121 protein-coding genes and 1 tRNA gene (2 of these 122 running past the window's edge) are annotated in these 110,413 nt (G+C 72.3%); 100 read left to right on the forward strand and 22 right to left on the reverse strand.

Annotated elements, in window-relative coordinates; translation table 11 throughout:
- The 19 genes from hpt to ACUY4T_RS08730 form a co-directional block, all read left to right on the forward strand.
- Window positions 1–263, forward strand: partial view of a hypoxanthine phosphoribosyltransferase gene (gene hpt / locus ACUY4T_RS08640; RefSeq protein ID WP_446018529.1) — the end only. 289 nt of this gene lie to the left of the window's left edge; the window shows 263 of its 552 coding nt (coding positions 290–552); its start codon lies off the left edge, out of view; the stop codon is at window positions 261–263.
- Between the two features lie 75 nt (window positions 264–338).
- Window positions 339–2,357, forward strand: coding sequence for an ATP-dependent zinc metalloprotease FtsH (ftsH, locus tag ACUY4T_RS08645; protein ID WP_446018530.1), 2,019 nt, complete (start codon window positions 339–341; stop codon window positions 2,355–2,357).
- Window positions 2,358–2,381: 24 nt separating this feature from the next.
- Window positions 2,382–2,978, forward strand: a complete 597-nt coding sequence (folE, locus tag ACUY4T_RS08650) for a GTP cyclohydrolase I (RefSeq protein WP_446018531.1) — start codon at window positions 2,382–2,384, stop codon at window positions 2,976–2,978.
- 10 nt (window positions 2,979–2,988) lie between these two features.
- On the forward strand, window positions 2,989–3,780 hold the full coding sequence (gene folP / locus ACUY4T_RS08655) for a dihydropteroate synthase (protein WP_446018688.1): 792 nt from the start codon (window positions 2,989–2,991) through the stop codon (window positions 3,778–3,780).
- Window positions 3,773–4,144, forward strand: coding sequence for a dihydroneopterin aldolase (gene folB, locus ACUY4T_RS08660; RefSeq protein WP_446018532.1), 372 nt, complete (start codon window positions 3,773–3,775; stop codon window positions 4,142–4,144). The genes folP and folB overlap by 8 nt, the downstream gene beginning before the upstream one ends.
- Window positions 4,141–4,626 (forward strand): 2-amino-4-hydroxy-6-hydroxymethyldihydropteridine diphosphokinase, encoded by a 486-nt coding sequence (gene folK / locus ACUY4T_RS08665; RefSeq protein WP_446018533.1) that lies wholly within the window; start codon window positions 4,141–4,143, stop codon window positions 4,624–4,626. The genes folB and folK overlap by 4 nt, the downstream gene beginning before the upstream one ends.
- Window positions 4,623–5,102 carry a DUF3180 domain-containing protein gene (locus ACUY4T_RS08670; protein WP_446018534.1) on the forward strand — a complete coding sequence of 160 codons (480 nt, stop codon included), beginning with the start codon at window positions 4,623–4,625 and terminating at the stop codon, window positions 5,100–5,102. The genes folK and ACUY4T_RS08670 overlap by 4 nt, the downstream gene beginning before the upstream one ends.
- Complete coding sequence (locus ACUY4T_RS08675) at window positions 5,095–5,667, forward strand: PH domain-containing protein (RefSeq protein ID WP_446018535.1); 573 nt, start codon at window positions 5,095–5,097, stop codon at window positions 5,665–5,667. The genes ACUY4T_RS08670 and ACUY4T_RS08675 overlap by 8 nt, the downstream gene beginning before the upstream one ends.
- Window positions 5,664–7,289, forward strand: coding sequence for a PH domain-containing protein (locus tag ACUY4T_RS08680; protein WP_446018536.1), 1,626 nt, complete (start codon window positions 5,664–5,666; stop codon window positions 7,287–7,289). The genes ACUY4T_RS08675 and ACUY4T_RS08680 overlap by 4 nt, the downstream gene beginning before the upstream one ends.
- On the forward strand, window positions 7,279–8,043 hold the full coding sequence (locus ACUY4T_RS08685) for a Rossmann-like and DUF2520 domain-containing protein (protein ID WP_446018537.1): 765 nt from the start codon (window positions 7,279–7,281) through the stop codon (window positions 8,041–8,043). Before ACUY4T_RS08680 ends, ACUY4T_RS08685 begins: the two co-directional genes overlap by 11 nt.
- The gene (panC, locus tag ACUY4T_RS08690; protein WP_446018538.1) at window positions 8,040–8,948 is read left to right on the forward strand and encodes a pantoate--beta-alanine ligase; all 909 of its coding nucleotides are present in this window, start codon (window positions 8,040–8,042) and stop codon (window positions 8,946–8,948) included. The genes ACUY4T_RS08685 and panC overlap by 4 nt, the downstream gene beginning before the upstream one ends.
- A 124-nt stretch (window positions 8,949–9,072) precedes the next feature.
- On the forward strand, window positions 9,073–10,581 hold the full coding sequence (lysS, locus tag ACUY4T_RS08695) for a lysine--tRNA ligase (RefSeq protein WP_446018539.1): 1,509 nt from the start codon (window positions 9,073–9,075) through the stop codon (window positions 10,579–10,581).
- Window positions 10,582–10,607: 26 nt separating this feature from the next.
- Complete coding sequence (locus ACUY4T_RS08700) at window positions 10,608–10,757, forward strand: hypothetical protein (RefSeq protein ID WP_446018540.1); 150 nt, start codon at window positions 10,608–10,610, stop codon at window positions 10,755–10,757.
- Window positions 10,758–10,831: 74 nt separating this feature from the next.
- Window positions 10,832–11,011, forward strand: coding sequence for a hypothetical protein (locus tag ACUY4T_RS08705; RefSeq protein ID WP_446018541.1), 180 nt, complete (start codon window positions 10,832–10,834; stop codon window positions 11,009–11,011).
- 6 nt (window positions 11,012–11,017) lie between these two features.
- Entirely contained in the window at window positions 11,018–12,484 is a 1,467-nt protein-coding gene (cls, locus tag ACUY4T_RS08710; RefSeq protein WP_446018542.1) for a cardiolipin synthase, read from the forward strand.
- 14 nt (window positions 12,485–12,498) lie between these two features.
- Complete coding sequence (locus tag ACUY4T_RS08715) at window positions 12,499–15,087, forward strand: M14 family zinc carboxypeptidase (protein WP_446018543.1); 2,589 nt, start codon at window positions 12,499–12,501, stop codon at window positions 15,085–15,087.
- A 250-nt stretch (window positions 15,088–15,337) separates the two neighbouring features.
- Complete coding sequence (locus ACUY4T_RS08720; RefSeq protein ID WP_446018544.1) at window positions 15,338–16,126, forward strand: DeoR/GlpR family DNA-binding transcription regulator; 789 nt, start codon at window positions 15,338–15,340, stop codon at window positions 16,124–16,126.
- On the forward strand, window positions 16,123–17,094 hold the full coding sequence (locus ACUY4T_RS08725; protein WP_446018545.1) for a 1-phosphofructokinase family hexose kinase: 972 nt from the start codon (window positions 16,123–16,125) through the stop codon (window positions 17,092–17,094). The genes ACUY4T_RS08720 and ACUY4T_RS08725 overlap by 4 nt, the downstream gene beginning before the upstream one ends.
- Before the next feature lie 10 nt (window positions 17,095–17,104).
- The gene (locus ACUY4T_RS08730) at window positions 17,105–19,144 is read left to right on the forward strand and encodes a PTS fructose transporter subunit IIABC (protein ID WP_446018547.1); all 2,040 of its coding nucleotides are present in this window, start codon (window positions 17,105–17,107) and stop codon (window positions 19,142–19,144) included.
- A gap of 117 nt (window positions 19,145–19,261) precedes the next feature.
- Here ACUY4T_RS08730 and ACUY4T_RS08735 read toward each other — a convergent pair whose 3' ends face one another.
- Window positions 19,262–20,275 carry a pirin family protein gene (locus ACUY4T_RS08735; protein ID WP_446018548.1) on the reverse strand — a complete coding sequence of 338 codons (1,014 nt, stop codon included), beginning with the start codon at window positions 20,273–20,275 and terminating at the stop codon, window positions 19,262–19,264.
- An 82-nt stretch (window positions 20,276–20,357) separates the two neighbouring features.
- On the opposite strand from ACUY4T_RS08735, the gene ACUY4T_RS08740 reads away from it, so the two are divergent.
- A complete protein-coding gene (locus ACUY4T_RS08740; RefSeq protein ID WP_446018549.1) occupies window positions 20,358–20,867 on the forward strand; it encodes a hypothetical protein in 510 nt (169 codons plus the stop codon).
- A 12-nt stretch (window positions 20,868–20,879) separates the two neighbouring features.
- Here the strand turns inward: ACUY4T_RS08740 and ACUY4T_RS08745 are convergent, their stop codons facing one another.
- Window positions 20,880–21,398 (reverse strand): glycine cleavage system transcriptional repressor, encoded by a 519-nt coding sequence (locus tag ACUY4T_RS08745; RefSeq protein ID WP_446018550.1) that lies wholly within the window; start codon window positions 21,396–21,398, stop codon window positions 20,880–20,882.
- 209 nt (window positions 21,399–21,607) lie between these two features.
- On the opposite strand from ACUY4T_RS08745, the gene ACUY4T_RS08750 reads away from it, so the two are divergent.
- From ACUY4T_RS08750 to ACUY4T_RS08765, 4 genes are all read left to right on the forward strand, one after another.
- On the forward strand, window positions 21,608–24,130 hold the full coding sequence (locus ACUY4T_RS08750; protein WP_446018551.1) for an ATP-dependent Clp protease ATP-binding subunit: 2,523 nt from the start codon (window positions 21,608–21,610) through the stop codon (window positions 24,128–24,130).
- A 234-nt stretch (window positions 24,131–24,364) separates the two neighbouring features.
- Window positions 24,365–24,874: an amino-acid N-acetyltransferase gene (locus tag ACUY4T_RS08755; RefSeq protein ID WP_446018552.1), complete on the forward strand. Its 510-nt coding sequence runs from the start codon at window positions 24,365–24,367 to the stop codon at window positions 24,872–24,874.
- Between the two features lie 74 nt (window positions 24,875–24,948).
- Window positions 24,949–25,608, forward strand: coding sequence for a prolipoprotein diacylglyceryl transferase (locus ACUY4T_RS08760; RefSeq protein ID WP_446018553.1), 660 nt, complete (start codon window positions 24,949–24,951; stop codon window positions 25,606–25,608).
- Window positions 25,609–25,651: 43 nt separating this feature from the next.
- A complete protein-coding gene (locus ACUY4T_RS08765) occupies window positions 25,652–26,059 on the forward strand; it encodes a dehydrogenase (RefSeq protein ID WP_446018554.1) in 408 nt (135 codons plus the stop codon).
- A 12-nt stretch (window positions 26,060–26,071) separates the two neighbouring features.
- On the opposite strand, the gene radA is transcribed toward ACUY4T_RS08765, so the two are convergent.
- Window positions 26,072–27,436 carry a DNA repair protein RadA gene (radA, locus tag ACUY4T_RS08770; RefSeq protein ID WP_446018555.1) on the reverse strand — a complete coding sequence of 455 codons (1,365 nt, stop codon included), beginning with the start codon at window positions 27,434–27,436 and terminating at the stop codon, window positions 26,072–26,074.
- A 9-nt stretch (window positions 27,437–27,445) separates the two neighbouring features.
- Window positions 27,446–28,273, reverse strand: a complete 828-nt coding sequence (locus ACUY4T_RS08775) for an SGNH/GDSL hydrolase family protein (RefSeq protein ID WP_446018556.1) — start codon at window positions 28,271–28,273, stop codon at window positions 27,446–27,448.
- A 105-nt stretch (window positions 28,274–28,378) separates the two neighbouring features.
- Here ACUY4T_RS08775 and ACUY4T_RS08780 point away from each other — a divergent pair, with 105 nt between their 5' ends.
- Both ACUY4T_RS08780 and ACUY4T_RS08785 read left to right on the forward strand, forming a co-directional pair.
- The gene (locus tag ACUY4T_RS08780) at window positions 28,379–29,584 is read left to right on the forward strand and encodes a flavin-containing monooxygenase (RefSeq protein ID WP_446018557.1); all 1,206 of its coding nucleotides are present in this window, start codon (window positions 28,379–28,381) and stop codon (window positions 29,582–29,584) included.
- Window positions 29,585–29,652: 68 nt separating this feature from the next.
- Window positions 29,653–29,742, forward strand: a tRNA-Ser gene (locus ACUY4T_RS08785).
- 38 nt (window positions 29,743–29,780) lie between these two features.
- On the opposite strand, the gene ACUY4T_RS08790 is transcribed toward ACUY4T_RS08785, so the two are convergent.
- Window positions 29,781–30,632 carry a universal stress protein gene (locus tag ACUY4T_RS08790; RefSeq protein ID WP_446018558.1) on the reverse strand — a complete coding sequence of 284 codons (852 nt, stop codon included), beginning with the start codon at window positions 30,630–30,632 and terminating at the stop codon, window positions 29,781–29,783.
- A 120-nt stretch (window positions 30,633–30,752) separates the two neighbouring features.
- On the reverse strand, window positions 30,753–31,835 hold the full coding sequence (locus ACUY4T_RS08795) for a DNA polymerase IV (RefSeq protein ID WP_446018559.1): 1,083 nt from the start codon (window positions 31,833–31,835) through the stop codon (window positions 30,753–30,755).
- A gap of 97 nt (window positions 31,836–31,932) precedes the next feature.
- Between ACUY4T_RS08795 and ACUY4T_RS08800 the strand changes: the two genes are divergently transcribed.
- Window positions 31,933–32,199: a GlsB/YeaQ/YmgE family stress response membrane protein gene (locus tag ACUY4T_RS08800; protein WP_446018560.1), complete on the forward strand. Its 267-nt coding sequence runs from the start codon at window positions 31,933–31,935 to the stop codon at window positions 32,197–32,199.
- A gap of 78 nt (window positions 32,200–32,277) precedes the next feature.
- Here ACUY4T_RS08800 and ACUY4T_RS08805 read toward each other — a convergent pair whose 3' ends face one another.
- Together ACUY4T_RS08805 and ACUY4T_RS08810 are read right to left on the reverse strand one after the other, a co-directional pair.
- Entirely contained in the window at window positions 32,278–33,012 is a 735-nt protein-coding gene (locus ACUY4T_RS08805; protein ID WP_446018561.1) for a glutamine amidotransferase, read from the reverse strand.
- Window positions 33,009–33,701 (reverse strand): LysR family substrate-binding domain-containing protein, encoded by a 693-nt coding sequence (locus ACUY4T_RS08810; protein WP_446018562.1) that lies wholly within the window; start codon window positions 33,699–33,701, stop codon window positions 33,009–33,011. Before ACUY4T_RS08810 ends, ACUY4T_RS08805 begins: the two co-directional genes overlap by 4 nt.
- Before the next feature lie 117 nt (window positions 33,702–33,818).
- On the opposite strand from ACUY4T_RS08810, the gene ACUY4T_RS08815 reads away from it, so the two are divergent.
- Window positions 33,819–34,208, forward strand: a complete 390-nt coding sequence (locus tag ACUY4T_RS08815; protein ID WP_446018689.1) for a DUF5997 family protein — start codon at window positions 33,819–33,821, stop codon at window positions 34,206–34,208.
- 6 nt (window positions 34,209–34,214) lie between these two features.
- Here ACUY4T_RS08815 and ACUY4T_RS08820 read toward each other — a convergent pair whose 3' ends face one another.
- Window positions 34,215–34,847 (reverse strand): alpha/beta hydrolase, encoded by a 633-nt coding sequence (locus ACUY4T_RS08820; protein ID WP_446018563.1) that lies wholly within the window; start codon window positions 34,845–34,847, stop codon window positions 34,215–34,217.
- A 75-nt stretch (window positions 34,848–34,922) separates the two neighbouring features.
- On the opposite strand from ACUY4T_RS08820, the gene ACUY4T_RS08825 reads away from it, so the two are divergent.
- Window positions 34,923–35,504, forward strand: a complete 582-nt coding sequence (locus ACUY4T_RS08825; RefSeq protein WP_446018564.1) for an NUDIX hydrolase family protein — start codon at window positions 34,923–34,925, stop codon at window positions 35,502–35,504.
- Window positions 35,505–35,542: 38 nt separating this feature from the next.
- Here the strand turns inward: ACUY4T_RS08825 and ACUY4T_RS08830 are convergent, their stop codons facing one another.
- The 4 genes from ACUY4T_RS08830 to ACUY4T_RS08845 form a co-directional block, all read right to left on the reverse strand.
- A complete protein-coding gene (locus ACUY4T_RS08830) occupies window positions 35,543–36,046 on the reverse strand; it encodes a GNAT family N-acetyltransferase (protein WP_446018565.1) in 504 nt (167 codons plus the stop codon).
- 142 nt (window positions 36,047–36,188) lie between these two features.
- Entirely contained in the window at window positions 36,189–37,739 is a 1,551-nt protein-coding gene (locus ACUY4T_RS08835; RefSeq protein ID WP_446018566.1) for a DEAD/DEAH box helicase, read from the reverse strand.
- A gap of 219 nt (window positions 37,740–37,958) precedes the next feature.
- Window positions 37,959–38,588, reverse strand: a complete 630-nt coding sequence (locus tag ACUY4T_RS08840; protein WP_446018567.1) for a DUF1684 domain-containing protein — start codon at window positions 38,586–38,588, stop codon at window positions 37,959–37,961.
- A complete protein-coding gene (locus ACUY4T_RS08845) occupies window positions 38,585–39,121 on the reverse strand; it encodes a hypothetical protein (protein ID WP_446018568.1) in 537 nt (178 codons plus the stop codon). The genes ACUY4T_RS08840 and ACUY4T_RS08845 overlap by 4 nt, the downstream gene beginning before the upstream one ends.
- 122 nt (window positions 39,122–39,243) lie before the next feature.
- Between ACUY4T_RS08845 and ACUY4T_RS08850 the strand changes: the two genes are divergently transcribed.
- Window positions 39,244–40,506: a coiled-coil domain-containing protein gene (locus tag ACUY4T_RS08850; protein WP_446018569.1), complete on the forward strand. Its 1,263-nt coding sequence runs from the start codon at window positions 39,244–39,246 to the stop codon at window positions 40,504–40,506.
- Between the two features lie 19 nt (window positions 40,507–40,525).
- Here the strand turns inward: ACUY4T_RS08850 and ACUY4T_RS08855 are convergent, their stop codons facing one another.
- Complete coding sequence (locus ACUY4T_RS08855; RefSeq protein ID WP_446018570.1) at window positions 40,526–41,290, reverse strand: SDR family NAD(P)-dependent oxidoreductase; 765 nt, start codon at window positions 41,288–41,290, stop codon at window positions 40,526–40,528.
- 41 nt (window positions 41,291–41,331) lie between these two features.
- Between ACUY4T_RS08855 and ACUY4T_RS08860 the strand changes: the two genes are divergently transcribed.
- Window positions 41,332–41,922 (forward strand): 2-phosphosulfolactate phosphatase, encoded by a 591-nt coding sequence (locus tag ACUY4T_RS08860; protein ID WP_446018571.1) that lies wholly within the window; start codon window positions 41,332–41,334, stop codon window positions 41,920–41,922.
- On the opposite strand, the gene ACUY4T_RS08865 is transcribed toward ACUY4T_RS08860, so the two are convergent.
- The 3 genes from ACUY4T_RS08865 to ACUY4T_RS08875 all read right to left on the reverse strand — a co-directional run bounded on the left by ACUY4T_RS08865 (window position 41,919) and on the right by ACUY4T_RS08875 (window position 44,340).
- Window positions 41,919–42,533, reverse strand: a complete 615-nt coding sequence (locus tag ACUY4T_RS08865; RefSeq protein WP_446018572.1) for a CGNR zinc finger domain-containing protein — start codon at window positions 42,531–42,533, stop codon at window positions 41,919–41,921. The two genes, ACUY4T_RS08860 and ACUY4T_RS08865, sit on opposite strands and share 4 nt — an antisense overlap.
- 103 nt (window positions 42,534–42,636) lie before the next feature.
- On the reverse strand, window positions 42,637–43,134 hold the full coding sequence (locus ACUY4T_RS08870) for a SprT-like domain-containing protein (protein ID WP_446018573.1): 498 nt from the start codon (window positions 43,132–43,134) through the stop codon (window positions 42,637–42,639).
- Window positions 43,135–43,200: 66 nt separating this feature from the next.
- On the reverse strand, window positions 43,201–44,340 hold the full coding sequence (locus ACUY4T_RS08875; RefSeq protein WP_446018574.1) for a PQQ-dependent sugar dehydrogenase: 1,140 nt from the start codon (window positions 44,338–44,340) through the stop codon (window positions 43,201–43,203).
- 47 nt (window positions 44,341–44,387) lie between these two features.
- Between ACUY4T_RS08875 and ACUY4T_RS08880 the strand changes: the two genes are divergently transcribed.
- From ACUY4T_RS08880 to ACUY4T_RS08890, 3 genes are read left to right on the forward strand one after another with little or no spacing between them, the layout of a single operon-like run.
- Window positions 44,388–45,149, forward strand: coding sequence for a LamB/YcsF family protein (locus ACUY4T_RS08880; protein ID WP_446018575.1), 762 nt, complete (start codon window positions 44,388–44,390; stop codon window positions 45,147–45,149).
- Complete coding sequence (locus tag ACUY4T_RS08885; protein WP_446018576.1) at window positions 45,146–45,787, forward strand: 5-oxoprolinase subunit B family protein; 642 nt, start codon at window positions 45,146–45,148, stop codon at window positions 45,785–45,787. The genes ACUY4T_RS08880 and ACUY4T_RS08885 overlap by 4 nt, the downstream gene beginning before the upstream one ends.
- The gene (locus ACUY4T_RS08890; RefSeq protein ID WP_446018577.1) at window positions 45,784–46,647 is read left to right on the forward strand and encodes a 5-oxoprolinase subunit C family protein; all 864 of its coding nucleotides are present in this window, start codon (window positions 45,784–45,786) and stop codon (window positions 46,645–46,647) included. Before ACUY4T_RS08885 ends, ACUY4T_RS08890 begins: the two co-directional genes overlap by 4 nt.
- Before the next feature lie 8 nt (window positions 46,648–46,655).
- On the opposite strand, the gene ACUY4T_RS08895 is transcribed toward ACUY4T_RS08890, so the two are convergent.
- Entirely contained in the window at window positions 46,656–47,510 is an 855-nt protein-coding gene (locus ACUY4T_RS08895; RefSeq protein WP_446018578.1) for a spermidine synthase, read from the reverse strand.
- A gap of 24 nt (window positions 47,511–47,534) precedes the next feature.
- Window positions 47,535–48,293, reverse strand: coding sequence for a spermidine synthase (locus ACUY4T_RS08900; protein ID WP_446018579.1), 759 nt, complete (start codon window positions 48,291–48,293; stop codon window positions 47,535–47,537).
- Between the two features lie 301 nt (window positions 48,294–48,594).
- Here ACUY4T_RS08900 and rpoB point away from each other — a divergent pair, with 301 nt between their 5' ends.
- From rpoB to tuf, 18 genes are all read left to right on the forward strand, one after another.
- Window positions 48,595–52,086, forward strand: coding sequence for a DNA-directed RNA polymerase subunit beta (rpoB, locus tag ACUY4T_RS08905; protein WP_446018580.1), 3,492 nt, complete (start codon window positions 48,595–48,597; stop codon window positions 52,084–52,086).
- A gap of 41 nt (window positions 52,087–52,127) precedes the next feature.
- Window positions 52,128–56,030, forward strand: coding sequence for a DNA-directed RNA polymerase subunit beta' (rpoC, locus tag ACUY4T_RS08910; RefSeq protein WP_446018581.1), 3,903 nt, complete (start codon window positions 52,128–52,130; stop codon window positions 56,028–56,030).
- Window positions 56,031–56,198: 168 nt separating this feature from the next.
- On the forward strand, window positions 56,199–56,873 hold the full coding sequence (locus ACUY4T_RS08915) for a hypothetical protein (protein WP_446018582.1): 675 nt from the start codon (window positions 56,199–56,201) through the stop codon (window positions 56,871–56,873).
- Between the two features lie 95 nt (window positions 56,874–56,968).
- Window positions 56,969–58,123, forward strand: coding sequence for a hypothetical protein (locus ACUY4T_RS08920; protein ID WP_446018583.1), 1,155 nt, complete (start codon window positions 56,969–56,971; stop codon window positions 58,121–58,123).
- Window positions 58,124–58,273: 150 nt separating this feature from the next.
- On the forward strand, window positions 58,274–59,434 hold the full coding sequence (locus ACUY4T_RS08925) for an RDD family protein (RefSeq protein ID WP_446018584.1): 1,161 nt from the start codon (window positions 58,274–58,276) through the stop codon (window positions 59,432–59,434).
- Window positions 59,431–63,915 carry a type VII secretion EssC family protein gene (locus tag ACUY4T_RS08930; protein WP_446018585.1) on the forward strand — a complete coding sequence of 1,495 codons (4,485 nt, stop codon included), beginning with the start codon at window positions 59,431–59,433 and terminating at the stop codon, window positions 63,913–63,915. Before ACUY4T_RS08925 ends, ACUY4T_RS08930 begins: the two co-directional genes overlap by 4 nt.
- A gap of 139 nt (window positions 63,916–64,054) precedes the next feature.
- Window positions 64,055–64,345, forward strand: coding sequence for a WXG100 family type VII secretion target (locus ACUY4T_RS08935; RefSeq protein WP_446018586.1), 291 nt, complete (start codon window positions 64,055–64,057; stop codon window positions 64,343–64,345).
- Between the two features lie 122 nt (window positions 64,346–64,467).
- Window positions 64,468–64,734 (forward strand): hypothetical protein, encoded by a 267-nt coding sequence (locus ACUY4T_RS08940; protein ID WP_446018587.1) that lies wholly within the window; start codon window positions 64,468–64,470, stop codon window positions 64,732–64,734.
- Window positions 64,735–64,736: 2 nt separating this feature from the next.
- Entirely contained in the window at window positions 64,737–66,014 is a 1,278-nt protein-coding gene (locus tag ACUY4T_RS08945) for a hypothetical protein (RefSeq protein WP_446018588.1), read from the forward strand.
- The gene (locus ACUY4T_RS08950; RefSeq protein WP_446018589.1) at window positions 66,011–66,625 is read left to right on the forward strand and encodes a hypothetical protein; all 615 of its coding nucleotides are present in this window, start codon (window positions 66,011–66,013) and stop codon (window positions 66,623–66,625) included. The genes ACUY4T_RS08945 and ACUY4T_RS08950 overlap by 4 nt, the downstream gene beginning before the upstream one ends.
- The gene (locus ACUY4T_RS08955) at window positions 66,625–67,170 is read left to right on the forward strand and encodes a hypothetical protein (RefSeq protein WP_446018590.1); all 546 of its coding nucleotides are present in this window, start codon (window positions 66,625–66,627) and stop codon (window positions 67,168–67,170) included. The genes ACUY4T_RS08950 and ACUY4T_RS08955 overlap by 1 nt, the downstream gene beginning before the upstream one ends.
- A complete protein-coding gene (locus ACUY4T_RS08960) occupies window positions 67,167–68,072 on the forward strand; it encodes a hypothetical protein (RefSeq protein ID WP_446018591.1) in 906 nt (301 codons plus the stop codon). The genes ACUY4T_RS08955 and ACUY4T_RS08960 overlap by 4 nt, the downstream gene beginning before the upstream one ends.
- 64 nt (window positions 68,073–68,136) lie before the next feature.
- Entirely contained in the window at window positions 68,137–68,613 is a 477-nt protein-coding gene (locus tag ACUY4T_RS08965) for a DUF6121 family protein (protein ID WP_446018592.1), read from the forward strand.
- Between the two features lie 76 nt (window positions 68,614–68,689).
- Complete coding sequence (locus ACUY4T_RS08970) at window positions 68,690–69,337, forward strand: spermidine/putrescine ABC transporter substrate-binding protein (RefSeq protein WP_446018593.1); 648 nt, start codon at window positions 68,690–68,692, stop codon at window positions 69,335–69,337.
- 297 nt (window positions 69,338–69,634) lie between these two features.
- Window positions 69,635–70,009 carry a 30S ribosomal protein S12 gene (gene rpsL, locus ACUY4T_RS08975; protein WP_022889720.1) on the forward strand — a complete coding sequence of 125 codons (375 nt, stop codon included), beginning with the start codon at window positions 69,635–69,637 and terminating at the stop codon, window positions 70,007–70,009.
- Window positions 70,009–70,479 carry a 30S ribosomal protein S7 gene (gene rpsG / locus ACUY4T_RS08980; RefSeq protein WP_067948599.1) on the forward strand — a complete coding sequence of 157 codons (471 nt, stop codon included), beginning with the start codon at window positions 70,009–70,011 and terminating at the stop codon, window positions 70,477–70,479. The genes rpsL and rpsG overlap by 1 nt, the downstream gene beginning before the upstream one ends.
- Window positions 70,480–70,575: 96 nt before the next feature.
- Window positions 70,576–72,690 (forward strand): elongation factor G, encoded by a 2,115-nt coding sequence (gene fusA / locus ACUY4T_RS08985; protein ID WP_446018594.1) that lies wholly within the window; start codon window positions 70,576–70,578, stop codon window positions 72,688–72,690.
- Window positions 72,691–72,805: 115 nt separating this feature from the next.
- Window positions 72,806–73,999 carry an elongation factor Tu gene (gene tuf, locus ACUY4T_RS08990; RefSeq protein ID WP_446018595.1) on the forward strand — a complete coding sequence of 398 codons (1,194 nt, stop codon included), beginning with the start codon at window positions 72,806–72,808 and terminating at the stop codon, window positions 73,997–73,999.
- Between the two features lie 67 nt (window positions 74,000–74,066).
- On the opposite strand, the gene ACUY4T_RS08995 is transcribed toward tuf, so the two are convergent.
- Window positions 74,067–74,543: an OsmC family protein gene (locus ACUY4T_RS08995; RefSeq protein WP_446018596.1), complete on the reverse strand. Its 477-nt coding sequence runs from the start codon at window positions 74,541–74,543 to the stop codon at window positions 74,067–74,069.
- Window positions 74,544–75,069: 526 nt separating this feature from the next.
- Here ACUY4T_RS08995 and rpsJ point away from each other — a divergent pair.
- The 23 genes from rpsJ (at window position 75,070) to map (ending at window position 87,646) form a co-directional block, all read left to right on the forward strand.
- Window positions 75,070–75,378, forward strand: coding sequence for a 30S ribosomal protein S10 (gene rpsJ / locus ACUY4T_RS09000; RefSeq protein ID WP_017201594.1), 309 nt, complete (start codon window positions 75,070–75,072; stop codon window positions 75,376–75,378).
- Between the two features lie 8 nt (window positions 75,379–75,386).
- Entirely contained in the window at window positions 75,387–76,043 is a 657-nt protein-coding gene (gene rplC, locus ACUY4T_RS09005; protein WP_446018597.1) for a 50S ribosomal protein L3, read from the forward strand.
- Window positions 76,044–76,046: 3 nt separating this feature from the next.
- A complete protein-coding gene (gene rplD / locus ACUY4T_RS09010) occupies window positions 76,047–76,703 on the forward strand; it encodes a 50S ribosomal protein L4 (RefSeq protein ID WP_446018598.1) in 657 nt (218 codons plus the stop codon).
- Complete coding sequence (gene rplW / locus ACUY4T_RS09015; RefSeq protein ID WP_204395464.1) at window positions 76,700–77,002, forward strand: 50S ribosomal protein L23; 303 nt, start codon at window positions 76,700–76,702, stop codon at window positions 77,000–77,002. The genes rplD and rplW overlap by 4 nt, the downstream gene beginning before the upstream one ends.
- A 19-nt stretch (window positions 77,003–77,021) precedes the next feature.
- Window positions 77,022–77,861 (forward strand): 50S ribosomal protein L2, encoded by an 840-nt coding sequence (gene rplB / locus ACUY4T_RS09020; RefSeq protein WP_446018599.1) that lies wholly within the window; start codon window positions 77,022–77,024, stop codon window positions 77,859–77,861.
- Between the two features lie 12 nt (window positions 77,862–77,873).
- On the forward strand, window positions 77,874–78,155 hold the full coding sequence (gene rpsS, locus ACUY4T_RS09025) for a 30S ribosomal protein S19 (protein ID WP_376950094.1): 282 nt from the start codon (window positions 77,874–77,876) through the stop codon (window positions 78,153–78,155).
- A gap of 25 nt (window positions 78,156–78,180) precedes the next feature.
- Window positions 78,181–78,546: a 50S ribosomal protein L22 gene (gene rplV / locus ACUY4T_RS09030; protein WP_446018600.1), complete on the forward strand. Its 366-nt coding sequence runs from the start codon at window positions 78,181–78,183 to the stop codon at window positions 78,544–78,546.
- Window positions 78,546–79,295, forward strand: coding sequence for a 30S ribosomal protein S3 (rpsC, locus tag ACUY4T_RS09035; RefSeq protein ID WP_067948578.1), 750 nt, complete (start codon window positions 78,546–78,548; stop codon window positions 79,293–79,295). The genes rplV and rpsC overlap by 1 nt, the downstream gene beginning before the upstream one ends.
- A gap of 2 nt (window positions 79,296–79,297) precedes the next feature.
- Entirely contained in the window at window positions 79,298–79,717 is a 420-nt protein-coding gene (gene rplP, locus ACUY4T_RS09040) for a 50S ribosomal protein L16 (RefSeq protein WP_149161171.1), read from the forward strand.
- Window positions 79,717–80,040 (forward strand): 50S ribosomal protein L29, encoded by a 324-nt coding sequence (rpmC, locus tag ACUY4T_RS09045; protein ID WP_446018601.1) that lies wholly within the window; start codon window positions 79,717–79,719, stop codon window positions 80,038–80,040. Before rplP ends, rpmC begins: the two co-directional genes overlap by 1 nt.
- Before the next feature lie 2 nt (window positions 80,041–80,042).
- Window positions 80,043–80,357: a 30S ribosomal protein S17 gene (rpsQ, locus tag ACUY4T_RS09050; RefSeq protein ID WP_446018602.1), complete on the forward strand. Its 315-nt coding sequence runs from the start codon at window positions 80,043–80,045 to the stop codon at window positions 80,355–80,357.
- A gap of 33 nt (window positions 80,358–80,390) precedes the next feature.
- A complete protein-coding gene (gene rplN, locus ACUY4T_RS09055) occupies window positions 80,391–80,759 on the forward strand; it encodes a 50S ribosomal protein L14 (RefSeq protein ID WP_067948571.1) in 369 nt (122 codons plus the stop codon).
- A gap of 2 nt (window positions 80,760–80,761) precedes the next feature.
- The gene (rplX, locus tag ACUY4T_RS09060) at window positions 80,762–81,121 is read left to right on the forward strand and encodes a 50S ribosomal protein L24 (protein WP_446018603.1); all 360 of its coding nucleotides are present in this window, start codon (window positions 80,762–80,764) and stop codon (window positions 81,119–81,121) included.
- Window positions 81,121–81,711, forward strand: a complete 591-nt coding sequence (rplE, locus tag ACUY4T_RS09065) for a 50S ribosomal protein L5 (protein WP_446018604.1) — start codon at window positions 81,121–81,123, stop codon at window positions 81,709–81,711. The genes rplX and rplE overlap by 1 nt, the downstream gene beginning before the upstream one ends.
- Before the next feature lie 154 nt (window positions 81,712–81,865).
- Window positions 81,866–82,264: a 30S ribosomal protein S8 gene (gene rpsH, locus ACUY4T_RS09070; protein ID WP_446018605.1), complete on the forward strand. Its 399-nt coding sequence runs from the start codon at window positions 81,866–81,868 to the stop codon at window positions 82,262–82,264.
- 4 nt (window positions 82,265–82,268) lie between these two features.
- Window positions 82,269–82,805, forward strand: a complete 537-nt coding sequence (gene rplF / locus ACUY4T_RS09075; protein ID WP_446018606.1) for a 50S ribosomal protein L6 — start codon at window positions 82,269–82,271, stop codon at window positions 82,803–82,805.
- Window positions 82,806–82,807: 2 nt separating this feature from the next.
- Entirely contained in the window at window positions 82,808–83,167 is a 360-nt protein-coding gene (gene rplR / locus ACUY4T_RS09080) for a 50S ribosomal protein L18 (protein WP_446018607.1), read from the forward strand.
- Window positions 83,164–83,859, forward strand: coding sequence for a 30S ribosomal protein S5 (rpsE, locus tag ACUY4T_RS09085; RefSeq protein ID WP_446018608.1), 696 nt, complete (start codon window positions 83,164–83,166; stop codon window positions 83,857–83,859). The genes rplR and rpsE overlap by 4 nt, the downstream gene beginning before the upstream one ends.
- Window positions 83,859–84,041 (forward strand): 50S ribosomal protein L30, encoded by a 183-nt coding sequence (rpmD, locus tag ACUY4T_RS09090; RefSeq protein ID WP_446018609.1) that lies wholly within the window; start codon window positions 83,859–83,861, stop codon window positions 84,039–84,041. Before rpsE ends, rpmD begins: the two co-directional genes overlap by 1 nt.
- Window positions 84,041–84,742, forward strand: coding sequence for a 50S ribosomal protein L15 (gene rplO / locus ACUY4T_RS09095; RefSeq protein ID WP_446018610.1), 702 nt, complete (start codon window positions 84,041–84,043; stop codon window positions 84,740–84,742). The genes rpmD and rplO overlap by 1 nt, the downstream gene beginning before the upstream one ends.
- Window positions 84,743–84,856: 114 nt before the next feature.
- The gene (gene secY / locus ACUY4T_RS09100) at window positions 84,857–86,179 is read left to right on the forward strand and encodes a preprotein translocase subunit SecY (protein WP_446018611.1); all 1,323 of its coding nucleotides are present in this window, start codon (window positions 84,857–84,859) and stop codon (window positions 86,177–86,179) included.
- Window positions 86,176–86,811: an adenylate kinase gene (locus ACUY4T_RS09105; protein ID WP_446018612.1), complete on the forward strand. Its 636-nt coding sequence runs from the start codon at window positions 86,176–86,178 to the stop codon at window positions 86,809–86,811. The genes secY and ACUY4T_RS09105 overlap by 4 nt, the downstream gene beginning before the upstream one ends.
- Before the next feature lie 7 nt (window positions 86,812–86,818).
- The gene (gene map / locus ACUY4T_RS09110) at window positions 86,819–87,646 is read left to right on the forward strand and encodes a type I methionyl aminopeptidase (protein ID WP_446018613.1); all 828 of its coding nucleotides are present in this window, start codon (window positions 86,819–86,821) and stop codon (window positions 87,644–87,646) included.
- A gap of 2 nt (window positions 87,647–87,648) precedes the next feature.
- On the opposite strand, the gene ACUY4T_RS09115 is transcribed toward map, so the two are convergent.
- Window positions 87,649–89,538 carry a BglG family transcription antiterminator gene (locus ACUY4T_RS09115; RefSeq protein WP_446018614.1) on the reverse strand — a complete coding sequence of 630 codons (1,890 nt, stop codon included), beginning with the start codon at window positions 89,536–89,538 and terminating at the stop codon, window positions 87,649–87,651.
- Between the two features lie 228 nt (window positions 89,539–89,766).
- On the opposite strand from ACUY4T_RS09115, the gene ACUY4T_RS09120 reads away from it, so the two are divergent.
- The 16 genes from ACUY4T_RS09120 to glmM all read left to right on the forward strand — a co-directional run bounded on the left by ACUY4T_RS09120 (window position 89,767) and on the right by glmM (window position 102,244).
- Window positions 89,767–90,075, forward strand: coding sequence for a PTS sugar transporter subunit IIB (locus tag ACUY4T_RS09120; RefSeq protein ID WP_446018615.1), 309 nt, complete (start codon window positions 89,767–89,769; stop codon window positions 90,073–90,075).
- Window positions 90,076–90,166: 91 nt separating this feature from the next.
- On the forward strand, window positions 90,167–90,433 hold the full coding sequence (locus tag ACUY4T_RS09125) for an HPr family phosphocarrier protein (RefSeq protein WP_446018616.1): 267 nt from the start codon (window positions 90,167–90,169) through the stop codon (window positions 90,431–90,433).
- A 45-nt stretch (window positions 90,434–90,478) separates the two neighbouring features.
- Window positions 90,479–92,170 carry a phosphoenolpyruvate--protein phosphotransferase gene (ptsP, locus tag ACUY4T_RS09130; RefSeq protein ID WP_446018617.1) on the forward strand — a complete coding sequence of 564 codons (1,692 nt, stop codon included), beginning with the start codon at window positions 90,479–90,481 and terminating at the stop codon, window positions 92,168–92,170.
- An 18-nt stretch (window positions 92,171–92,188) separates the two neighbouring features.
- Complete coding sequence (locus ACUY4T_RS09135) at window positions 92,189–93,742, forward strand: PTS mannitol transporter subunit IIBC (RefSeq protein WP_446018618.1); 1,554 nt, start codon at window positions 92,189–92,191, stop codon at window positions 93,740–93,742.
- A gap of 150 nt (window positions 93,743–93,892) precedes the next feature.
- The gene (locus ACUY4T_RS09140) at window positions 93,893–94,333 is read left to right on the forward strand and encodes a PTS mannitol transporter subunit IIA (protein ID WP_446018619.1); all 441 of its coding nucleotides are present in this window, start codon (window positions 93,893–93,895) and stop codon (window positions 94,331–94,333) included.
- Window positions 94,330–95,478, forward strand: coding sequence for a mannitol-1-phosphate 5-dehydrogenase (locus tag ACUY4T_RS09145; protein WP_446018620.1), 1,149 nt, complete (start codon window positions 94,330–94,332; stop codon window positions 95,476–95,478). Before ACUY4T_RS09140 ends, ACUY4T_RS09145 begins: the two co-directional genes overlap by 4 nt.
- A 151-nt stretch (window positions 95,479–95,629) precedes the next feature.
- Window positions 95,630–95,851 carry a translation initiation factor IF-1 gene (infA, locus tag ACUY4T_RS09150; protein WP_011186713.1) on the forward strand — a complete coding sequence of 74 codons (222 nt, stop codon included), beginning with the start codon at window positions 95,630–95,632 and terminating at the stop codon, window positions 95,849–95,851.
- Between the two features lie 68 nt (window positions 95,852–95,919).
- Window positions 95,920–96,033 carry a 50S ribosomal protein L36 gene (gene rpmJ / locus ACUY4T_RS09155; RefSeq protein ID WP_056734976.1) on the forward strand — a complete coding sequence of 38 codons (114 nt, stop codon included), beginning with the start codon at window positions 95,920–95,922 and terminating at the stop codon, window positions 96,031–96,033.
- A 137-nt stretch (window positions 96,034–96,170) separates the two neighbouring features.
- Complete coding sequence (gene rpsM / locus ACUY4T_RS09160) at window positions 96,171–96,551, forward strand: 30S ribosomal protein S13 (protein WP_446018621.1); 381 nt, start codon at window positions 96,171–96,173, stop codon at window positions 96,549–96,551.
- 32 nt (window positions 96,552–96,583) lie between these two features.
- The gene (gene rpsK / locus ACUY4T_RS09165; RefSeq protein WP_336571972.1) at window positions 96,584–96,982 is read left to right on the forward strand and encodes a 30S ribosomal protein S11; all 399 of its coding nucleotides are present in this window, start codon (window positions 96,584–96,586) and stop codon (window positions 96,980–96,982) included.
- A 176-nt stretch (window positions 96,983–97,158) separates the two neighbouring features.
- A complete protein-coding gene (locus ACUY4T_RS09170) occupies window positions 97,159–98,145 on the forward strand; it encodes a DNA-directed RNA polymerase subunit alpha (RefSeq protein WP_446018622.1) in 987 nt (328 codons plus the stop codon).
- A 45-nt stretch (window positions 98,146–98,190) separates the two neighbouring features.
- Window positions 98,191–98,733 (forward strand): 50S ribosomal protein L17, encoded by a 543-nt coding sequence (gene rplQ, locus ACUY4T_RS09175; RefSeq protein WP_446018623.1) that lies wholly within the window; start codon window positions 98,191–98,193, stop codon window positions 98,731–98,733.
- Between the two features lie 135 nt (window positions 98,734–98,868).
- Window positions 98,869–99,756: a tRNA pseudouridine synthase A gene (locus tag ACUY4T_RS09180; RefSeq protein ID WP_446018690.1), complete on the forward strand. Its 888-nt coding sequence runs from the start codon at window positions 98,869–98,871 to the stop codon at window positions 99,754–99,756.
- Between the two features lie 137 nt (window positions 99,757–99,893).
- The gene (gene rplM / locus ACUY4T_RS09185; protein ID WP_446018624.1) at window positions 99,894–100,340 is read left to right on the forward strand and encodes a 50S ribosomal protein L13; all 447 of its coding nucleotides are present in this window, start codon (window positions 99,894–99,896) and stop codon (window positions 100,338–100,340) included.
- A 38-nt stretch (window positions 100,341–100,378) separates the two neighbouring features.
- Window positions 100,379–100,861 (forward strand): 30S ribosomal protein S9, encoded by a 483-nt coding sequence (rpsI, locus tag ACUY4T_RS09190; RefSeq protein ID WP_446018625.1) that lies wholly within the window; start codon window positions 100,379–100,381, stop codon window positions 100,859–100,861.
- A gap of 21 nt (window positions 100,862–100,882) precedes the next feature.
- Entirely contained in the window at window positions 100,883–102,244 is a 1,362-nt protein-coding gene (gene glmM, locus ACUY4T_RS09195; protein ID WP_446018626.1) for a phosphoglucosamine mutase, read from the forward strand.
- A gap of 122 nt (window positions 102,245–102,366) precedes the next feature.
- On the opposite strand, the gene coaA is transcribed toward glmM, so the two are convergent.
- Window positions 102,367–103,323, reverse strand: a complete 957-nt coding sequence (gene coaA / locus ACUY4T_RS09200; RefSeq protein ID WP_446018627.1) for a type I pantothenate kinase — start codon at window positions 103,321–103,323, stop codon at window positions 102,367–102,369.
- A gap of 67 nt (window positions 103,324–103,390) precedes the next feature.
- Here coaA and glmS point away from each other — a divergent pair, with 67 nt between their 5' ends.
- From glmS to ACUY4T_RS09245, 9 genes are all read left to right on the forward strand, one after another.
- Window positions 103,391–105,241, forward strand: coding sequence for a glutamine--fructose-6-phosphate transaminase (isomerizing) (gene glmS, locus ACUY4T_RS09205; RefSeq protein WP_446018628.1), 1,851 nt, complete (start codon window positions 103,391–103,393; stop codon window positions 105,239–105,241).
- Window positions 105,242–105,323: 82 nt separating this feature from the next.
- Window positions 105,324–105,698: a holo-ACP synthase gene (locus tag ACUY4T_RS09210; RefSeq protein ID WP_446018691.1), complete on the forward strand. Its 375-nt coding sequence runs from the start codon at window positions 105,324–105,326 to the stop codon at window positions 105,696–105,698.
- On the forward strand, window positions 105,695–106,834 hold the full coding sequence (gene alr, locus ACUY4T_RS09215; RefSeq protein ID WP_446018629.1) for an alanine racemase: 1,140 nt from the start codon (window positions 105,695–105,697) through the stop codon (window positions 106,832–106,834). Before ACUY4T_RS09210 ends, alr begins: the two co-directional genes overlap by 4 nt.
- Complete coding sequence (tsaE, locus tag ACUY4T_RS09220; RefSeq protein WP_446018630.1) at window positions 106,831–107,349, forward strand: tRNA (adenosine(37)-N6)-threonylcarbamoyltransferase complex ATPase subunit type 1 TsaE; 519 nt, start codon at window positions 106,831–106,833, stop codon at window positions 107,347–107,349. The genes alr and tsaE overlap by 4 nt, the downstream gene beginning before the upstream one ends.
- A 10-nt stretch (window positions 107,350–107,359) precedes the next feature.
- Complete coding sequence (gene tsaB / locus ACUY4T_RS09225; protein ID WP_446018631.1) at window positions 107,360–107,983, forward strand: tRNA (adenosine(37)-N6)-threonylcarbamoyltransferase complex dimerization subunit type 1 TsaB; 624 nt, start codon at window positions 107,360–107,362, stop codon at window positions 107,981–107,983.
- Window positions 107,980–108,504, forward strand: a complete 525-nt coding sequence (rimI, locus tag ACUY4T_RS09230; RefSeq protein ID WP_446018632.1) for a ribosomal protein S18-alanine N-acetyltransferase — start codon at window positions 107,980–107,982, stop codon at window positions 108,502–108,504. The genes tsaB and rimI overlap by 4 nt, the downstream gene beginning before the upstream one ends.
- Window positions 108,501–109,550 (forward strand): tRNA (adenosine(37)-N6)-threonylcarbamoyltransferase complex transferase subunit TsaD, encoded by a 1,050-nt coding sequence (gene tsaD, locus ACUY4T_RS09235; RefSeq protein WP_446018633.1) that lies wholly within the window; start codon window positions 108,501–108,503, stop codon window positions 109,548–109,550. Before rimI ends, tsaD begins: the two co-directional genes overlap by 4 nt.
- 167 nt (window positions 109,551–109,717) lie before the next feature.
- Entirely contained in the window at window positions 109,718–110,089 is a 372-nt protein-coding gene (locus ACUY4T_RS09240) for a DUF4190 domain-containing protein (RefSeq protein ID WP_446018634.1), read from the forward strand.
- Window positions 110,090–110,117: 28 nt separating this feature from the next.
- Window positions 110,118–110,413, forward strand: the 5' portion of a protein-coding gene (locus ACUY4T_RS09245; protein WP_446018635.1) for a DUF4190 domain-containing protein. 460 nt of this gene lie beyond the right edge of the window; the window shows 296 of its 756 coding nt (coding positions 1–296); the start codon lies at window positions 110,118–110,120; its stop codon lies off the right edge, out of view.

Consider the following 110,413-nt stretch of genomic DNA (forward strand, 5'->3'; position numbering starts at 1 on the left):
GCCACGTGCTCATCGTCGAGGACATCATCGACTCGGGCCTCACGCTCAGCTGGCTGCTCGGCAACCTGCGCTCGCGCGGGGCCGCGTCGATCGAGATCTGCGCGCTGCTGCGCAAGCCCGATGCCGCCAAGGTCGAGGTCGACGTCAAGTACCTGGGCTTCGACATCCCGAACCAGTTCGTCATCGGGTACGGCCTCGACTTCGCCGAGCGCTACCGCAACCTGCGCGACGTCGCGATCCTCGCGCCGCACGTCTACTCGTAGGCCGACGGGGCGCCCGAGCGCCCACAGCGAACACACGGACGGCCTCCAGTGACCAGACGGTAGCCTGTCACCACCATGAACATGAAGAAGATCCTCCGCGGGCCGGTCATCTACATCCTGCTGGCCGTCGTGGCGGTCTGGATCGGGTCGAGCCTGATCACCCAGTCGGGCTTCCGCGAGGTGTCGACCCAGCAGGGACTCGAGCTCCTCGACGACGGCAAGGTCCAGGAGGTCAAGATCGTCGACGGCGAGAACCGCGTCGACCTCACCCTCGCCGAGGCCGAGGAGGATCTCGGCAACCAGGTCCAGTTCTACTACGTCACCCCGCGAGGCCCCGACGTGATCGCGGCCGTCGACCAGGCGGACCCGGCGGACGGCTTCACCGACGAGGTCCCGCAGCCGAGCTGGTTCCTCTCCATGCTGGGCATCCTGCTGCCGCTCGTGCTCATCGGCCTCTTCTTCTGGATCATCCTCTCCGGCATGCAGGGCGGCGGGAACCGCGTCATGCAGTTCGGCAAGTCCAAGGCCAAGCTCGTCTCCAAGGAGAGCCCGAAGGTCACGTTCGACGACGTCGCCGGCGCCGACGAGGCCATCGAGGAGCTCCACGAGATCAAGGACTTCCTGAAGGACCCGGCGAAGTTCCAGGCGGTCGGCGCGCGCATCCCGAAGGGCGTGCTGCTGTACGGTCCGCCCGGTACCGGCAAGACGCTCCTCGCACGCGCGGTCGCGGGCGAGGCGGGCGTGCCGTTCTACTCGATCTCCGGTTCCGACTTCGTCGAGATGTTCGTCGGCGTCGGCGCGAGCCGGGTGCGCGACCTGTTCGACCAGGCCAAGCAGAACGCGCCGGCGATCATCTTCGTCGACGAGATCGACGCCGTCGGCCGGCACCGCGGCGCGGGCCTCGGCGGTGGGCACGACGAGCGCGAGCAGACGCTGAACCAGCTCCTCGTCGAGATGGACGGCTTCGACCCCAAGACCAACGTCATCCTGATCGCGGCGACGAACCGCCCCGACATCCTCGACCCGGCACTGCTGCGTCCCGGCCGCTTCGACCGCCAGATCGGCGTCGACGCCCCCGACCTCAAGGGCCGCCAGAAGATCCTCGAGGTGCACTCGAAGGGCAAGCCGCTCGCGAAGGGCGTCGACCTCGAGGTGCTGGCGCGCAAGACGCCCGGCTTCACGGGCGCCGACCTCGCGAACGTGCTCAACGAGGCCGCGCTGCTCACCGCGCGCTCCAACGCCCAGCTCATCGACGACCGGGCGCTCGACGAGGCGGTCGACCGGGTCATCGCGGGCCCGCAGCGTCGGTCGCGCGTGATGAAGGACAAGGAGAAGCTCATCACCGCGTACCACGAGGGCGGTCACGCGCTCGCGGCGGCGGCGATGAACTACACCGACCCCGTCACGAAGATCACGATCCTCCCTCGCGGTCGCGCGCTCGGCTACACGATGGTGCTGCCGCTGGAGGACAAGTACTCCGTGACCCGCAACGAGCTGCTCGACCAGCTCACGTACGCCATGGGCGGCCGCGTCGCCGAGGAGATCGTGTTCCACGACCCCTCCACCGGTGCCTCCAACGACATCGAGAAGGCCACCGCCACTGCCCGCAAGATGGTCACCGAGTACGGCATGAGCGCGAACGTCGGCGCGGTCAAGCTCGGCCAGTCGCAGGGCGAGGTGTTCCTCGGCCGCGACATGGGCCACCAGCGCGACTACTCCGAGGAGGTCGCCGAGACGGTCGACGTCGAGGTCCGGGCGCTCATCGAGCAGGCCCACGACGAGGCGTGGCAGGTGTTGAACGACAACCGCGACATCCTCGACCGGCTCGCCGAGGAACTCCTCGAGCACGAGACGCTCGACCACACGCAGATCGCCGAGATCTTCAGGGACGTGCGCAAGCTGCCGCAGCGCCCGCTCTGGCTCTCGAGCGAGAAGCGGCCGGTGTCCGACCGCCCGCCGATCCGGTTCCCGCACCAGAAGGCGCCGATCGACCAGGGCGCGGTCGACGGCGGCGTCGACTCCGACTCCGAGGTCGAGGAGGCCCGGGCGTCGCGGACCACGCCGAACACGAGGCCGCGTCCCGCGACGGCCTGACGGCCTCGCCGTGAGGAGGGTGCCATGACGGGCATGGACACGGCCCGCGTCGAACGCGCCGTTCGGGAGCTGCTGCTCGCGATCGGCGAGGACCCCGCCCGCCCGGGGCTCGAGCGCACTCCGCAGCGCGTGGCCGAGGCGTACGCGGAGTTCTTCGGCGGCATCGGCGCCGACCCGCAGCAGCACCTGGCCGACTCGGTGCCGACCGGGTCGACGGATGCCGGTGAGCCGGCCGATTCCGACGCCGTGGTGCTGCGCGACATCGGCTTCCGCTCGATGTGCGAGCACCACCTGCTGCCCTTCACCGGCACCGCGCACGTCGCCTACCTGCCCGGGGAGAAGATCGTCGGGCTCGGCCGCATCCCCGCGGTCGTCGACACCATCGCGAGCCGCCCCCAGGTGCAGGAGCGCCTGACCGAGCAGATCGCCGATGCGCTCGAGGCCGGTCTCGTCCCGCGCGGGGTGCTCGTGGTGCTCGATGCCGAGCACGGCTGCATGACCACGCGGGGCGCTCGGCAGGCGCACAGCTCCACGGTCACGATCGCCAGTCGCGGCGCACTGGCCGACCCCGTCGCCCGGGCCGAGATCATCGCCCTCATCGGAGCGGTCCACGGTGACTGACGTCCTGGTGATGGGGGTCGTCAACGTGACCCCCGACTCGTTCAGCGACGGCGGGCGCTGGTTCGACGCCGACGCGGCCGTCGCGCACGCGCTGGAGCTCGCGGCCGAGGGCGCCGACATCCTCGACGTCGGCGGCGAGTCCACGCGGCCGGGCGCGGCCCGGGTCGAGCCCGACGAGGAGCTGCGGCGGGTCGTGCCCGTCATCCGCGAACTGGCCGGGCGGGGCCTCCGGGTGAGCGTGGACACGATGCGCGCGGCGACCGCGGCGGCGGCGGTCGAGGCGGGCGCCGAGATCATCAACGACGTGTCGGCGGGGCTGGCGGACGAGGCCATGGCCCGCATCGCCGCCGAGACGGGGGCGCGGTACGTCGCGATGCACTGGCGCGGCCACTCGGACCGCATGGACGAGCTCGCCCGGTACGGCGACGTGGCGACCGAGGTGCGCGACGAGCTGGCCGCGCGGGTGGACGCGCTCGCCGCCGCGGGCGTCGACCCGTCGCGCCTCATCCTCGACCCCGGCCTCGGGTTCGCCAAGCGCGGCGAGCAGAACTGGCAGCTCCTCGGGCGGCTCGACGTGCTCGCCGGGCTCGGGCTGCCGCTGCTCGTGGGCGCGTCGCGCAAGCGGTTCCTCGGGGCGCTGCTGCCCGACGACGCGCCCGTCGAGGCGCGCGACCTGCCCACCGCGGTGGTCAGCGCGCTCGCCGCGCAGGCGGGGGCGTGGGGCGTGCGGGTCCACGACGTCCGTTCCACGCGCATCGCGCTCGACGTCGCCCGCGCATGGCAGAGTGGACGACGTGCCTGACTCCCGCGACCGGATCGCCCTCACCGGAATCCGCGTGCGCGCGAACCACGGCGTGTTCGACTTCGAGCGCGAGCAGGGCCAGGAGTTCGTGGTCGACGTCGCGGTCGCGGTCGACCTCGCTGCCGCGGCATCCGGCGACGACCTGGCGCGCACGGTGCACTACGGCGAGCTCGCCGTGGCGGTGGCGCGCGCGGTCGAACGCGACCCGGTCGATCTCATCGAGACGGTCGCCGAACGCGTCGCCGCGGTCGCCCTCGGCTTCGACGGCGTCGAGGAGGCCACGGTGACGGTGCACAAGCCGCAGGCGCCCATCGAGGTGCCGTTCGACGACGTGTCGGTCACGGTCGTGCGGAGCCGCGCATGAGCCGCGCGGTCATCGCGTTCGGCGCGAACCTCGGCGACCGCGAGGCGACCATCGCCGCGGCGACGCGCGAGCTCGCCGATCGGCCGGGCATCCGCCTGGTCGCCGTCTCGCCGGTCTACGAGACCTCGGCGGTCAGGCCGGGCGGCATCGATCCGGAGGCGCCGCGCTACCTCAACGGCGTGGTGCTCGTCGAGACCGACCTCGACCCGCACGAGCTCCTCGAGTTGCTGCACCTCATCGAGGACGCCCACGGGCGGACCCGTGACGAACGCTGGGGCGACCGCACCCTCGACCTCGACCTCATCGACGTCGAGGGGCAGCGGATCTCGGACGAGCGGCTGGAGCTCCCGCATCCGCGCGCCTGGGAACGCGCGTTCGTGCTGCAGCCCTGGCTCGACGTCGAACCTCACGCCGTCATCGCGGGGCGCGGCCGAGTCGCCGACCTCCGCGCCGCCGCCGCCGACGAGGTGACGCGACGGTGAAGCGGACGCACGCGTCGACCCTGCTCGCATTCGGGTTCGTCGGCCTCGCACTCGGATGGCTCGGCGAGCTCGCACTGGTGAGCGCCGGTGCGCAGGCGGTCATCCCGCCCGTCTCGCTCGCGATCACGCTGGTCGGCGTCGGGGCGCTCGTGCTCGCGTTCGCCTGGCCGATCCGGCAGGCGGTACGGGGGAGCGCCCGGCGTCGCATCGACCCGTTCCGCGCCGCGCGGACCGCGGTGCTCGCCAAGGCGAGCGCCATCACGGGCGCCCTCGTGCTCGGCGCCGGCCTCGGCATCGTCGCCTACCTGCTCACGCGCAGCGTGCCGGCCCCGGCGGCGACGGTCTGGACGGCTGCGGCGACGGCGTTCGCCGCCGCCGTGCTGCTGGCCGCGGGCCTGGTGGCCGAGTACTTCTGCACCCTCCCGCCCGACGAACCCGACGAGCCCGACGAGGAGGACGGTGCCGCGCATGCCTGAGCCCGATCTCCCCGAGACGGCGGGGTCGCCGCACCCGGCGCCGGCGCCCGCCTCGTCGCCGGACGTCGCGTCGGCTGATGCCGCATCGCCGGCGCACCGGATCGACGTCGAATGGCGGCGGGTGTCGCCGAAGCACGTCGTGGTGGAGGTCGTCGGATCCGTCATCGGCGCCGGCATCACGGTGGCCGCCCTCCTCGCGGCGGGCGCCTGGCTCGACCTCCCGATCCTCGGCTGGGCCGCCGCGGCCGTGGGCGTGATCGCGCTCACGGCGATCGCCTTCGAACCGCGCCGGGTGAGGTCCATCGGGTACCGGCTCCGCGCCGACGACCTCGTCTTCCGCCGGGGGATCATGTTCCAGCGGCAGGTGGCGGTGCCGTACGGGCGCATGCAGCTCGTCGACATCACGCGCGGGCCGGTCTCGCGCGCGCTCGGGCTCGCCGACCTGAAGTTCGTGACCGCCGCCGCAGCGACGGCGGTCACGCTGCCGGGGCTGCCGGTCGAGGAGGCCGAACGGCTGCGCGACGAGCTCGTCGCGCTCGCGGAGACGCGCCGGGCGGGGCTGTGACCGACGCCCGCCCGCGGACCGGCGTGCGCGACCTCGCCGACGGGGAATGGCATCGGCTGCACCCGGCGAGCCCGTTCCTGCGCGGGGGGCTCCTGTTCATCGCCGTGATCGGCTTCGTCCTCGCGAACCTCCGCGAGCGGGTCGTCGAGGTGTTCCTCCTGCTCGTCTCGCCGGCCGCGCCCGACGACCCGTTCGCGCCGGCGACCGGTTGGCGCGGCGACTGGGGTGAGGACCCCATCGGCGGCATCGTCGCCGGCGGCCTGGTCGGGTGGGCGCTCGCGGCCCTCGTGGTGGTCGTCCTGCTCGTCGTCGGCGGCTACCACCTCGCTTGGCGCATGCACACGTTCCGCGTCACGCCCGAGGCGCTCGAGGTGCGCAGCGGCATCCTCTTCCGGTCGCATCGCAGCGCCCGGCTCGACCGCATCCAGGGGATCAACGTGGCGCGCTCGCTGTTCGCGCGCCTGTTCGGCGCGGCGAAGCTCGACGTGTCGGTCGCCGGGCAGTCCGGCAACGTCTCCCTGGCCTACCTGGCGTCGCCGCAGGCCGACCGGCTGCGCGGCGACCTGCTCCGCCTGGCCTCCGGCGCCCGCGCCGCCGCCGCTCCGATCGGCGCCGATGCCCCGGCGACCGCGGCCGTCCCCGGTGCCGCGGCGCACGGGGCCGCCGCGCGCGCCGGCGACCTCGTCGGCCGGCGCGTCGACGAGTTCCTCGCTCCGGAGCTCGATCCGTCGCTCGCGCCGCCCGAGTCGGTCGTGCGGCTGCCGCTCCCGCGCGTGATCGCGTCGGCGCTCCTCGGCGGCTCGATGATCTGGTTCGTCGTCCTCGTCGCGATCATCGTGAGCGGGACGGTCAGCGGCGCCCCGTGGGTGCTCATCACGTTCGTGCCCGCGGCGATCGGCCTCGTGAGCTACCTGTGGTCGCGCATCACGAAGTCGCTCCGGTACACCATCGCCGGCACCCCGGACGGCGTCCGGATCGGCTCGGGGCTGCTCTCGACGACCAACCAGACGATCCCGCCGGGTCGCGTGCACGCCATCGAGGCGACCCAGTGGCTGCTGTGGCGGCCGTTCGGCTGGTGGACCCTGCGCGTCAACGTCGCCGGGCAGTCGGTGTCCGCCGACGGGGAGGGCATACGTCGCACGCTCGTCCTGCCGGTCGGCACCGCCGACGACGTGCAGCGGGTGGTCGGCCTGTTCGTCCGCGACCCGGAGGCCGGGCTCGAGGGCCTCCTCGCCGCGGGGATGACGGGCCGCGGGCCGGACGCGGGCTACGAGGTCGCACCGCGCCGCGCGGCGTGGATCAGGCCGTTCTCATGGCGCCGCATCGGCCTCGCCGCGGACGGCGGCCTCGCACTGCTGCGTCGCGGATGGCTCGTCCGGAGCCTCGTGCTGGTGCCGCTCGCGCGCATGCAGTCGGTGGCGGTCGCCGCCGGACCGATCCGTCGCGCGCTCGGCCTCGCGAGCCTGCGCATCCACACGGTGGCGGGGCCGGTGACGGCCGACCTGCCCGCGCTCGACCGGAGCCGGGCCGAGGCCGCGTTCGAAGCGCTGGCGGCCGAGTCCGTCCGGCGCGCGCTGCACGATCGCAGCGACCGATGGGGGGAGGCACCCGATGCCCGATGACCGCCGATCCGGACGCCTGGGCGTCGGCACGATCGGAGCCGGACGCGTCGGCGCCGTGCTCGCGGCTGCGCTCGCCGGGGCCGGCCACGCGCTGACCGGCATCTCCGCCGTGTCGGACGCGAGCCGGGAGCGCGCCGCGGCGATGCTCCCGGACGTGCCCGTCCTGCCGATCCCCGAGGTCATCGAGCGCAGCGAGCTCGTGCTGCTCGCGGTGCCGGGGGACGAGCTCCCGTCGCTGGTCGAGGGTCTCGCGGCGGCGGGTGCGTGGCGCCCCGGCCAGCTGGTGGTGCACACGGTCGCCCGGTACGGGGTCGACGTGCTCGAGCCCGCGCGCCGGGCGGGCGCCATCCCGCTCGCGATCCATCCGGCGATGTCCTTCACGGGCACGAGCATCGACCTCGGACGGCTCGCGGGCACCTGGTTCGCGGTCACCGCCCCGGGCCCCGTGCTGCCGATCGCGCAGGCGCTCGCCGTGGAGATGGGCGGCGAGCCGTTCGTGGTCGCCGAACCCGATCGCGCCGCCTACGCCGAGGCCGTCGACACCGCCGTCTCGTTCTCGACCGCGATCGTCGACCAGTCGGCCGGCATCCTGGAAGGGATCGGCGTCGCCCGCGCCGGGTCGGTGCTCGCGTCGCTCGTGCGCAGCGCGGTCGAGAACGCGCTCGCCCGCCACGACGCCGGTCCGGTCGTCGACGGCGGTGGGACTACGATCGACGGGGCCGACGACGTGCGGCCACCCGGAGGTGACAGGTGAGCGAGCCGAGCAGCGGCGACCGCGCGGCGAGTGGGCCGGCGGTCTCCTCCGTCGCCGCTCCGCGGATCGTCGGCACGGTCGCGGGCATCCGCGACGCCGTGGCCGCGCACCGCGGCGCCGGCCGTCGCGTGGCGCTCGTGCCGACCATGGGCGCCCTGCACGACGGGCACCTCGCGCTCGTCCGCCGTGCGCGCGAGATCGCCGACGTCGTCGTGGTCTCGATCTTCGTGAACCCCCTCCAATTCGGCGCGGGGGAGGACCTCGACCGCTACCCGCGCACCCTCGACGCCGACGTCGAGGCGCTCGCGCCGCTCGGCGTCGAGCTGGTCTTCGCGCCGTCGGCCGACGAGATGTACCCCGACGGAGAGGTCGAGACCGTCGTGACCGCCGGGAGCATCGGGTCGAGGTACGAGGGGGCGTCGCGTCCCGGCCACTTCGACGGCATGCTGACCGTGGTCGCCAAGCTGTTCAACATCGTCCGGCCCGACCGGGCGGTGTTCGGCCAGAAGGACGCCCAGCAGGTGTTCCTCGTGCGCCGCATGGTGCGCGACCTCGACGTGCCGCTCGAGATCGAGGTGGTGCCGACCGTGCGCGAGCCCGACGGGCTGGCCATGTCGAGCCGCAACCGCTACCTCGACGCCGAGCAGCGCCGGGCCGCGCTGCTGCTGTCCGAGTCGCTCGCCGCCGCCGAGGCCGTGGGAGCGGAGGGCCTCGACGAGGTGCTCGCCGAGGCCGTGGCCGCCTTCGGCGACCACGACGGCATCGAGCTCGACTACCTGGTCGTGGTCGATCCCGAGACCTTCCTGCCCGTGGCCGAGGAGGCCCGAGGCGCGGCCGTCGTGCTGATCGCGGCGCGGGTGGGCGCCACGCGGCTGATCGACAACGCCGTCATCTCGCTCGGCTGACGGCGCGGGCGTCCGGCGTCCGGCGTCCTCCGAGGCTCGGCAGGCGACGGCGGGCTACGCTGGTCGTGGCGTCCGCACGGACGCCGGCCCCTCCCGCACGCCCCCGACCGATTCCGGAGTCCCCATGGCCGACGAGACCACGCACGAGCCGACCCCCGAGGAGATCTCGGAGCAGAAGGCCGTGCGTCTGGCCAAGCGCGAGCGGCTGAACGCGGCATCCGACGACCTCGGCGCGGGCGCCTACCCGGTCGGCCTGCCGATCACGTCGTCCATCCCCGAGGTGCGCGACCGCTTCGTCGGGCTCGGCGTCGACGAGCGCAGCGGCGAGGTGGTCGGCCTCGCCGGTCGCGTGGTGCACCTCCGCAACACGGGCAAGCTGTGCTTCGCGGCGCTGCAGTCGGGCGACGGCAGCCGCATCCAGGCCATGGTGTCGCTCGGCGAGGTGGGCGAGGAATCGCTCGCGGCCTGGAAGGAGCTCGTCGACCTCGGCGACCACGTGTTCGTCTCCGGCGAGGTCATCACGAGCCGTCGCGGCGAGCTGTCGATCATGGCGACCGAGTGGCGGATGGCGGCGAAGGCGATCAACCCGCTGCCGAACCTCCACCACGAGCTCTCCGAGGAGACGCGGGTCCGCAGCCGCTACCTCGACCTCATCGCGCGCGACCAGGCTCGTCGCAACGTGATGGACCGCGCCGCGGTGAACGCCAGCCTCCGCCGCACCTTCACCGACCTCGGCTTCGTCGAGGTCGAGACGCCGATGCTGCAGGTCATGCACGGCGGCGCGTCGGCCCGGCCCTTCGTGACCCGGTCGAACGCGTTCGACACCGAGCTGTACCTCCGCATCGCGCCCGAGCTCTACCTGAAGCGCGCGGTCGTCGGCGGCATCGAGCGGGTGTACGAGATCAACCGCAACTTCCGCAACGAGGGCGCCGACTCGACGCACAGCCCCGAGTTCGCGATGCTCGAGGCCTACGAGGCGTACGGCGACTACCACTCGATCGCCGACCTCACCCAGAAGCTGATCCAGGACGCCGCGCTCGCGGTCGCGGGTTCGCACGTCGTGACGTGGGCGGACGGCACCGAGTACGACCTCGGCGGCGACTGGGAGCGCCTGTCGATGTACGACTCGCTGTCCGAGGCGATCGGGGAGCGGATCACGCCCGAGACGCCGATGTCGAGGCTGCAGGAGCTGGCCGACGCGGTGGACATCGAGATCGACCATCCGCTGCCCGGCAAGTTCGTCGAGGAGCTCTGGGAGCACCACGTGAAGCCCGGGCTCGAGCGTCCGACCTTCGTGATGGACTTCCCGCTCGACACCTCGCCGCTCGTGCGCCAGCACCGCACCATCGAGGGCGTCGTGGAGAAGTGGGACCTCTACGTCCGCGGCTTCGAGCTGGCCACCGGGTACTCGGAGCTGGTCGACCCGGTCGTGCAGCGCGAGCGGTTCGTCGAGCAGGCGCGCCTCGCGGCCGGCGGCGACCCCGAGGCGATGCGCCTCGACGAGGAGTTCCTGCGCGCGCTCGAGTTCGGCATGCCGCCGACCGGCGGCATGGGCATGGGCATCGACCGGCTGCTGATGGCCATCACGGGCCTCGGCATCCGGGAGACCATCCTCTTCCCCCTGGTCAAGTGACCGACGTCGAGTGAACGGATGACGCGATGAACGACTACCTGCCGAAGAAGGAGCTCGAGCCCGAGCGCGACCCGCGGCAGCCCTCCTTCGCGCGCATCGCGATCTGGGTGATCGTGGGCGGGATCGGCCTCTACCTGCTCGGTTCCGGCATCTGGGGGATCGTCACCGGCGGCTGACGGCCGTCCGGCCCCCGCTGTGGGGCGCTCGGCGCACAGCGAACCCGAGGATTTCCCCGTATTCTGGACTGGCTATGGACGACTTCTGGCAGAACGCGATCTGGTCGGTCGCGCCGACCGTGCTCATCGGACTCATGTTCTGGTTCGTGATGCGCGCGGTGGTGCGCGCCGATCGCAACGAGCGCGACGCCTACGCCCGGATCGAGGCCGAGGAGCGCGCGAAGCGCGCCGCCGGCGAGCACCGGGCCGCGTAGCCGCACATGACGCCGGCGCAGACGACGGCCCTCATCGGCGCCATCCTCATCGTCATCGACCTCGCCGTCCGCATCATCGCGATCATCGTCATCCCGCGCAACCGCCGTCCCACGGCGGGCATGGCGTGGCTGCTGGCGATCTTCTTCATCCCCTACATCGGCATCCTCTTCTTCCTGCTGATCGGCAACCCGAAGCTGCCGAAGGCCCGTCGCGAGAAGCAGGAGCAGGTCGACCGCTTCATCCGCGAGAGCACGCTCGGCGTCGAGCGCGTGAGCGACAGCGCCGACTGGCCCGACTGGTTCGAGGGCGTCGCGCGGCTGAACCGCAACCTCGGGGCGATGCCGCTGATCGGGCAGAACGGCGCCCGGCTGATCGGCGACTACGAGGCCTCGCTCGCCGCGATGGCCGACGCCGTCGACGGGGCGGAGCGGTACGTGCACGCCCAGTTCTACATCTTCGCGTACGACGCGACGACCGCCCGCTTCGTCGACGCGCTCGGCGCGGCCGCGCGGCGCGGCGTCGAGGTGAAGGTGCTGCTCGACCACATCGCCTCGCGCCGGGTCGCCGGGTACCGCGACACCATCCGCCGGCTCACGGAGTACGGCATCGAGTGGCAGCTGATGCTGCCCGTGATGCCCCTCAAGGGCAAGTACCAGCGCCCCGACCTGCGCAACCACCGCAAGATCCTCGTGGTCGACGGCAAGGTGGCGTACATGGGGTCGCAGAACATGATCGACCGCAGCTACAACAAGCGCAGCAACATCCGCCGCGGACTGAAGTGGCAGGAGCTCGTCGCCGAGGTCGAGGGGCCGGTCGTCTCCGGCCTCGACGCCATCTTCGCCACCGACTGGTACCTCGAGACCGGGGAGGCGCCCTCCCGCGACGAGCTGATCCCGTTCGACCAGGAGTCGGAGCTGCAGGACCTCGACTGCCAGGTGGTGCCGAGCGGTCCCGGCTATCCCAACGAGAACAACCTCAAGCTCTTCCTCGCCCTGCTGTACGCCGCGCGCGAGCGCATCATCATCACGAGCCCCTACTTCGTGCCCGACGAGGCGATGCTCCGTGCGATCAGCGGCGCCACGCAACGCGGGGTGCACGTCGAGCTGTTCGTCTCGGAGATCGGCGACCAGGCCCTCGTGTACCACGCGCAGCGCTCGTACTACGAGGCGCTGCTGCGGGCCGGGGTGCGCATCTACATGTACAAGGCGCCCTTCATCCTGCACGCCAAGCACTTCACGATCGACGACGACGTGGCGGTGATCGGGTCGAGCAACATGGACATCCGCTCGTTCGAGCTCAACATGGAGGTCTCGCTGCTGGTGCGCGGCGAGTCGTTCGTGCGCGAGATGCGCGCGGTCGAGGACGGCTACCGCCGCGACAGCCGTGAGCTGACCCTCGACGAGTGGATGCAGCAGCCCCTGCGCTCGACGATCCTCGACAACCTCGCGCGGCTCACCTCGGCGCTGCAGTAGGGCACGCGCTCCCCATGCCGTTCCGACGCACCGTCGCGGGAGTGGGCATCGCAGCGGTCGTCGCCACGACGTTCGCCGCGACATCCGCCCCGGCCGTGGCGCTCGAGGGCGCGCCGCCGACGCCGATCGTGACCTCGGCCTCGTCGCTCGTCGAGCAGCCGGCGAGCTACCCGTTCCAGCCGGAGCTCGAGGTGGTGCCGGACGATCCGGCCGACGCGTCGATCGACCGCGGTGCGATCCCCTACGACGAGATCGCGCCGAGGCTGAACGAGCTCATGGACGCGAGCGACCGGATCTCGGTGCAGGTCGTGGGGGAGTCCGCGCTCGGGCGCGACATCCACCTCGTCACGGTCACCGCGCCCGAGAGCGAACGCCAGACGGCCAGGCAGGCGCGGTTCCGCGCGATGATCAAGCAGAACCCGACCGCCGCGGCCAGGAACCGCACGCTGCTCGACCAGTACAAGGTGCCGATCTGGTTCAACGCCAGCATCCACGGCGACGAGTGGGAGGGCACCGACGCCGTGCTCGACCACATCGAGTACCTCGCCACGGCGCCCGAGGGCGACGTGGCGGAACTGCTCGAGGGCCACCGGCTGTACTTCACGGTGACGAACAACCCGGACGGACGTGTGCTCGGTCGCCGCACGACCGCCGACGGCCTCGACGCGAACCGCGACATGATCACGGGCGCCACGCCCGAGGCGCGCATCATCCGCGACCTGGCCGGCGCGATCCAGCCGACCTACTACGTCGACCTGCACGGCTACACGGGCGTGCTCCAGATCGAGCCCTGCGGTCCGCCGCACGGCGAGAACTACGAATACGACCTGTTCCTGCCGCACGCGTACGCGGCGGCGCTCGAGGTCGAGCAGGCGGTCGTCGACGCGGACATCCCGGGCAACACGTACCTCGACCGCGCGACCCGGCGCGTCGTGAGCGGGAACACCGGGAACATCCGCATCGCGTACCGCGACCTCCGCGCCGGCTGGGACGACTGGCCGCCGATCTTCACCTCGCAGTACGTGGCCTACCAGGGGGCGATCACGAACACGGTCGAGCTCCCGCTCGGGCGCGTGAACCCGGCATCCGACCCGGCCAATGCGGCGAATTCGGTCGTGAACATCGAGGTCGCGAGGGTCGTGATCGAGGCATCCGTCGGCTACGTCGCGGCCCATCGGAGGGCCCTGCTCGAGAACCAGATCGAGATCTTCCGGCGCGGCGTCGCCGGCGAGCCGATCGAGGCCGTGCCGGCCGACGTCGACCCGGCGAGCGTGCCCGAGCCGAGCCGGTGGGCCGAGATCTGGGACGAGGCCGACGTGCACCCGACCGAGGTCCCCCGGGCGTACGTGATCCCGGTCGGTGCTGCGCAGCGCTCGGTGACGGATGCCGCCCGGCTGGTCGACCAGCTGATCGCCAACGGCGTTGAGGTGCAGCGGGCCCGCGCACCCTTCACCGCCGGCGGAACGAGGTACCCGGCCGGGTCGTACGTGGTCGACCTGCACCAGCCGCTGCGCGGCATGGCGAACGTGCTGCTGGCCGACGGGAGCGACGTCTCCGCACGGGTGCGCGACATGTACGACATCTCGGCCTGGAGCCTCGCACGGCTCTGGGGTGCCGACGTCGACGCGATCGGCGACACGTCGGACCCGGCCCTGAAGGCGGAACTCGAGGACGTCGCGGCCGCCGCACCGACGGGCTCGGTGCCCTCGGGCGGCTCGTACCTCGAGCTCGCGACGAGCGGTGTGGCCGAGTACCAGGCGGTCATCGCGCTGCTCGAGTCCGGTGTCCCGGTCTCGGCGTTCGACGACGGCTCGGTCATCCTCGGGCCGGATGCCGCGAGCCGCGCGGCGGCCGCCGAGGCCGCCGACCGGTACGGCGTCGCCTTCACGGCATCCGACGGAGCGCGCCTCGCCGGGGAGGAGAGCCGCGGGCTGGACACCCTCCGCGTCGCGTACACCGGCGGTGCGGAGGAGCGGATGACGCTCCAGCGCCTCGGCTTCGACGAGCTCGTGCCGGTCAGTTCGGCGACGCTGCAGAGCGGCGCCTCCTCGATGGAGGGGGTGGACGTGCTCTGGGTCGGCGGCACGCTGTACTTCAGCAGCGCCCAGGCGGCCGGGCGGGCGAAGATGCAGGCCTACCTGGACGCCGGTGGCGGCGTCGTCGGGGAGGGCACGGCGATCGCCGCGTTCGCGAACTCGTTCGGGCTCGTCTCGTCGACCGCGGTGTCGGGCACGGGTGGATCGAACGGGATCCTGCACGTCGATCCGGTGGCAGGCGGGCTGCTCGACACCCACCCGATGACGACGTCGTTCGGCTACCCGGCCGTCTGGTTCTCGAACCTCGGGCGGAACGCCGTCGTCGAGCAGTGGTACGACGCCGACGACCCGTTCGTCTCGGGTCACTGGCGCGACTCCGGGGGCCGGTCGCAGGCCGACGCAGCCGGGCGGCCCTCCGCGGTGTCGGCCGAGACCGCCGCCGGGAGCCGGGTGCTGATGTTCGGCTCGTCGATGAACTTCCGCATGCACCCGGTCGGCCTCTCCGCGCAGATCGCGCGCGGCCTGTTCTGGGCCGCCCCGGCGGGGGCTGAGGTGCCCGCGCCCTGATCAGCGCCGCACGGCCGGCGCCGCCGTCCGTCCGCCCCCGCTCATTCCGGCGGATATACGATCCGCCGCGCCCGGTTTCGGCCGATACCCGCGGCGCGGCGGATCGTATATCCGCCGAGAGGGGCGGGGTTGGGGCGGGGTCGGGGCCCGAGTGTGTGGGTTTTTCTGTGAAAGGCTTGCTTTCTGTGGGAATGGCGAGGTAAGCTCACACAAACGCAGGGGCGCGCAGCACGATCGGCAGGGAGGCCGCATGTACGCGATGGAGCGACACGAGCACATCCTCACCGCGCTCGCCCGCGCCGGCCGCGTCTCGGTCGCCGACCTCGCCGACGAGCTCGGGGTCACCGCCGAGACCATCCGCCGCGACCTCGACGCGCTCGAGCGCGCCGGCCACCTCCGGCGCGTCCACGGCGGCGCGGTCGGCGCCTCGCGGGCCAGCCTCGCCGAGACCACGGTGCTCGAGCGATCCGGCCGCGCGACCGACGCCAAGCGGGCCATCGCCCGGGCGGCCGTCGAACTCGTCCCGCCCACCTTCACCGGCTCGATCCTGATCGACGCGGGCACCACGACGGGCGCCCTCGCCGACGCGCTCGCGACCTGGCGTCCCGACCCCGGCGTCGCGCCCCTCACGGTCTACACGAACTCCATCCCGATCGCGGCGACCCTCCACGGCAACCCCGACCTCGTCGTCCGCGTCATCGGCGGGACCGTGCGCGGCATCACGAGCGCCGCCGTCGGGCCGGCCGCGATCGCGCAGCTGGCGGCGATCCGACCCGACATCGCCTTCCTCGGCGCGAACGGGGTCAGCGCCGACTTCGGCCTCTCGACGCCCGACGAGCTCGAAGCCGAGGTGAAGCGGGCCATGGTCGATCGCGCACGGCTCGCGGTGCTCCTCGTCGACGCGTCCAAGCACGACGACGAGGCGTTGCAGCGCTTCGCCGGTCTCGACGAGGTCGACGTGCTCATCACCGACGCACCGCCCGGCGGCCGGCTCGCCGCGGCGCTCGCCGACGCCGAAGTGGAGGTGCGGGTCGCATGATCGTCACGCTCACCGTCAACCCGTCGCTCGACCGCACGGTCGAGCTCGACCACGAGCTCCTCCGCGGCGAGGTGCAGCGGGTCGCCCGCGACGTCGAGGAGCCGGGCGGCAAGGGCGTCAACGTCACGCGCGCGCTCACGGCCTCGGGGGTCGACTCGGTCGCCGTGCTGCCCGGCCGGGCCGACGACCCGCTCGTCGTCTCCCTGGGGTCGGCCGGACTGCCCGTGGTGACCGTGCCGATCGCCGCGCGCCTCCGATCCAACATCACGATCACCGAGCCCGGCGGCGTGACCACCAAGCTCAACGAGCCCGGCCCGGAACTCTCCGAGGACGAGCAGTCCGCGCTCGTGGAGGCGATCGCCCGCCGTGCCGCGGACGCCGAATGGCTGGTGCTCGCGGGCTCGCTCCCGCCCACCCTCGACGCGGCGTTCTACGTGCGCGTCGTCCGTGCGGCGCGGGCCGCGGGCGCGACGGCGAGGATCGCCGTCGACACCTCGGGAGCTCCGCTCGCGGCGCTCCTGGACTCCGGCGAACCGGTCGACCTCATCAAGCCGAATGGCGAGGAGCTCGCCGAACTCGCCGGCGAGCCCGACGCCGAAGCCCTCGAGGCCGACCCCGGTCGCGTCGCCGAGGTGGCCGCACGGCTCGCGCCCCGCGGCATCCGCTCGGCCCTCGTCACGCTCGGCGCCCGGGGCGCCGTGCTCGTGCAGGGCGAGGACGCCTGGTTCGCACCGGCTCCCCGGATCGTGCCCCGCAGCACCGTCGGCGCGGGCGACAGCTCGCTCGCCGGCTACCTGCTGGCCCTGACCGAGGGGGCGGAGCCCGAGCGGGCCCTCTCCCAGGCGGTCGCCCACGGCGCGGCCGCCGCGTCACTGCCCGGCTCGGCGGTCCCCACGCGGGAACTCGCCGACGCCACCGCCATCACCGTCACCCGCATCCGGGGCGCCGTCGCCCCGGTCGTCTCCTAGGAGGAACCCGATGTCCGACGTCATCGACCAGCGGCTCGTCAGCCTCGACGAGCCCCTCGGCGCCGACAAGGCCGCCGTCATCAGAGCGCTCGCCGAGGCCGTCGTGGCCGCCGGGCGCGCCACCGACGCCGATGCGCTCTTCGCCGACGCATGGGCGCGCGAGGAGAAGGATTCCACGGGCGTGCCCGGCGGCATCGCGATCCCGCACGCGAAGTCCGACGCGGTGACCGAGCCGACCCTCGCCGCGGCGCGCCTGCCCGAGGGCGTGGACTTCGGCTCGTTCGACGGGCCGGCCGACCTCGTGTTCCTCATCGCGGTGCCGACCGCGTCGACGCAGGACCACCTGGCGGTGCTCTCCACCCTGGCGCGCTCGCTCATCCGCGAGGACTTCGTGGCCTCGCTGCGGTCGGCGCCCGATGCGGCGACCTTCGTCCGGCTCGTCGAGGAGGCGCTCGCCCCCGAGCCCGAGACGGTGCCCGCCGCCGCCGCGGCGGCCGCGACGTCGGCGACGGCCGGATCGGCGGATGCCGCGGCATCCGCTCGCACCGGGAAGCCGGTGCTCGTCGCGGTGACCGCCTGCCCCACGGGCATCGCGCACACCTACATGGCCGCCGACGCCCTCCGCGCCGCGGCCGACCGCGAGGGCATCGAGCTCCACGTCGAGACGCAGGGCTCGTCGGGGGCGACGCCGCTCGCGCCCGACGTCATCGAACGCGCCGACGCCGTGGTGTTCGCGGTCGACGTCGACGTGCGCGACCGGGCGCGCTTCGCGGGCAAGCCCGTCGTGCAGGGGCCGGTCAAGCGCGGCATCGACGACCCGTCGGGCATGCTCGGCGAGGCCGTCGCCGCGATCGGCGACCCGAACGCCCGCCGCGTCCAGGCCGACCCGTCCGCGGTGAGCGTGGCCGAGGCCCAGGCGCACGAGCACCTCGGCCAGAAGCTCAAGCGGGTGCTCCTCACCGGCGTGAGCTACATGATCCCCTTCGTCGCCGGCGGCGGACTCCTCATCGCGCTCGGCTTCCTCTTCGGCGGGTACGACATCACCGACAACGCGCAGGAGATCATCCTCGGGAACACGCTGTTCAACCTGCCCGAGGGTGGGATCCTCGTGTACCTCGGTGCGGTGTTCTTCACCATCGGCGCCATCTCGATGGGCTTCCTCGTCCCCGCGCTCGCGGGGTACATCGCCTACGCCATCGCCGACCGTCCCGGCATCGCCCCCGGGTTCGTCGCCGGATCGGTCGCGGGCCTGATGGGCGCCGGCTTCATCGGCGGCCTCGTCGGCGGCATCCTGGCCGGTGTCGTGGCGCTCTGGTTCGCCAGGCTGAACGTGCCGCGCTGGCTCGCGGGCCTGATGCCGGTCGTGATCATCCCGCTCGTCGCGTCGATCGCGGCATCCGGGCTCATGATCGTCGTGCTGGGCGGCCCCATCGCCGGGCTCACCACGGCGCTGAACGACTGGCTCTCCGGCCTGACGGGTGCCGGCGCCATCCTGCTCGGCCTCATCCTCGGCGCGATGATGGGCTTCGACCTGGGCGGCCCGGTCAACAAGGTGGCGTACGCCTTCGCCGTCGCGGGCCTCGGTGCCGGTTCGATCGAGAACCAGGTGCCGTGGACCATCATGGCCGCCGTCATGGCCGCCGGCATGGTGCCGCCGCTCGCCATGGCGCTCGCGACCGTCATCGACCGCAAGCTCTTCACGCCGGTCGAGCGCGAGAACGGCAAGGCGGCCTGGCTGCTCGGTGCGGCGTTCATCTCCGAGGGCGCCATCCCCTTCGCCGCGGCCGACCTGTTCCGCGTCATCCCCGCCTCGATCATCGGCGGCGCGGTCGCCGGCGCGATCTGCATGGGGACCGGTGTGACGTCGCAGGCCCCGCACGGCGGCATCTTCGTGTTCTTCGCGATCGGCAACCTGCTGATGTTCGTCGTCGCGATCCTCGCCGGCATGGTGGTGGCCGCCCTCACGGTCATCGCCCTCAAGCGGTGGGTGCGCCGTCGCCCGGCCGAGGTCGAGCAGACGGCTGCGGCTCCGCAGGTCGCCGTGGCCTGAGGGCCTGCTCGCGTCGGCGGCCGGCATCCCGAGCGGATGCCGGCCGTCGGCGTTCCCGCGCGCCGATCGGCGCCGTCGGCTCTCACCGGGCGCGTCGCGGGCGTCGGCGGCGCGGCGTCAGCGGCGCGGTCGAAGCCGGACGGTGGGCAGCTCAGGCGCCGGGAGCGGGGCGCCGTCGTACCCCGGCACGGTGCCGAACGGGCCGTCGGGGTCGTTCCGGTCGATGACATCGGACTGCCACCGCCGCCGGAACTCGACGATCTCCTCGTGGGATCGGCCGATGAAGTTCCACCACATGACGAGTTCCTCGTCGAAGGGCACCCCGCCGAGCAGCACGACGCGGACCGGCGAGACGTCGGCCCGCAGGCGCACCACGTCGCGTCCGCGCTCGAAGTAGGCCAGTTGCGCCCAGGGGACCCCGGTCGCGGCATCCGGTCGATCTGCGGCGGGGAAGTCGACCAGCACCGGTCCGGCGTCGACGAGCACGCCGTGCTCGAACCGCGGGTCGAGGGGCACGTCGACGACGCCCCCGGCGGGGAGGTCGACCTGGGCGCCGAGCAGCGGCGAGAACGTCGTGACCGGCGACGGATCGGCATCCGTCGCGGCGAGGTCGCCCACGAAGACGCGCACCGTCGCATCGCCCAGGCGGAACGGCGCCGTGTCGGCGTGCTCGAAGAACGGGGCGACGGAGCGTGACGCCTCCGGCAGCGCCACCCAGAGCTGCACGCCGTGCAGCCGGGTCGTCCCGGGGGTCGAGACCTCGGAGTGCGAGATCCCGCGCCCGGCGGTCATCAGGTTGACCCCGCCGGGCCGCACCAGCTCGTGGCTGCCGGTCGAGTCGCGGTGCTCGACCTCGCCGTCGAAGAGCCAGCTGACCGTCTGCAGGCCGGTGTGGGGGTGGGGCGGCACGACCATCCCGCCGGTCTCGGCGACATCGTCGGGCCCGTAGTGGTCGGCGAAGCACCACGCGCCGATGGTCGTCCGGCCGCGCTGGGGGAGCGTGCGGCGCACCGGCATGGCGCGCGGACCGCCGAGGGGGACCTCGCGGTGCTCGAACACGCGGATGGCGGGCCCCTCGGGCGTCTCGGGCGGACAGAGCAGTTCGACGGGGTCGCGTTCGAGGTTGCTCATGCTGCGAATCCTACGCTCGCGTGGCGCACCGGATCCCGGTCGATGCTGTCGGCGACGGATGCCGCGGGGCTACCATGACGCCATGGCCACGTACGACGTCGTCCGCCGTCTTCCGTTCGCCGCCGTCGCGCTCGCGACGGTGCTACTCCTTGCCGGGTGCGCGCCAGGCGCGCCGGTCGAGGACTTCGCCGGGCTGCCGGTCGTCGACGAGGACACCGAGGCCGAGGGCGAGGCCTCGGAGACGGAGGAGGGCGGACCGACCGACGACGAGGCCGAGGAGGGCGAGGCCGAGGAGCTGCCCGACCCGACCGGCGACGAACCGGTCGTGCAGTACCTGAACGACGGCGGCCGACTCGCCATCACGATCTGGGGCTCGTCGACGTGCCCGGTGGTGCCGTCGGAGCTGCGGGTGACCGCCGAGGCGGGCGAGGGCAACGCGGTCGAGGCCGTGCTGCCGCAGCCGCCGAACCGGCCGTGCACGATGGACTTCGTGCCGCACACGACGATCTTCTCGACGCCGATGGACGTGACCACCACCCAGCCGCTCGAGGTGACCATCGGCGACCAGGTCGTGACCGTCCCGATCAAGTGACGGGCGGCCGCCTCAGCCGACGGTGAGGTCGACGAGCAGTCGCGCCGCGAGGCGCTCGAGCTCGTCGCGGACGGCGACCGGCTCGGTGCCCGCCGGCACGCGCGCGACGATGTGCGCCTCGAACAGCTGGCCGCCCGCCATCGGCGCGTCGCGGCGCTCGGTGTGCATCGTCTCGATGTTCACGCCGTGACGCGCGAGTGCGGAGGAGACGTCGCGCACGATCCCGGGCTGGTCGCTGCCGACGAGGTCGATCCGCAGTTCGGCCCACCCGTCGGGTGCGACCGCCGCCGCATCGTCGGCGCCCGGGTGGGCGGTGATGTCCAGGAGACCGTCGAGGTCGGTGAGGGCGGTGCGGAGCTCCCCGGCGCGCTCGTCGGGCACGGAGACCACGACGATGCCGGCGAACTGGCCCGCGAGCTCCGCCATCTGGCTGCGCTCCCAGTTGCCGCCGTGGGCGCCGATGACCTCGGCGAGGGCCTCGACGAGTCCGGCGCGGTCGTCTCCGATGACGGTGAGCACGAGTCTGGGCATGCGTGCATCCAACCACGCGGCGTGCGCGCGCGTCGAGCGCGTCAGCACGGACGGCGGGGGACGGCGAGGGCCGGCGTCATCCGCCCGGACCGCCGCGACCGATCGTCCGTCGGGGCGGTGCGCCCACGGCGAACATGGGCCCGCCGCCGCGGCGCGGTCGTTACCGTGGAGGTACCGACGCCCCTACCCGGCGCCGTGAGGAGTTGATGATGTTCGAGAGATTCACCGACCGCGCCCGACGTGTGGTCGTCCTGGCCCAAGAAGAGGCCAAGATGCTGAACCACAACTACATCGGCACCGAGCACATCCTGCTCGGCCTCATCCACGAGGGCGAAGGCGTGGCCGCGAAGGCGCTCGAGTCGCTGGGGATCTCCCTCGATGCCGTCCGCGAGCAGGTGCAGGACATCATCGGGCAGGGCCAGCAGCAGCCGACGGGTCACATCCCCTTCACCCCGCGCGCCAAGAAGGTGCTCGAGCTGTCGCTTCGCGAGGCGCTGCAGCTCGGCCACAATTACATCGGCACCGAGCACATCCTCCTCGGCCTCATCCGCGAGGGCGAGGGCGTCGCCGCCCAGGTGCTCGTGAAGCTCGGCGCCGACCTGAACCGCGTGCGCCAGCAGGTCATCCAGCTCCTCTCGGGCTACCAGGGCAAGGAGCAGGTGCAGGTCGGCGCGAACGAGCAGCAGCAGCCGCAGGGCGGCTCGCAGATCCTCGACCAGTTCGGCCGCAACCTCACGCAGGCCGCGCGCGATTCGAAGCTCGACCCGGTCATCGGCCGCGAGAAGGAGATCGAGCGGGTCATGCAGATCCTCTCGCGTCGCTCCAAGAACAACCCGGTCCTCATCGGCGAGCCCGGCGTCGGCAAGACCGCCGTCGTCGAGGGTCTCGCGCAGGCGATCGTCAAGGGCGAGGTGCCCGAGACGCTGAAGGACAAGCAGCTCTACTCGCTCGACCTCGGCTCGCTGATCGCCGGCTCGCGCTATCGCGGCGACTTCGAGGAACGACTCAAGAAGGTCACCAAGGAGATCCGCACGCGCGGCGACATCATCGTCTTCATCGACGAGATCCACACCCTCGTGGGCGCGGGCGCCGCCGAGGGCGCGATCGATGCGGCGTCGATCCTGAAGCCGCTGCTCGCGCGCGGCGAGCTGCAGACCATCGGCGCGACCACGCTCGACGAGTACCGCAAGCACTTCGAGAAGGATGCCGCGCTCGAGCGGCGCTTCCAGCCGATCCAGGTCGCCGAGCCGTCGCTCCCGCACGCGATCAACATCCTCAAGGGCCTCCGCGACCGCTACGAGGCGCACCACAAGGTCTCGATCACCGACGGGGCGATCGTCGCCGCGGCGAACCTCGCCGACCGGTACATCAGCGACCGGTTCCTGCCCGACAAGGCCATCGACCTGATCGACGAGGCCGGCGCGCGCCTGCGCCTGTCGATCCTGTCGTCGCCGCCCGAGCTGCGCGAGTTCGACGAGAAGATCGCCGTCGTGCGCTCGGCGAAGGAGACCGCGATCGAGGAGCAGGACTTCGAGAAGGCCGCGTCGCTGCGCGACGAGGAGAAGAACCTGCTCGGCGAGCGGCTCCGCCTCGAGAAGCAGTGGAAGTCGGGCGAGGTCAAGACGACCGCGGTCGTCGACGAGGGCCTGATCGCCGAGGTGCTCGCGCAGGCCACCGGCATCCCCGTCTTCAAGCTCACGGAGGAGGAGTCCTCGCGACTCGTCTTCATGGAGAAGGCGCTGCACGAGCGCGTCATCGGCCAGGAGGAGGCGATCGCCGCCCTCTCGAAGACGATCCGCCGCACGCGTGCGGGCCTGAAGGACCCGAAGCGGCCCTCGGGGTCGTTCATCTTCGCCGGCCCCACGGGCGTCGGCAAGACCGAGCTCGCCAAGGCGCTCGCCGAGTTCCTCTTCGACGACGAGTCGGCGATGATCTCGCTCGACATGTCGGAGTACGGCGAGAAGCACACCGTCTCGCGCCTCTTCGGCGCCCCTCCCGGGTTCGTCGGATTCGAGGAGGGCGGCCAGCTCACCGAGAAGGTGCGTCGCAAGCCGTTCTCGGTCGTGCTCTTCGACGAGATCGAGAAGGCCCACCCCGACATCTTCAACTCGCTCCTCCAGATCCTGGAGGAGGGCCGCCTGACCGACGGCCAGGGTCGCGTGGTGGACTTCAAGAACACCGTCATCATCATGACGACGAACCTCGGCACGAAGGACATCTCGGGCGGCCCCGTCGGCTTCCAGATCGAGGGCGACACCCGCACGGGCTACGACCTCATGCGCGCGAAGGTGAACGAGGAGCTGAAGAAGCACTTCAAGCCCGAGTTCCTGAACCGCGTCGACGAGATCATCGTCTTCCCGCAGCTGTCGAAGGAGGAGCTCCTCCAGATCGTCGACCTGTTCATCAAGCGCCTGGGCGAGCGCATGCTCGACCGCGACATGACCGTCGAACTGACCGTTCCGGCGAAGGAGCGGCTCATCGAGGTCGGCTTCGACCCGGCGCTCGGCGCCCGGCCGCTGCGTCGCGCGGTGCAGCACGAGGTCGAGGACCGGCTCTCGGAGAAGATCCTGCACGGCGAGCTCAACTCGGGCGACCACGTGCACGTCGACTTCGTGGACGGCGAGTTCGTGTTCACCACGACCCAGCGGGCGCTGCCGGTCGGGGTCGGCGTCAACACGAACGCCGCGATCGGCACGGGCCCGCAGACGCCCGACCTGGCGGCCGGCCAGTAGGCCGACGTCCCGACGTCCTGACGGGGGCGGATGCCGCGGCATCCGCCCCCGTCGCCGTCGTCCGCCCCGCCCCCCCGGTTCCCCGACCCCCGTCTGCGTGCGTTTCTCAGGAGCCCCCGCCCGTTCCGCGCCCGTTCTCAGGACGACACGCCGTCTCCGGCGACGACACGCCGGGGCGCGTCCTGAGAAGGGGTGCGGCCCAGCCCGGGTCGCGCGGCGGCTTACGATGAGCGGATGACGCAGCCGCCCTTCATCGTGCGCACGGCGCGCACGCACGACGTGCCGAGGATCGTGGACCTCGTCGAGCCGCTCGTGTCACGACGGATCCTGCTCGGCAAGGAGCGGGTCGACCTGTACGGGGCGGTGCAGGAGTTCCGCGTGGCGGAGGCGGCGGACGGCACCGTCGTCGGCTGCGGGGCTCTCCACGTCATGTGGGAGGACCTCGGGGAGGTGCGCACGCTGGCGGTGCACGACGAGTGGCTCGGCCGCGGCGTCGGCCACGCGCTGCTGACGACGCTCGAGGAGGACGCCCGCGCGCTCGGCCTCAGCCGGCTCTTCTGCCTCACCTTCGAGGTCGAGTTCTTCGGCCGCCACGGATTCGAGGACATGGGGCACGAGATCGTCGATCCCGCGCTGTACGCCGAGCTCGTGCGGTCGCATGACGAGGGCGTCGCCGAATTCCTCGACCTCGCGCGCGTGAAGCAGAACACGCTCGGCAACACGCGGATGCTGAAGATCCTCTGAGCGTTCCTCACCTGCGTCCCGGCGCGCCGGGCACGCGCACCGCCACTGTCGGCGGCCGGCCGTAGCCTGAGCCCATGACCTCGAATCGCACCACGCAGGGGCGCCTCCCGGCGAGCGTGTACCGACGGCGACGGGCCATGGTGCTGCTGGGCCTCGTCGCGGTCATCATCGCGGTCGTGCTCGTCATCGTGCGGCCCGGTGCGACGCAGGGCGAAGAGGTCGCGCAGACCGGCCCGGCGTCGCCGACGCCGAGCGGTGCGCCCGCAGCCACGGCGATCCCCGCCGAGACGGCGCAGCCCGAGCCGAGCGCGCCCGCGCCGGTCGACGGCGCCGCGTGCGTCGATTCGCAGATCGCCGTCGAGGCCGTGACCGACGCCACGGTGTACGCCGCCGGCGAGCAGCCGAGGCTGTCGGTGACGATCACCAACGCGGGCCCCAACTCGTGCGTGATCGACGTCGGCACCGCGGCCCAGGTCTTCACCGTCAAGAGCGGCAACGACGTGTACTGGAGCTCGACCGACTGCCAGGTCGACCCCGTCGCCGCCGAGGTGACGCTCGAGCCGGGCCAGGTCGTCTCCTCGAGCGAGCCGATCGTGTGGGACCGCACCCGGTCCAGCGCCGACACCTGCGAGGGCGAGCGCAGCGTGGTGCCGGGTGCCGGCGCGTCGTATCACCTGAGCGTCGCCGTCGATGGCTTCGAGTCGGAGACGACCAAGCAGTTCCTGCTCTACTGACCTCGGGGCGTACTGCGTCCGGCATGGTCGGTAGGCTGGTCGGATGGCCGGTGCGAAGCGTTCGAAGGGCGGCGAGCCCGTGGAGTTCCGTTCCCAGGCCCTCGCCGAGGCGCTGGAGCGGCAGGACATGGCGGCGGTCGCCCTCGCGCTGCGACACGGCAACACCGTGGTGCCGCTCATCAAGCCCGGGCCGCGTGACAAGCCGCTCGACGGCGGCGAGGTGTGGACCTACCGGGACGCCAAGTCCGGCGAGGTGGCGCTGCTGCTGTTCAGCGACGCCGCGAACAAGCCGCCGAACCTGCCGCCGGCGGTCGGCCTGCAGAGCCCCGCCTGGCTGCGGACCTTCCTGAAGCGGTACGAGTCGACGATCACCACGGTGTTCCTCGACATCGCCGGCCCGCACCCGATGCAGGCGTCGCCCCGCGACCTGCTCGAGGCACTCGAGGCATAGGCGGGCCGACGGCTAGAACGCGGCGTCGAGCTCTCGTTCGCGCGACCCGCTCGAGGCCATCATCGCCCGCTCGACCGCCGCGCGGACGCTGCCCAGCTCGTCGTCGAGGATCGCGCGGTAGCCGAGCCGGCGCGCCTCGGAGCCGCGCTGCTTCGCGGACGCCACCGGGCGGACCTCGCCGGCGAGGCTGATCTCGCCGACCGCGGCCAGGTCGTGGGGGACGGCGCGGTCGCGCATCGCGCTCGCGATCGCCACGGCGATCGCGAGGTCTGCCGCCGGCTCGACGAGCCGCACGCCGCCCACCGTCGAGACGTAGACGTCGTGCTCGCCGAGCTGCCGGAGCCCGGCACGGCGCTCCAGAACGGCGATGATCATCGCCACGCGGGACGGGTCGACCCCGTTGACCACCCGGCGCGGCTGCGGGGCCTTGGTGCCGACGACGAGCGCCTGGACCTCGACGGGAAGGGCGCGACGGCCCTCGAGCGCGACGGTCACGCACGTTCCGCTGACCGGATTGCGGGTGCGGCTGAGGAACAGCGCCGACGGGTCGGGCACCTCGGCGATGCCGTCGCCGGTCATCTCGAAGCAGCCGACCTCGTCGGTCGGGCCGAACCGGTTCTTCAGCGCCCGGACGAATCGCAGGGCGGTCTGGCGGTCGCCTTCGAACTGGCACACCACGTCGACGAGGTGCTCGAGCAGGCGAGGGCCGGCGATCGTGCCGTCCTTCGTCACGTGCCCCACGATCAGCACGGGCAGCTGGCGCTCCTTCGCGACGCGGATGAGCGTGGACGCGACCTCCCGCACCTGGCTCGGCTGGCCGGGCAGTCCGTCGGAGAGGGAGCTCGACACGGTCTGCACCGAGTCGACGATGAGCAGGTCGGGGCGCACCTCGTCGACCTGGCCGAGGATCGTCGCGAGGTCGGTCTCGGCGGCGAGGTACAGCTCGTCGTGCAGCGCACCCGTGCGACCCGCGCGGAGCCGGACCTGCGCGGTCGACTCCTCCGCGCTCACGTACAGCACCCGCCGCCCCGTGCCGGCCACGCGTGCCGCCACCTCGAGCAGCAGCGTCGACTTGCCGACGCCCGGCTCGCCCGAGAGCAGGATCGCGGCGCCGGCGACGATGCCGCCGCCGAGCACCCGGTCGAACTCGCCGATGCCGCTGGGCCGGTGCGCGGTGTGCTCGGCCTCCACCTCGCGGATCGGGCGAGCCGCTCGGGCCTGCGACGGCGCGACGGGCTGCAGGCTGCGCGTGATGCCGGTCTCGGTGCCCGCCTCGACGACGGTGCCCCACTGCTGGCACTCGGCGCAGCGACCGACCCACTTCACGGTGCTCCAGCCGCATTCGGTGCAACGGAACGCGGTCGTGGGCTTCGGCATGCTCCGAGCCTAGGAGGGGCCGACGACATCGGCGGGGAGGCCCTCCGCGGCATCCGACGCCCCGCCCGCCTCCGCGGGGAACCGCTCGGCCAGCGCGGCGAGCACCGCGGGCCGGAACGCGTCGGCCCACACCTGGTACCCGTGGTCGTTCGGGTGGAACCAGTCGTTCGCGAAATGCGTGAAGATGCGGCGGAATCCGCGCAGCCGGGTCTCGCGGTGCAGTCGCACGAGCGTCAGCCCGCGCTCGGCGACCAGACGGCGGAGGATGTCGTTCGCGACGGCGACCCGCGCCTCGTTGTGCGGGAAGTAGAAGAACGGCAGGTCGGCGACGAGCGCGTGCGGGGGCAGCGCGTCGAGGATCGCGACGAGGTTCCGCTCGAAGCCGTCCTCGTCCCACTTGGCGATGTCGTTCGCCCCGATCGAGACGGTGAGCACGTCGGGTCGGTACTTGGCGAGCTTCGGCAGCTGGTCCTGCACCGCCAGCCCGGTCGTCGCGCCGGACACGCTGAGGTTCACGACCCGCACCGTGCGACCCGTCGTGTCCCGCATCAGCCGGGCGAGGAGGCCGACGTAGCTGTGGTCGGGCCGGCTCGCGCCGATGCCCTGCGCGGCGCTGTCGCCCATGGCGACGTACAGCACCTCGCCGCGCACCTTCGCGTGGTCGCGCCACCACTTCGAGTGCACGGGCAGGGTCTCGTTGAGGATCAGGCTGTTGCGGGTCACCCGGGCCATGAACCACCGCCAGGCGGCTCGGGCCGCGAAGGCGACGGCGGCGAGGACGGCCAGGGTGAGCAGGGCCGAGGCGACGGATGCCGCGACGGGGCGTTCGGGTGCCATGACGCGAAGCTAGGGGTGCCCGCTGGACGGTCGCTGAACGTCAGCCGAGTGGCACGGGGGTCGAACGGCCTTCCGCGCCGTCGGGAACGGGCATACGCTGGCGCCATGCTGGCGGACACCGACGTCCTCGTCGTCGGGGCCGGGCAGGCCGGTCTCGCGGTCAGTCACGAGCTCACCCGTGCCGGCGTCGACCACGTCGTCGTCGACCGGGAGCGCGCGGGCGCCGCCTGGTACGTCCGCTGGGACAGCTTCACGCTGGTCACGCCGAACCACACGATCCGCCTCCCCGGCGGCGAGTACGACGGCGATGATCCGGGCGGCTACCTGACCCGGCAGGGGATCATCCAGCACCTCCGGCACTACGCCGGCAGCTTCGGCGCGCCGATCCTGGAGCACGCCGGAGTCGACGGGCTGCAGCCCACCGACTCGGGCTTCCTCGCCGCGACCGACGGCGGGCCGATCCGAGCACGACGCGTCGTCGCCTGTTCGGGTGCCTACCAGCGCGAACGGTGGCCCGCCGTGCTCGAGGCGTTCCCGCCGGGGCTTCCGGTGATCGGATCCAAGTCGTACCGATCGCCCGAGTCGGTGCCGGAGGGGCGGGTCCTCGTCATCGGCGGCGGCCAGACGGCAGGGCAGCTCACCGAGGAACTGCTCCTCGCCGGGCGCGACGTGGTGCTCTCGGCGGGCCGCGCGCCGGCGATGCCGCGACGACTGGGCGGACGCGACGGGATCGACTGGCTCATCGACGCCGCCTTCTTCGAGCAGACCGTGAGCGACCTGCCGACGTCGGCCGCACGCCTGTCGCCGAATCCGCTCGTGACCGGCCGCGGCGGCGGCCACGACCTCAACCTGCGCACCCTCGCGGCCTCGGGCGCCGAGCTGGTGGGGCATGTCACGGGCGTCGACGGCGACCGGCTCGTCGTGGCCGACGACCTCGCCGACTCGGTGCGGTCGGGCGACGAGGGCTGGAGCGTGATCTGCGACCTCATCGCGAGCACCGCCGATCGCCTCGGGATGCCGCGGCCGGAGATCCCGTCGATGCCGGAGGGCGAGGTCCGCGCCGCCCCGGCGCCCCGCCTCGGCGACCTCTCCGCCGTGGTGGTCGCGTGCGGCTTCCGTCCCGACTACGGCTGGATCACGATCCCCGGGGTGGTCGACGAGTTCGGCCTGCCGTTCCAGGTCGACGGCGCGAGCACCGTCGTGCCCGGACTGTACTTCGCCGGAGTGCCGTGGATGCGCAGCCGGAAGTCGCCGTTGCTGCTGGGCGTCGGCGAGGACGCCACGGTCGTCGCCGCGCAGATCGCGGCGTAGCGGCATCCGCTCGACCGTCCGACGGCCTCGTTTTGGAGCGCGCGGGCGATCCGGCTATCATCGATCCCGGTACCGTGTCCGAGCGGCCTAAGGTGCAACTCTCGAAAAGTTGTGTGGGTGAAAGCCCACCGTGGGTTCAAATCCCACCGGTACCGCCATCGCTGAAGCCCCTCCTCGCGGAGGGGCTTCAGTCGTCTCACGGCGCCCCGGGCCGGTCGGGCTCGGAGTGGAGTCCGCGCGGCGGCGGGACGACCACCGTCGGGCAGCGCGCGTTCGTGACCATCGCGTGGCTCACCGAGCCGAGGAACATCCGCCGCACCGCCCCGACCTGCCGGGATCCCACGAAGACCGTCGCGAAGCCCTTCGCGCGCCGCAGCAGTGCCGGCGCGGTCGATCCGGAGTCGACGTGCCGCTCGACCGGCAGGTCCGGGTGCCCGGCGAGCGCCGGATCGAGCGCGGCCGCGAGGATCTCCGCGTCGGCGGCGACCTCGTGGGAACGGACGCCGACGTGCACCGCGTGCAGGGCCTCGCCGCGCGCGGCGGCGTAGTCGGCGGCCATGCGGCAGAGGCGCTCGGCCGCCGGCCCGTGATCGACCGCGACCATGACGTCCGCGCGGTCGAGCACGTCGCCGACCGGGATCACCGCGACCGGTCCGGCCGCCGCGCCGGCGAGGCGCGGGCCGAGTCGCGAGCTGTGCCAGTACTCGTCGGTGCGGCCGTTCTCGGCGCCGACCACGACGAGCGTGTCATCGCCGGTGCGGTCGGCGAGCACGTCGCCCGGCTCGCCGAGCACGGCGGCCGCCTCGACCTCCAGGGCGGGATGGTCGTTCCGGAGCCGCTCCGCCCGCTCGGCGACGGCGGCTTCGGCGGCCGCGAGCCGGTCGCGCGTCTCCTCGTCGTCACCCGCGATGCCGGTGTCGTCGACCGCGCGGACGATCCGCAACCGCCGCGCGCCCTCCCGCTGCATCCTCGCCCGTGCCACCGCCCAGGCGAGCGCCGTCTCGGCGGTGTCGCTGCCGTCCCACCCGACCACGGTCGTCTCGTGCATCGCGTCCCCCGTCCTCTCCCTCCAGCCTCATCGCCCCGCCCGTCGCGGTCCGAGGCGAACGTCCCGCGGGCATCCCGTCGCGGAGGCGAACGGTCGCGCTGCCCCGGGAGCGGGCCGCAGTCACCAGGCGTCGCGGGCCGGGGTGCGCGGCCGGCGCGCCGCATCCGGCATCGGCATCTCGGCGCGCAGGCCGAGCAGGCGGATGGCGCGACCGGGCTCGATCCGATCGTGGGCCAGCTCCAGCATCCGCTCGGTGAGTTCGGCGCGGTCGGAGCTCTCCGCGGTCCTCCGCCGGAACGTCTTCGTGACGAAGGGCGCGTACCGCACCTTGAGGCCGAGTGCGATCACAGGGCGACCCTCGGCCGCGATGTCGTCGAGCACGTGCGCCGCGAGCTCGCGGAGCGCCGCCTCGACCTCGGCCGGCTCGGTCAGGTCGTGCTGGAAGGTCGTCTCGCGGCCGTGCCCTCGCGCGACCCGGGGCGCGTCATCGACCACGCGCGTACCCTCACCGCGCCCGAGCTGCCGGTACCACGGCCCCATCCGCGGGCCGAACTCGCCGGCCAGCGCGTCGACGTCGGCCGCGGCGAGCTGCGCGACCGTCTCGATGCCGAGCCCGGCGAGCCGCCGGGACACGCGGCTCCCCACGCCCCAGAGGTCGATCACGGGCCGGTCGCCCATCACCTCGAGCCAGTTGCCCGCGGTGAGGCGGAAGACCCCGGCGGGCTTGCCGAAGCCGGTGGCGACCTTCGCGCGCACGAGCGTGTCGCCGATCCCGACGCTGCAGTGCAGGCGCGTCCGCTCCAGCACGGCGCGCTGCAGGTCGCGGGCGACCGACTCGGGGTCGTCGGTCTCGACGCCGACGAACGCCTCGTCCCAGCCGAGCACCTGCACCGTCGTCCCCGGATGGGCCGCGAGCGTCGCCATGACCTCCTGGGAGACGGCGCGGTAGGCCGGCGCGTCGACCGGCAGGATCACGGCGTCCGGCGCCTTCCGAGCGGCGATGCGCAGCGGCATCCCCGAGCCGACGCCGAACTCCCGCGCCTCGTACGACGCCGTGGAGACGACCGCGCGCTCGGTCGGGTCGCCGCGCCCGCCGACGATGACGGGCCGGCCCGAGAGGTCGGGACGCCTCAGCACCTCGACCGCGGCGATGAACTGGTCGAGGTCGACGTGGAGCACCCAGGAGGCCCGATCCCGCGTCACTGAGCCTGAATAGCGTAGCGGGACACGCGAGCGCAACCACTTGCACACAGGGGTCTCTCAGGAGCACAGTAGTGTCCACTCAAGAGAAGGAGCATCAATGAGTTTCCTCGCTTTCCTCCTCCTCGGCCTCATCGCCGGGGCGATCGCCAAGCTCATCCTCCCGGGCAAGCAGGGCGGCGGATGGCTCATCACCCTGCTGCTGGGCGTCGTCGGCGCCCTGCTGGGTGGATGGCTCGGCAGCGTCCTGTTCGGTGTCGGACTCGAGGAGTTCTGGGACCTGAGCACGTGGCTGCTCGCGATCGGCGGCGCGATCATCGTGCTGCTCATCTACGGTCTCATCGTGAACCGGAAGCGCACCGCCTGATCCCAGTCACGCGGTCCCGAGGGCCCGGTCCGACGCGAGTCGGGCCGGGCCCTCGGCACGTCCGGCGGGGGCCTCGGCTCAGCCGCCCGCGAGCTCGACGAACCGGCGGAGCATCCGCTGCGGTTCGGTGACGGATGCCGCGGCGAGCCGTTCGCTCACCGCGCGCAGCTCCCGCGCCGGGAAGTAGCCGTGGTGGCGGTACACCCGGGCGCGGGCGATGAAGTCCTCGGTCGTGACCTCCGGGTGGAACTGCGTCGCGTAGACGTTCCGCCCGACGCGGTAGACCTGCACGGGGCAGCCCGTCGACCCGGCGAGGTGCACCGCCTCCGAGGGCAGGCGCCCCGTCGCCTCCTTGTGCCCGACGAGGGCCTGGAACCGGTCGGGCAGGGCGCCGAGCAGCGGGTCGGTCCGGCCGGCGTCGGTGAGCGAGATCTCCACGGCCGAGGCGGGCTCGCCGTGGAGCGTGCCCACGTCGCCGCCGAGCACGCGGGTCAGCACGCCGATGCCGTAGCAGGTGAAGAGCACCGGGTGATCCGCCTCGAGCGCCTGCTCGGCCAGGCGCGCCAGGTCGTCCTCGACGCGGCGCTGCACCGGGTGCTTGTGCGCCTCCGGGGTGATGACGTTGTACGGGCTGCCGCCCACGATCACCCCGGCGAACCCCAGGGGCGTCACGCCGCCGAACGACTCGACGTCGAGTCGGTGGTGCTCGAGGCGGCTCGCGTCGAGGCCGGTCGACCGGCGGACGGACTCGTACTCGGGCCCGACGGCCTCGATCTCGGGCCGCACCGACACGAACAGGAACCTCGGGCTCACCGCCGTCGGCCTCCGCGGCGGTCCGGACGGCCCCCGCGGCGCGGAGCCCCGCCCGTGCGGCCCGCGCCCGCGCGGCCGCCCTTGGTCCGTGCGGCTCCGCGCGCCGCCGAGGCGCCCTTCCCGGCCCCCGCCGGTTCCGCCGCGGCGGGTTCGTCCGCGCCGCGGGAGCTGCGCGTCGTGCGGCCGCGGACCACGCCGACGAACTCCTGGATGTCGTCGTCGTCGCGTTCGACCCGCCACACCAGTGCGATGCGCGTCGGCTCGGCGTCGGTCAGCGGGATCGCGACGACGTCGCGGCGGTGGTGGAGGCGGGCGACGCCGTGCGGCACGATCGCGTACCCGGTGCCGGCGGCCACGAGTTCGAGGGTCATCGCCGCATCGGCCTGCTCGGGGGCGCGCGTCTCGCCGGCCAGGTCGGCGAGCTCGAGGGCGTCGGCCTCGGCGAGCGGATGCTCCTTGGGGAGCGCTGCGACGGCGACCTCCTCCCACAGCAGGATGCGGTGCAGCCCGGACTCGTCGATCGGCAGGCGGACGAAGGCGAGGTCGACGTCGCCGGAGCGCAGCCCGTCGAGCTGGGCCGCCTCGTCGACGCGCTCGGCCTCGAGCGGCAGGTCGGGTCGGCGCTCGGCCCACGCGCGCAGCCACTTCGCGGGACTCACGCCCGCGACGTAGTCGAGCCGCAGCGACACGTCAGCCCCCTTCCGCCGCGCCGAGCGGCCCTCTCAGGGTAGTCGGCGCCTGCGGCGCGTGACGAAGCCGACTACCGTGGAGTCGTGAACGAGTCGAAGCCCCGCCCCTCCCAGTCGATGAAGCCCGAGACGGCGGCGAAGAAGCTCGGCATCCTGCTCGACGCCGCGCCCGAGGAGTTCCGCTCCGGCGCGATCACCCGCGACGAGCTCGCGGCGCTGCAGTCCGACCCGCCCGAGTGGCTGGCGACGCTGCGCCGCGAGGGCCCGCACCCGCGCAGCGTCGTCGCGGCCAAGCTGGGCGTGTCGAACTCGGGTCTCGCGCGCGCCGGCGTCGACCAGCCCCTGACGACGGCCGAGATCAAGGCCCTGCTCGAGTCGCCGCCCGCGTGGCTCGTCGAGGAGCGCGCGCGCCAGGCCGGAGTCCGGGCCGAGAAGCGCCGCATCGCCGAGCGCGACGCCGCACGCCGCGAGGCCGGCGGCGGCGGCGGAGGCGGCGCGGGGGTCTAGCCCGCGTCAGGCCGCGTACCGCGCGGCGAGGAACGCGGTCACGTCGCCGAGTTCCCGCTCTGACACCGAGTGCCCCAGTCCCTCGTACACCCGCTGGTCGAGGTCGGCGTGCGCCGGCAGCCATTCCTGCGTGCGGGCGACGGATGCGGCGGGGATGACCTCGTCCTCCGTGCCCCGGCCCCAGAACACCGGACGGGCGAGCTGCGACATCCGCTCGTCGCTCTCGCGTTCGCCGGGCAGCGAGAACCCGGCGAGGCTGACCGCGAACGCGAACCGGTCGGGATCGCGCCGCAGCAGTTCGAGCGCCATCGCCCCGCCCTGCGAGAAGCCCAGCAGCCCCACGGATGCCGCGCCCGGCGCGACGCGATCGAGCCAGTCGATGACGGCCGTGGTCGCCTCGTCGGCGCCCGTCATGGCGAACTCCTCGCCCTGGGCGAGCAGCGGGAACCAGGCGTGCCCGTAGCCGGTGGAGATCGGGGCGCGCAGCGACGCGATCGCCGGCTGGAGCGGCAGGTAGGGGCTCAGCCCGAACAGGTCGCCCTCGTGCGAGTTGTAGCCGTGCAGCAGCACGAGCAGGGGGCGCCCGGCCCGGTCGGCCGGCGATGCCGACCAGAGCACCGCGTCGTCGTCGATCCGCATCGGGGCATCGTACCCCGGCCGCGCGTCGGGTCGCGGTTCCGAGCGGGCGGGGGAGTCGTGGGGCAGAATCGAGGCATGGCCGTGCGCACACCCGACCCGGACTGGAATCCCGGCGACGAGCCCGTCGTGCAGCCGCCCGCGAACCCGGGCTGGCTGAGCGACATCGAGCTCGCGGAGGTGCGCGGGCGCCTGCCGTTGCTGTACGTCGAGGCGGTGCCCGTGCGGGTCGACGGCGTCGGGCAGGTCACCGAGGTCGGCGTGCTCCTGCGCGCCAACGCGGTCGGCGAGATGACCCGCACGCTGGTGTCGGGGCGGGTGATGTACGGCGAGACCATCCGCGACGCGCTGTTCCGCCACCTCGAGAAGGACCTCGGGCCGATGGCGTTCCCGCTGCTGCCGGCGAGCCCGGTGCCCGCGGCCGTGGCCGAGTACTTCCCGCTGCCGGGTATCTCGCCGTTCACCGACGAGCGGCAGCACGCCGTGTCGCTCGCGTTCGTCGTGCCCGTCACGGGCACGTGCGAGCCGCGCCAGGACGCGCTCGAGGTCACCTGGGTGACCCCGCAGGAGGCGGCGGGGGAGGCGTTCGGCGCCGAGATGGAGGGCGGACGCGGCGTGCTGCTCCGACGCGCCCTCGCGTCGGTCGGCGCCCTGCCCTGAGGTCGGCCCGTCCGTCGACGGATGCCGCGGATGCGCGCCTAGCGCACCATCCGCACCTCGTGGATGGTCTCGCCGAGGAACGGCTCGTCGTGCGCGCCGCCGTCGGCCGTGAACCCGTTGCGCTCGTAGAACGCGACCGCGTGCTCGTTCGCCGAGGGCACCCAGAGGTACACCGACGCGTCGCCCACCGTGGCATCGAAGAGCTTCTGCCCGATGCCCTTGCCGTGGTGCGCGTCGAGGAGGTGGATGAAGAACAGCTCGCGCTCGCGCGGCGCGTCGGCGTCGCGCGCCGGACCGGCACCGGCGAAGCCGACGATCTCGCCGTCGACCAGCGCGGCGACGTGCGTGAACTCCTCGCCCTGGCCCATCCAGTGGGTCCACAGCTCGGCCATGCGGCGGGGGGAGAGGTTCGCGAGGGTGGCGGCGTCGACGAGGCTGTCGTAGTCCTCGTGCCAGCACTGCGCGTGCACGCGCCCCAACGCCTCCGCGTCGGAGTCGCGGACGGGACGGATGACGACTTCGGCAACGACCTCGGTGCTCATGCGTGTCAGGCTAACCCGGGCCCCCGTCACCGGCGAAATCGGCGGATGCCGCCGCCGGGCGCCGCCGGATGCCGCCCGCCGGATGCGGAACGGCCCCGCACCCAGGTCGGGGTGCGGGGCCGTCGACGGCGCGGACGCGGACTCAGCCCTGTGCGCGGCGGTTCGTGCGGGTGCCTCGGTTGGGCGAGACCAGGCTGCCCACGCGCAGCGGCGCCTTCTGACCGGAGCGCGCCGATCCGGCGCGGGGCGCGCTCGACGACTGCGCGGCACGGCCCTGCCCGCCGGCCGGGTTCGGCGCGTGCGACTTCGACTCGGCGGGCCGCCCGGAGCGATCCCGGCGCGGCGCGGCCGGCGCGACGTCCGGCTGCCCGCCGCGACCGCGGCCGCGGCTGCGGCGTCCCTGGCCGGCCGGCTGGGGCTCGCCGGCCCGTGCGGCGCGCTTGCGCTGCGCGTTCGCGCCCTGCGAGCGACCGCCGCCCTGGGTCGGCTTCGCCTCCCGGGGGGCGGGCTTGACGTACGGCGCGACCTCGCCGACGAGCTCCGCCACGGCGGGCGAGTCGGCGGTCACCTGCTGCGGCGCGACGCGGATGTCGGCCTTGCGGAGCAGCGTCTTGAGGTCCTGCTTCTGCCCGGGGAGGCAGATCGTGACGACGTCGCCCTCGCTGCCGGCGCGCGCGGTGCGGCCCGAGCGGTGCAGGTACGCCTTGTGCTCCATGGGCGGGTCGACGTGGATGACGAGCTCGACGTTGTCGACGTGCACGCCGCGCGCGGCGACATCCGTGGCCACCATGACCTTGACCGAGCCGTCGCCGAAGGCGGCGAGGTTGCGGTCGCGCTGCGGCTGCGACAGGTTGCCGTGCAGGTCGACCGCGGGGATGCCCTGCTCGGTGAGCTTCTTCGCGAGCTTCTTCGCGTGGTGCTTGGTGCGCATGAAGAGGATGCGACGGCCGGTGCCCGACGCGAGCGTCTTCACGAGCGCGTTCTTCGCGTCGACGTCGTCGATCTCGAACACGTGGTGGGTCATCGCCGCGACGGGCGAGTTGGCCTCGTCGACCGAGTGCAGCACCTCGTTCTGCAGGTAGCGCTTGACCAGCTTGTCGACGCCGTTGTCGAGCGTCGCCGAGAACAGCAGGCGCTGCCCGCCGCGGGGGGTCTTGTCGAGGATGCGCGTCACGACCGGGAGGAAGCCGAGGTCGGCCATGTGGTCGGCCTCGTCGAGCACGGTGATCTCGATCGCGTCGAGCGAGAGGAAGCCCTGCTTCATGAGGTCCTCGAGGCGGCCGGGCGTGGCGACGACGACGTCGACGCCGGCGCGGAGCGCGTCGACCTGCCGCTTCTGGTTGATGCCGCCGAAGATCGTGGTGACCTTCAGGCCGTACGCGGCCGCGAGCGGCTCGAACGTCTGGGTGATCTGCGTCGCGAGCTCGCGGGTCGGCGCGAGCACGAGGCCGAGCGGGCGCCCGGCACGGCGCGAACCGCCGGCGAGCGAGGTGCCGAGGCGCGCGACCATCGGGAGGGCGAAGGCGATCGTCTTGCCCGAGCCGGTCTTGCCGCGGCCGAGCACGTCGCGGCCGGCGAGCGTGTCGGGCAGCGTGTCGGCCTGGATGGGGAAGGGGGTGGTCTTGCCGTCGGCGGCGAGGGCCGCGACGAGGGGGGCGGGCACGCCGAGCGCGCCGAAGGTGAGGTCCGTCAAGGGGGGTCCGTTCGGGATGGCACGGCCGGGCGCGCCGCGGAACGCGGCGGGTGGGCCCGGCGGTGGGAAGTGGCGAAGACGCCGGTCGGCGAATCCGTTCGCCGTATGAAGTCATCGGGCCCTGGGCCCGGGAGCGTGTCTACGACGCAGGCGGCGCGTCCGTCGCGCACGCCGACGACCACCATAGCGGATGCCGCGGGCCCGACCCTGTGCGCGCCCTCAGCGCGGCATCCGCTCGCCCACGGGGATCTCGTCGCGCACCGTGTTCCCGGGCGGCGCGAGCGGGCACGACCACGACGGGTCGTACGCGCACGACGGGTTGTAGGCGAAGTTGAAGTCGACGACGAGCGAGTCGTCGTCGGCGCCGGAGCCGAGGTCGGCGCCCTTGACGGTGTCGAGCAGGTAGCGCCCCCCGCCGTAGGTGCCGCCCGGTTCGCCCGCGAGGCCGTCCTTCACGGGCAGGAACAGGCCGCCGCCGTAGACGGCGAGCCGCCAGACGTCGAGCGTGCCGAGGTAGGGGATGCGCACCGTGCCGACCAGCGAGAACGGGATCGAGCCGTCGGTGGAGCTGTCGACCACCATCCGCTCGGGCTCGTCGGGCCGCCGCACCTCGAGTTCGAACCGCCAGTCGGGGTCGTAGCGCGACACGGTGAGGCCCGTGAAGCGCGCGCGGTCGTCGGGCAGGAGCGGCGACTGCGGGTGCCCGGCGAACAGCTCGTCGCGGCCCGACCGCCACAGCTCGTGACCCTGCGCCGGGTCGTGGGCGCTGAGGTGGCGGACGCCCGCGTAGAGGCCGAACACCCGTCGGCGCCAGTCCGCGAGCTGCAGCGCGCCGAGGCTCGCGGTCATGCGGTGCTCCCCGGACGGGCGACGGATGCCGCCCGCTCGGCGTCGGCCGAGCCCGGGGGGTCGTACGCCCAGGTCCTCGCCAGCTGACGCAGCCGCATGCCGCGATACTGCCAGAACGCCCACGTCGGGTACCAGAGCAGGGGCTCGAGCGCGCCGGCGCTCGCGCGCAGCTGGTCGCGGTAGAGGGTGCGGCCGTCGGGCAGCGGCGAGATCGCCATCCGGTGGTCCCAGTGCCGGAACGCCGCGAGCGGCCCGGACACGGCGCCGCCGCCGTCGCGCAGCATCCGCACCCCGGGGGGAAGCGCGCCGGGATACGACACGTCGATGATCTCCTCGCCCGTCGGCGCGATCCCGAAGGCGAGCGCGCGCAGCCGGTGCGGTCCCTCGGGCCAGGTGGTCGGGAAGCCCTCGCCCTCGAGCGACTCGAAGTCGAGCCACGGGGCGACGACCTCGCGCAGCACGGCCGGGCTGCGGATCGCGCGCCAGGCGGCATCGGCGTCGCAGTCGAGGGTCAGCTTCAGCAGCACGCGCATGCGACGAGGCTAGGGGCGCCGGATGCCGTGGCCAAGCGTCCTCGCCGGATTCCCGGCCGTCGCTCGGCGGGCTCCCTGCGGTCTCCCGCCCGCTGGCATCCCGGGGTGCCTAGACTCGCCGCATGGGCGGTCTCGAGTGGGCGATCCCGTCGCTGGTGGTGTTCGGCGCCGCCGCGCTGGCGCTCGCGGCGGGCGTCGTCGCGCTCCGCCGCGCCGGGGCACGTCGCGAGACGGCGGATCGGACCGCGTCCCGCGAGCTCGAGACGCGGGCGAAGTCGCGGCTCGTGCGCGCCGACGAGGCGGTTCGCGACGCCGAGCAGGAGGTCCGGTTCGCCGAGGCCCAGTTCGGGGCCGAGACCGCCAGGGAGCTCGAGGAGACGGTCGAACGCGCGCGGGCCTGGCTGCGCGAGGCCTTCCTGCTGCAGCAGCGGCTCGACGACGAGAACGTCGATTCGGCGGCGCAGCGCCGCTCCTGGAGCACCCGGATCGGGTCGCTGTGCGATTCGATCGATCGAGCGCTCGGCGGGGTGGATGCCGCGCTCGCGGGCCGTCGTGCCGCCGAGCGCGGCGCCGTCGCCGACGCGCCAGCCGTGCGCGAGCGACTGCACCGCCTGCGCGCGCGGCGATCGGATGCCGCGACCGCGCTCGAGCGGCTCGGCACGCGATTCGACGCGGCGGCGCTCGCGAGCGCCCAGGGCGCCGCGACGCGGGCCGACCGCGGGCTCGCCGCGGCCGCCGCCGCGCTGGACGACGCCGAGGCGGACCTCGCCGCCCCCGGCCGCCCGGCCGCCGCGGCGATCGGGCGCGCCGCGCACCTGCTCGACCTCGTCGACGTCGAGCTCACCGCGATCGAGCGGGCCGAGCCCGACCTGGACTCAGCGGCGCGCGAGGCGTCCTCGGCGGCCGCGGCGCTGGATGCCGACCTCCTCGCCGCGCGCCGCGAACGCGATGCGGTCACCGATCCGGATGCCGCGGCCGCGCTCGCCGCCGTGATCGGCGAGCTCTCGCCGCTGCTCGTCGGGCGCGACGCGCGGGCGGGGGACCCCTTCGCCGAGCGCGACCGGCTGCGCGCGGCGCGCGACCGGCTCGAGGTCGCGCGATCCGAGGCGCGCCGGGCCGAGGACCGGCTGGAGGGCGCCCGCGGCGCCCTGCCCGGCGCGCTCGCGATCGCGGAGAGCCAGATCGCCGTCGCCCGGGCGGCGATGGAGCGCGCGCGGGCGTTCGCGGGCGCCGACGCCCGCACGCGCCTGGCCGAGGCCGAGCGGCAGCTGGGCATCGCCCGCCGCGACGCCGATCCGGTCGCCGCGCTCGACGCGGCCCGCCGCGCGGCCGCGCGCGCCGGCGACGCCGAGGCGCTCGCGCACTACGCGGCGCTCCATCGCTGACGCCGCTCGCGGCGCGCGCCTACTTGCCGCCCGAGACGCGGATGTCGGCGCCGGTGACGTACGACGCGTCGGTGGAGAGCAGGTACGCGACCGCGCCGGCAACCTCGTGCGGCTCCCCGGCCCGGCCCATCGGGATGCCGGCCGCGCGCTCCTCGGGCGCGTCGGGCCGGCCGGCCGCGGCGTGGATCTCGGTGCGCGTCGTGCCGGGCGAGACGGTGTTCACGCGCACGCCGGCCCGCGCGAACTCCTTCGCGAGCCCCAGCGTCATCGCGTTGAGCGCCGCCTTGCTCGCCGCGTAGTGGATGTACGTGTCGGGCGCCCCGTGGGTGGCCGCGCCCGACGAGACGTTGACGACGGCCCCGCCCGTCCCGCCGAGGTCGGTCGACATGTGCGCGATCGCGGCCCGGCACAGGGCCATCGGCGCCAGCACGTTCACGCGGAACACCAGGTCGGCCTCCTCCATCGGCATCTCGAGGAACGGCCCGATCCGGCCCGTGATGCCGGCGTTGTTCACGAGCCCGGTGACCCGCCCGAAGCGGCGCACCGCCTCGGCGACCACCTCGGCGCACGCGTCGAGGTCGGCCTGGTCGAGCTGCAGCACCTCGACGCGGGCTCCCGCGGCGCGGCATCCGTCGGCCACCCGCTCGACGTCGTCGCGCCGTGCGCGGTAGGTCAGCACCAGGTCGTGCCCGTCCCCGGCGAGCCGCTCGGCGATCGCGGCGCCGATGCCCCGGCCCCCGCCGGTGATGATCGTCACGGGCCGTTCGTCGACATTCGAGGTCATGCACCCACCCTACGAGCGCGGCGTTCGCGTAGCCTGACGCGGTGAGCGAGACCATCCGGGCCGCGGCGGAGACCGCGGCGCAGGCGACGTACCAGGTGCGGTTCGACCAGGGCCTCGACGGCGTCCGACGCATCGCCGGCGACGCGCAGGTCGTCGTGTGGGTGGACCAGACGACGGATGCCGCCGGGCCGTCCCCGTCCGGGTCGCCGGTCCCGCCGGCAGTGCTCGAGGCCGCGCCCGCGGACGCCGCCGTCCTCGTCGCGGGCCTTCGCGACGCCGCCGCGGTCGCCGCCTGGATCCTCGCCGAGCAGGAGCGCCTGGGCCGTCGCGCCTACCTGGCCGTCATCGCCGCGGGCCGTGCCGACGGCGGGTTCCCGGCGGACGACGTGCTCGCGGCGGGCGCGGTCGTCGACGCCCTCATCGGCCTCGGCATCGACCACACCTCGCCGGAGGCCGCCGTCGCGTCGGCCGCCTACGCGGGACTGCGTCGCGCGGTCGCGCACCTCGCGACCGCGTCGGCGGCCGGTCGCGAGGCGATCGCGGGCGGGGCCGACCCGGCCGTGCTGCGACGCGACGCCGCTCCCGATGGGGCCGCGACGCCTCGCGTCGTCCGCGCCGCCGCGCCGGCCTAGGCCGCGGTGAGCTCGGCCCGGCCCGACTTCCGGGCGCGGTGGGCGCGCACCTTGGCGCGGTTGCCGCAGCGCTGCATGGAGCACCAGCGGCGGCTCGCGGCGCGCGACGTGTCGAGGTAGACGATGCCGCAGTCGCCCGCGCAGACCCGCACCCGGCCGGCGTTCGCCGGGCCGAAGCAGTCCACCGCGTCGCGCGCGATGGTCGAGAGCGCCTGCCCGACGGTCTGGACCGAGCGGCCCGCCTGGCGCGACCCGCCGTCGAGGGTGGGCGGGATGTCGGGCGTGGCCGCGTAGAGGTTCACGACGTCGACGTCGGCGGCCCGCAGTTCCTCGCCGCGGCCGGCGGCCAGCGCGAGGCGGGCGATGGCGTCGCGGAGCGCGACGGCGTCGAACAGGTCGCGCGAGCGGGCGGAGGCGACCGTCATCGGGAAGCGCTCGCGCATCCACGCCGACAGGTCGTCGGGCGCGTGGAGCCGCTCGGGGGAGACGGCGACGGGCAGGCCGCCGGTGTAGGCGAAGTCGAGCGCGAACGAGCCGGAGTCGAACCACCACCGCCCGCTGTCGTCGGTGAACCACTGGCCGACGGGGATGGACACGGTCGAGACGGGCACCGCACCAATGTACCCGCAGGCACGAACGACGTGCGTCTCGATCCGGTGACGGATGCCGCGCGCGACATGCAGCGCGCGAGCCGACGCCCGCGACCGCGCCCGGTCACTCCGCTGCGGCGCTCGCCGCGGCGCGGCGCATGGAGCCGGTGATCTCGCGCCGGCGCCACACGATGAGGTTGGCCCGGTCGAAGCCGCGCCGGCAGAGCCCGCAGCTGAGCGGCCGCGTCGGCCGGCGGTAGCGGAAGTGCTCGTGGCCGCGCGGACAGAGCCCCACCCACGTCGCGAGTTCGTGGGCGACGGCCCCGTCGTGCGTGCGGCGGCCCACGTACCCGATCGAGGCGGCGATCCGCGCCCACTTCGGGCCGTGTCCCGCGCGCGGGCCGGCCATGGCGTGCGCCACCTCGTGCAGGAGGATCTGGTGGATCTCGTCGTCGTCGTAGCGGGCGGCGAGGTACCGGGAGACCGAGATGCGGCGGTCGGTGTAGTTGCAGAGGCCGGCTCGCTTCTTCGCGTTGTCGAACCCGAAGCTCCAGACGGCAGGGTCGAGGTGCAGGGCGATGAGCGACTCAGCCCAGACCCGAACTCGTCCGAGATCCGCCATGCGATCGACCCTAGCCCGGGAACGGCCGGTCGCACCCGATCGGGGTGCCCCTCGTCCGGGGGACGGTCAGCCCTGGTCCTCGACGCGGATGCGCAGCAGGCGATCGTCTCCGTCCCGCGGCGAGCCGCGGCCGTCGGTGTTGTTGGTGAGGGCCCACACCTCGCCCTCGGGTCCGGCGACGACGTCGCGGAAGCGCCCGTACTCGCCCGCATATGCGTCGACCACCTCGGTCGGCGAGCCGGTCGCGGGGGAGGCCCACCACAGGCGCTCGCCGCGCAGCGCGGCGAGGACGACGGTGTCGCCGACGACGGCGATCCCGCTCGGGCTCGCCTCGCCGGTGGGCCATTGCACCGCCGGGTCGAGGAACCGCGGATCGTCGGCGCGGCCCTCCGCCTCCGGCCATCCGTAGTCGCCGCCGGGGACGATGCGGTTCAGCTCGTCCCAGGTGTTCTGCCCGAACTCGGCGGCCCACATGCCGCCCGCGGCATCCCATGCGATGCCCTGCACGTTGCGGTGGCCGTACGACCACACGAGGGAGCCGAACGGGTTGCCGGGCGCGACCTCGCCGTCGGGCGTCGCGCGGAGGATCTTGCCGCCCAGCGAGTCGAGGTCCTGCGAGGCCGAGCGGTCGCCCGCGTCGCCGGTGGTGATGTAGAGGAACCCGTCGGGCCCGACGGCGAGGCGGCCGCCGTTGTGGTTGCCGCCGCGGGGGATGCCCGTGACGATCGGCTCGGGATCGCCGAGGTCGAGGGAGCCGGCGCTGCCGCCGACCGGCATCCGCACCACCCGGTTGTCGTCGTCCGTCGAGAGGTACGCGTACAGCGCGTCGCCGCCCTCGCCGTCGCCGGGCAGGTGGGCGAGTCCGAGGAGCCCGCCCTCGCCGCCGGCGACGACGCCCGGCACCGTCCCCGCCGTTCGCAGCCGGCCGTCGGCGAGCACCTCGACGATCCGGCCGGAGTCGCGCTCGCTCACGAGCACGCCGCCGTCGGGCAGGCGCACCACCGACCACGGCGCGTCCAGGCCCTCCGCGATGACCTCCGGCCTGCCGGCGGGGGCCACCGCGGGCGGGCGCGAAGCCGGTGCGCCGGTGGGGATCGGGACGGCGGTGGCGGACGGCGGGTTCACGACCGGCCCCGACCCCTGGCCCGTCGCGCACCCGGCGAGCAGGGCGACCGACGCCGCCGCGGCGAGGACCCGTGCCCGCATGCCACCTCCTCCGACCAGTCTGCGCGAGGCGGCGGCAGAATGGGAGCATGCAGCGGTCCATCGACCTCAACGCGGATCTCGGCGAGGGATACGGCTCCTGGCGCATGGGCGACGACGAGGCCATGTTCCCGCTCGTCACGAGTGCCAACGTCGCGTGCGGCTTCCACGCCGGCGACCCGCGCACGATGGACCGGAGCGCGCGGCTCGCGGTGGCGCACGGCGTGGCGCTCGGCGCGCATCCGGGCTACCGCGACCGCTCCGGCTTCGGTCGCCGCGAGCTCGCGGTGCCCGCCGACGAGATCGCGGCGGAGGTCGTCTACCAGCTCGGCGCGCTCGTGGCGGTGGCCGGGGCGGCGGGCGCCGCCGTGCGATACGTCAAGGCCCACGGCGCGCTGTACCACCGCCTCGACGCCGACCGGGCCGCGGCCGTCGCGGTGGCCGACGCGATCGCCGCGTTCGACCCGGGGATGGCCCTGCTCGGTCCGCCCGCGGGCGAGCTCGAGCGCGCGGCGGGCGAGGCGGGGCTCCGCTACGCGCGCGAGGCGTTCATCGACCGGGCCTACCTCGCCGACGGCCGCCTCGTGCCCCGGACCGAGGCCGGCGCGGTGGTGCACGAGGCCGGCGCCGCGGTCGACCGTGCGCTCGAGCTGGCCGAGACCGGCGGGGTCGCCGCGCACGACGGCGAGCGCGTCGAGCTGCGGCCCGACTCGCTCTGCCTCCACGGCGACACCCCGGGCGCGGTCGGGCTGGCGCGCGCGGTCCGCGCCGCGCTCGACGCCGCCGGCCACGAGCTCCGGCCCTTCGCATGAGCCGTCCGGCGCGACTGCTCCCGTCCGGCCACGGGGCGCTGCTCGTCGAGACGGAGACGCTGGCCGACGTGATCGCGCTGCACGATGCACTCGCCGCGACCGCGCCCGACGGCGTGATCGAGCTGGTCCCCGCCGCCCGGACCCTGCTCGTCGCCCTCGACCCGTCGCGACTGCCGCTCGAGGCCGCCGCGACGTGGGTGCGTCGCACGGCCGCGGCGGCCCCGGCCGCGGTCGCGCCCGCCGTGCCGGACGCCGAACGGGTCGTCGTGCCGGTCGACTACCGCGGCGACGACCTGGCCGCGACGGCCGCGATGCTCGACGTGTCGCCGGAGCACCTCGTGGCCCGGCACACGGGCACGTCGTGGCGCGTCGCGTTCATCGGCTTCGCGCCGGGCTTCGCCTACCTCGTCGCCGACGAGTGGCCGTTCGACGTGCCGCGCCTCGACGTGGCGCGCACACGGGTGCCCGCGGGCGCGGTCGGCCTCGCCGCGGGGTTCTCCGGTGCGTACCCGCGGGAGAGCCCCGGCGGTTGGCGCCTCATCGGCCGGACCGAGGTGGCGCTGTGGGACCCCGCCGCCGATTCCCCGGCGCTGCTCTCGCCCGGCCGCATCGTGCGCTTCACGGCGGTGACGCCGTGACGGCCCTGCGCGTCGAGGCCGTCGGCGGCCCGGTGCTGGTGCAGGACCTCGGCAGGCCGGGACTGGCGCGGCTCGGGGTGTCGTCGTCCGGCGCGCTCGACCGCGGGGCGATGGCGCTCGCGAACCGGCTGGTCGGCAATCCCGACGCCGCCGCCGGCCTCGAGGTCGTGCTGGGCGGCCTCCGCACGGTCGCCGACGCCGACGTGTGGGTCGCGGTCGCGGGGGCATGGGGTCCGGTCCGCATCGCGGGTCGCGACGCCTGGCCGTATCGCGCCCACCGCGTGCGCGCCGGCGACCCGCTCGAGCTGGGTCCGGCGATCCGGGGCCTCCGGTACGTCCTCGCCGTCCGAGGCGGCATCGACGAGCCGCCCGTGCTCGGCTCCCGCAGCCGCGACACCCTCGCCGCGCTCGGTCCCGAGCCCGTCGAGGCCGGGCGGCTGCTGCGGGTCGGAGCCGAGCCCGCGGCATCCGTGCCCCTGCTCGACGACGACGCGGCGCACCCGCCGACGACCGGGCCCGTGACGCTGGGGCTCCTCCCGGGCCCGCGCGCCGACTGGCTGACGGAGGCCGCGGCGCTGGCGCTGTACGACTCGCGGTGGCGGCTGTCGCCGTCGTCGAACCGGATCGGCGCGCGCCTCGAGGGGCCGCCGCTCGACCGGCGGGTCACGACCGAGCTGCCGAGCGAGCCGACCGTGCTCGGCGGCATCCAGGTCACCGGGGCCGGCGTCCCGACCGTGCTGCTCGCGGACCGCCCCGTCACCGGCGGGTATCCGGTCGTCGCGATCGTCGACCCCGCCTCGCTCGGCCTGCTCGCCCAGGCGCGGCCGGGGCAAGAGGTCCGGTTCCGCCACGCCCGCTGAGCCGCGGCCTACCGCTTGGCGAGGAAGACCGAGCGCGAGGGCGGCGGGGACGGCACGGCCGTGGCATCCGTCGCCACCGGCGCCCCGGCCACGAACCGGTCGAGCTCATCGCCCTCGACGAGCTTGGCGGGCGCCGGATCGCTCGCGAGGCGGCGCGGCATGGCGTCGAACGGGAGGGGATCGTGCGAGGCGAACATCACGACGTTGCCGAAGCGCCGCCCCTTCAGCATGCCGGTGTCGGCCGCGATCGCGACGTGCTCGTACACGTGCGCCAGCGTCGCGGCCTGCGACCGAGCGAACGCGAGTCCGGCGCCGTCGGCGACGTTCACGGCCACGATGCCCCCCGGCGCGAGCCGAGGCGCGATGAGCGCGTGGAACTCGGCGCTCGTGACGTGGGCCGGGGTCCGGGCGCCGGAGAAGATGTCGACCACCACCAGGTCGACGGTGCCGGTCAGCCCGGGCGGCAGCTTGGCGACCACCTCGCGGGCGTCGCCGTGCCGGACCCGCACCTGCGCGCCGCGGGGGAGCGGCAGCTGCCCGCGGACGAGGTCGACGAGGTCGGACTCGAGCTCGACGACCTGCTGGCGCGACCCGGGGCGGGTCGCGATCACGTAGCGCGGCAGGGTGAACGCGCCGCCGCCGAGGTGCACCGCGGTGATCGGCTCGCCGGCGGGACGGACGAGGTCGACCGCGTGGCCGATGCGCCGCACGTACTCGAAGCCGAGCCACTCCGGGTCCTCGAGGTCGACGTGCGACTGCGGCGTGCCGTCGACGTAGAGCGTCCAGGCGCCGGGCCGCGTCCGCGACTCCTCGAGGCGCGCGACGTGGCCGCTCACGGCGAGGCGTCGTTCCAGTTCCGGCACGGATGCCACGCTACCGCCGCCGGCTCAGCATGCGCCCCACAGCACGGCGTCGAGGCGAGCCCCCTCGAGCACCTCGGCGGGGAACGGACCCGCCGCTCGCAGCCGTTCGCGGAGCCGGCCGGGGATCGCCGGCCCCGCGACGATGACGGCGTTGCCCTCCTCGGCGCCCGACAGCACCGACGGCGGCCCGGCGACCAGGAGCTCGGCATCGGGGTCGGCACGGGCGATCGCCCGGACCTGCGCCGCGAGCCTCGGCCCGCCCGCCCCGTCGGCGACGTTCACGACCAGCGCGCCCCCGGGTGCGAGCAGCGCGAGGCAGGCGCCGAGGAACGCGGGCTCGTCGACGAAGTCGGGTGCGTCGAGCTTCGTGTAGAGGTCGACGATGACGAGGTCGAAGCGCGTCGGCCGGGCGGCCAGGCGCACGACGGCATCGCGGGCGTCGGCGACGTCGACGTCGATCCGTGCGTGCTCCGGCAGCGGCATCCGCTCGGTCACGAGCCCGACGACCCGGGCGTCGGCCTCCACCACCACCTGCTCCGAGTCGGGTCGCGTCGCGGCGACGTACCGCGCGAGGCTCATCGCGCCGCCGCCGAGGTGCAGCACGCGGATCGGCGCACCGGGATCGGCCACGGCATCGACCGCGTGCCCGATGCGGCGAACGTACTCGAAGAACAGCCGGGTCGGGTCGCCGGCGTCGACGTGGGACTGCGCGGCGCCGTCGACGAGCAGCGTGAAGCCCGTCGACGAGAACACGTCGGGCTCGAACTCGATGACCGGCTCCACGGGGGCATCGTCGCACGTCTCCGGGCGGCCCGGCCAGATGTCGATCGGGGCTCCGACCGGCCCTTCGGTCGCGGTCGAAGCTGGGTTATACCCGAGATTCCCGGAGAGGTCAAGATTCGACTGGACATGGCGCGTCCGGCGTTCTATGCTTGACCTTTGCGCTCCCAGACCCACTATGCCTTCATATTGCGGTCGGCTTCTGCGTGTCGGGCCTCCCGGCATCCGCACTTCGTCTGAGGGGTCAACTCCAACCACCACCGACAGTGAACCGGCCCCCGAGGGGGCCATGGAGGTCATTTCCTTGGCTGCTGCGCGCAATGCGACCACGCCCACCCCCAAGAACGGACGCGGTGCAAGCCGCCTCTCGTTCGCGAAGGTCACCGACACCCTCACCGTACCGGATCTGCTCGCCCTGCAGACCGAGAGCTTCGACTGGCTCGTCGGCAACGACGCGTGGAAGGCACGCGTCGAGGCCGCCGTCGAGGAGGGTCGTCAGGACCTGCCCGAGACCACCGGCCTCGAGGAGATCTTCGAGGAGATCTCGCCGATCGAGGACCTCGGCGAGACCATGCAGCTCTCGTTCACCAACCCCGAGCTCGAGCCGCCGAAGTACACCATCGACGAGTGCAAGGAGAAGGGCAAGACCTACTCCGCTCCGCTGTACGTCAACGCGGAGTTCATGAACCACCTCACCGGTGAGATCAAGACCCAGACGGTCTTCATGGGCGACTTCCCGCTCATGACCCCCAAGGGCACGTTCGTCATCAACGGCACCGAGCGCGTCGTCGTCTCGCAGCTCGTCCGTTCGCCCGGCGTCTACTTCGAGCGCACCCCCGACAAGACCTCCGACAAGGACATCTACTCGGCGCGCGTCATCCCCAGCCGCGGCGCGTGGCTCGAGTTCGAGGTCGACAAGCGCGACCAGGTCGGCGTGCGCATCGACCGCAAGCGCAAGCAGTCGGTCACCGTCTTCCTGAAGGCCCTCGGCCTCACCTCCGAGGAGATCCTCGAGGAGTTCGCCGGCTACGAGTCGATCGCGATGACCCTCGAGAAGGACAACATCCTCACGAAGGAGGAGGCGCTCAAGGACATCTACCGCAAGCTCCGTCCGGGCGAGCAGGTCGCCGCCGAGGCCGCGCGTGCGCTCCTCGACAACTTCTACTTCAACCCGAAGCGCTACGACCTCGCCAAGGTCGGCCGGTACAAGATCAACCAGAAGCTCGGCCTCGAGGCCCCGCTGACGGACTCGGTGCTGACGGTGCAGGACATCGTCGCCACGATCAAGTACCTCGTCGCCCTGCACGAGGACCGTCCCACGCTCCCCGGCCGCCGCGGCGGCAAGGACGTGGAGATCCGCCTCGACGTCGACGACATCGACAACTTCGGCAACCGCCGCATCCGCGCCGTCGGCGAGCTGATCCAGAACCAGGTCCGCACCGGCCTCTCGCGCATGGAGCGCGTGGTCCGCGAGCGCATGACCACGCAGGACATCGAGGCGATCACGCCGCAGACCCTGATCAACGTGCGACCGGTCGTCGCCGCGATCAAGGAGTTCTTCGGCACCTCGCAGCTGTCGCAGTTCATGGACCAGAACAACCCGCTGGCCGGCCTCACGCACAAGCGCCGCCTCTCGGCGCTCGGCCCCGGCGGCCTCTCGCGCGACCGCGCGGGCGTCGAGGTCCGCGACGTCCACCCCTCGCACTACGGCCGCATGTGCCCGATCGAGACCCCGGAAGGCCCGAACATCGGCCTCATCGGATCGCTCGCGTCGTTCGCGCGCATCAACTCGTTCGGCTTCATCGAGACGCCGTACCGCCGGGTCGAGAACGGCAAGGTCACCGACCGCATCGACTACCTCACGGCGATGGAGGAGGACGACTTCATCGTCGCCCAGGCCAACGCGCCGCTGAAGGCCGACGGCCACTTCGTCGAGGACCGCGTGCTCGCCCGCAAGAAGGGCGGCGAGGTCGACCTCTTCCCCGCCGACGAGATCGGCTACATGGACGTCTCGCCGCGCCAGATGGTGTCGGTGGCGACCTCGCTCATCCCGTTCCTCGAGCACGACGACGCGAACCGCGCCCTCATGGGCGCGAACATGCAGCGTCAGGCCGTGCCGCTGCTGCGCAGCGACTCGCCCTACGTCGGCACGGGCATGGAGGGCTACGCCGCCGTCGACGCCGGTGACGTGATCACGGCCGACAAGTCCGGCGTGGTCGCCGAGGTCTCGGCCGACGCGGTCACCCTGCAGCTCGACGAGGGCGGCACGCAGACCTACTACCTGCGCAAGTTCGACCGCTCGAACCAGGGCACGTCGTACAACAACCGCGTCGTCGTCTCCGCCGGCGAGCGCGTCGAGGCCGGCGAGGTCATCGCCGACGGTCCCGCGACCGACGACGGCGAGCTCGCGCTCGGCAAGAACCTCCTCGTGGCGTTCATGCCGTGGGAGGGCCACAACTTCGAGGACGCGATCATCCTCAGCCAGAACCTGGTGAAGGACGACGTCCTCTCCTCGATCCACATCGAGGAGTACGAGGTCGACGCCCGCGACACCAAGCTCGGCAAGGAGGAGATCACCCGCGACCTCCCCAACGTCAGCCCCGACCTGCTCGCCGACCTCGACGAGCGCGGCATCATCCGCATCGGCGCCGAGGTCCGCCCCGGCGACATCCTGGTCGGCAAGGTCACGCCGAAGGGCGAGACCGAGCTGTCGGCCGAGGAGCGCCTGCTCCGCGCGATCTTCAACGAGAAGAGCCGCGAGGTGCGCGACACCTCCCTGAAGGTGCCCCACGGCGAGCAGGGCACGATCATCGGCGTCAAGGTGTTCGACGCGCAGGACGGCGACGACGAGCTCGGCTCGGGCGTCAACCAGCGCGTGGTCGTCTACATCGCCCAGAAGCGCAAGATCACCGAGGGCGACAAGCTCGCCGGCCGCCACGGCAACAAGGGCGTCATCTCGAAGATCCTGCCGGTCGAGGACATGCCGTTCCTCGCCGACGGCACGCCGGTCGACGTCATCCTGAACCCGCTCGGCATCCCCGGTCGAATGAACTTCGGCCAGGTGCTCGAGACCCACCTCGGCTGGGTCGCCAAGCAGGGCTGGAAGGTCGAGGGCAACCCCGAGTGGGCCAAGCGCCTGCCCGAGGTCGCCCGCGAGGCCGCCCCCGGCACCAAGGTCGCGACCCCGGTGTTCGACGGCGCGCTCGAGGAGGAGATCGCGGGTCTGCTCGACTCGACCCTCCCGAACCGCGACGGCGAGCGCCTGATCGACTCGAGCGGCAAGACGCAGCTGTTCGACGGTCGCTCGGGCGAGCCCTTCCCGTACCCCGTGTCGGTGGGCTATATGTACATCCTGAAGCTGCACCACCTCGTCGACGACAAGATCCACGCGCGTTCGACGGGCCCGTACTCGATGATCACCCAGCAGCCGCTCGGTGGTAAGGCGCAGTTCGGTGGCCAGCGCTTCGGTGAGATGGAGGTGTGGGCCCTCGAGGCCTACGGCGCCGCGTACGCGCTGCAGGAGCTCCTCACGATCAAGTCCGATGACATCCTCGGCCGCGTCAAGGTGTACGAGGCCATCGTCAAGGGCGAGAACATCCAGGAGCCCGGCATCCCCGAGTCCTTCAAGGTGCTCATGAAGGAGATGCAGTCGCTCTGCCTGAACGTCGAGGTGCTCTCGGCCGACGGCACCGCGGTCAGCCTCCGCGACACCGACGACGAGGCCTTCCGCGCCGCGGAGGAGCTCGGCATCAACATCTCCGCGCGCTTCGAGTCGTCGAACATCGACGAGATCTGATCCGCCAGGTACGAGAAGACTTCAGGAATCTAGGAGAGAAATTGCTCGACGCAACCACGTTTGACGAGCTCCGTATCGGCCTGGCCACCGCCGAGGACATCCGCAAGTGGTCCTACGGTGAGGTCAAGAAGCCCGAGACCATCAACTACCGCACGCTGAAGCCCGAGAAGGACGGGCTCTTCGGCGAGCAGATCTTCGGACCCAGCCGCGACTGGGAGTGCGCCTGCGGCAAGTACAAGCGCGTCCGCTTCAAGGGCATCGTCTGCGAGCGCTGCGGTGTCGAGGTCACCAAGTCCTCGGTCCGTCGCGAGCGGATGGGCCACATCGAGCTCGCGGCCCCGGTCACGCACATCTGGTACTTCAAGGGCGTGCCCAGCCGTCTCGGCTACCTGCTCGACATGGCGCCGAAGGACCTCGAGAAGGTCATCTACTTCGCCGCCTACATGGTCATCGACGTCGACGACGAGGGTCGTCACGCCGACCTGCCGGGCCTCGAGAACGAGCTCCGCCTCGAGATCAAGACGATCGGCGACGCTCGCGACTCCCGCATCGCCGACCTCATGAAGCGCAAGGAGGAGGAGCTCGCGGCACTCGAGGCCGAGGGCGCCAAGGCCGACCAGCGCAAGCGCGCCGAGGCCGCCGCCGACAAGGAGATGGCCGGCGTCCGCAAGTCGGCCGACGAGCAGATCGCGCACCTCGAGCGCGTGTGGGAGGACTTCCGCACGCTCAAGGTCGGCGACCTGAAGCCCGAGGACTCGGTCTTCCAGGAGCTCCAGGACCGCTTCGGCATGTACTTCGAGGCCTACATGGGCGCCGAGGCGATCAAGAAGCGCCTCGAGACCTTCGACCTCGCGGCCGAGGCCGACGACCTGCACCTGCAGATCGCCGAGGGCAAGGGCCAGAAGAAGATCCGCGCGATCAAGCGGCTCAAGGTCGTCAACTCGTTCCTGCAGACCGGCAACTCGCCGGCCGCGATGGTCCTCGACGTGGTCCCGGTGATCCCGCCGGAGCTCCGTCCGATGGTGCAGCTCGACGGTGGCCGCTTCGCGACCTCCGACCTCAACGACCTCTACCGTCGCGTGATCAACCGGAACAACCGCCTCCGTCGCCTGCTCGACCTCGGCGCGCCCGAGATCATCGTGAACAACGAGAAGCGGATGCTGCAGGAGGCCGTCGACGCGCTGTTCGACAACGGCCGCCGCGGTCGTCCCGTCACGGGCACCGGCAACCGCGCCCTGAAGTCCCTGAGCGACATGCTCAAGGGAAAGCAGGGTCGCTTCCGCCAGAACCTGCTCGGAAAGCGCGTCGACTACTCGGGCCGTTCGGTCATCGTCGTCGGCCCGCAGCTCAAGCTGCACCAGTGCGGCCTGCCGAAGCAGATGGCGCTCGAGCTGTTCAAGCCGTTCGTCATCAAGCGCCTGATCGACCTGAGCCACGCCCAGAACATCAAGGCCGCCAAGCGCATGGTGGAGCGTTCGCGCCCGCAGGTGTGGGACGTGCTCGAGGAGATCATCCGCGAGCGTCCCGTGCTGCTGAACCGTGCGCCCACGCTGCACCGCCTCGGCATCCAGGCCTTCGAGCCGCAGCTCGTCGAGGGCAAGGCCATCCAGCTCCACCCGCTCGTCTGCGCCGCCTTCAACGCGGACTTCGACGGCGACCAGATGGCCGTGCACCTGCCCCTGTCGGTCGAGGCCCAGGCCGAGGCCCGCATCCTCATGCTGGCGTCGAACAACATCCTCAAGCCGTCGGACGGCCGCCCGGTGACCCTGCCCTCGCAGGACATGATCATCGGCCTGCACCACCTGACGACCGAGAAGCCGGGCGCCGCCGGTGAGGGCCGCGCGTTCGCGTCGATCGCCGAGGCGATCCTCGCGTTCGACCAGAACCGCCCGGGCGAGCTCGCGCTCGACCTCGGCGCCAAGGTGAAGATCCGCCTCGAGGGCCTCCACTTCCGCGAGGGAGAGGCGCCCGAGGGCTTCGAGTCCGGGCAGCCGTTCCTGATGGAGACCACCCTCGGACGCGCGCTGTTCAACGAGGCGCTGCCGGTGGACTACCCGTTCTTCAACGAGCAGGCCGGCAAGAGCCAGATCTCCGCGATCGTCAACGACCTCGCCGAGCGCTACCCCAAGACCGAGGTGGCTGCGACGCTCGACCGGATCAAGGACGCCGGCTTCCGCTGGGCGACCCGTTCCGGCGTGACCGTCGCGCTGTCCGACGTGGTGGAGCTGCCGCAGAAGCGCGAGATCGTCTCGAAGTACGAGAAGCAGGCCGCCAAGGTGCAGTCGCAGTTCGAGAAGGGCCTCACGACCGACCTCGAGCGTCGCCAGGAGCTCATCCAGATCTGGACCAAGGCCACCGACGAGGTCGCCAAGGCCATGCAGGAGGAGTTCGCCGCGAACCAGGACAACACCATCAACCGGATGGTGACGTCGGGTGCCCGTGGTAACTGGCTGCAGGTGCGCAACATCGCCGGCATGCGAGGCCTGGTGAACAACCCGAAGGGTGAGATCATCCCCCGCCCGATCATCTCCTCGTACCGCGAGGGGCTGTCGGTGGCCGAGTACTTCATCGCCACGCACGGTGCCCGCAAGGGCCTCGCCGACACGGCGCTCCGCACGGCCGACTCGGGCTACCTCACGCGTCGTCTGGTCGACGTCTCGCAGGACGTCATCATCCGCGAGGACGACTGCGGCACCGGCAAGGGCCTGGAGATGCCGATCGCGGCGACCGATGCCTCGGGCACCCTGGTCCGCGACCCGAACGTCGAGAACTCGGTGTTCGCCCGGTCGCTCGCCGCGGACGCGGTGAACGCCAAGGGCGAGGTCGTCGCCGAGGCGGGCGAGGACGTGGGCGACGTGCTCATCGACAAGCTCGTCGCGGCCGGCGTCGAGTCGATCAAGGTCCGCTCGGTGCTCACCTGCGAGTCGGCGGTCGGCGTCTGCGCGAAGTGCTACGGCCGTTCGCTCGCGACGGGCAAGCTCGTCGACATCGGCGAGGCGGTGGGCATCATCGCCGCGCAGTCGATCGGCGAGCCCGGCACGCAGCTGACGATGCGTACCTTCCACACCGGTGGTTCGGCCTCGGCCGACGACATCACGCAGGGTCTTCCCCGCGTGCAGGAGCTGTTCGAGGCCCGCACCCCGAAGGGCGCGTCGCCGATCGCCGAGGCCGCCGGCCGCATCACGATCGACGAGACCGAGAAGCAGCGGAAGGTCATCCTCACCCCCGACAACGGCGACGAGCCGATCACGTACAACGTGCTCAAGCGCTCGACGCTGCTCGTCGAGGACGGCCAGCACGTCGAGCTCGGCCAGCAGATCATCGTCGGCACGGTCGACCCGAAGGAGGTCCTCCGGGTCAAGGGCGTGCGCGAGGTGCAGAAGCACCTGGTCAACGGCGTGCAGGACGTGTACCGCTCGCAGGGCGTGCCGATCCACGACAAGCACATCGAGGTCATCGTGCGCCAGATGCTGCGCAAGGTCACCGTCGTCGACCACGGCGACACCGACCTGCTGCCGGGCGAGCTCGTCGACCGTTCGCGGTACAACGAGATCAACCGGGCCACGCTCACCGAGGGCAAGAAGACGGCGTCGGCGCGCCAGGAGGTCATGGGCATCACCAAGGCCTCGCTCGCGACCGAGTCGTGGCTGTCGGCCGCGTCCTTCCAGGAGACGACCCGCGTGCTCACGCAGGCCGCCATGGAGGGAAAGTCCGACCCGCTGGTCGGCCTCAAGGAGAACGTGATCATCGGAAAGCTGATCCCGGCGGGCACCGGCCTGAACAAGTACCGGAACGTCACCGTCGAGGCGACCGAGGAGGCGAAGGCGGAGCGCTACCCGAACCGCATCTTCTCCGACGACGCCGCGTTCACCGAGGGCGACCTCAGCTTCGTCGACTTCGACTCGTTCTCGAGCGACGACTTCACCCCCGGCAACTACAGCTGATCCGTGCGGGGGCGGCGTACGCCGCCCTCGCACGCACCCGAAGGGCCCCGGAGCGATCCGGGGCCCTTCGGCGTGCGCAGGCCGACCTCGGTGCACCTCCCAGCCGCCCCGGCTAGGATCGCCCGCGGTCGACCCTGACGTTCCCCCGATCGCGACCCGGAGAGTTCCATGCCCGACGCTTCCCCCGTCCTCCGCCGCCCGACGACCTGGCTGATCGCCGCCGTCGTGGCGCTCGTCCTGGCCGTGGCCGCCGTCGCCGGCGCGATGCTGGCGCCGAAGGCCGAGCCGGCCGCCGATGCGGCGCCGTCGTCCACCGGCCCCCGGCCGACCCCGGCCGCAGCCGGCGAGCCCGCGGCCGTGGCGCCGCCGGCGGCGGCGCCGGCCGGCGGGGTTCCGGCCGACTGCAGCGGCGCCTACGCGACCGACTGGGCGCCCGCGTTCGCGCCCGACTACGTGCTGAACCCCGAGTGGGCCACGGGCGACGCGGCACCGGTCCTCGTCGGGACCGACGACCCGGGCGCCCTGCCCACGCTGGAGCAGAACACCGAGCTCACCTGCGCGTGGATGCCGCCGGAGCCGTCCGACGGTCGCACCGGGATGGTCACCTCGATCGCCCGCGTCGACGACACGCAGCGCAGCGCCGCGCTCAGCGCCTTCGAGGCGGGCGGACTCGACTGCTTCGACGAACTGGGCGGCACGCGGTGCATCGCCGAGTGGGAGGATGCGGCCGGCCCGGCGGGGGAGTCGCACTTCTTCCGCGACGGCGTCTGGATCGCGACCCGGTGGTCGGGGCCGGCGGTCACGGGCTACACGCACGACATCATCTCGGCCGTCTTCCCCTGACGCGCGAAGCGCCGCGCCGCTGCCGGGCGGGGCGGGCGCCCGTTGCTAGAGTGGCGGCACCACGGGCAGGCGGTGCTGCCCGGAAGGAGCGCACGATGAGCAGCACGACCCCCGGATCCGAACCCGAGCGTCACGACGTCGACGGCGACGGGACGGCCGACGCCGCCGAGGCGCGAGACGACGCTGCCGCTCCCGCCGGGGACGACGCGGCCGCCGAGCGCCCCGTGGAGCCCGCGGCCGACGAGCCGCGCCCGGGGCCGGAGCAGGTCGCGGTCGATCCGACCGCCGCGGACGCCGACCGCGTCGACCGGCTGGAGCCGCCGGAGACCGCCGCGGCCGCCGCCTCTGGCGCGCCCGCCCAGGACGCCGCCTACACCGGCACCGACGAGGCGGCGCCCGTCGACGCGAACCCCGATGCCGAGCGCTCGGAGCTCGACGCGGCCGTCGAGCGAGCCCGCACCGAGCACCCTCCCCTCGTCGTCAGCTCCGACCCGGCCGACCGCACCGACACCACGGCGATGCAGCGCGACGACCTGCAGGCGGCGAGCCCCGAGCCGGTGCGCGCCGACGAGGTGCGGCGCGAGACCGGCGTGCCCGGCATGGCCGGCGCCGCCGGCGCGGGTGCCGTCGCGGCATCCGCCTCGACCGATGCGGCCGCGCCGGTCGCGCCTGCGCCGCCGTCGCCGCAGGCGATCTACGTGCAGGCGCCCGCAGCGCCGAAGGCACGCGGGAACCGGGCGTTCGGCGTGCTCGTGGGGCTGCTCGCCACGCTCGGGTTCGCCCTGCTGTACGCCGGCGTGTCGTACCTGGTGATCCTCAGCCAGAACCCGGTCGTCGACGCGGCCCGGGTGCTCGGCCAGTTCCTCGCGCAGCCGGTGTTCTGGATCCCCGTCATCTTCTTCTTCCTCGCGTTCGCGCTGCTCGCGGTGATCCTCAACCGCGCCGCGTGGTGGACGTGGGCGGTGTTCGGCCTGCTGACCGCCGTCGTCGTGTACTTCTCGTACATCGGCGGAGCCCTGCTCACGGTCGCCGCCTGGCGCTTCACGCCCGCCGAGACGGGGGAGTTCCTCGCGAACCAGTGGCTGAGCCCCTACGCCATCATCGCCGCGGTCGTGGCGCGCGAGCTTCCGATCTGGTTCGGCGGCTGGATCGCCTCCCGCGGCCGCACGGTCACCGATCGCAACCGCGAGGCCCGCGAGGAGTACGAACGGCAGCTGGCGGCGGGCCCGCAGCCCGTCTCGTCGCGCTGACCCGCGGCGGCCCGGCGGACGGACGCCGCAGCGACCGCCCGCGCCCCGCTACGCTCTGAGCCGGGGCGCCCCTGGTGAGCGCTCCCCATCGACGCCGCACGCCCAGCCTGCTTGGGTGGCTCCCTGACCCTGCACACCCGAGGAGCGCTGTTGAGCATCACCATGCACGCCGACGAGCCCGCGCCCGGCATCGGCGCGGACGGCCGGCCCGACCCGGCGTACGCGGCGGCACTCGGACTGCGCCCGGCGCCGCCCGGGCGCCGCTCGGTCGCGTTCGCGATCGATGCGGCCGGATGGGCCGTGCTGGCCGTTCCCGTGGTCGTCGGGGCGTTCCAGGCCGTGCCCGCCGTGAGATCGGGCGGGATCACCGAGGTCGCGGAGCTCGCCGTTCCGCTCGTGCTGGTCGCCGTCGGCCAGCTCCTGCTCACCGCCTACGGCCTCACCCAGCTCGCCCTGCACGGCCGGCGCGGCGTCACGATCGGCAAGGCCTCGATCGGGCTCCGATCCGTCGAGGTCGCGTCCTTCGGGCCCGTCGGATTCTGGCGCGCGGTGCTGCGCGCCTCCGTGCTGTGGGCGGCGCAGCTGCTCGTGCCCGTCGCGGGGCCCGCGCTCTGCTTCGCGTCGGGCCTGTGGGATCCGGAGGCCCGCGGTCGCAGCTGGCTCGATCGGATCGGTCGATGCCTCGTCGTCGACGCGCGTCACGGCCTCGACCCGTTCGACGCACGGGCGCTGCGGTTCGCGCGCCGGCAGCTCGAGGCGCCGCCGCGGGCGCAGCAGCCGACGCTGCCGTCGCTGGCCTCCGAGCGCGCGGTCGACGAGCGGACCTTCATCCCCGCCGCGCGATCCAGCTCGGGCGTGGTGGCCGCGCCGCCGGCGGCAACCGACCGGGGTGAGTCGCCCGCGGCGTGGGCGCCCCCGCCGCTCGCCCCCGCAGCGCCCGCGGCGACGGAATCGGCGGGACGATCCGGGCCGGCGAGCGCGACGCTCGTGTTCGCCGACGGGCGGCGCGTCGCGGCATCCGGCACCACCCTTCTCGGCCGCGACCCGGCGACGGCCGACGACGACCCCGCCGGGACCAGGCTGCTGCCGATCGCCGACCCGACCATGGGTCTCTCGAAGACGCACGCGGCCGTGCTCGTCGACGAGCTCGGCGTGCACGTCACCGACCGGTGGTCGAGCAACGGCACCGAGGTAGTCGGGCCCGACGGGCGATCCGTCGAACTGGAACCGGGTACGCGCCACCCGGTCGCGCACGGGTCCACGGTCCGCGTCGGCGGCGCCGAGTTCCGCGTCGAGGAGGCGGACGCGTGAGGCTCAAGCTCGGCCTGCGCCGTCAGAGCGGCCCCGCCGTCGACGTCGTGGTCACCGCCGACGCGACCGTTACCGTGGGCGACCTCGCCCGGTCGATCGCGGACGCCGATCCCGTGGCCGCGGGGGCGCTCCGCCCCTCCGGGCCCCTCACGCTGGCGGTGGCCCCGCCGACGACCGCGGAGCCGGTCGTGCTCGACCCCGGCACCCTGGCGGCCGACGCGCCCATCGGTTCGGGCTTCGACGCCGCCGTCGTCTCGCCGTCCGCGAGCCGGCCGGGCGGCGGCGCCCCGGTGGCCGTGATGCACGTGCACTCCGGACCGGATGCGGGCCGCGAGTTCCCGCTCCGGAGAGGGCACAGCATCCTCGGGCGCGCGGCGGGGGCCGACGTGGTGCTCGCCGACCCGCTCGTGTCCAAGCGGCACGCCCGGATCGAGGTCGACCAGTCGGTCGAGGTCGTGGACCTGAACTCGGCGAACGGCCTCGTCGTCGACGGCGGTCCGGTCTCGCGCGTGCGCGTGACGCCGGGCGTCCGGGTGACCGTCGGCGACTCGGACGTGTCGTTCGCCATGCTCGCCGGGTCGGATGCCGCAGAGGATCCCGTGCTCGAGCGCGGGGGAGCGCTCCTGTTCAACCGGTCGCCGCGGGTCGAGGGGCGCTACCCGGGAACCGCGTACCCAGAACCGCGGGTGCCGAGCGAGGAGAACCCCAGGCTGTTCCCGTGGCCGATGATCGTCTCGCCCGTGCTCATGGGCCTCGGCATCTACGCGATCACCGGCCGGCCGGCGTCGCTGCTCATCGTCGCGCTGACGCCGGTCATGCTCGTGGCGAACTGGCTGGGCTCGCGCATGGGCAGCGGCCGGAAGCTGCAGCGCGAGATCGAGGCGTTCGAGGTGCAGATCGAGCAGCTCGAGGAGACGCTCGAGCGGGAGCGCTGGGTCGAGCGCCGGCACCGCCACGACGAGACGCCGCCGGTGGCGACCGTGTACGAGCAGGCCATGCGGCTCGGCCCGCTGCTCTGGACGCGGCGGCCTGAGCACTGGAACTTCCTCGCGGTCCGGCTGGGCGTGGGCCGCGCCGCCTCGCGCAACTCGGTACGGGAGTCGGATGGGGCGACCCCGGGAATCCCGAAGTACGCGCGGCAGGTCGCGGTGCTGCGCGACCGGTACTTCGAGATCGACGACGTGCCCGTCATGGAGGTGCTCTCGAGCTCGGGAGCGCTCGGCATCGCCGGCCCGGCGAACCTCGCCGCCGATGCGCTGCGCGGCGTCGCGGTGCAGCTGTTCGGGCTGCACGCACCCAACGACGTGGTCGCCGCCGCGATCGTCGACCCGGCCTGGAGCCGGGAGCTCGACTGGCTCAAGTGGCTGCCGCACGCCTCGGGCGAGCGGAACCCGGTCGGCGGCGCGGCGCTGGCCGACAGTCCGTCCGCGGGCGCGGCGCTCCTGAACGCCCTCGAGGAGCTCATCCTCGCCCGGCTCCACGCGGCGCCGGTGCGCCGAGGTCCGCTCGCGGACGACGACACGTCCATGGCGCGCGGATCGAAGGTCGGCACGCCCGGGGGGATCCGGGAGGAACCGCGACCCGACTCCGCGCTCATCCTCATCGTCTCGGCCGACGCGCCCGTCGACCGCCCGCGACTCGTCCAGCTCATCGAGCGCGGCGCCGAGGTGGGCATCCACGCCGTGTTCGTCGGGCCGACGGTCGCGTCGCTCCCCGCCGCCTGCCGGACCTTCGTCGACGTCAGCGACGGGCTCGAGCGCGCGCGCGTCGGCGTCGTCCGTTCGGGGGTCGAGTACGCGGACGTCGCCGTCGAGGGCGTCTCGCTCCGCTACGCCGACGTGTTCGCCCGCCGGCTGGCGCCCGTGGTCGACGCGAGCACCGTGGTCGAGGACGCGAGCGACCTGCCGCGGAGCGTGTCCATGCTGGCGCTCATCGGCGAGGAGATGGCGAGCGAGGCCGAGAGCGTCGTCGAGCGGTGGCGCCAGAACGCCTCGATCCTCGACCGCTCCGGCGCTCCGGCGCCCCGGCTCAAGCGCGCCGGAACGCTGAAGGCGTTCGTCGGACAGGCGAGCCCCGACGCGATGACCCTCGATCTGCGTTCCCAGGGCCCGCACGCGCTCGTGGGCGGGACGACGGGCGCGGGCAAGTCGGAGTTCCTCCAGGCGTGGGTGCTCGGGATGGCGGCCGAGTACAGTCCCGACCGCGTCACGTTCCTCTTCGTCGACTACAAGGGCGGCTCGGCGTTCGCCGACTGCGTCGAACTGCCGCACTGCGTCGGCCTGGTCACCGATCTCAGCCCGCACCTCGTGCGCCGCGCCCTCACGAGCCTCCGGGCCGAGCTGCACCACCGCGAGCACCTCCTCAACCGCCGGAAGGCGAAGGACCTCCTCGAACTCGAGAAGCGCCGGGACCCCGAGACCCCGCCGGCGCTCGTCATCGTGATCGACGAGTTCGCCGCGCTCGCCGGCGACGTGCCCGAGTTCGTGGACGGCGTGGTCGACATCGCCCAGCGCGGACGATCGCTCGGCATCCACCTCATCATGGCGACCCAGCGGCCGGCAGGGGTGATCAAGGACAACCTGCGCGCCAACACCAACCTCCGGGTGGCCCTGCGCATGGCCGACGAGTCGGATTCGCGTGACGTGGTCGGCGAACCGGTCGCCGCCGGGTTCGACCCGTCGATCCCCGGCCGTGCGATCGCGAAGACCGGCCCCGGGCGTCTGGTGCCGTTCCAGTCCGCCTACGCCGGCGGCTGGACCAGCGACGCTCCGCCGGAGGGCGAGGTGCGGATCGCGGAACTCCGGTTCGGGTCCGCGCTGACCTGGGAGCGCGCCGGCTCCCGGGACGACGCCGACCAGCGCGACGGGGACCCCGGTCCCACCGACCAGAAGCGGATGGTGCGGGCCTTCACCGGTGCGGCGCACGCGGCGGGAATCCCCGCTCCCCGCCGTCCGTGGCTCGACGAGCTCGGCCAGGTCGTCGCGCTCGAGCCGCTGCCCGGCCTCGGCGACGGCGAGGTCGTCTTCGGCCTCGCCGACATCCCGGAGCGCCAGCTGCAGGCCCCCGTCTCCTTCGTTCCGGACCGCGACGGCGCCATGCTCGTCTACGGCACGAGCGGCGCGGGCAAGTCCACGCTGCTGCGCACGCTGGCCGCCTCGATCGGCGGGCGCCCGGACCTCGGCGCCGTGGAGGCGTACGCCCTCGACTTCGGGTCGGGGGCCCTCCGCTCGCTGGAGGTGCTCCCGCACGTCGGATCCGTCATCGCCGGCGACGACGCCGAACGCGTCCAGCGGCTGCTCCGCACGCTCGACGACCTGCTCGACCGCCGCGGGCGCGCCTTCAGCGCCGCGAACGCCGCGAGCCTCACCGAGTACCGGGCGCTCAGCGGCATCCGGGAGCCGCGCGTGCTGCTGCTGATCGACGGCTTCGCGCAGTTCAAGGCGGAGTGGGACTCGACGACCGCGCGCATGCCCTTCTACAACGTCGTGATGCGCGTGCTCGCCGAGGGGCGCCCGCTCGGCGTGCACGTCGTCGCGACCGCGGACCGCGCCGGCGCCGTCCCGACGGCGGTCGGCGCCAACGTCACCAGGCGCGTGGTGCTCCGGCTGTCGGACGAGGCCGGCTACCAGGTCCTCGGCGTGCCGAAGGACGTGCTCGACGAGCGCTCCGCTCCGGGCCGGGCGATCGTCGACGGCGTCGAGGTGCAGGTCGCCGCGATCGGCGGGACGGCGAACGTCGCCGAGCAGGCGCAGGCCCTCGAGCGGATGGCGCAGCGCCTCCGGGATGCGGGGATGCCGGAGGCCGCCCCGGTCCGCGCGCTGCCGACCTCGTTCGACCGGGCCGACCTGCCCGCGACCGTCGCCGGCGAACCGGTGCTCGGGCTGTCGGACGACACCCTGGCGCCGATCGGCTTCGAGCCGGTGGGCACCTTCGCCATCACGGGACCGCCGCAGAGCGGGAAGACGACGGCGATGCGGGCGGTGATCGACGCGGTGCGCCGCCACGACCCGGAGGTGCGGCTGTTCCACCTGGCGGGCCGGCGGGCGGCGCTCTCGGACCACGCCGACTGGATGCGCAGCGCGACGACCGTCGACGATGTGAAGGCGCTCGCCCGGGAGCTGGCGGAGGTGGTGGCCGATCCGACGGTGCCGGGCCGGTACCTCATCGCGGTCGAGAACGTGACCCAGTTCACCGACTCCGACGCCGAGCGCCCGCTCAAGGAGCTGTTCCAGGCGGTCAACCGCAGCGAGCACTTCCTCGTCGGCGACGCCGACGTCGCGAACCTCTCCAGCGGCTTCGGGTTCGTGGGCGACTTCAAGGCCGGGCGAAGGGGCGTGGCGCTGAAGCCCGACGCCTACGACGGGGATGCCGTGTTCAAGACGCCGTTCCCCAAGGTCAAGCGGTCGGACTTCCCGGAGGGGCGCGGCTTCCTCGTGCAGCACGGCCGCGCCACGCTCGTGCAGCTGCCGCAGGGCGGGTGAGCGGCCGCCGGGGCGGCGCACCCCGCCTGTCCGCCGCGTGGGGAGTGCTCCCCATGGGCTCGCGGTCGCGGCATCCGTAGCCTGAACACAACGGCCCGCGATCGCGGGCCACGATCCCGAACGAAGGAAGAGGTTCACGATGGCCGCAGATTTCGGCGCCTCCTACGGCGAGATGGAAGCGATGGCGAGCAAGCTGTCCGACGCGCGCGACGACATCCAGTCGCAGCTGGACCAGCTCAAGGGCTCCGTCGACAACCTCCTCGGCAGCGACTTCAAGACCCAGCACGCGTCCGGCCGGTTCGGCCAGGGCTACGAGGAGCTCACCACGGGGCTCAAGTCGGCCGTCGACGGCATCGGCGAGATGGGCGAGGCCCTCCGCGGCATGATGCAGGCGATCCAGGACCTCGACCAGCAGCTCGCCGGCCGCTGATCCCTCCTCGCCGCGATCGGGGCGCGGCCGCCTCCACCGCCGCGCCCCGGCCCCCGACCCGCATCGACCCGAACACGTGAGGAGCCCCCGTGGGTGACGGAGTCAGCATTCCGCTGTCCTCCATGGACGAACTGAACCAGGCGCTGAAGGACATCGTCGTCGAGTTCGAGGACGCCGACCGCAGCACCGGCCGCCTCGTGGAGGCCATCGGCCGGCCCTTCGGCCGGACGGGCCTGCGCGACGCCGCCGCCGAGTTCGAGGAGGCGTGGGACGACAAGCGCGACACGCTCAAGGGCCACCTGCTCGAGCTGCAGAAGCAGGTCGAGGGCGTCCGCGACGGGTGGGAGTCGCTCGACCGCGAGCTGGCGTCGCACCTCGAGGGAGCCTGACGATGGGCAACGCGACCTACTTCCGCACGTACATGCCCGACTCGCCGAAGGGGCGCGAGATCGATCGGCTCGAGGGCGATCCGGCCGCGATCATCGCCCGTGGAGCCGCGATCGAGGAGCTCGGCGAGCGGATGCGGCGGGCGGCGGAGACGCTGCGCCTGCTCGCCGACGACCAGGTGGGGCGCGGCGAGTCGCTCGACGCCGTGCGCGAGCAGGCGGGCGAGGTCCACGCCGACCTGCGGACCGCCGGACAGCGCTACGCGCCGAGCGGCGCCGCCCTGCGCGCCTACGGCGAGACGGTCGGCGACGTCCAGGCCTCGCTGGACGCGGCGGCCCGCCGCTGCGAGGAGCTGTGGGAGACGGTGCGTGCGAGGGCCTCCGCGGTCGACGACGCCGGCGAGGTGCCCGACGCGGCGGACGGCTCGACCTCGGCCCGCGAGGAGGCGGAGGCCCAGGCGAACCGCGCGCTCGACGCCGCCGAGCAGGAGTGGCTCGACGCGGCCGTGCGGTTCGACGGCTTCTTCGACACATGGGACGAGGCGTACGAACGCGCGATCGGCGGACTGGAGCAGGCCACCGCCGACGGGGTGACCGACGACCTGTGGGACGACGCCCTGCCGTTCCTGGACGGCCTCGTCGAGGTCCTCGAGGTGGTCGGGGTCGTGCTCCTCGTCGCTGCGCTGGTCGTGGGCGGTCCCCTCGTGGGTCTCCTCGCGACCGTGGCCGCGCTCATCACGCTGATCGCCACGGGGATCCTCTGGGCCAAGGGGCGCAAGAGCGACACCGACCTCGGGCTCGCCATCCTGGGGGTCATCCCCTTCGGCAAGCTGGGCCGGGTGTTCGCGGCCGCGAGCGAGGGCAGCGCCGTCGCCCGGTTCGCCGGGTCCGCGAAGTACTTCGTCGGCGCCGACGATTTCGCCGCGCTGCGCACGCATGCCGGTGCGATCAGCGCGCGCGCGGGCCAGGACTGGGCTGCGGGAGGCTACATGGTCTCGTGGGCCCAGGCGTCGGTCGTGAGCCAGATGGTGCAGGAGACGGCGACGGGATGGCGCTACGTGCGCGAGACGGTGCGGTTCTCCACCACGTCGGATGTCTTCCTGGGCCGGCTGTGGGGCGTGGGCGACTCCGTCGGCCAGGCGCTGGACTCGGGGACGGTCGGCCTCGTCGACGTCGCGTTCGGCACGAAGACGCCGTGGGCGCAGGCCGTGCTGCTCGCCGACACCGTCACCGGCGAGCTCGCCGAGTCGGCCGACGATCGGCTCGTGGACTCGTGGCGATGAGCCTCCGCGACGAACTGGTCGGCGCCGCGCGCCGCGCCGTGCCGCCGTTCGTACTGCTGCTCCCGCCGGGATGGGTGTCGGTGGCGCCCACCCGCGAGGCGTTCGACGACCTCCTCGCCTCCGTCTCCGGCGAGATGCGCGCGCAGCACCGCCCCGACCTCGACGCGCGGTTCCGTGCACTCGTGCGACGAACCGCCGACGAGTTCCTCCGCCGCGACCCGGTCCGCCTGATCTACCAGGCCTCGGTGCCGCGCGAGCGGATGCTGCCGCTCGCGCTCACCGCGGCACGCCTCCGCGGCCCCGACGGGACGACCCTCGATGCGCAGGTCGGCGAGCTCGTGCGCACGCGGGGAGCCCGGCCGCTCGACCCGGACCGCGTCGTCCTCCGCTGGAGCAGGGAGTCGTCCCATCGCGTCGACGGCGGCGCCATCCGCACGCGTTCGTTCGACTACCTCATCGCGATCCCCGGGACGGGGCGTCGCGAGGCGCTGCTGTTCTCGGCGGTGCTCCCGCTCGCGGCCGGCGGCGAGGAGTTCGACGCCGAGGCGGCCGACGCGTTCGGCGTGCTCGCCGATGCGATCATGTCCACCTTCCGATGGAGCGGCGCCTGATGCGATTCGAGATCACCTACGACGACCGCATCTGGTCGGTCATGCCCGATCCGGCGGCCGGCGCCGACGACCTGTGGGTCGCCGAGCAGCGGCTGCGGTTCTCCGACGGCCTGTTCGCGGCGCACCTCGACGCGCTCGAGGCAGCGGCGCGCGAAGCGCTCGCACGCCGCCGCACCGGCGGCGTCACCACGCTGTTCTTCCGCCCGCTGGGCGTGCCGGCGACCGGGGTGCTGCACGTGGCGCTCGCCGACGCGGTGCTCGACGAGCGCGAGGGACCGCTGGCGTGGCTCCCGCCGGGCGTCGAGCCGCGGACCGATCCCGTGGTGACGCCCTTCGAGACCGAGGTCGCGTGCCGCGGGCATCGCCTCGCGTACGTGACCGACCGCGACGACGCCGGGGGCGAGCCGCTGGCCGGGCTCGCCTACGGCTTCGCCATCGACGATCGCGCGGGGTACGTCTTCTCCGAGCTCGCTCGCACCGACGTCACCGGACTCATGCAGTCCCACGCCGACGCCGTCGTCGGATCGCTGAGGCTCGTCGCGTGAACGGGTGGGCGGCGGAGTGGGCCGAGCGCGCGGACGAGACCGCGCTGGCGGTGCGTCCGGACGAGCTCGATCGGCTCGCGCTGGCCGGGCTGCCCGAGACGCGCGACGCCCTCGTCGCGTTCGGCCGCCGTTCGGCGCACGACCTGGAGGACTGGCGGGAACGCCGGCTGGAGCGGCTGCGGCGCGAGGAGCCCGGCGTCGCCGCGACCATCCGACCGCACGGTGCGGTCACCTGCGGCTTCATCGCCGCGGCGCTGGCCGTCGCGCTGGCCTATGCGCTCTTCTTCAGCCGTGGCGACCTCGGGCTCGCCGTCGAGGTGGTCACCTCGGCGATCTCGCTCGTCATCGGGACCGTCCTCATGGCCGCGGTGATGCCGTGGTCGCGCCGACGCCCGGTGACGGCCGGCGACGTGACGCTGTCCTGCCTGATCGCGGGCCTGGGCGCGGCTGCGGCGGTCGCCACCGTGGTCCAGTCGCGACAGGGATCGGGTCTCGAGGTCCCCGCCGCCGTCGCCGCCTCGTGCGGGACCGCGCTCGTCGTCATGGCCGTCGCCGTGATCGCACGGCGCGCGAGCGTGCCCCGTTCGGTGCGCGAGGCCGAGGCCGAGCGCGTCACGGCGGTGCGAGCGGAGTTCGGCGATGCGGTCGCGCGCGCCCGGCGCGACGGCGGTGCGCACGTCGACGCGACACTCGACGCCGCGGACCCCGATCGGGTCGCGGCCGCGCGCGCCGAGCTCGAGACGGCGTACGAGGTCCTCCGGCGTCGACGGCTGGTGGACGCCTCGGTCGTGGCGCACCGCCCCGGGCTGCTGCTCGTCGACGGTCCGATCGGCCTCTCGGCGCGGGCGACGAAGATGCCGGACGAGGGCCGTCTCGTCCCCGCACTCGCGCCGAGACGCTGACCCGGGGGCGGTGCCGGCGGCCGATGGGGCCGCCCGCCGGTCCCGCCCGGCGTAGGCTCGGAGCATGGCGCCCGATCGGAGCAGCGGATGGCCCGTCGCGGGGTTCGCGGCGGCGCTGCACCTCTCCCTCATCGTCGCCGCGTTCGGGTTCGCGAGCCTGCTCGCCGACGTCGAGCCGATCGCCGACCCGGCCGCCGGGCGGCTCGTCGGCCCCGTGACGATCGGCGTGGCCGTGCTGGCCGAACTGCTCCTGCTGGGCTCCGGGCTGACTCGCGGCGTGCGGCCCTGGTCGCTCGCCGGGCTCGCCGCCGTCGTCACCTGGGCGGCCGGGGTGGGGGCGGCGACGGTCGCCTACGCGGCCGCGACCGGCACGCTGCTGTCCGCGCTGCTGTTCGCCCTGTCCTTCATGAGCACCGGGTTCGGCCTCATCATCCCGGTCTCCGGCGCCCTCGTCGCGCTGCTCGCGTCGGTGGCCTTCCGGGCGCAGCGCGGCGGCGTCGAGCGGCCGCGCTGGCCCTGGGAGCGCGACGACGAGGAGTGAGCCGCGGCGGTGCGCGGCGTGACATCCGTTCACCGCCTGCGCGCCTGCGCCCCGCCCCGGCAGTATGGTGAACCGCGTGGAGGGTTCGGTCGAGGCTCGCGTGAGCCACGAGGTCGACCGCTGGCTCGCGTGGCTGCCGCGCTGGCGGCCGGGCACGCACCGGGGTCGCGTCCGCCTGTGCACTCGCTGCTTCGGGTCGCCGATCCTCGCCGCGGCCGGCCTCGACACCGACGTGCCGCACCCGGTGCAGCACGCCTTCTCGATGCGGATGAAGGGCATCATCGACCACGCGGTCGACGACTACACGGCGCGCAACCTGCCGATGCTGCACCGCGAGATCCGCCTCGCCGAGGAGCGGAAGGCCCGACGGCCGTACCGCGCGGGGGAGGGCCTCGATCCGGAGTTCCTCGGCCTCGACCTCGACCCGGAGCCGACGCCGGGTTCGCCGTTCCTCTTCACGCTGCAGGGACTCGAGGCCGATGCCGCCGCCGAGGCGTTCGAGCCGGCTCCCCGCCCCTTCACCCCGGAGGAGAAGGAGGCGCTCCGCGAGGAGGTCCGGCTCGCCGACGAGTTCGCCAAGCAGCTCGGCCGGAGGATCTGCATCGAGCTCGCGCAGCACCGCCAGCGCATCGCCAATGCGGTGGAGCGGCTGGTCGAGCCGCAGGTCGCCGAACTGCTCGCCGACCTCGATCGCGAACTCGACGCACCGGGCTGGCCGGGCTGAGTCCGTTCGCTCTCGGCGTGCTCGCGGCATCCGTCGTCATTTGACCGGGTGATGACGCGCGATTACCATTGGTCGGGTGTGCGCTCTGCCGCGCGCTCTCCCATGCCCGCGATCCGCCAGTCGGAGACCGGGAACGGGCGAGTTCTCATCATGGCGCACATCAGGGCACCGGCCGCCGAGGCCGGGACGCCCCCACGGCATACCCACCACTGAAGGCAGCGCCGCTCGGCGGTGCCGGTGGGTCGTGATGTGAAACCCATCAACGCTGTCACCGTGCAGCACCATCAAGGAGAAGCAGTGCCAACCATTCAGCAGTTGGTCCGCAAGGGTCGCTCGCCCAAGGTCACGAAGACCAAGGCGCCCGCCCTGAAGGCCAACCCCCAGCAGCGCGGCGTGTGCACCCGTGTGTACACCACCACCCCCAAGAAGCCGAACTCGGCGCTCCGCAAGGTCGCCCGTGTCAAGCTCTCGAACGGCACCGAGGTGACCGCCTACATCCCCGGTGAGGGCCACAACCTGCAGGAGCACTCGATGGTGCTCGTGCGCGGCGGTCGTGTGAAGGACCTCCCCGGTGTGCGCTACAAGATCATCCGCGGCGCGCTCGACACGCAGGCCGTGAAGAACCGCAAGCAGGCCCGCAGCCGCTACGGCGCGAAGATGGAGAAGAAGTAATGCCTCGCAAGGGACCCGCTCCGAAGCGCCCCGTCGTCGCCGACCCCGTCTACGGCTCGCCGGTCGTCAGCCAGCTCGTCAACAAGATCCTCGTCGACGGCAAGAAGGACCTCGCGCAGCGCATCGTCTACGAGGCGCTCGAGAACGTCGCGAACAAGTCCGGCCAGGACGCCGTCGCGGTCCTGAAGAAGGCCCTCGACAACGTGCGCCCGACCCTCGAGGTCCGGTCGCGCCGCGTCGGCGGCTCGACGTACCAGGTCCCCGTCGAGGTCAAGCCGCACCGTGCGAACACCCTGGCGCTGCGCTGGCTCACCAGCTACGCCAAGGCCCGCCGCGAGAAGACCATGACCGAGCGTCTCACCAACGAGATCCTCGACGCGTCGAACGGCCTGGGTGCCGCGGTCAAGCGCCGCGAGGACACCCACAAGATGGCCGAGTCGAACCGCGCCTTCGCCCACTACCGCTGGTAGCGGGCCGAGCGGATGCCGCGGGCCTCGCGCTCGCGGCGGCCACGCGGCATCCGCTCACCCCCCACCCTTCCCTTCCTGACCATCCGGAGGAACCCCGTGGCACTTGACGTGCTCACCGACCTGACCAAGGTCCGCAACATCGGCATCATGGCGCACATCGATGCCGGCAAGACCACCACGACCGAGCGCATCCTGTTCTACACGGGCGTCAACCACAAGATCGGCGAGACGCACGACGGCGCCTCGACCACCGACTGGATGGAGCAGGAGAAGGAGCGCGGCATCACCATCACGTCCGCCGCGGTCACCTGCTTCTGGAACAAGAACCAGATCAACATCATCGACACGCCCGGCCACGTCGACTTCACCGTCGAGGTGGAGCGCTCGCTGCGCGTGCTCGACGGCGCGGTCGCCGTCTTCGACGGCAAGGAGGGCGTCGAGCCCCAGTCCGAGACCGTCTGGCGCCAGGCCGACAAGTACGACGTGCCCCGCATCTGCTTCGTCAACAAGATGGACAAGCTCGGCGCGGACTTCTACTTCACCGTCGACACGATCATCTCGCGCCTCGGCGCGAAGCCGCTCGTGCTCCAGCTCCCGATCGGCGCCGAGAACGACTTCGTCGGCGTCATCGACCTGGTCTACATGCGGGCCCTCGTGTGGCCCGGCGACGCCAAGGGCGACGTGACCATGGGCGCCAAGTACGAGATCCAGGAGATCCCGGCCGACCTCCAGGAGAAGGCGGAGCAGTACCGCCAGCAGCTCCTCGAGACCGTGGCCGAGAGCGACGACGCGCTGCTCGAGAAGTACTTCGGCGGCGAGGAGCTCACCGAGGACGAGATCAAGGGCGCCATCCGCAAGCTCACGATCAACTCCGAGGTCTACCCCGTGCTGTGCGGCTCGGCGTTCAAGAACCGCGGCGTGCAGCCCATGCTCGACGCGGTCATCGACTACCTGCCGTCGCCGCTCGACGTGCCCGCCGTCCAGGGCCACGACGTGCGCGACGAGGAGAAGATCATCGAGCGCCACGCCGACGCGACCGAGCCGTTCTCGGCGCTCGCGTTCAAGGTCGCGGTGCACCCGTTCTTCGGTCGCCTCACGTACGTGCGCGTCTACTCGGGTCGTCTCGACTCGGGCGCCCAGGTCATCAACTCGACCAAGGGCAAGAAGGAGCGCATCGGCAAGATCTTCCAGATGCACGCCAACAAGGAGAACCCGGTCGACTCGCTCACCGCGGGCAACATCTACGCGGTGATCGGCCTCAAGGACACCACGACCGGCGACACCCTGTGCGACCCGGACAACCAGGTCGTCCTCGAGTCGATGACCTTCCCGGAGCCCGTCATCGAGGTGGCCATCGAGCCGAAGACGAAGGCCGACCAGGAGAAGCTCGGCACCGCGATCCAGAAGCTGGCCGAGGAGGACCCGACCTTCCGCACCGAGCTCAACCAGGAGACCGGCCAGACGGTCATCAAGGGCATGGGCGAGCTGCACCTCGACATCCTCGTCGACCGCATGAAGCGCGAGTTCAAGGTCGAGGCGAACGTCGGCAAGCCGCAGGTCGCGTACCGCGAGACCATCAAGCGCGCCGTCGAGAAGCACGACTACACGCACAAGAAGCAGACCGGTGGGTCGGGCCAGTTCGCGAAGATCCAGTTCGCGCTCGAGCCGCTCGCGGTCGAGGGCGACAAGACGTACGAGTTCGAGAACAAGGTCACGGGTGGCCGCGTTCCGCGCGAGTACATCCCCTCGGTCGACGCGGGCTTCCAGGACGCCATGCAGTACGGCATCCTCGCCGGCTACCCGATGGTGGGCGTCAAGGGCATCCTGCTCGACGGCGCCGCGCACGACGTCGACTCCTCGGAGATGGCGTTCAAGATCGCCGGCTCGATGGGCTTCAAGGAGGCCGCTCGGAAGGCGAACCCCGTGCTGCTCGAACCGCTGATGGCCGTCGAGGTCCGTACTCCGGAGGAGTACATGGGCGACGTCATCGGCGACCTGAACTCGCGTCGCGGCCAGATCCAGTCCATGGAGGACGCCGCCGGCGTGAAGGTCGTGCGTGCGCACGTCCCGCTCTCGGAGATGTTCGGCTACATCGGCGACCTGCGCTCGAAGACCTCGGGCCGCGCCGTGTACTCGATGGAGTTCGAGAGCTACGCGGAGGTCCCGAAGGCTGTCGCCGACGAGATCGTCCAGAAGAACAAGGGCGAATAGCGCCCGAACGCACGAGCCGACAGGTTCGCGTAACATAACAACACAAACCCCCCGTAGCACTCCGGTCGCAATCCGGCGTCCGGTGCTGCTACACGGATCCTGAGGAGGACCCACAGTGGCTAAGGCCAAGTTCGAGCGGACCAAGCCGCACGTCAACATCGGTACGATCGGTCACGTCGACCACGGCAAGACGACGCTCACCGCGGCGATCTCGAAGGTGCTCGCCGACAAGTACCCGTCGGCCACCAACGTGCAGCGCGACTTCGCGTCGATCGACTCCGCTCCCGAGGAGCGCCAGCGCGGCATCACGATCAACATCTCGCACGTCGAGTACGAGACGCCGAAGCGCCACTACGCGCACGTCGACGCCCCGGGTCACGCCGACTACATCAAGAACATGATCACCGGTGCCGCCCAGATGGACGGCGCGATCCTCGTGGTCGCGGCGACCGACGGCCCGATGGCCCAGACCCGCGAGCACGTCCTGCTCGCCAAGCAGGTCGGCGTGCCCTACCTGCTCGTCGCGCTGAACAAGGCCGACATGGTCGACGACGAGGAGATCCTGGAGCTCGTCGAGCTCGAGGTCCGCGAGCTGCTCTCGTCGCAGGGCTTCCCCGGCGACGACGCTCCGGTCATCCGCGTCTCGGGCCTCAAGGCGCTCGAGGGCGACGAGAAGTGGGTCAACTCGGTCCTCGAGCTCATGGAGGCCGTCGACGAGTCCATCCCGGACCCGGTGCGCGACAAGGACAAGCCGTTCCTCATGCCCATCGAGGACGTCTTCACCATCACCGGTCGTGGCACGGTCGTCACGGGTCGCGCCGAGCGCGGCACGCTGAAGATCAACTCCGAGGTCGAGATCGTCGGCATCCGCCCGACGCAGAAGACCACGGTCACGGGTATCGAGATGTTCCACAAGCAGCTCGACGAGGCATGGGCCGGCGAGAACTGCGGTCTCCTGCTCCGCGGCACCAAGCGCGAGGACGTCGAGCGCGGCCAGGTCGTCGTGGCCCCGGGCTCGGTCACCCCGCACACCAACTTCGAGGGCACTGCCTACATCCTCTCGAAGGACGAGGGCGGCCGTCACAACCCGTTCTACGCGAACTACCGTCCGCAGTTCTACTTCCGCACCACCGACGTCACCGGCGTCATCACGCTGCCCGAGGGCACCGAGATGGTCATGCCCGGCGACACCACCGACATGACGGTCGAGCTCATCCAGCCGATCGCCATGGAGGAGGGCCTCGGCTTCGCCATCCGCGAGGGTGGCCGCACGGTCGGCGCCGGTACCGTCACGAAGATCCTCAAGTAGTCTTCGCGATCGCGACCTCGTGAGGGGGTCGGGCCTTCGGGCCCGGCCCCCTTCGTCGTGCCGGTGGTCAGTGCGCCTCGACGTGCGTGCCGGCGATCTCGGTGTCGACGTCGATCGCGCCCTCGACGCTCCGGCCCACCGTGCACCCCTTCTCGATCGCGCGCGCCATGATGCCCACGAGCTTCGAGCGATCGTCGTCGTCGAGCACCGAGAGGTCCACCAGCACCTCCTCGCCGATGCGCTGGTACCGGTTGGACTCCTCGTCGGATCGCCCGTGCGCCCACACCGTCATCGCGAAGTCGTCGCCGAGGCGGCGAGCGGCGACTCGGTCGACGCTGAGGCCGACGCACCCGGCCAGTGCGAGCTTCAGCAGCTCGCCCGGGGAGAAGTGCGCGCCGTCGAGCTCGGCGCCCCCGATCTGCACGGTCGCCCCGCGCTCGTTGAGCCCCTCCCACCGGCGCGGGCCGATCCGGGCGACCGAGACGCTGCCCGGTCCGATCCGCTCGCTCACCGCGTGCACGTGCTCGCTCGCCTGCTCCGTCATCGGGGGCCTCCCATCGGTCGTGTGCCCCGATTCCACCACCTCGAGGGCCGCCGCGGCATCCGCTTGACTGCGACGATGCTGTGAGCCCGGCGTGCGCGACACGCCCGGCTTGCACGCACCCGCTCGCTGTGGCAAACTCTTCTAGTTCAACATTTCGAACGGCGTGCCCTGCTGCGTGCCGTTCGAATCACTGCCAGGCAGTGCATAGCCACCGGGGCCCCGCGTCATCACGATGTCGGCGGCCGAGCGGGTCAGGCTAGGCCGCGGGCAGCAGGACGCACAACCGACAACCCTCTTCGAGCATGGTTCCGCCATGCCCGTCCGCGCGAATGCGACACGCCCGAGCGCGGGGATCGGTTGGGGCTCGAAGGTCGAGCGTGCCGAGGTCACCGCGCCAGCGGGGTGGCTTCGACAGGCTCGATCACCGGCCTTTGACAGAAGAACAGTGGTGCTTCACACGAAGTGGCTACGCGGCGTCCGATGCCCTCGGAAGGGGTAAGACGCCTTGACAGAGAGAGAGTCAGCAATGGCGGGACAGAAGATCCGCATTCGACTGAAGTCGTATGACCACGAGGTCATCGACACCTCGGCGCGCAAGATCGTCGACACGGTGACCCGCGCGGGCGCCACGGTCGTCGGCCCCGTGCCGCTTCCGACGGAGAAGAACGTGGTGTGCGTCATCCGTTCGCCCCACAAGTACAAGGACAGCCGCGAGCACTTCGAGATGCGCACCCACAAGCGTCTGATCGACATCGTGGACCCGACGCCCAAGGCCGTCGACTCGCTCATGCGTCTCGACCTCCCGGCCGACGTCAACATCGAGATCAAGCTCTGAGGTACGACATGTCCACCACTACCAAGAACGTGAAGGGCCTGCTGGGCACCAAGCTCGGCATGACCCAGGTGTGGGACGAGAACAACAAGCTCATCCCGGTCACCGTCATCGAGATCGCCCCCAACGTGGTCACCCAGCTCCGCACCGCCGAGAAGGACGGCTACACCGCCATCCAGATCGCCGCCGGCGCCATCGACCCGCGCAAGGTCACCAAGCCGCTCACCGGCCACTTCGACGCCGCCGGCGTGACCCCGCGCCGCCACGTCACCGAGATCCGCACGGCTGACGCCGCGGACTACTCGATGGGCCAGGAGCTCACCGTCGACGGCACCTTCGAGGCCGGCCAGCTGGTCGACGTCGTCGGCACCTCGAAGGGCAAGGGCTTCGCCGGTGTCATGAAGCGCCACAACTTCGCGGGCGTCTCCGCGTCGCACGGTGCGCACCGCAACCACCGCAAGCCCGGCTCCATCGGCGCGTCGTCGACCCCGAGCCGCGTCTTCAAGGGCATGCGCATGGCCGGCCGCATGGGCGGCGAGCGCGTGACCGTCCTCAACCTCCGCGTGCACGCGGTCGACGCCGAGAAGGGCCTGCTGCTCGTCAAGGGCGCCGTCCCCGGTGCGCGTGGCCGTCTCGTGTTCGTCCGCAACGCTGTGAAGGGGGCGTAGTCCATGGCTACCGCCAACACCATCGACGTTCTCGACGTGACCGGCAAGAAGTCCGGTTCGGTCGAGCTGCCCGCCGAGCTCTTCGACGTGCAGACCAACGTGCCGCTCATCCACCAGGTCGTCGTCGCCCAGCTCGCCGCAGCGCGCCAGGGCACGCACAAGACCAAGCGCCGCGGCGAGGTCTCCGGCGCCGGCCGCAAGCCCTTCAAGCAGAAGGGCACCGGTCGTGCTCGTCAGGGCTCGATCCGCGCGCCGCACATGACCGGCGGTGGCGTCGTCCACGGCCCGCAGCCGCGCGACTACTCGCAGCGCACCCCCAAGAAGATGATCGCCGCAGCCCTGCTCGGCGCGCTCTCCGACCGGGCCCGCGGCGGCCGCGTCCACGCGGTGACCTCGTTCGCCGGCGACACCCCCAAGACCAAGGACGCCGTGGCGCTCCTCGGCGGGATCGCCCCCGCGAAGCACTACCTGGTCGTGCTCACGCGCGACGAGGAGCTCTCGGAGCGCGTCGTCCGCAACATCCCGACCGTGCACGTGCTGCCGGTCGACCAGCTGAACGCCTACGACGTGCTCGTCTCCGACGACATCGTCTTCAGCCAGGCCGCGCTCGAGGCGTTCATCGCCTCGAAGACGGCGAAGAAGGAAGAGGTCTCCGCATGAGCGCCGCGCACAACAAGGACCCGCGCGACATCATCATCGCGCCGGTCGTCTCGGAGAAGAGCTACAACCTGATCGACGAGGGCAAGTACACGTTCATCGTGGACCCCCGTGCGAACAAGACCGAGATCAAGCTCGCGATCGAGAAGATCTTCAACGTCCAGGTCGCCTCGATCAACACCCTGAACCGCCAGGGCAAGACGCGTCGCACCCGCTTCGGCATGGGCAAGCGCAAGGACACCAAGCGCGCGATCGTCACCCTCAAGTCCGGCTCGATCGACATCTTCACGGCTGTCGGCTAAGGAGCAGAGGAAACTCACTATGGCTATTCGCAAGTACAAGCCCACGACCCCGGGTCGTCGCGGTTCGTCGGTCGCCGACTTCGCGGAGATCACGCGCTCGACCCCCGAGAAGTCGCTGCTCCGCCCGCTGTCGAAGTCCGGTGGTCGCAACAACCAGGGCCGCATCACCACCCGCCACGTCGGCGGCGGCCACAAGCGCCAGTACCGCGTCATCGACTTCCGTCGCAACGACAAGGACGGCGTGCCCGCCAAGGTCGCGCACATCGAGTACGACCCGAACCGCACCGCGCGCATCGCGCTGCTGCACTTCGTGGACGGCACCAAGCGCTACATCATCGCTCCGGACAAGCTCAGGCAGGGCGACCCGATCGAGTCGGGCCCCGGCGCCGACATCAAGCCGGGCAACAACCTGCCGCTGCGCAACATCCCGACCGGTACCGTCGTGCACGCCATCGAGCTCCGCCCCGGCGGCGGCGCGAAGCTGGCCCGCTCGGCGGGTGCGTCCGTGCGCCTCGTGGCGAAGGACGGCCCCTACGCGCAGCTGCGCCTGCCGTCGGGCGAGATCCGCAACGTCGACGCGCGCTGCCGCGCGACCGTCGGCGAGGTCGGCAACGCCGAGCAGTCGAACATCAACTGGGGCAAGGCCGGCCGCAAGCGCTGGAAGGGCGTGCGCCCGACCGTCCGCGGTGTCGCGATGAACCCGATCGACCACCCGCACGGTGGTGGTGAGGGCAAGACCTCCGGTGGTCGTCACCCGGTGAGCCCGTGGGGTCAGCCCGAGGGCCGTACCCGTCGCCCCAACAAGGAGAGCGACAAGCTCATCGTCCGTCGTCGCACCGTCGGCAAGAAGCGCAAGTAGGAGTAAGAGAAGATGCCTCGCAGCCTCAAGAAGGGCCCCTTCGTCGACGAGCACCTGCTTCGCAAGGTCGCCACGCAGAACGAAGCGGGTTCCAAGAACGTCATCAAGACGTGGTCGCGTCGCTCGATGATCGTCCCGGCCATGCTCGGCCACACGATCGCCGTGCACGACGGCCGCAAGCACATCCCGGTGTTCGTCACCGAGACCATGGTGGGCCACAAGCTCGGCGAGTTCGCGCCCACCCGCACCTTCCGTGGACACGTGAAGGACGACAAGAAGGGCCGCCGCCGCTGACGCGGTGGCGTGAAGGAGGAGAGAAATGGTGGAGTCGATCGCACGCGTGCGTCACATCCGCGTGACCCCCATGAAGGCCCGCCGCGTCGTCAACTTGATCCGCGGCAAGCAGGCACAGGAGGCCCTGGCCATCCTGAAGTTCGCACCCCAGGGTGCGAGCGAGCCCGTGTACAAGCTCGTCGCCTCGGCCATCGCGAACGCTCGCGTCAAGGCCGATGCCACGAACACCCACCTGGACGAGCAGGACCTCTACGTGAAGACGGCGTACGTCGACGAGGGCACCACCCTCAAGCGATTCCAGCCGCGCGCGCAGGGTCGTGCGTTCCGCATCAACAAGCGCACGAGCCACATCACCATCGTGCTCGGCACGCCCGAGGAGGGTACGAAGTAATGGGTCAGAAGGTCAACCCGTACGGCTTCCGTCTCGGCATCACCACCGACCACGTGTCGCGGTGGTTCTCCGACTCGACGAAGCCCGGTCAGCGCTACGCCGACTACCTCGCCGAGGATGTCAAGATCCGTCGCCTGCTCCAGACGTCGCTCGACCGCGCGGGTGTCTCGCGCATCGAGATCGAGCGCACCCGCGACCGCGTCCGCGTGGACATCCACACGGCGCGTCCCGGCATCGTGATCGGCCGCCGCGGCGCCGAGGCCGAGCGCATCCGCGCCGACCTCGAGAAGCTCACCGGCAAGCAGATCCAGCTCAACATCCTCGAGGTGAAGAACCCCGAGGCCGACGCCCAGCTCGTCGCGCAGGGCATCGCCGAGCAGCTCTCCGCCCGCGTGGCCTTCCGCCGCGCGATGCGCAAGGGCCTGCAGGGCGCGCAGCGCGCCGGCGCCAAGGGCGTCCGGATCCAGGTGTCGGGCCGCCTCGGCGGCGCCGAGATGAGCCGGTCGGAGTTCTACCGCGAGGGCCGCGTGCCGCTGCACACGCTCCGCGCGAACATCGACTACGGCTTCTACGAGGCCAAGACCACCTTCGGCCGCATCGGCGTGAAGGTCTGGATCTACAAGGGCGACATCACCAACAAGGAACTCGCCCGCGAGCAGGCCTCCCAGAAGCCGTCGCGTGAGCGCAGTGACCGTCCCCGCCGTGCGCCCCGTTCGCAGGAGCCGGCGGCCGCAGGAGTTGAGGCATAACCATGTTGATTCCCCGTCGAGTCAAGTACCGCAAGCAGCACCACCCCGGCCGTTCGGGCCAGGCCACCGGCGGCACGAAGGTCTCCTTCGGCGAGTTCGGCATCCAGGCCCTGACCCCCGCCTACGTGACGAACCGTCAGATCGAGTCCGCTCGTATCGCCATGACGCGTCACATCAAGCGTGGCGGCAAGGTGTGGATCAACATCTACCCCGACCGTCCGCTCACGAAGAAGCCGGCCGAGACCCGCATGGGTTCCGGTAAGGGTTCGCCCGAGTGGTGGGTCGCCAACGTCAAGCCGGGTCGCGTCCTCTTCGAGGTCTCGGGCGTCTCTGAGGAACTCGCTCGCGAGGCCATGACCCGTGCCATCCACAAGCTGCCCCTCAAGGCACGCATCATCAAGCGCGAGGAGGGCGACGCATAATGGCCGTCGGATCCAAGGAGCTCGCTGTCGTCGAGCTCGACACCTTCGAGGACGAGCGTCTCGTCGACGAGCTGAAGAAGGCCAAGGAGGAGCTGTTCAACCTGCGCTTCCAGGCCGCCACCGGTCAGCTCGAGAGCCACGGCCGCCTGAAGGCCGTCAAGCGGGACATCGCTCGCATCTACACGGTCATCCGTGAGCGCGAGCTCGGCATCCGTGCGACGCCGGCCCCGGCCGAGGCGCCTGCCGCGCCCGCCAAGAAGACCAAGAAGGCCAAGGCCGAGGCGGATGCCACGGCTGAGGCCGCAGAGACGAAGGAGGCCTAGTCATGGCAACCGCCAAGGAGACGAAGGGCCACGAGTCGGCCGAGCACGACGTCAAGGACGCCGAGGCTCGCGGGTACCGCAAGGTCCGTCGCGGCTACGTCGTCAGCGACAAGATGGAGAAGACCATCGTCGTCGAGGTCGAGGACCGCGTGAAGCACCCGCTGTACGGCAAGGTCATCCGCCGTACCTCGAAGGTCAAGGCGCACGACGAGCAGAACACCGCCGGCATCGGCGACCTCGTCGTGATCTCCGAGACCCGCCCGCTCAGCGCCACCAAGCGGTGGCGCCTCGTCGAGATCGTCGAGAAGGCCAAGTAAGCCGCAGGGCTTGCCTCTCAGAAGGAGTACGAAGTGATTCAGCAGGAATCCCGGCTCAAGGTCGCCGACAACACGGGTGCCAAGGAGCTGCTCACCATCCGCGTGCTCGGTGGCTCCAGCCGCCGCTACGCGGGCCTCGGCGACGTCATCGTCGCCACCGTCAAGGATGCGATCCCTGGCGGCAACGTGAAGAAGGGCGACGTGGTCAAGGCCGTCGTCGTCCGCACCGTGAAGGAGACCCGTCGTCCCGACGGCTCCTACATCAAGTTCGACGAGAACGCCGCGGTGATCCTCAAGAACGACGGTGACCCCCGTGGCACCCGCATCTTCGGGCCGGTCGGCCGGGAGCTCCGCGACAAGAAGTTCATGAAGATCATCTCGCTGGCGCCGGAGGTGCTGTAACCATGGCGAAGATCAAGAAGGGCGACCTCGTCCAGGTCATCTCGGGCCGCAGCCAGGCTCGCGGCGGAGACCGCGGCAAGCAGGGCAAGGTCATCGAGGTGCTCGTCGACCAGAACCGCGTCGTCGTCGAGGGCGTCAACTACGTCACGAAGCACGTGCGCGTCGGCCAGACGCAGCGCGGTTCGAAGACCGGCGGCATCGAGACCCACGAGGCCCCGATCCACGTGTCGAACGTCGCGCTCGTCGACCCCGAGACGAAGAAGCCGACCCGCGTCGGCTTCCGCACCGAGACCGTGACGAAGGACGGCGTCGAGAAGACCGTCCGCGTCCGCTACGCGAAGAAGTCAGGTAAGGACCTCTGATGACCGACACCGCAACTGCCGCGCCGGCTGGCAAGATCCAGCCGCGCCTCAAGCAGAAGTACCAGACCGAGATCACGTCGGCGCTGACCGAGGCGAACGGGTACTCGAACCCGCACCAGGTCCCCGGCCTGACGAAGATCGTCGTCAACATGGGCGTCGGCGAGGCCGCACGCGATGGCAAGGTCATCGACGGCGCCATCGCCGACCTCACGAAGATCACCGGCCAGAAGCCGCAGGTCACCAAGGCCCGCAAGTCGATCGCCCAGTTCAAGCTGCGCGAGGGTCAGCCGATCGGCGCCCACGTCACGCTTCGCGGCGACCGCATGTGGGAGTTCCTCGACCGCCTGCTCTCGCTCGCGCTGCCCCGTATCCGCGACTTCCGCGGCCTCTCGGACCAGCAGTTCGACGGAACCGGCAACTACACCTTCGGTCTCACGGAGCAGTCCGTGTTCCACGAGATCGACCAGGACAAGATCGACCGGGTCCGCGGCATGGACATCACCGTGGTGACCACTGCCAAGACCGACGACGAGGGTCGCGCGCTGCTCAAGGCGCTCGGCTTCCCGTTCAAGTCGAACGACAACGCGTAGTAGACTCTACGAGTTTGTGCCGCGTCGGCCGGACCTCTCGCGAGGTCCGGCCCGCACCGGCATTCGGCGGCTCGCAACCGCGTGCCGCCACCACCACAGGTCAGTCCCCGTGTAACGGGTCCTGAAACCTGGTGAACGTAAGGAAACAATCGTCATGACGATGACCGACCCGGTCGCTGACATGTTGACGCGCCTGCGCAACGCGAACTCGGCGCACCACGACTCCGTGTCGATGCCCCACTCGAAGCTCAAGGGGCACATCGCGGAGATCCTCAAGAGCGAGGGCTACATCGCCGACTTCGACGTCGAAGACGCTCGCGTGGGCAAGACGCTCACGCTGAAGCTGAAGTTCGGCCCGAACCGCGAGCGTTCGATCGCGGGCATCAAGCGCGTCTCGAAGCCCGGCCTCCGCGTCTACGCGAAGTCGACCGAGATCCCCAAGGTGCTCGGCGGCCTCGGCGTCGCGATCCTGTCCACTTCCAGCGGTCTGCTCACCGACCGCCAGGCCGAGAAGAAGGGCGTGGGTGGGGAAGTCCTCGCCTACGTGTGGTAGTTCCATGTCACGAATCGGACGACTCCCCATCGACATCCCCGCCGGTGTCGACGTGAAGGTCGACGGCCGCGCCGTCACCGTGAAGGGCCCCAAGGGCGAGCTCGCGCTCACCGTGGCGCAGCCCATCGAGGTCAAGGTCGAGGACAACCAGGTTGTCGTCACCCGCCCCGACGACGAGCGCGACTCGCGCTCGCTGCACGGCCTCACGCGCACCCTCATCGCGAACGACATCATCGGCGTCACGCAGGGCTACTCCAAGGGCCTCGAGATCGTCGGTACCGGATACCGCGTCGCCCAGAAGGGCAGCGCAGTCGAGTTCGCGCTCGGCTTCTCGCACCCGGTCACGGTCGAGCCGCCCGCCGGCATCACGCTGACGGTCGAAGGCAACAACAAGATCACCGTCTCGGGCATCTCGAAGCAGGCCGTCGGCGAGACCGCCGCCAACATCCGCAAGATCAAGAAGCCCGAGCCCTACAAGGGCAAGGGCATCCGCTACGCCGGCGAGGTCGTGCGTCGCAAGGCCGGAAAGGCTGGTAAGTAATCATGGCCGTCAAGAGCAAGTCGGCTGCGCGTTCGCGCCGCCACACCCGGCTTCGCAAGAAGATCGTCGGCACCGAGCAGCGTCCCCGTCTCGTCGTGACGCGTTCGGCCCGCCACGTCTTCGTGCAGGTCGTCGACGACAGCAAGGGCCACACCGTGGCCTCCGCCTCGACCATGGAGGCCGACCTCCGCGCGTTCGAGGGTGACAAGACCGCCAAGGCCAAGAAGGTCGGCGAGCTCGTCGCCGAGCGCGCCAAGCAGGCGGGCATCGAGTCGGTCGTGTTCGACCGCGGCGGCAACAAGTACGCCGGTCGTGTCGCAGCGATCGCCGACGGAGCGCGAGAGGCAGGGCTGAGCCTGTGACCGAGAACAACGTGAAGGAGACCGAGGTGACCGCAGAGGCACCCGTCGAGACGGCAGCGTCCTCCGAGCCGCCTCGCACCGAGCGCGAAGGCCGCCGTGGCGGCCGCGATCGCGGCCAGGGCCGCGACCGTCGCGACCGCGACGCCGAGAAGAGCCAGTTCCTCGAGCGCGTCGTCACCATCAACCGCGTGTCGAAGGTCGTCAAGGGCGGCCGCCGCTTCAGCTTCACGGCGCTCGTCGTCGTGGGCGACGGCAACGGCCTCGTGGGCGTCGGCTACGGCAAGGCCCGCGAGGTGCCGACCGCGATCTCGAAGGGCGTCGAGGAGGCGAAGAAGAACTTCTTCCGCGTGCCCCGCGTCGGTTCGTCGATCCCGCACCCCGTGCAGGGCGAGGCGGCCGCCGGTGTGGTGCTCCTGCGCCCGGCCGGCCCCGGTACCGGTGTCATCGCCGGTGGTCCGGTGCGCGCCGTGCTCGAGTGCGCCGGCATCCACGACGTGCTGAGCAAGTCGCTCGGCTCGTCGAACACCATCAACATCGTGCACGCCACGGTCGAGGCGCTGAAGCAGCTCGAGGAGCCGCGCGCCGTCGCCGCCCGTCGTGGTCTGGACTACGACGAGGTCGCACCGGCCCGTCTGCTGCGTGCCGAGGCCCAGGCGGCCGAGGCCGCCGCAGCAGCGAAGGCAGGTGCCTGATGGCCAAGCTCAAGGTGACCCAGGTCAAGTCCAAGGTGAGCGAGAAGCAGAACCAGCGCGACACGCTGCGCAGCCTCGGTCTGAAGAAGATCGGCCAGAGCGTCGTGCGCGAGGACACCCCCCAGGTGCGCGGCTACGTGAAGACGGTCGCCCACCTCGTGACGGTTGAGGAGATCGACTGATGGCTGACGAGAAGAAGGCCGCCGAGGAGACCCCGAAGAAGGCTCCGGCGAAGAAGGCGCCCGCCAAGGCCGCCGCCGAGAAGAAGGCGCCGGCGAAGGCCGCTGCCGAGAAGAAGGCGCCGGCGAAGGCCGCTGCCGAGAAGAAGGCGCCGGCCAAGGCCGCCGCCGCGAAGGCCGACGAGGCGAAGGCCGAGAAGGCCCCCGCCAAGAAGGCCCCGGCCAAGAAGGCCCCCGCCAAGAAGGCGGAGACCGAGGTCGTTCGCGAGCCCGTGCTGAAGGTGCACCACCTGCGCCCGGCGCCCGGCGCCAAGAAGGACAAGACCCGCGTCGGACGCGGTGAGGGTTCGAAGGGCAAGACCGCCGGTCGCGGCACGAAGGGCTCGAAGGCCCGCACCACCGTCCGCCCCGGCTTCGAGGGCGGGCAGCTTCCGTACCACATGCGTGCACCGAAGCTGCGCGGCTTCAAGAACCCGTTCCGGGTCGAGTACCAGGTCGTGAACCTGGAGAAGCTGGCCGAGCTCTACCCCAAGGGCGGCGACGTCACCGTCGACGACCTGGTGGCGAAGGGTGCCGTCCGCAAGAACGAGCGCGTCAAGGTGCTCGGCAACGGCGACATCCAGGTGAAGCTCAACGTCGCGGTCGACAAGGTCTCCGGCTCCGCCGAGCAGAAGATCGTCGCCGCCGGCGGTTCGGTCAAGTAGCCGCTGCACCAACCCGAGTTCGAGCCTGTCGGGACCTCGCGTATGATTCACGGGGGTCTCGACAGGCTCGAGCCGCATAACGACTGACTCCACGACGGAGCAACAGGAGGACGAGTGTTCAACGCCATCGGGCGGATCTTCCGCACCCCCGACCTTCGACGGAAGATCGGGTTCACGCTGGGCATCATCGCCCTGTTCCGACTCGGCTCGTTCATCCCCGCGCCGTTCGTGGACTTCGCGAACGTCCAGCAGTGCCTGGCAGCCAACCAGGGGGCCTCCGGCCTCTACGAGCTCGTGAACCTCTTCTCCGGCGGTGCGCTGCTCCAGCTCTCGATCTTCGCGCTCGGCATCATGCCGTACATCACCGCGTCGATCATCACGCAGCTGCTGCGCGTGGTCATCCCGCACTTCGAGACCCTCTACAAGGAGGGCCAGGCGGGCCAGGCCAAGCTCACGCAGTACACGCGCTACCTGACCATCGCGCTCGGCGTGCTCCAGTCGACCACGCTCATCACGGTCGCCCGCTCCGGCGCGCTGTTCCCCGCGAACTCCGACCCCGCGTGCACGCAGCTGATCACCGACAGCTCCTGGTACGCGATCCTGCTGATGGTCATCACCATGACCGCCGGCACCGGCCTCATCATGTGGCTCGGCGAGCTCGTCACCGAGCGCGGCATCGGCAACGGCATGTCGCTGCTGATCTTCGTGTCGATCGCGGCGACCTTCCCCGGCTCGCTCTGGGGCATCGCGATCTCGCGCGGCTTCGACACCTTCGCCGTGGTCCTCGCCATCGGCCTCATCATCGTGCTCGCCGTCGTGTTCGTCGAGCAGTCGCAGCGCCGCATCCCGGTGCAGTACGCCAAGCGGATGGTGGGGCGCCGCACCTACGGCGGCAACAACACCTACATCCCCATCAAGGTCAACATGGCCGGCGTCGTGCCCGTCATCTTCGCCTCGTCGCTGCTGTACCTGCCGGCGCTCATCGCCCAGTTCAACCAGCCGCAGGCCGGCGAGGAGCCGCAGGCCTGGGTCGTCTGGGTGACCAACAACCTCACCCAGGGCTCGAGCCCGCTCTACATGCTCGTGTACTTCCTGCTGATCGTCGGCTTCACGTACTTCTACGTCGCGATCACGTTCAACCCCGACGAGGTCGCGGAGAACATGAAGAAGTACGGCGGCTTCATCCCCGGCATCCGCGCCGGTCGTCCCACGGCCGAGTACCTCGACTACGTGCTCACCCGCGTGACCCTCCCCGGTTCGCTGTACCTGGGCCTCGTCGCGCTCATCCCGCTCATCGCGTTCGCGCTGGTCGGCGCCGACCAGAACTTCCCGTTCGGCGGCGCGTCGATCCTGATCATCGTGGGCGTCGGGCTCGAGACCGTGAAGCAGATCGATGCCCAGCTCCAGCAGCGCCACTACGAAGGACTCCTCCGATGACGCACCCCGCATCCTCCGCACGCTTCCTGATCGTCGGGCCGCAGGGCTCCGGCAAGGGCACCCAGGGCGTGCTCGTCGCCGAGGCGTTCGGCGTCCCGCAGGTCGCGACCGGCGACATCTTCCGCGAGAACGTCAAGGGCGGCACCGACCTCGGCAAGCAGGTCCAGGAGATCATCGAGGCCGGTCACCTGGTGCCGGACGAGCTGACCAGCGAACTGGTGCGCGACCGCCTCGCGCAGCCCGACGCCGAGCACGGCTTCCTGCTCGACGGGTACCCGCGCAATCGCGGCCAGGTCGGTCATCTCGACGAGTTCCTCGACGGCCGCGGCGAGTCGCTCGACGCCGTGATCGAGCTCGTCGTCCCCCGCGAGGAGAGCATCGCCCGCATCACGCAGCGCGCGGTCGAGCAGGGCCGGACGGATGACACCGAAGAGGTCATCGCCAACCGCCTCGGGATCTACGAGCGCGAGACCGCGCCCATCCTCGACGTCTACCGGGAACGCGACCTCGTGCTCCGGATCGACGGCGTGGGCAGCCTCGACGAGGTGACCGCCCGGATCTTCGACGCGCTCGCCGGACGCGGGCTCGTGCCGAACGGCGGCGACGCGACCGGCGCCGCCGGCGCCGCATAGCCGCCGCGTGTTCCGCCGCCACCCGCTGAAGTCGCCCGCCGAGCTTCGGGCGATGGTCCCTGCGGGTCAGGCGACCGCCGCAGCCCTCGCCGCAGCCCGCGACCGGATCGTCGTCGGCGCCACGCCGCTGGAACTCGACGCGGTCGCCGAGGCCGTGATCCGCGACCGCGGCGGCCGGTCCAACTTCAGGCTGGTCCCCGGGTACCGGCACGCCCTCTGCGTCTCCGTCGGCAGCGACGTGGTCCACGGCATCCCGGGCGACCGGCCGTTCCGCCCCGGCGACATCGTCTCGGTCGACGGCGGCGCCGAGGTCGACGGATGGAACGGCGACGCGGCGTTCACGGTCGTGCTTCCGGATCCGGCGGACCAGGCGGCCGTCCTTGCCCGCCAGGCGCTCGCGGATGCGGCGGAGGCCTCGCTGTGGGCGGGGATCGCGCGGCTCGCGACGGCGCGTCACCTCAACGAGGTCGGCGAGGCGATCGAGGAGTCGGTGGCGGCCTCGGGCGACTACGCGATCATCGAGGGCTACGGCGGGCACGGCATCGGCCGGACGATGCACGAGGAGCCGACGGTCTACAACCACGCGGTCCGCGGCCGAGGGCCGCGCGTGCAGCCGGGCCTCGTCGTCGCGATCGAGCCGATGATCGTCGCCGGCGCGGCTGCGACGTTCGTCCGCGACGACGGGTGGACCGTGGCCACCTCGGACGGGTCCGACGGCGCGCACGTCGAGCACAGCGTCGCGGTGCACCGGGGCGGCATCTGGGTCCTGACGGCACCGGACGGCGGCGCCGCGGGCCTCGCGCCGTTCGGCGTGACGCCCGTGCCGATCGACTGACCTCAGGGCGCCATCAGCACCGACAGCTCGGCGACCAGTCCGGGATAGTCGACGGCCCCGCGCACCAGGCGGCGCACGTTCTCGGGCTCGGAGAACGCCTCGACGAACTGGTCGAACACGGCCTGGAACTCCGCGCGCCCCGATTCGGCGAACGCGATGAGCGCCACGACGTGCACCTCGGCGTCGCCCCACGCGATCGGCCGCTCGTCGATCGCGATCGCGATGGCGCTGCGCCGTGCCGTCATGGTCATGGCATGCGGGACTGCGAGGAGGTCGGTGAACGCGGTCGACGACATGCGCTCGCGTTCGAGCACCGCGTGCACGTACGCCTCGTCGATCACCCCCGCCGTCTCGAGGCGTTCGCCGAGCAGGCGGATGACGTCCTCCCGGTCGCGGCCGCCGACGCCGCGGACGAACAGGTCGGGACCGATGGTCCGGGTGAGCGTCGAGGCGAGGCGGGCACGTCGTCGCCCGCGTCGGATCCGGGCCAGTTCGCTGCGGATCCGCTCGAGGTCGTCGGCCGCGGGGAAGGGCGGCACGACGACCGTCCCCGGTCGCGGCGTCTCCGGCGGCAGCACCGACACGACGAGTTCGGCGTCCACGCCCGGCGCGGGCGCGTCGTCGAGGACCGCGACGTCGCCCGCCACGAGCTCGACGTCGTCGCCGAGCCCGGTCCGGAGGCGTTCCAGCAGCAGGTCCCGGACGTCGTGGTACTCGGGTGCGACCACCACCACCCGGACCGCGTCGCCGCGGCTGCGCGTGCGCTCGAGCGCCGCGCCGAGGTGCATCGCGAGGTAGGCGATCTCGTCGTCGTTCACCGTGATGCCCTCCAGTCGCCCGAGCTCGGAGGCGAGGAAGACGGCGAGGTCGTAGATGAGCGGATAGGCCGCCTTGATCGACGCGGTCAGCGGGTTCCGCGAGTAGCTGTGCTCGGCGGCGCGCGCCGCGAGGTTCTCGACGTGCAGCGCGAGCCGCTCGAGGAACTCGTCGTCGCCGAGTTCGATGAGCCAGTCCTGCGAGATCCGGGCGATGATGCCGCGCAGCACGTCGGCCCGCGCCGGTCCCTCGCGGCGCGTGGCGGCACGGGTGCCGATCAGGCGGGCGACGTGCGCGAGCTCGGCGGGGGGCAACCGGACGTCGAACTCCGCCCGGACGAGGTCGTCCACGAGCACGGCGATCCCGTCGTCGGGATCCGGCCCGCCCGCGACGCCGGCCCCGGCGGTGTCCGCCCGCTCGACCGTGCGATCCCGCGAGACCCGGTCGACGGCGATGGCGACGTGGAGCAGCACGTCCTCCAGCGCGTACTCGTTCGGCGCCCACCCGGCGTCGCGCAGTCCGTCGAGGAGCCCGCGCCGGAAGCCGTCGACGGCGGGGAAGTCCGCATGCAGTGCCGACAGGTCGCGGATGCCGCGACGCCCCTCCTCCCGCACGAGCGAGCCGAGGAGCCGGCGCATCGCCGTCTCGGGGCCGACCAGGCGCACCCGGCTCCCGCTGCGCCCGAGCTCCAACCCGGTGCCGCGGAGGCGCGCCCGCACGCGCGCGAGGTCGGACTCCAGGGTCGACTCGCTCACGTGGAGCCGCTCGGCGGCCTCGTACACGTCGATCCCGTCGCGGGCGTCCACGAGGTCGCGGATGAGGCCCGCGCGCCGGCCGTCGGGGCCGCCGTCGACGGCGCCGGCGGAGTCGCGGATCCGCCGCGCCCAGGCCGCCCGGTCCAGGCGGTAGCCCTCCGGACCGGAGTCGACGACGTGCTCCGATCCGCGGTTCGCCTGAGCGGCGTAGCTGCGCACCGTGCGCGTGGTCACGCCCAGCCGGTCCGCGAGCCTCGCGGCGGTCGTCCAGCCGTCGGCATCGGCGAGCGCGTCGACGAGGCGCTCCCAGGTCTCCGGCACGTCGACTCGCCTCCTCAGCGATTCCGCCGCACCGCGCACTCGCGTCGGGCGGGTCCAGCCAGTCAACCACTCCGTGGCGTCCGGGGCAGCGGTCGCCGCGGATCTTCCGGGGGTGCGGAAGCAGGTCTGGTGGAAGGCGCCGGGGGAGGGGGAGCAGACTCGGGTCGTTCGCGGCATCCGCCGTGACCGATCGAAGAGGACCGGGCGAGCCGGGCGAGGAGGCGGGCGATGCGGATCGTCGTGGTGTGCGGAGCGGGTGCGTCCAGCACCTTCGCCGCGCTGCGGATCCGCCGGGCCGCCGAGGCGCGCGGCATCGACGTGGACGTGCGGGCGGCGGGCGAGCAGACGCTCGCGGCCGAGCTCGCGGGTGCCGACGCGGTGCTGGTGGGCACCCACCTCGCCGGCCGGCTCGCGTCGCTCGAGCAGGACGCGGCGGCGGCATCCGTGCCCGTGGCCGTGCTGCCCGACGAGACGCGGTCGCTCGATGGCGACGCCGCCCTCGACCTCGCGATCGCGATCAGCGGAGCGCGCTCGTGATCCCCGCCGTCCTGCGCAACCCCGTTCCCTGCGCGCATGACCGGGTCTATGGTGAACTCGGGAACGGACGCCAGCGACGGAGGCCAGCAACATGGTGGAACGCACTGTTCGAGTCGGATCGAGCCACGGACTGCACGCCCGGCCGGCCAAGTTGTTCACCCAGGCCGCCGCGTCATCGGGCTCGAGTGTCACCATCGCGAAGAACGGTGGCGCTCCCGTCAACGCGGCGAGCATCCTCGCCGTCATCGCGCAGGGCATCGACCACGGCGACGAGGTCACCGTGGCCGTCGACGGGGGCGACGAGCAGCGTGTGCTCGACGAGCTCGTCGAGCTGCTCAGCACCGATCACGACGAGTAGCCCGAGGCATCCGTCGCCCGGCCAGACGAATCGGAGGGGCGCGTGATGGAGTTCAGAGGTACCGGGATCGGACAGGGCGTGGCCGTCGGACCGGTCGTGCGGATGTCGGAGCGACTGCCCGAGCCGGTGGACCGGCCGAGCCATCTCGACGCCGCACGTGAGGAGGAGCGCGCCCGCGCCTCGCTCTCGGTCGTCGCGGCGGACCTGCAGCGCAAGGGCGCGCAGGCCGGCGGCGCGGCGCAGGACGTGCTCGAGGCCCAGGCCATGATGGCCGAGGATCCCACGCTGGTCGACGACGTCGTGAAGCGGCTCGCCGACGGCAAGACCGCCGAGCGGGCCGTCTTCGAGGCGTTCGCCGCGTTCCGCGACCTGCTCGCGTCGATGGGCGGGTACATGGGCGAGCGCGCGGCCGACCTCGACGACGTCTCGCAGCGCGTGGTCGCGCACCTGCTGAAGGTCCCGGCGCCCGGTGTGCCGAACCCGGGCCACCCGTTCGTGCTCGTCGCCCGCGACCTGGCACCCGCCGACACCGCACTGCTCGACCTCGGCCAGGTGCTCGGACTCGTCACCATCGACGGCGGTCCCACGTCGCACACCGCGATCCTCGCCCGCGAGAAGTCGATCGTCGCGGTCGTCGGCGCAGCGGATGCCGCGAGCCTCGCCGACGGCGACACCGTCATCGTCGACGCCGCCGGCGACCTCGTCGTGCAGGACCCGAGCGCCGACCAGGTCGCGGAGGCCAGGGAGCGGATCGCCGAGCGCGCGGCGCGAGCGGCCGCGCCCATCACCCCGGGCGCGCTCGCCGACGGCACCTCGGTGCCGCTGCTCGCCAACCTCGGGTCGGCCGACGGCGCCGAGGAGGCGCTGGCGCTCGGCGCCGAGGGCGTGGGCCTGTTCCGCACCGAGTTCCTGTTCCTCGACGCGAACAGCGCGCCGTCGGTCACCGAGCAGCAGGCGCAGTACACGCGCATGCTCACCGCGTTCGCGGGAAAGAAGGTGGTCGTGCGGGTCCTCGACGCCGGCGCCGACAAGCCGCTCTCGTTCCTCAACGACGCGCACGAGGAGAACCCGGCGCTGGGCCTGCGCGGCATCCGCGCGCTCCGGCACTCCGAGGTGATCCTGCGCGAGCAGCTCACCGCGCTCGCTGCAGCGGACGCCGCCACCGACGCCGAGCTCTGGGTCATGGCGCCGATGATCGCGACCGTCGAGGAGACCCGCTACTTCACGACGCTGTGCGACGAGCTCGGCATCAAGGTCGCGGGGGTCATGGTCGAGACCCCCTCGGCGGCGCTCATCGCCGAGCACATCCTGAAGGTCGCCGACTTCGCCTCGATCGGGACGAACGACCTCACCCAGTACACGATGGCGGCCGACCGGCTGCTCGGCACGGTGGCGAACCTGCAGGACGCGTGGCATCCGTCGGTGCTGCGCCTGGTCGCCAGCGTCGGCGAGGCCGGCCGCGCCGACGGCCGCCCGGTCGGCATCTGCGGCGAGGCCGCCGCCGATCCGCTCCTCGCCGTGGTCCTCGTCGGCCTCGGCGCCACGAGCCTGTCGATGTCCCCGTCGGCGCTCGCAGACGTCCGCGCCTCCCTCGCGCGGCACACCCGGGAGGATGCCGAGCGCATCGCCCGGGCAGCCCTGGCCGCCGAGGGAGCGGCCGAGGCGAAGCAGGCGGCCCAGGAGGCCGCCGCCGCATCCGCACCCATCCCCACCCCCACCGGCACGACCGTGCCGTGACCTGCACTGGAGGCAGCAATGACGACGACGTCAGCTGAGACGAACCGACGCGGGGGAACGCGCGTCCACGTCCAGAGATTCGGAACCTTCCTCAGCGGCATGATCATGCCGAACATCCCCGCGCTCATCGCGTGGGGCATCTTCACCGCGTTCTTCATCGGCGTCGGCTGGACGCCGAACGCGGACCTCGCGACCATCGTCGGTCCGTTCATCCACTACCTGCTCCCGATCCTCATCGGCTACACGGGCGGATCGATGATCTACGGCATCCGCGGCGGCGTGGTCGGCGGCATCGCGACCTTCGGCGCCATCGCCGGATCCGACCTGCTCATCGCCCAGGTGAACGCGACGCTGCCCGAGGACAACCAGCTCGGCCAGATCCACATGTTCATCGGCGCGATGATCCTCGGCCCGCTGGCGGCGTGGACGATGAAGCGCCTGGACGCGCTCTGGGACGGCAAGGTCAAGGCGGGCTTCGAGATGCTCGTCAACATGTTCTCCGCCGGCATCTGGGGCTTCATCATGGCCATCGTCGGGTTCTACCCGGTCGCCTGGCTCGTGAACGGCATCATGAACGCCCTCTCCGGCGCGGTCGGCTGGCTCGTCGAGACGAACCTGCTGCCGCTGACCAGCATCATCATCGAGCCGGCGAAGGTGCTGTTCCTGAACAACGCCATCAACCACGGCGTGCTGACCCCGCTCGGCCTCTCGGAGGCGGCCGATGAGGGCTCGTCGATCCTGTTCCTGCTCGAGGCGAACCCCGGACCCGGCGTGGGCCTGCTGCTGGCGTTCACGTTCTTCGGCATCGGGGCGGCGCGGGCGTCGGCACCGGGCGCGGCCGTCATCCAGTTCTTCGGCGGCATCCACGAGGTGTACTTCCCGTTCGCGCTGATGAAGCCGATCCTGATCCTCGCGCTCATCGCGGGCGGCATGACCGGCGTCACCACCAACATGGTCCTGGGCGGCGCACTGCGTGCCCCGGCCGCGCCGGGGAGCATCATCGCGGTCCTCCTGCAGACCGCGCCGGGCGCGTACTTCGCCGTGATCCTCTCGGTGGTCCTGTCGGCGGCCGTGACGTTCATCATCTCGGCGGTCATCCTGCGGGCCTCCCGGAAGCGCGACCTCGAGGCGATGGCCGTCTCGGACGACGCGTTCGGCGCCGCGATCACGCAGACCGAGGCGGCCAAGGGCAAGAGCTCCGACGCCCTCGCGAACCTGCGCGGCGGCGCGGCCACCCAGTCGGGCGGGTTCGCCGGCCCGGCAACCGGCACGATGCGCGAGATCAGGAACGTCGTGTTCGCCTGCGACGCCGGCATGGGCTCGTCCGCGATGGGCGCGAGCGTCCTGCGCAACAAGATCAAGAAGGCGGGCATCGAGGACGTCACGGTGACCAACAAGGCCATCGCGAGCCTCGACGACTCGGCCGACCTGGTGATCACGCAGAACCAGCTCACGGAGCGCGCGCGCCACCAGACGCCGGATGCCGTGCACATCTCGGTCGACAACTTCATGAACTCGCCGCGATACGACGAGGTCGTCGACCTGGTCAAGGCGCAGCACGAGGATCGGTGACGAATACACCGGCCGGGTGAACCGGAGCCCGGGTCGCGACCGCACTGCCGTCGCGACCCGGGCATCCCGCGTCATCCGCCCAGACGGAGCGGTCGGACCGCGAACGCACGACCGCCGGACCACGAGCACGACCAGGAAGAAGGAGCTCTCATGACCGACCAGATCCTGTCCCCGGAGAACGTCCGCATCGTGCCGGGCGGCGCGAGTCGCGACGACGCGATCCGCGCGGCGGGCGCGGTGCTCGTCGACGCCGGCGCGGTCGACGACGCGTACGTCGACTCGATGCTCGAGCGCGAGGGCACGGTGTCGACGTACATGGGCAACTGGCTCGCCATCCCGCACGGGACGAACGACGCGAAGGGCTTCATCAAGCGCTCGGCGCTGTCGCTGCTGCGCTACGACGACCCCATCGACTGGGGCGGCGAGCCGGCACGGTTCGTGGTCGGGATCGCCGGCCTCGGCGACGAGCACCTCGACATCCTGTCGAGGCTCGCGATGGTGTTCTCCGACGAGGACGAGGTCGAGAAGCTGCTCGCCGCGCAGACCTCCGACGAGATGGTGGCCCTGCTGGCCGAGGTGAACGCCTCGTGAAGGCCGTCCACTTCGGCGCCGGCAACATCGGGCGCGGCTTCATCGGGCTGCTGCTGCACGACGCCGGGTACGAGGTCGTCTTCGCCGACGTGAACGCGGAGCTGATCGACGCGCTGGCCGCCGCGGACCGGTACACCGTGCACGAGGTGGGCGACGGGGCACGCGACCTGGTGGTCGACCGCTTCCGCGCGGTCAACTCGGAGACGGATGCCGCGGCGCTGGCCGCCGAGCTCGCCGACGCCGACGTGCTGACGACCGCCGTCGGCCCGAACGTCCTCCGTTTCATCGCGCCGCACGCGCTGCAGGCGCTGCGCGACCGGTCGCCCGAGGCCGCTCCGCTCGCGGTGATGGCGTGCGAGAACGCGATCGACGCGACCAGCCTGCTGCGGGAGGAGACGGCGAAGCTCGCGGAGGCCGGCGAGTGGGCGGACCTCGAGCGGCGGGCGGTGTTCGCGAACACCGCCGTCGACCGCATCGTTCCCGGGCAGCCGGGGGAGTCCGGGCTCGACGTGACGGTCGAGACGTTCTCCGAGTGGGCGATCGAGCGGCCGCCCTTCGGCGACGCGCCGCCGGAGATCCCCGGGGCGCACTTCGTCGAGCGGCTCGGGCCGTACATCGAGCGCAAGCTGTTCACGGTGAACACCGGGCATGCGTCGACGGCGTACTTCGGCTTCCTCGCGGGCCACGAGCGCATCGCCGACGCGCTCGCCGACGAGGCGGTCGCGGCGCGCGTCGAGCGCGTGCTCGCGGAGACGAGCGCGCTCATCGTCGCGAAGCACGGCTTCACCGAGGCGGAGCAGGCGGAGTACCGGGCGACCATCCTCGGGCGGTTCCGCAATGCGGCGCTGCCCGACACCGTGGAGCGCGTCGGCCGCCAGCCGCTGCGCAAGCTGGGGCGCCGCGAGCGCTTCATCGCGCCCGCCGCGGAGCTCGCCGAGCGGGAGCTGCCGATCGACGGGCTGCTCGACGCGGTGGAGGCCGCACTCGGATTCGACGTGCCCGCGGACCCGGAGAGCGTCGAACTGCAGCAGCGGTTGCAGACGGATGAGGCGGAGACGATCGTGCGCGAGGTGTGCGGCGTGGAGCCGGATCACCCGCTGCACGAGCGCCTGGTCGCCGCGGTCGCCCGGCGGATGGCGCCCTGACGCGCACATCGACTGGCGAATCGGCTCTGATTCCCCTATAGTTGACCCTTGGTGTTTTGCACGCCCGCTTCGGCATGCCCGATGGGCCCTGTCGAGGTCGTGCATCATCATCGCACGACCGAATACCCAAACCCCAAGCGATAGTGAGGCTATGGCCAAGAAAGACGGCGTCATCGAGATCGAAGGCTCGGTCATCGAGGCACTCCCGAACGCGATGTTCCGGGTTGAGCTGACCAACGGGCACAAGGTGCTCGCCCACATCTCCGGAAAGATGCGCCAGCACTACATCCGCATCCTCCCCGAGGACCGCGTGATCGTGGAGCTGAGCCCGTACGACCTGACCCGCGGCCGGATCGTCTACCGCTACAAGTAAGGGCTGTTCGGAAAGTAACGACCCGCGGCACCCCGCGGGTACGAGGACAGCGAAAAAAGGAACCGACTGTGAAGGTCAACCCCAGCGTCAAGCGCATCTGCGACAAGTGCAAGGTCATCCGCCGCCACGGCCGCGTGATGGTCATCTGCGAGAACCCGCGCCACAAGCAGCGCCAGGGCTAGTCGCCCGCGTCGACGCGACAACCGAACACGGCACTTCCACGAACCCGCACCGCTGAGGCGCGGGGGACACCCTCGGACGGAGGCCGAGGCACCGGAAGTGCTCCACACCTCCGACACATCCAACAGGAGAAGCCACCATGGCACGTCTGGCAGGAGTCGACATCCCGCGCGAGAAGCGCGTGGAGATCGCACTGACCTACATCTACGGCGTCGGCCGCACTCGCGCGCTGCAGACGCTCGCGGAGACCGGCATCGACGGGAACATCCGCGTCAAGGACCTCACCGACGAGCAGCTCGTCGCCCTCCGCGACCACATCGAGGGCACCTACAAGGTCGAGGGCGACCTCCGCCGCGAGGTGGCCGCCGACATCCGCCGCAAGGTCGAGATCGGCTCCTACGAGGGCATCCGTCACCGTCGCGGCCTCCCGGTCCGCGGTCAGCGCACCAAGACGAACGCTCGCACCCGCAAGGGCCCGAAGCGCACCGTCGCCGGCAAGAAGAAGCCGGGCCGCAAGTAACCGCTCGCGCCAAGATCTAGGAGACATTTCACATGGCAGCACCCAAGGCGGCTACTCGCAAGCCGCGCAAGAAGGACAAGAAGAACGTCGCCGTGGGCCAGGCCCACATCAAGTCGACCTTCAACAACACCATCGTGTCGATCACCGACACGAACGGCGCCGTGATCAGCTGGGCCTCGTCCGGCGGCGTCGGCTTCAAGGGCTCGCGCAAGTCGACCCCGTTCGCCGCGCAGCTCGCCGCCGAGTCGGCCGCGCGCCAGGCGCAGGAGCACGGCATGAAGAAGGTCGACGTCTTCGTCAAGGGCCCGGGCTCGGGCCGCGAGACCGCGATCCGCTCGCTCCAGGCCGCGGGCCTCGAGGTCGGCAGCATCAACGACGTGACGCCTCAGGCGCACAACGGATGCCGCCCGCCGAAGCGTCGCCGCGTCTAGCACTCCGTACCCGGTGATCGAGTAGGCCGCAGGCCGTATCGAGATCGCACGGTCTCGGTACGCGCCCGGCTGCGCCGGGCGCTGCTCGACCACCGGCATCCGTTCTCTCTCACAACTCAAGATCCTCGAACTCGCAGGTGTCATATAGCGGACACCCTGCCGAAAGGAATCACACCGTGCTGATCGCACAGCGTCCGACGCTCACCGAAGAGAACATCTCGGAGTTCCGTTCGCGTTTCGTGATCGAGCCCCTCGAGCCGGGCTTCGGTTACACCCTGGGGAACTCCCTCCGTCGCACCCTCCTCTCCTCGATCCCCGGCGCCGCCGTGACGAGCATCCGCATCGACGGCGTGCTCCACGAGTTCTCGACCGTTCCGGGCGTGAAGGAGGATGTCACCGAGATCATCCTCAACATCAAGAACCTGGTCGTCTCCAGCGAGCACGACGAGCCGATCACGGCCTACCTGCGCAAGCAGGGCGCGGGCGAGGTCACCGCCGCCGACATCTCCGCTCCGGCGGGCGTCGAGGTGCACAACCCCGAGCTGGTCATCGCGACGCTCAACGACTCGGCGAAGTTCGAGCTCGAGCTCACGATCGAGCGCGGCCGCGGCTACGTCTCGGCCAGCCAGAACCGCAACGAGTACTCCGAGGCCGGCCAGATCCCGGTCGACTCGATCTACTCGCCGGTCCTCAAGGTCACCTACCGCGTCGAGGCGACGCGTGCGGGCGAGCGCACCGACTTCGACCGCCTCGTGGTCGACGTCGAGACCAAGGCCGCCATCTCGCCGCGTGACGCGATCGCCTCGGCCGGCCGCACGCTCGTCGAGCTGTTCGGCCTCGCCCGCGAGCTCAACAGCGCGGCCGAGGGCATCGAGATCGGCCCCGCGCCGGTCGACGCCGTGCTCTCGAGCGAGCTCTCGATCCCGATCGAGGACCTCGACCTGTCGGTCCGCTCGTACAACTGCCTGAAGCGCGAGGGCATCAACACGGTGTCCGAGCTGGTGGCCCTGTCGGAGTCGCAGCTGATGAACATCCGCAACTTCGGCCAGAAGTCGGTCGACGAGGTCAAGGACAAGCTCACCGAGATGGGCCTGTCGCTGAAGGACTCGGTCCCCGGCTTCGACGGCGCCCACTTCTACACGGGCTTCGAGGACGAGAACTAAGCAGGCCCCGGGCCGCACCAACCCCCCAACACTGGAGATACCACCATGCCGAAGCCCACGAAGGGCCCCCGCCTCGGAGGCGGACCCGCGCACGAGCGCCTGCTGCTCGCCAACCTCGCCGCCGCGCTCTACACGCACAAGCGCATCACGACGACCGAGACGAAGGCCAAGCGCCTCCGTCCGCTCGCCGAGCGCCTGATCACGTTCGCCAAGCGCGGCGACCTGCACGCCCGCCGTCGCGTGCTCGCCGTCATCGGCGACAAGTCGGTCGTGCACGAGCTGTTCACGGTCATCGCGCCCCAGGTCGCGGACCGTGAGGGCGGCTACACCCGCATCACCAAGATCGGCAACCGCAAGGGCGACAACGCGCCCATGGCGGTCATCGAGCTCGTCCTCGAGCCGGTGACCCCGAAGGCCCGCGCCGCCAAGCCCGCCGCCGCTCCCGCCGAGGAGCCGGCCTCCGAGGAGACCCCGGCCGAGACGCCGGAGCCCGAGGTGACCGAGTCGGAGGCCGCCGTCGACGAGGCCGCCGGTTCGGAGGCTTCGGACGAGTCCGCCGAGGCGCCCGCCGAGGAGGCTGCGAAGTAGCCTTCGCGTCCGTCACGAGGGGCCCCGATGCATCCGCATCGGGGCCCCTCGCGCATCTAGGCTGGGACGGTGACCGAAGCGGAGCACCGCACCCACGACGTCCCGGCCGTCGACGGCGACGACCCGGCGTCCGTCGTGCGCCTCCGGCTCGACCTCGCGTACGACGGCACGGACTTCGCGGGGTGGAGCCGCCAGCCCGGTCTCCGGACGGTCCAGGGCACGGTGGAGCACGCCCTCGCGACGCTCTTCCGCCGCGAGGGCGTCATGCCGCGGCTCGTCGTGGCGGGGCGCACCGACGCGGGCGTGCACGCGAGCGGGCAGGTCGCCCACCTCGACGTCGACGAGGCGGCCCTGCGGGCCGTCACCCGTCCCCGGCGGGGTGCCGCCGACGACGGCCGGCCGCGCGATGCGGCCGCCGTGCTGGTCCGCCGCATCCGCGGCATCCTGGGTGCGGCCGACTCCGACGTCGTGGTCCGTTCGGGCCGGATGGCGCCCGAGGGCTTCGACGCGCGGTTCTCCGCCGTCTGGCGCCGGTACTCGTACCGCATCGCCGACGCGGACGCCGAGCACGACCCGCTCCAGCGGCATCGGACGGTGTGGTACCCGCGCCCGCTCGACGTGGAGGCGATGGACGTCGCCGCCCAGACCCTCATCGGCCTCGGCGACTTCGCCGCATTCTGCAAGCCCCGCGAGGGCGCGACGACGATCCGCACGCTGCAGTCCTTCCGGTGGCGCCGGGGCGACGACGGCGTGCTGGTGGCCTCGTTGCAGGCCGACGCGTTCTGCCACTCCATGGTGCGTGCGCTGGTGGGCTCCGGGGTGGCCGTGGGCGAGGCGCGGATCGGCGTGGAGGGGCCCGCCGAGCTCATGCGGGCGCGCACGCGGACCAGTGCGTTCAAGGTGCTGCCCGCCAAGGGCCTCACCCTCACCGAGGTCGGCTACCCGGCCGACGAGGACCTCGCCGCTCGGGCGGAGCAGACGAGGGCACGTCGCGAATTGCACGTCGAAGGCGTCGTCGGCTAAGATTTCCCTTTGGTGCCGTCGACTGCGTCGGCATCCGATGTTGAGCCCTCCACCACGGCGTTCTCCTCGCATCGCGAGCGAACTCCCTCCGGAGCGGGATTCACGAACCCCTCACTCGATCAGAAAGCAGCACTACTGTGACGCGCACCTACACCCCGAAGGCGACCGAGATCCAGCGCGACTGGGTCGTCATCGACGCCACCGACATCGTGCTCGGCCGCCTGGCCAGCCACGCCGCGGCGATCCTCCGCGGCAAGCACAAGGCGATCTTCGCGAACCACGTCGACACCGGCGACCACGTGATCATCGTCAACGCCGACAAGGTGGCCCTCACCGGCCAGAAGCTCGAGCAGAAGAAGGCCTACCGCCACTCGGGCTACCCGGGCGGCCTCAAGGCGGTCGGCTACGCCGAGCTGCTCGAGAAGAACCCCGTCCGCGCCGTCGAGAAGGCGATCCGCGGCATGCTCCCGAAGAACTCGCTCGGTCGCCAGCAGCTGAAGAAGCTGAAGGTCTACGCCGGCCCGGAGCACCCGCACGCGGCTCAGCAGCCGAAGCCGTACACCCTCACCCAGGTCGCCCAGTAAGCCCGGCGCCGACGCGAAAAGGATTCAGAGACACCACCATGGCGAAGATCGCAGACCAGATCGACCAGGCTCCCGAGAGCTACACCACCGAGTCGGCCGCCGCCTCGGCGCCCGCCGCCCGCCCCGTGCTCAACGTCTCGGGCTCGGCCGTCGGCCGTCGCAAGCAGGCCATCGCGCGCGTGCGCGTCGTGCCGGGCGCCGGCAACATCACCGTCAACGGCCGTGAGTTCGCGGACTACTTCCCGAACAAGCTGCACCAGCAGCTCATCACCGACCCGTTCACCGTCCTCGAGCTCGCCGGCTCGTACGACGTCATCGCCCGCATCACCGGCGGCGGCCCCTCGGGCCAGGCCGGCGCGCTGCGCCTCGCGATCGCTCGTGCGCTCAACGAGATCGACCGCGAGAACAACCGCCCGACCCTGAAGAAGGCCGGCTTCCTCACGCGCGACGCCCGGGTCATCGAGCGCAAGAAGGCCGGTCTCAAGAAGGCCCGCAAGGCGCCCCAGTTCTCGAAGCGCTAAGCGCGGGAACGGGTCTCCCCGATGCCTCGGCTCTTCGGAACCGACGGGGTCCGGGGCCTGGCCAACCGTGAACTCACGGCTGACCTGGCCCTGGGCCTCGCCCAGGCCGCTGCCGCCGTCCTCACGCAGGGCCGGCATGCGGATGAACTCCGCGCCGCCGGTCGCCGGCCGGTCGCGGTCGTGGCGCGCGATCCGCGCGTGTCCGGTGAGTTCCTCACCGCCGCCGTGTCCGCCGGGCTCGCCAGCTCCGGCGTCGACGTGCTCGACGCGGGCGTCATCCCGACCCCGGCGACGGCGTTCCTCATCGACAGCATCCGCGCCGACTTCGGCGTGATGATCTCCGCGTCGCACAACCCGGCCCCCGACAACGGGATCAAGTTCTTCTCCTTCGGCGGCACGAAGCTGCCCGACGAGGTCGAGGACCGCATCGAGTCCTACCTCGGCCGGCAGAAGCTGGCCCCCACCGGCGACGGCGTGGGTCGCGTCCGCCGGTTCGCCGACGCCGAGGACCGCTACGTCGTCCACCTGCTCGCCACGCTGCCGAACCGGCTCGAGGGCCTGAAGGTCGTGCTCGACTGCGCGCACGGCGCCGCGGCCGGCGTCTCGCCCGAGACGTTCCGCGACGCGGGCGCCGAGGTCGTCGTCATCGGCGCCGACCCCGACGGCATGAACATCAACGACGGCGTCGGCTCCACGCACCTTGGTCCGCTGCAGCAGGCCGTGCGCGAGCACGGCGCCGACGTGGGCATCGCCCACGACGGCGACGCCGACCGCTGCCTCGCGGTCGACGCCGACGGCAACGTGATCGACGGCGACCGGATCATGGCGATCCTCGCCGTCTCGATGCAGGAGCGCGGGACGCTCACCGACGACACCCTCGTCGTCACGGTCATGTCGAACCTGGGACTCAAGCGGGCGATGGCCGAGCGCGGCATCCGCGTCGTCGAGACCAAGGTCGGCGACCGGTACGTCCTGGAGGCGCTGGCCGAGGGCGGCTACGCGCTCGGCGGCGAGCAGTCCGGTCACGTCATCATGAGCGAGTTCGCGACCACGGGCGACGGCGTCCTGACGGGCCTGCACCTGGTCGCCGAGATGGCGCGGACCGGCAAGTCGCTCGCCGAGCTCGCCTCGGTCATGACCGTGTACCCCCAGGTCCTCGTGAACGTGCGCGGGGTCGACCACCACGCGATGGCGGACGACGCCGAGATCGCGGCGGCGGTGCGCGCCGCGGAGGCCGAGCTCGGCGACACCGGCCGCGTGCTGCTGCGCCCCTCGGGCACCGAGCCGATGGTCCGCGTCATGGTCGAGGCGGCCGACCAGCAGGTCGCCGAGGCGCACGCCGACAAGCTCGCCGCGATCGTGCGCGAGCGCCTCGCCAACTGAGCACCTTCCGAACGCCGCACGCCGCGGCATCCGCTCGCCCGACCCGGTGACGGATGCCGCGGCGTTCGCGTTCGCGCGCGGCCCCGGAGCGGATGACGCGAGCCGCCGCGCGGCGCGGCGGGTCAGAGCTTGCGGAGCAGCACGCTCGAGACGGCGTGGTCGCTGCCCTTGCGCAGCACCAGCGACGCGCGGGAGCGGGTCGGCCGGATGTTCTGGAGCAGGTTCGGCTCGTTGATCGACTGCCAGATCGCGCGGGAGCGGGCGCGCGCCTCGTCCTCGCTGAGGCTCGCGAAGCGGTGGAAGAACGAGCGGGGGTTCGAGAAGGCGCCGCGTTGCAGCTTGAGGAAGCGCTCCTCGTACCAGCGGGCGATGTCGCGCGTGCGCGCGTCGACGTAGATGCTGAAGTCGAACAGGTCGCTGACCGCGAGCTTGTGGCCGGGGGCGGCCGGCTGCAGCACGTTGAGCCCCTCGACGATGAGCACGTCGGGTCGCCGGACCGTCACCTGCGCGTCGGGCACGATGTCGTACGCCAGGTGCGAGTAGAACGGCGCACGCACCTCCGGGGCGCCGGCCTTCACCTCGCTCACGAACCGCAGCAGCGCGCGGCGGTCGTAGGACTCCGGGAAGCCCTTGCGCTCCATCAGCCCGCGCCGCTCCAGCTCGGCGTTGGGGAAGAGGAAGCCGTCGGTGGTGACCAGCTCGACCCGGGGGGTGTGCTCCCAGCGAGCCAGGAGCTCCCGGAGCAGGCGCGCGATCGTCGACTTGCCGACGGCGACCGAACCGGCGACGCCGATGACGAACGGGGTCGACTCGAAGCGCTCGCGCAGGAACGTGCTGGTCACCTCGTGGAGCGCCTTCGTGCCGCCGACGTAGAGGTTGAGCAGCCGGCTCAGCGGGAGGTAGACCTCGGCGACCTCGACCGGGTCGAGGGGCTCGCCGAGCCCGCGCAGCTGGACGATCTCGGTCTCCCGGAGCGGCGACGGCATCGACGGGGCGAGCGCCGCCCAGTCCGCCCGCCCCAGCTCGATGAACGGGGAGATCTGGGTGGCGTGCGTCGACGGGCTCTGCGGTTCGGGCACCGTGACAGTGTAGTCGCGCGCACCGCGCCGGTCGGGCGCTCAGGAACGCGCCGGTAGGATCGTGCCCATGTGTGGAATCGTCGGATACGTCGGAGAGCGCAACAGCCTCGACGTCCTCATGGGTGGCCTGCGCCGCCTCGAATACCGTGGCTACGACTCGGCGGGCGTCGCCGTCGTCGATGACGAGGGCGACCTCGAGTTCGCCAAGCGCGCCGGCAAGCTCCAGGTGCTCGCCGACGAGCTCGAGCGGCACCCGATCCATCGCGGGGGCACGGGCATCGGCCACACCCGCTGGGCGACCCATGGCGGCCCGACCGACCGCAACGCCCACCCGCACCTGGCCGATGACGACAAGCTGGCCCTCATCCACAACGGCATCATCGAGAACTTCTCCGAGCTGAAGGAGGAGCTGGTCGCCGACGGTGCCGAGTTCAAGAGCGAGACCGACACCGAGGTGGCGGCGGTCCTGCTCGGCCGGGAGTACCGCGAGGCGGGCGACCTGCGGGAGGCGTTCCGCCGCACCGTGCGCCGCCTCGAGGGCGCGTTCACGCTGCTCGCCGTGCACCGCGACGAGCCGGGCGTGGTCGTCGGCGCCCGCCGCAACTCGCCCCTCGTGATCGGCCTGGGCGAGAACGAGAACTTCCTCGGCTCGGATGTCGCGGCCTTCGTCGAGTTCACGAAGCGCGCGGTGGCGATCGGCCAGGACCAGATCGTCGCGATCACCGCCGGCGAGGTCACCGTCACCGACTTCGATGGCAACTCGGTCGAGGTCGAGCCGTTCGACGTCGCGTGGGACGCGTCGGCCGCCGAGAAGGGCGGCTGGTCGTCGTTCATGGCCAAGGAGGTCGCCGAGCAGCCCGACGCGGTCGCGAACACGATCCGCGGCCGCATCGTCGACGGCGTCGTCTCGGTGCCCGAGCTCGACGAGTTCGGCGACGACGCGCTCCGCGACATCCGTCGCATCACGATCGTCGCCTGCGGGACCGCGGCCTACGCCGGCATGGTCGCGAAGTACGCGATCGAGCAGTGGGCGCGCATCCCCGTCGAGGTCGAGCTCAGCCACGAGTTCCGCTACCGCGAGCCGGTCATCGACGACGGCACGCTGGTCGTCTCGATCAGCCAGTCGGGCGAGACGATGGACACGCTCATGGCGGTCAAGTACGCGCGCGAGCAGGGCGCGAAGGCCATCTCGGTGTGCAACACCCAGGGTGCCACCATCCCGCGCGAGTCCGACGCCGCCGTGTACACGCACGCCGGTCCCGAGGTCGCGGTCGCGTCCACGAAGGCGTTCGTCGCGCAGATCACCGCGCTCTACCTCTTCGGCCTGCACCTCGCGCGCGTCCGCGGGACGATGTCGGAGGCCGACCTCGCGACGCAGGTCGCCGAGCTCCAGGCCGTCCCGGAGAAGATCGCGACCGTCCTCGAGCAGGGCGAGCGCGTCGGCGAGCTCGCGCACTGGATGAGCGACACCCGGTCGGTGCTCTTCCTCGGCCGCCACGTCGGCTACCCGATCGCACTCGAGGGTGCGCTGAAGCTGAAGGAGCTCGCGTACATCCACGCCGAGGGCTTCGCGGCCGGCGAGCTGAAGCACGGTCCGATCGCACTCATCGAGCCGGGCCAGCCGGTGTTCGTGGTCGTCCCCAGCCCTCGCGGCTCGGCGGCCCTGCACCCGAAGGTCGTCTCCAACATCCAGGAGATCCGCGCCCGGGGGGCTCGCGTCATCGCGATCGCCGAGGCGGGGGATGCCGCGGTGCTGCCGTTCGCCGACGAGGTGATCCGCATCCCGCTGGCCGGGCCGCTCTTCGAGCCGCTCCTCGCGGTCGTGCCACTGCAGATCTTCGCCATGGAGCTCTCGCAGGCCAAGGGGCTCGACGTCGACCAGCCGCGCAACCTGGCCAAGTCGGTCACGGTCGAGTGATCCGCCGGTCGCGGGCGTCGCGCTGCGGCGCCCGCGGCCTCGGAGTGCGGCAGACTCGAGACGTGCAGTCGTGGAGGATCGGGTGATCGCGGGCATCGGCATCGACGTGGTCGACATCGCGCGCTTCGAGCGCTCGCTGGAGCGCACGCCCGCGCTGCGCGAGCGCCTGTTCGCCGAGAGCGAACGCGAGCGGCCGGCCCGCTCGCTGGCCGCACGCTTCGCGGCGAAGGAGGCGCTGATCAAGGCGCTCGGCGGCCACGCCGTGATCCGCTGGCACGACATGCGCATCGTGCAGGATGCCGACGGCAACCCCGACTTCGCCCTGTCGGGAGCCCTCTCGCGGCACGTCGCCGAACTGGGGATCGACCGCGTCCACCTCTCGATGAGCCACGACGCGGGGATCGCGAGTGCCTTCGTCGTGCTCGAACGCGCCGAGTCGCGAGGAGACGCGCAGTGAACGAGGACCCGCGCCCCGGCCCGTTCCGGGAGGCGGTGGTCGACCTCGACGCCGTCCGTCGCAACGTCCGGACGATCGCCGCCGCGGTCGCCCCCGCGGCGGTGATGGCCGTGGTCAAGGCCGACGCCTACGGGCACGCGGCGATCCCGGTCGCGCGCGCCGCGCTCGACGCCGGCGCGGACTGGCTCGGCGTGGCCGACGTGGCGGAGGCGCTCCCCATCCGCAGCGCCGGGATCGAGGCCCCGATCCTCGCCTGGCTGCACGATCCCGACGCCGAGTTCGCCGACGCCGTCGCCGCCGACGTCGACCTCGGCATCTCCTCCGAGGCGCAGCTCGACGCCGCGGCGCGAGCCGCGGCCCGGGTCGGGCGAACCGCGCACGTGCACCTCAAGCTCGACACCGGGCTGAGCCGCAACGGCATCCCGCCGGAGGCGTGGCCGTCCGTGGTCGCCCGCGCCGCCGAGCTGGAACGGGACGGCCGGATCCGCGTCCGCGGGATGTTCAGCCACCTCGCGAACACGTCGGCCGAGGAGGACGCCGCGCAACTCGCGGCGTTCCGCCGTGGCGAGCAGCAGGCCGTCGCGGCGGGGCTCCGGCCCGAGCTGCGCCACCTCGCGTCGACGGCGGCCGCGCTCAGGTTCCCCGAAGCCCGCCTCGACCTCGTGCGCATCGGGATCGGGCTGTACGGGATCCCGCCCTTCGGCGACGGGACGACGGCCGCCGACCTGGGACTCAGCCCCGTGATGACGCTGCGTGGCCGGGTCGCGGCGGTGCGCCGCATCCCCGCGGGCGCGGGGGTCTCCTACGACCACGTCTGGCGGGCGGAGCGGCCGACCACGCTCGCGCTCGTGCCGCTGGGCTACGCCGACGGCGTGCCGCGCCAGGCCTCGGGCCGTGCCGAGGTGCTCGTCCGGGGCCGCCGGCACCCGGTCGTGGGCCGGATCGCCATGGACCAGTTCCTCGTCGACATGGGCGACGACGCGGTCGCGGTCGGCGACGAGGTCGTGCTCTTCGGGGACCCCGGCGCGGGCGCCCCGTCCGCCGACGACTGGGGCGACGCGGCCGACACCATCGGCTACGACATCGTGACGCGCATCGGCCCACGCGTGAAGAGGACCCACGTGGAGGACGCATGATCCGCCGGGCGATCCCCGACGCCGACGCCATGGAGGAGCTGGGTCGCGAGCTCGGCCGCCAGCTTCGCGCCGGCGACCTCGTCGTGCTCACCGGCCCGCTCGGTGCGGGCAAGACCACGCTCACGCGCGGGATCGGCGACGGGCTCGGCGTGCGGGGTCCCGTGCAGAGCCCCACCTTCGTGCTCGCGCGCACCCACCCGAGCCTGGTCGGCGGGGCGCCGCTCGTGCACGTCGACGCCTACCGGCTGGGCGGCGCCGCCGAGCTCGAGGACCTCGACCTCGACTTCGACCACTCCGCCGTCGTCGTCGAATGGGGCGCGGGCCTGCTCGACGGGGTCAGCGAGTCCTGGCTCGAGGTGGTGATCGCGCGGCGCCGCGGCGGCGGCGAGCTTCCCGGCGCCGACGACCTCGAGCTCGACGAGCCGCGCTCGGTCGAGCTCGTCGGCCACGGCCCGCGCTGGGCCGGCACCCCCTACGCCGCCGACGCCCAGCTCGGTCCCGCGACCGCGAACTAGGCTGGAGGCCATGCTCCTCGCGATCGACACCTCCACGGGCACCAGCGTCGCCGTGGTCGACCGCGACGGCGTCGTCCTGGCCGAGCACGGCACCGACGACACGATGCGGCACGCCGAAGTCGTCGGCGGCTTCATCCGCGACGCGCTCGCCGACGCCCGCGTCCGCGCGAGCGACCTGGCCGGGGTGGCCGGCGGCATGGGGCCAGGGCCGTTCACGGGGCTGCGGGTCGGGATCGCCGCCGCGCACGCCTTCGCGCTCGGTGCGGGCCGCCCGTTCCTCCCCGTGGTGAGCCACGACGCGATCGCGCACGCCTGGTACGCGTCCGGGGGCTCCGGGCCGCTGCAGGTGGTCACCGACGCACGGCGGCGGGAGTCCGCCGTGAGCGACTACGACGGGCTCGACGGCGACGGCCTGCCCCTGCGGGGAGCACCGCCGCGGCTCGAGCCGCGCGACGCGGTGCCGGAGCCACGCGGCATCCGCTTCGACGCCCGCACGGTCTCGGCCGGCGCGCTCGGCTCGCTCGCCGTGCTCGCGCAGGCCGCCGGGCGGCTCCCGCTCGCGGTCGACGAACCCCTCTACCTCCGCGCGCCCGACGTGACCCCCTCCTCGGCGCCGAAGCGGGTGCTGGGATGAGCCTCATGCTGCGTCGCGCCCGGCCGGACGACCTCGACGGCGTCATGGCCCTCGAGCGCTCGGTCTTCGTCGCCGACGCGTGGCCGGCCGAGGCCATGCGCTCCGAGCTCGCCGGCGAGCACACGTACTACCTCGTCGCCGTCGACGACGCCCGCCCCCGGGAGGTGCTCGGGTACGCGGGGCTCCTCGCGCCGCGCGGCTCAGGGCAGGGCGACATCCAGACCATCGCGGTCGAGCCGGCGCATCGCGGCGCCGGGCTGGGTCGCGCGCTCGTGAACGCGCTGATCGACGAGGCACGGCGGCGCGGAGCGCACGAGCTGTTCCTCGAGGTCCGCGCCGACAACCCCGTCGCGCGCGCGCTCTACGAATCGCTCGGGTTCCGCGCGACCGGGGTGCGACGCGGCTACTACCAGCCAGACGGCGTCGACGCGATCGCGATGCGACTCGACGTGCCCCCGCCGATGGCGCGGCCCGCGGCATCCGGACGAGACGCCACCGCCCCCGCAGGAGACCCCGCATGAACCGCGACGCCCCGCTCGTCCTCGGCATCGAGACCTCGTGCGACGAGACCGGAGTCGGCATCGTCCGTGGCACCGAGCTGCTCGCCAACGCCGTGGCGTCGTCGATGGAGGAGCACGCCCGCTACGGCGGGGTCGTGCCCGAGGTCGCCGCACGCGCTCACCTCGAGGCGCTCGGGCCCACCATCCGGGCAGCGCTCGACGCGGCCTCCGTCGAACCGGCCGACCTCGACGCGGTCGCCGTCACCAATGGACCGGGCCTAGCCGGCGCGCTGATGGTCGGCGTCGGAGCGGCCAAGGCGCTCGCGCTCTCGCTCGACAAGCCGGTCTACGCGGTCAACCACCTCGTCGGCCACGTCGGCGCCGACCTCATCGGCGACCGGCCGCTCGAGACGCCGAGCGTCGCGCTCCTCGTCTCGGGCGGGCACACGTCGCTGCTGCTCGTGCGAGACCTGGACTCCGACGTGGAGCTGCTCGGCGAGACGATCGACGACGCGGCCGGCGAGGCCTTCGACAAGGTCGCCCGGCTGCTCGGCCTTCCCTACCCGGGCGGACCCGAGATCGACCGCGCGGCCGTCGGCGGCGACCCCGACGCCATCCGCTTCCCCCGGGGCCTGACACGACCCAAGGACCTCGAGCGGCACCGCTACGACTTCTCGTTCTCGGGCCTGAAGACCGCGGTGGCGCGCTGGGTCGAGCAGCGCGAGGCGGCGGGCGAGCCGGTGCCGCTCGCCGACGTCGCCGCGAGCTTCCGCGAGGCGGTCGTCGACGTGCTCGTCTCGAAGGCCATCGCGGCGTGCACCGACCTCGGCGTGCCGCGCCTGCTCCTCGGCGGAGGCGTGGTCGCGAACCGCCGGCTGCGCGAGGTGGCGGAGCAGCGGGCGGATGCCGCGGGAATCGCGCTGCGGATCCCGCCGCTGTCGCTCTGCACCGACAACGGGGCGATGATCGCCGCGCTCGGCGCCCGCCTCATCATGGCGGGTCACGCCCCCTCCGGCCTCGGCTTCGGGGCCGATTCGACGCTCCCCGTCACCGACATCCAGGCCTGAGCGACGACGGGGAGGCCTCCCCGGTGCGGATCGTGCCGTCGAACCGCTAGCCTGACCCTCGGCGCTCCCGCGAACGGGGGCCGCCGACCCGCGCCCCCGATCGTTGACATGGCCCGAGGGCACTGCCAGCATGGCCGGGTCCACAGCATGCACAAGAGGAGCCAGGAATGACCGACCCCAACGACCCCAACCGTTCCGACGTCCCGCCGCCCCCGCCCGCCGCTCCCGCGGCGCCCGCGTACGGCAGCGCCCCCGCCTACGACTCGAGCGCACCGTCCTCCGGTGCCCCGGCGTCGCAGAAGACCAACGTCCTCGCCATCGTCTCGCTGGTGTCGTCGTTCCTCATCCCGCTCGTCGGCATCATCACGGGCCACATCGCGCTGAGCCAGATCAAGAAGACGGGCGAGCAGGGTCGTGGCCTCGCGGTCGCCGGCCTGATCATCGGCTACGTCCTGTTCGTGGTCGGCATCATCGTGGCGATCGCCTACTTCGCGCTGATCGCCGCCGCGGTCAACAGCGGATCCGTCAGCGGATACTGATCCGCCCAGCGCACGAAAGGGGCTCGACATGAGCGATCCGAGGCAGCCAGACGAGCCGGTGGAGCCGAGCGCGCCATCCGAGCCGTCCGTCCCGGCTGAGCCGGTCGAGCCCCCCGTGCCGGCGGAGCCGGGCGCGCCGTCCGAGCCGGCGGTCCCCGCCGAGCCGGCGCCGCCCGCCCCATCGGAGCCGGCGCCGCCCGCCCCATCGGAGCCGGCGCCGCCGGCCCCGTCCGAGCCGACGGTCCCGCCCGCCCCGCCGGAGCCCCCGGTCGAGCCGGCCCCGCCGGCCGCACCCGAGCCGCCGGCACCGCCCGCACCACCGGC

The sequence above is a fragment of the Agromyces arachidis genome (assembly GCF_052805135.1).

Excerpts from the sequence above, each read along its gene's own strand:
- ftsH (WP_446018530.1), top strand. The coding sequence starts at position 339 with ATGAACATGAAGAAGATCCTCCGCGGGCCGGTCATCTACATCCTGCTG.
- folE (WP_446018531.1), top strand. The coding sequence starts at position 2,382 with ATGACGGGCATGGACACGGCCCGCGTCGAACGCGCCGTTCGGGAGCTG.
- folP (WP_446018688.1), top strand. The coding sequence starts at position 2,989 with ATGGGGGTCGTCAACGTGACCCCCGACTCGTTCAGCGACGGCGGGCGC.
- folK (WP_446018533.1), top strand. The coding sequence starts at position 4,141 with ATGAGCCGCGCGGTCATCGCGTTCGGCGCGAACCTCGGCGACCGCGAG.
- ACUY4T_RS08675 (WP_446018535.1), top strand. The coding sequence starts at position 5,095 with ATGCCTGAGCCCGATCTCCCCGAGACGGCGGGGTCGCCGCACCCGGCG.
- ACUY4T_RS08685 (WP_446018537.1), top strand. The coding sequence starts at position 7,279 with ATGCCCGATGACCGCCGATCCGGACGCCTGGGCGTCGGCACGATCGGA.
- lysS (WP_446018539.1), top strand. The coding sequence starts at position 9,073 with ATGGCCGACGAGACCACGCACGAGCCGACCCCCGAGGAGATCTCGGAG.
- ACUY4T_RS08700 (WP_446018540.1), top strand. The coding sequence starts at position 10,608 with ATGAACGACTACCTGCCGAAGAAGGAGCTCGAGCCCGAGCGCGACCCG.
- ACUY4T_RS08705 (WP_446018541.1), top strand. The coding sequence starts at position 10,832 with ATGGACGACTTCTGGCAGAACGCGATCTGGTCGGTCGCGCCGACCGTG.
- cls (WP_446018542.1), top strand. The coding sequence starts at position 11,018 with ATGACGCCGGCGCAGACGACGGCCCTCATCGGCGCCATCCTCATCGTC.
- ACUY4T_RS08715 (WP_446018543.1), top strand. The coding sequence starts at position 12,499 with ATGCCGTTCCGACGCACCGTCGCGGGAGTGGGCATCGCAGCGGTCGTC.
- ACUY4T_RS08720 (WP_446018544.1), top strand. The coding sequence starts at position 15,338 with ATGTACGCGATGGAGCGACACGAGCACATCCTCACCGCGCTCGCCCGC.
- ACUY4T_RS08725 (WP_446018545.1), top strand. The coding sequence starts at position 16,123 with ATGATCGTCACGCTCACCGTCAACCCGTCGCTCGACCGCACGGTCGAG.
- ACUY4T_RS08730 (WP_446018547.1), top strand. The coding sequence starts at position 17,105 with ATGTCCGACGTCATCGACCAGCGGCTCGTCAGCCTCGACGAGCCCCTC.
- ACUY4T_RS08735 (WP_446018548.1), bottom strand. The coding sequence starts at position 20,275 with ATGAGCAACCTCGAACGCGACCCCGTCGAACTGCTCTGTCCGCCCGAG.
- ACUY4T_RS08740 (WP_446018549.1), top strand. The coding sequence starts at position 20,358 with ATGGCCACGTACGACGTCGTCCGCCGTCTTCCGTTCGCCGCCGTCGCG.
- ACUY4T_RS08745 (WP_446018550.1), bottom strand. The coding sequence starts at position 21,398 with ATGCCCAGACTCGTGCTCACCGTCATCGGAGACGACCGCGCCGGACTC.
- ACUY4T_RS08750 (WP_446018551.1), top strand. The coding sequence starts at position 21,608 with ATGTTCGAGAGATTCACCGACCGCGCCCGACGTGTGGTCGTCCTGGCC.
- ACUY4T_RS08755 (WP_446018552.1), top strand. The coding sequence starts at position 24,365 with ATGACGCAGCCGCCCTTCATCGTGCGCACGGCGCGCACGCACGACGTG.
- ACUY4T_RS08760 (WP_446018553.1), top strand. The coding sequence starts at position 24,949 with ATGACCTCGAATCGCACCACGCAGGGGCGCCTCCCGGCGAGCGTGTAC.
- ACUY4T_RS08765 (WP_446018554.1), top strand. The coding sequence starts at position 25,652 with ATGGCCGGTGCGAAGCGTTCGAAGGGCGGCGAGCCCGTGGAGTTCCGT.
- radA (WP_446018555.1), bottom strand. The coding sequence starts at position 27,436 with ATGCCGAAGCCCACGACCGCGTTCCGTTGCACCGAATGCGGCTGGAGC.
- ACUY4T_RS08775 (WP_446018556.1), bottom strand. The coding sequence starts at position 28,273 with ATGGCACCCGAACGCCCCGTCGCGGCATCCGTCGCCTCGGCCCTGCTC.
- ACUY4T_RS08780 (WP_446018557.1), top strand. The coding sequence starts at position 28,379 with ATGCTGGCGGACACCGACGTCCTCGTCGTCGGGGCCGGGCAGGCCGGT.
- ACUY4T_RS08790 (WP_446018558.1), bottom strand. The coding sequence starts at position 30,632 with ATGCACGAGACGACCGTGGTCGGGTGGGACGGCAGCGACACCGCCGAG.
- ACUY4T_RS08800 (WP_446018560.1), top strand. The coding sequence starts at position 31,933 with ATGAGTTTCCTCGCTTTCCTCCTCCTCGGCCTCATCGCCGGGGCGATC.
- ACUY4T_RS08815 (WP_446018689.1), top strand. The coding sequence starts at position 33,819 with ATGAAGCCCGAGACGGCGGCGAAGAAGCTCGGCATCCTGCTCGACGCC.
- ACUY4T_RS08820 (WP_446018563.1), bottom strand. The coding sequence starts at position 34,847 with ATGCGGATCGACGACGACGCGGTGCTCTGGTCGGCATCGCCGGCCGAC.
- ACUY4T_RS08825 (WP_446018564.1), top strand. The coding sequence starts at position 34,923 with ATGGCCGTGCGCACACCCGACCCGGACTGGAATCCCGGCGACGAGCCC.
- ACUY4T_RS08830 (WP_446018565.1), bottom strand. The coding sequence starts at position 36,046 with ATGAGCACCGAGGTCGTTGCCGAAGTCGTCATCCGTCCCGTCCGCGAC.
- ACUY4T_RS08840 (WP_446018567.1), bottom strand. The coding sequence starts at position 38,588 with ATGACCGCGAGCCTCGGCGCGCTGCAGCTCGCGGACTGGCGCCGACGG.
- ACUY4T_RS08845 (WP_446018568.1), bottom strand. The coding sequence starts at position 39,121 with ATGCGCGTGCTGCTGAAGCTGACCCTCGACTGCGACGCCGATGCCGCC.
- ACUY4T_RS08850 (WP_446018569.1), top strand. The coding sequence starts at position 39,244 with ATGGGCGGTCTCGAGTGGGCGATCCCGTCGCTGGTGGTGTTCGGCGCC.
- ACUY4T_RS08855 (WP_446018570.1), bottom strand. The coding sequence starts at position 41,290 with ATGACCTCGAATGTCGACGAACGGCCCGTGACGATCATCACCGGCGGG.
- ACUY4T_RS08870 (WP_446018573.1), bottom strand. The coding sequence starts at position 43,134 with ATGGCGGATCTCGGACGAGTTCGGGTCTGGGCTGAGTCGCTCATCGCC.
- ACUY4T_RS08875 (WP_446018574.1), bottom strand. The coding sequence starts at position 44,340 with ATGCGGGCACGGGTCCTCGCCGCGGCGGCGTCGGTCGCCCTGCTCGCC.
- ACUY4T_RS08880 (WP_446018575.1), top strand. The coding sequence starts at position 44,388 with ATGCAGCGGTCCATCGACCTCAACGCGGATCTCGGCGAGGGATACGGC.
- ACUY4T_RS08885 (WP_446018576.1), top strand. The coding sequence starts at position 45,146 with ATGAGCCGTCCGGCGCGACTGCTCCCGTCCGGCCACGGGGCGCTGCTC.
- ACUY4T_RS08915 (WP_446018582.1), top strand. The coding sequence starts at position 56,199 with ATGCCCGACGCTTCCCCCGTCCTCCGCCGCCCGACGACCTGGCTGATC.
- ACUY4T_RS08920 (WP_446018583.1), top strand. The coding sequence starts at position 56,969 with ATGAGCAGCACGACCCCCGGATCCGAACCCGAGCGTCACGACGTCGAC.
- ACUY4T_RS08935 (WP_446018586.1), top strand. The coding sequence starts at position 64,055 with ATGGCCGCAGATTTCGGCGCCTCCTACGGCGAGATGGAAGCGATGGCG.
- ACUY4T_RS08940 (WP_446018587.1), top strand. The coding sequence starts at position 64,468 with ATGGACGAACTGAACCAGGCGCTGAAGGACATCGTCGTCGAGTTCGAG.
- ACUY4T_RS08945 (WP_446018588.1), top strand. The coding sequence starts at position 64,737 with ATGGGCAACGCGACCTACTTCCGCACGTACATGCCCGACTCGCCGAAG.
- ACUY4T_RS08950 (WP_446018589.1), top strand. The coding sequence starts at position 66,011 with ATGAGCCTCCGCGACGAACTGGTCGGCGCCGCGCGCCGCGCCGTGCCG.
- ACUY4T_RS08955 (WP_446018590.1), top strand. The coding sequence starts at position 66,625 with ATGCGATTCGAGATCACCTACGACGACCGCATCTGGTCGGTCATGCCC.
- ACUY4T_RS08965 (WP_446018592.1), top strand. The coding sequence starts at position 68,137 with ATGGCGCCCGATCGGAGCAGCGGATGGCCCGTCGCGGGGTTCGCGGCG.
- rpsG (WP_067948599.1), top strand. The coding sequence starts at position 70,009 with ATGCCTCGCAAGGGACCCGCTCCGAAGCGCCCCGTCGTCGCCGACCCC.
- ACUY4T_RS08995 (WP_446018596.1), bottom strand. The coding sequence starts at position 74,543 with ATGACGGAGCAGGCGAGCGAGCACGTGCACGCGGTGAGCGAGCGGATC.
- rpsJ (WP_017201594.1), top strand. The coding sequence starts at position 75,070 with ATGGCGGGACAGAAGATCCGCATTCGACTGAAGTCGTATGACCACGAG.
- rplC (WP_446018597.1), top strand. The coding sequence starts at position 75,387 with ATGTCCACCACTACCAAGAACGTGAAGGGCCTGCTGGGCACCAAGCTC.
- rplD (WP_446018598.1), top strand. The coding sequence starts at position 76,047 with ATGGCTACCGCCAACACCATCGACGTTCTCGACGTGACCGGCAAGAAG.
- rplW (WP_204395464.1), top strand. The coding sequence starts at position 76,700 with ATGAGCGCCGCGCACAACAAGGACCCGCGCGACATCATCATCGCGCCG.
- rplB (WP_446018599.1), top strand. The coding sequence starts at position 77,022 with ATGGCTATTCGCAAGTACAAGCCCACGACCCCGGGTCGTCGCGGTTCG.
- rpsS (WP_376950094.1), top strand. The coding sequence starts at position 77,874 with ATGCCTCGCAGCCTCAAGAAGGGCCCCTTCGTCGACGAGCACCTGCTT.
- rplV (WP_446018600.1), top strand. The coding sequence starts at position 78,181 with ATGGTGGAGTCGATCGCACGCGTGCGTCACATCCGCGTGACCCCCATG.
- rpsC (WP_067948578.1), top strand. The coding sequence starts at position 78,546 with ATGGGTCAGAAGGTCAACCCGTACGGCTTCCGTCTCGGCATCACCACC.
- rplP (WP_149161171.1), top strand. The coding sequence starts at position 79,298 with ATGTTGATTCCCCGTCGAGTCAAGTACCGCAAGCAGCACCACCCCGGC.
- rpmC (WP_446018601.1), top strand. The coding sequence starts at position 79,717 with ATGGCCGTCGGATCCAAGGAGCTCGCTGTCGTCGAGCTCGACACCTTC.
- rpsQ (WP_446018602.1), top strand. The coding sequence starts at position 80,043 with ATGGCAACCGCCAAGGAGACGAAGGGCCACGAGTCGGCCGAGCACGAC.
- rplX (WP_446018603.1), top strand. The coding sequence starts at position 80,762 with ATGGCGAAGATCAAGAAGGGCGACCTCGTCCAGGTCATCTCGGGCCGC.
- rplE (WP_446018604.1), top strand. The coding sequence starts at position 81,121 with ATGACCGACACCGCAACTGCCGCGCCGGCTGGCAAGATCCAGCCGCGC.
- rpsH (WP_446018605.1), top strand. The coding sequence starts at position 81,866 with ATGACGATGACCGACCCGGTCGCTGACATGTTGACGCGCCTGCGCAAC.
- rplF (WP_446018606.1), top strand. The coding sequence starts at position 82,269 with ATGTCACGAATCGGACGACTCCCCATCGACATCCCCGCCGGTGTCGAC.
- rplR (WP_446018607.1), top strand. The coding sequence starts at position 82,808 with ATGGCCGTCAAGAGCAAGTCGGCTGCGCGTTCGCGCCGCCACACCCGG.
- rpmD (WP_446018609.1), top strand. The coding sequence starts at position 83,859 with ATGGCCAAGCTCAAGGTGACCCAGGTCAAGTCCAAGGTGAGCGAGAAG.
- rplO (WP_446018610.1), top strand. The coding sequence starts at position 84,041 with ATGGCTGACGAGAAGAAGGCCGCCGAGGAGACCCCGAAGAAGGCTCCG.
- ACUY4T_RS09105 (WP_446018612.1), top strand. The coding sequence starts at position 86,176 with ATGACGCACCCCGCATCCTCCGCACGCTTCCTGATCGTCGGGCCGCAG.
- ACUY4T_RS09120 (WP_446018615.1), top strand. The coding sequence starts at position 89,767 with ATGCGGATCGTCGTGGTGTGCGGAGCGGGTGCGTCCAGCACCTTCGCC.
- ACUY4T_RS09125 (WP_446018616.1), top strand. The coding sequence starts at position 90,167 with ATGGTGGAACGCACTGTTCGAGTCGGATCGAGCCACGGACTGCACGCC.
- ptsP (WP_446018617.1), top strand. The coding sequence starts at position 90,479 with ATGGAGTTCAGAGGTACCGGGATCGGACAGGGCGTGGCCGTCGGACCG.
- ACUY4T_RS09135 (WP_446018618.1), top strand. The coding sequence starts at position 92,189 with ATGACGACGACGTCAGCTGAGACGAACCGACGCGGGGGAACGCGCGTC.
- ACUY4T_RS09140 (WP_446018619.1), top strand. The coding sequence starts at position 93,893 with ATGACCGACCAGATCCTGTCCCCGGAGAACGTCCGCATCGTGCCGGGC.
- infA (WP_011186713.1), top strand. The coding sequence starts at position 95,630 with ATGGCCAAGAAAGACGGCGTCATCGAGATCGAAGGCTCGGTCATCGAG.
- rpsM (WP_446018621.1), top strand. The coding sequence starts at position 96,171 with ATGGCACGTCTGGCAGGAGTCGACATCCCGCGCGAGAAGCGCGTGGAG.
- rpsK (WP_336571972.1), top strand. The coding sequence starts at position 96,584 with ATGGCAGCACCCAAGGCGGCTACTCGCAAGCCGCGCAAGAAGGACAAG.
- rplQ (WP_446018623.1), top strand. The coding sequence starts at position 98,191 with ATGCCGAAGCCCACGAAGGGCCCCCGCCTCGGAGGCGGACCCGCGCAC.
- rpsI (WP_446018625.1), top strand. The coding sequence starts at position 100,379 with ATGGCGAAGATCGCAGACCAGATCGACCAGGCTCCCGAGAGCTACACC.
- glmM (WP_446018626.1), top strand. The coding sequence starts at position 100,883 with ATGCCTCGGCTCTTCGGAACCGACGGGGTCCGGGGCCTGGCCAACCGT.
- glmS (WP_446018628.1), top strand. The coding sequence starts at position 103,391 with ATGTGTGGAATCGTCGGATACGTCGGAGAGCGCAACAGCCTCGACGTC.
- tsaE (WP_446018630.1), top strand. The coding sequence starts at position 106,831 with ATGATCCGCCGGGCGATCCCCGACGCCGACGCCATGGAGGAGCTGGGT.
- tsaB (WP_446018631.1), top strand. The coding sequence starts at position 107,360 with ATGCTCCTCGCGATCGACACCTCCACGGGCACCAGCGTCGCCGTGGTC.
- rimI (WP_446018632.1), top strand. The coding sequence starts at position 107,980 with ATGAGCCTCATGCTGCGTCGCGCCCGGCCGGACGACCTCGACGGCGTC.
- tsaD (WP_446018633.1), top strand. The coding sequence starts at position 108,501 with ATGAACCGCGACGCCCCGCTCGTCCTCGGCATCGAGACCTCGTGCGAC.
- ACUY4T_RS09240 (WP_446018634.1), top strand. The coding sequence starts at position 109,718 with ATGACCGACCCCAACGACCCCAACCGTTCCGACGTCCCGCCGCCCCCG.